The organism is Pantoea sp. X-Soil-MYKO-1289 (assembly GCF_059730625.1).
Map to the genome: position 1 here is coordinate 2,705,102 of NZ_AP036004.1, position 115,343 is coordinate 2,820,444.

Here is a 115,343-nt window from a genome sequence, read left to right on the forward strand (position 1 = left end):
GGTCAACCATGAGGGACTCTCCGCCGCCACGACCATCTCCTTTAACCTGCCGGAAGGCGTTTCGCTGTCGGAAGCCTCTGCGGCGATCGATCGCACCATGACGGCTATCGGCGTCCCCTCCAGCGTGCGCGGCAGCTTCGCCGGCACCGCGCAGGTGTTCGAGCAGTCGCAGAGCAGCCAGCTCTGGCTGATGCTCGCCGCCATCGCCGCCGTCTATATCGTGCTGGGCATATTGTATGAGAGCTACGTCCATCCGCTGACGATTCTCTCGACGCTGCCCTCGGCGGGCGTCGGCGCGCTGCTGGCGCTGACGCTGTTCGATACGCCTTTTAGCCTGATCGCCCTTATCGGCATTCTGCTGCTGATCGGCATCGTGAAAAAGAACGCCATTATGATGGTGGATTTTGCGCTGGAGGCGCAGCGCAACGGCAACCTGAGCGCGCGCGACGCCATTTTCCAGGCCTGTCTGCTGCGCTTTCGCCCGATTCTGATGACCACGCTCGCCGCGCTGTTCGGCGCGCTGCCGCTGGTGATCACCAGCGGCGACGGCGCGGAGCTGCGCCAGCCGCTCGGCATCACTATCGCCGGCGGGCTAATTATGAGCCAGCTGCTGACGCTCTATACCACGCCGGTGGTCTATCTCTATATGGATAAACTGCGGCGCAAGCGCGGTAAAATTGGCCAGCCGGTGGAGAGTTAAGGAGAGAACAGCAAATGAACGCCCAAAACGCCACGGTTCGCTGGCAGCTATGGATTGTCGCCTTCGGCTTCTTTATGCAGACGCTGGACACCACCATCGTCAACACCGCCCTTCCCTCAATGGCGCAGGATCTGGGCGTCAGCCCGCTGCATATGCATTCGGTCATCGTCTCCTATCTGCTGACGGTGGCCGTGACCCTGCCGATGAGCGGCTGGCTGGCGGATCGCTTCGGCGTGCGCAACATTTTCTTCAGCGCCATCGTGCTGTTCAGCATCGGCTCGCTGCTCTGCGCCTTCTCTTCAACGCTCGATCAACTGGTGATGGCGCGCGTGGTGCAGGGCGTCGGCGGCGCGATGATGGTACCGGTCGGCCGCCTGACCGTGATGAAAATCGTGCCGCGCGAGCAGTATATGTCGGCGATGACCTTCGTCACCCTGCCGGGACAGATCGGCCCGCTGGTCGGTCCGGCGCTTGGCGGCGTGCTGGTGGAGTATGCCAGCTGGCACTGGATCTTCCTGATCAATATTCCGGTCGGCATCATCGGCGCTATCGCCACCCTGACGCTGATGCCGAACTACTCGATGCAGACGCGGCGCTTCGATTTTCTCGGCTTTCTGCTGCTGGCCGTCGGCATGGCGACGCTGACCCTGGCGCTCGACGGCCAGCGCAGCAGCGGCGGCTCGTCGCTGCTGCTAGGCGCGATGATCCTGATCGGCCTCTTTTCGCTGTTGTATTATCTGATGCATGCGCGCGGCAACGACAATGCGCTGTTCAGCCTGAAGCTGTTCGATAATCGTCTCTACTCCATTGGCCTGCTCGGCAGCTTTTTGGGCCGCATCGGCAGCGGCATGCTGCCTTTTATGACGCCGATATTTTTGCAGGTCGGCATGGGTTTTACGCCGTTTCACGCCGGGCTGATGATGATCCCGATGGTGCTCGGCAATATGGGCATCAAACGCATGGTGGTGCGTATCGTTAACCTGTTCGGCTACCGCAACGCGCTGGTCGGCACCACGCTGGCGCTCGCCGTAGTGGTGCTGCTCTTTCCGCTGGTGGCGCTGCTCGGCTGGCTGTGGCTGCTGCCGCTGGTGCTACTGATGCAGGGCATGGTGAACGCGCTGCGCTTCTCCTCGATGAATACCCTGACGCTGAAGGATCTGCCGGACGCGCTCGCCTCCAGCGGCAACAGCCTGCTGTCGATGATTATGCAGCTGTCGATGAGCGTCGGCGTCACCCTCGCCGGCCTGCTGCTGGGCGCGTTCGGCCAGGATGCGCTTGCCAGCAGCGACCATACCCATAGCCTGTTTATGACCGCCTACGCCTGCATGGCGCTGATTATCGCCCTGCCCGCGCTGGTGTTCTGGCGCGTGCCGAAGGAAACCAGTCAAAACGTCGATCTGCGACGCCGGAGAAAACCATGAAGTTGCCGTTGCGCCTGGGCATCAGCGCCAAACTCTTTTTAGCGATTTTTTCCACCTGCATGCTGGTGCTGATCACCATGCACTGGGGCGTGCGTCTGAGCTTCGAGCACGGCTTTGTCGATTACATCAAGCGCGGCAACGAGCAGCGTCTCGCCATGCTCGGCGACGCGCTGGCCGATCAGTACGAACAGCACGGCAACTGGGATTTTCTGCGGCATAACGATCGGCTGGTGTTCACCATGCTGCGCTCGCTGGAGCAGAATCCCGACAGCAATAACCAGCTGCCGCCGCACGGCTGGCGCACCCAGTTCTGGATTATCGACCAGCAGTATAAGGTGCTGGTCGGGCCGCGCGCGCCGGTGCCGCCGGAAGGGTCGCGCCGCAATATCACCACCAGCAACGGCAAAGTGGTCGGCTGGGTAGTAGGTTCGCCGCCGGAGCGGCTGACGCGCAGCACCGATATCAATTTCGATCACCAGCAGAAGCGCACCAGCTGGCTGATTGTCGGCCTGTCGACGCTGCTGGCGGCGCTGGTCACCTGGCTGATGTCGCGCGGCCTGCTGGCGCCGGTCAAGCGGCTGGTGGCGGGCACCCATCATCTGGCGGCGGGCAATTTCGCCACGCGCGTCGAGGTCGGCAGCCGCGACGAACTGGGCCAGCTGGCGCAGGACTTCAACCGCCTGGCCAGCTCGCTGGAAAAGAACGAGAGCATGCGCCGCGCCTTTATGGCCGATATCTCCCACGAGCTACGCACGCCGCTGGCGATCCTGCGCGGCGAGCTGGAGGCGATGCAGGACGGCGTGCGCAAGCTGACGCCGGAGGCGATCGGCTCGCTGCAGAGCGAAGTCGGGGTGCTCAGCAAGCTGGTGGACGATCTGCACCAGCTCTCGCTCTCCGACGAAGGCGCCCTCGCCTATCGCAAGCAGGCCACCGATCTGGTGCAGCTGCTGGAGGTGGCCGCCGGCAGCTTCAACGAGCGCTATCGCAGCCACGGGCTGACGCTGACGCTGCAGATGCCGGACGAAGCGCCTTTCTTTGGCGATCCCGATCGCCTGATGCAGCTTTTCACCAATCTGCTGGAAAACAGCCTGCGCTATACCGACGCGCCGGGAGAGGTCGAGGTGCGGCTCACCTATGAGGCGCCCTGGTGGCAGATGAGCTTTGCCGACAGCGCGCCAGGCGTCGACGCGCAGCAGCAGGCGAAAATCTTCGAACGCTTTTTCCGCACGGAAGGTTCGCGCAATCGCGCCAGCGGCGGCTCCGGACTGGGGCTGGCGATCTGCAAAAATATCGTCGACGCCCACGGCGGCCATATCGCTGCGGAGCACTCTGATTTAGGTGGACTGAAAATCGCGCTACAATTGCGCTATGTTCCCCAGCCGTAACTGACAATGACCGCCGAAAAAACCGACCCGCTAATTCTGGTAGTGGAAGACGAGCCGAAGCTGGCGCAGCTGATGATCGACTATCTTGAAGCCTCCAACTACCGCACGCACCATATCGCCCACGGCAGCGACGTGCTGCCTTTCGTCCAGCAGACGCCGCCCGATTTGATGCTGCTGGATCTGATGCTGCCCGGCAAAGATGGCCTCTCGCTGTGCCGCGAAATCCGCCGCTTCTCCGAGCTGCCGATCATTATGGTGACGGCGCGCACCGAGGAGATCGATCGCCTGCTTGGCCTGGAGATCGGCGCGGATGACTATATCTGTAAGCCCTTCAGCCCGCGCGAAGTGGTGGCGCGCGTGAAAACCATTCTGCGCCGCGTGAAGCGCACGCCGGAAGAGACCGGCAAGGCGTCGCTGCTGAAAATCGACGAAGGCCGCTTCCAGGCGAGCTGGCGCGAACAGCCGCTGGAGCTGACTCCCGCCGAATTCCGTCTGCTGAAAACTCTGGCGCTGGAGCCAGGCAAAGTCTTTTCGCGCGAGCAGCTGCTCAATCATCTCTACGACGACTACCGCGTCGTTACCGATCGCACCATCGACAGCCATATCAAAAATCTGCGGCGCAAGCTGGAGAATCTCGACGCCGACCAGCCCTTTATCCGCGCCGTCTACGGCATGGGCTATCGCTGGGAAGCGGATCTGTGCCAGTTGATCTAGATCAACTGACCGACGCGCCTCACCGCCTACAATTTTGCACCTTTTGCCGGACCGCTCACCTTGCGGCCGCGGCACGTGCCGCGCCAGGCGGCATGCTGACCTGACATCAGTGAGAACATCATGAAACCAGAACTGCTTTCTCCCGCGGGAACGCTGAAGAATATGCGCTACGCCTTCGCCTACGGGGCCGACGCGGTTTATGCCGGCCAGCCGCGCTACAGCCTGCGCGTGCGCAATAACGAATTCACCCATGACAACCTCGCCAAAGGCATTAATGAAGCGCACGTGCTGGGCAAGAAGTTCTATGTGGTGGTGAATATCGCGCCGCATAACGCCAAGCTAAAGACCTTTATTCGCGACCTGACGCCGGTGGTGGAGATGCAGCCGGACGCGCTGATCATGTCCGATCCCGGTTTGATTATGCTGGTGCGCGAGGCCTTTCCGCAGATGCCGATCCATCTTTCGGTGCAGGCCAATGCGGTCAACTGGGCGACGGTGAAGTTCTGGCAGCAGATGGGGCTGACGCGCGTCATCCTGTCGCGCGAGCTGTCGCTGGAGGAGATCGCGGAGATCCGCCAGCAGGTGCCGGAGATGGAGATCGAGATCTTCGTGCACGGCGCGCTCTGCATGGCCTACTCCGGCCGCTGCCTGCTCTCTGGCTATATGAACAAGCGCGACCCGAATCAGGGCACCTGCACCAACGCCTGCCGCTGGGAATATAAGGTCGAGGAAGGCAAGCAGGACGAGGTCGGCAATATCGTCGAAGTGCAGGAGGTGACGCCGACGCTGGGGCTTGGCCAGCCTACCGATAAGGTCTTTCTGCTGGAAGAGAAGATGAAGCCCGGCGAGGTGATGAGCGCCTTTGAAGATGAGCACGGCACCTACATCATGAACTCAAAGGATCTGCGCGCCGTGGCGCACGTTGAACGTCTGAGCGAGATGGGCGTCCATTCGCTGAAGATCGAAGGCCGCACCAAATCGTTCTACTACTGCGCGCGGACGGCGCAGGTTTACCGCCGCGCTATCGACGACGCCGCAGCCGGCAAACCTTTCGATCCTGAGCTGCTGACCACGCTGGAAGGTCTGGCGCATCGCGGCTATACCGAGGGCTTTTTGCGCCGTCATACCCACGACAGCTATCAAAACTACGCGCAGGGCTATTCGATCTCCGAGCGTCAGCAGTTCGTCGGCGAATTTACCGGCGAGCGGCGCGGCGACTGGGCGGAGGTCGCGGTGAAAAATAAATTCCTGCTCGGCGACAGCCTGGAGATCATGACGCCGAACGGCAACCTGAACTGCACGCTGGAGGCGCTGCAGGACGCGCGCGGCGGCGCCATTGAGGTGGCGCCCGGCGACGGCCATCGCGTCTGGATGCCGGTGCCTGCGGACGTCGAGCTCGCCTTTGGCCTGCTGCTGCGCAATTTCACCGACGGCAGCAGCACGCGCGATCCCCATAGCAAATTACTCACGTCGCGCAAGTAAACCAGTGAAGTTAGAACAGGATCACAGACCGCCGCGGCGCGCTCCTTTATAGTCGCGCCTGCTGCGAACGAGTAACAACTAATAGCTGTTGTATCAGGAACCACCTCATTCACCCGCCCGGCTCCCCCGTGCGGGTTTTCTTTTTTCCGCTTTTCTCCCGTAAATTTTCCCGCCTGACTATGCTATAAGCAGAAATCTTTGTGGGTTTTCAAGGAACGGAAAATGGAAAAACGACCGCTTACTCTACTTATTCTTAATGGCAAAGGCGCTGGCAACGAAGATTTGCGCGCGGCCGTCACCGCGCTGCGCGATGAAGGCTTCGACGTCGCCGTGCGCGTTACCTGGGAGAAAGGCGACGGCGAACGCTACGTTAGAGAAGCGCTGCGGCTGGGCGCTGACACCGTGGTCGCCGGCGGCGGCGACGGCACCATTAACGAGATCGCCACCGCGCTGGCCGCCGTTGACGCCGCGCATCGGCCGGTGCTCGGCATTCTTCCTCTGGGCACCGCCAATGATTTCGCCACCAGCGTCGGCATTCCCGCCGAGATGGAGCCTGCGCTGCGCCTCGCGGTTCAGGGCAAAGCCCACGTGATCGATCTGGCGCGGGTTAATCAGGATCGCTATTTCATTAATATGGCGACCGGCGGTTTCGGCACCCGTATCACCACCGAAACGCCGGAAAAGTTAAAATCCGCGCTGGGCGGCGTCTCCTATTTTATTCACGGCCTGATGCGCATGGATACGCTGAAGCCAGACAGCTGCGAGATTTCCGGCCCCGGCTTTCAGTGGCAGGGCGACGCGCTGGCGATTGGCGTCGGCAACGGCCGTCAGGCGGGCGGCGGGCAGCGTTTGTGCCCGTCGGCGCTGATCAATGACGGCCAGCTCGATGTGAGCATCGTCACCGCGCAGGAGCTGCTGCCTACCCTGCTGCACTCGCTGACCAGCAACGATGACAACCCGAATATCGTGACCGCGAAGCTGACCTCGCTGCGCATCGTTTCCCCTAATGAGATGACCTTTAATCTGGATGGCGAACCCCTCTCCGGCCGCGAGTTTGAGATTGAGGTGATGCCCGGCGCGCTGAGCTGCCGCTTGCCGCCGCAGTGCGCGCTGTTAGCCTGAGCGCGCGTTTCAGGCCCTAAGATAAGCGCTTACGCGGGCAGCCTGGCCCGCGTTTTTACTTTTATGCAGCCTGTAAGGATCGATTCCTTACCCCAGGCAGAGCGTAAATTCCTCTCTGTGATTGCCTTCACAACTCTGCTACATCAACTTGTATGGTAGTATAAATGCGCGTACTTTTTCAGCATTGATTGCTGAAAGAAGGCTCCGAGAGATGAAAATTGTTAATGCTGAAGTCTTTGTCACCTGCGCAGGCAGAAACTTCGTTACGCTAAAAATTACCACCGACGACGGCATTACCGGCATCGGCGACGCGACGCTCAACGGCCGCGAACTGCCGGTCGCCTCTTACCTGAAAGATCATATCTGCCCGCAGCTGATCGGCCGCGACGCGCATCAGATCGAAGATATCTGGCAGTACTTCTATAAAGGCGCCTACTGGCGTCGCGGGCCGGTCACGATGTCGGCGATCTCCGCGGTCGATATGGCGCTGTGGGATATCAAAGGCAAAGCCGCCAATATGCCGCTCTATCAGCTGCTGGGCGGCGCATCGCGCACCGGCGTAATGGTCTATTGCCATACTACCGGCCATACCATCGACGAAGTGATGGACGACTACGCGAAGCACAAAGAGATGGGCTTCAAGGCGATTCGCGCCCAGTGCGGCGTGCCGGGCATGAAAACCACCTACGGCATGGCGAAAGGCAAAGGTCTCGCCTATGAGCCGGCGACCAAAGGCGACTGGCCGGAAGAGCAGCTCTGGTCTACTGAAAAATATCTCGACTTTACGCCGAAGCTGTTCGAAGCGATCCGCGACAAGTTCGGCTTCAACGAACATCTGCTGCACGATATGCATCACCGCCTGACGCCGATTGAAGCGGCGCGCTTCGGCAAAAGCGTCGAAGATTACCGCCTGTTCTGGATGGAAGATCCGACGCCGGCGGAAAATCAGGCGTGTTTCCGCCTGATCCGCCAGCATACCGTGACGCCGATTGCGGTGGGCGAAGTCTTCAACAGCATCTGGGACTGCAAACAGCTGATTGAAGAGCAGCTGATCGACTATATCCGCACCACCATTACCCACGCGGGCGGCATCACCGGCATGCGCCGCATCGCCGATTTCGCCTCGCTCTATCAGGTGCGCACCGGCTCGCACGGCCCGTCGGATCTCTCGCCGGTCTGCATGGCGGCGGCGCTGCACTTTGACCTGTGGGTGCCTAACTTCGGCGTGCAGGAGTATATGGGCTTCTCCGAGCAGATGATGGAGCTGTTCGACGCCAGCTGGACGTTTGAAGATGGCTATATGCATCCGGGCGACAAGCCGGGCCTGGGCATCGAGTTCAACGAGAAGCTGGCGGCGAAATATCCCTATGAACCCGCCTATCTGCCGGTGGCCCGTCTGGAAGACGGCACGCTGTGGAACTGGTAAGGAGCGCATCATGAAAAGTGTCGTGATTGAACAACCTGGCGAGCTGGTGCTGGCGGAGCGTCCGCTGCCGACGCCCGCAGCGGGCGAAGTCCGCGTCAAGGTGAAATACGCCAGCATCTGCGGCTCTGACGTGCATATCTGGCACGGCCATAACCCTTTCGCGAAATATCCGCGCGTCATCGGCCACGAGTTTTTCGGCGTCATTGACGCGGTCGGCGACGAGGTCGACGCCAGCCGCATCGGCGAGCGAGTAGCGGTCGACCCCGTCGTGAGCTGCGGTAGCTGCTATCCCTGTTCGGTGGGCCGTCCTAACGTCTGCACCACGCTGAGCGTCATCGGCGTGCACCGCGACGGCGGCTTTAGCGAATATGCGGTTGCGCCGGCCGGTAACGCGCACCGGCTGCCGGCGGCGATCCCGGACAAGCTCGCCAGCATGGTAGAGCCTTTCACCATCGCAGCCAATATCACCGCGTTCCTGAAGCCGCAGCCGCAGGATGTGGCGCTGATCTACGGCGCCGGCCCGATGGGCCTGACGGCGATTCAGGTGCTGAAAGGCGTGTTTAAGGTGGCGCAGGTGCTGGTGGTGGATCGTCTGCCGGAACGTCTTGAGCTGGCGAAAGCCAACGGTGCGGATCGCGTCTTCAACAACGCCGAAGTGCCGCTGGCGGCCCAGCTGGAAGGGGTGCAGCCGACGCTGATTATCGACGCCGCCTGCCATCCCTCTATTCTGGCGGAAGCGGCGGCGCTCGCCTCGCCCGCCGCCCGTATCGGCCTGCTCGGCTTCTCCGGCGAGCCCTGCAGCATTACCCAACAAAGCCTGACCAGCAAAGAGCTGTCGCTGTTCACCTCGCGTCTTAACAGCCACCGCTTCCCGCAGGTGATTGACTGGCTGGAGCAGGGCCTGATCCAGCCGGAAAAACTGGTTACGCACTATTTTTCACTCGACGAAATCGAACGCGCGATGACGCTGTTCGAAAAAGACCCCCGTACCTGCTGCAAGGTCGTGCTGGCCATGTAGCTGTTGCCCTACCCTCACCGGGGATGCAGCCGGCGACGCGCTGCCGGCGTTATATCACTATAAAAAAGCGTTGGAGCCACTATGTTTAAAAATCTGCGCTGGACAATCGTACTGCTGTTGTTTCTTGTTTACATGATCAATTACCTCGATCGTGTCGCCCTCTCTCTGACCTTACCGCTGGTAGAAAAAGATCTGGCGATCAACGCCGAACAGTTCGGCATGATCTTCGGCAGCTTCTTCTTCGGCTATGCCCTGTTCAACTTCGTCGGCGGCGTCGCCACGGATCGCTTCGGCCCCAAAATCGTGCTCGGCATCGCGGTCGGCATGTGGTCGCTGTTCTGCGGCATGACCGCGCTGGCGACCGGCTTCTGGTCGATGCTGATCCTGCGCGTGCTGTTCGGCATGGCGGAAGGCCCTATTTGCGCCTCGGCCAACAAGGCGATTAACGGCTGGTTTCCGAAAAAACAGGCGGCGACCGCAATGGGCCTGCTGAGCGCCGGCTCGCCGCTGGGCGGCGCGATCGCCGGGCCGATTATCGGCTATCTCGCGCTCGCGTTCGGCTGGCGTCCGGCCTTCGTGATCATCTGCCTGATTGGCCTGGTGTGGATGGCGATCTGGCTGTTCGTTTCGGCGGATAACCCGGCGAAGAGCCGACACGTCTCTGCCGAGGAGCACGCGCTGGTCGATCGGCTGAAGGCCGAGCAGCCGGGCGAAGAGGCGGATCTGGCGCAGGCGTCGCACGGATTCGGCTACTATCTGCGTCAGCCGATTATCCTGGTCACCGCCTTCGCCTTCTTCTGCTACAACTACATTCTGTTCTTCTTCCTGAGCTGGTTCCCTGCCTATCTGGTGCAGGCGCACGGCCTGGATATTAAATCGATGTCGATCACCACCATGATCCCGTGGATTGTCGGCTTCGTCGGCCTGGCGCTCGGCGGCTGGATCTCAGACAAGATTTTCAATATTACCGGCAGGTTACTGCTCTCCCGTAAAATTGTGCTGGTGGTCTCACTGTTCGCCGCCGCCGTTTGTGTGGCGCTGGCGGGTACGGTAAAAGAGGTCAACTCTGCGGTTATGATGATGTCGATCTCTATCTTCTTCCTCTACATCACCGGCGCCATCTACTGGGCGATTATTCAGGACGTGGTGCACAAGAGCCGTGTCGGCAGCATTAGCGGCTTTATCCATCTGGTGGGCAGCCTGTCGGGCATTATCGGTCCGATTGTCACCGGCTTTATCGTGCAGCATACCGGCAAGTTCGACAGCGCCTTCGTGCTGGCAGGCGGCGTCGCTGCCGTCGGCGCCTTCCTGGTGCTGTTCGTTATCCGCAGCCCGAAAGCGAGCAAGAAGCCGATTTCGGCGTAAGCAGCAGGTTTTACATGACTGAACCACGGGGCGCAGGACGCCCCGTTTGCCATAAGGACGAACTATGTTAGAGATTGATCGCCTTCCCGCCGACGTGCAGCGCCCGCGCTACGATCGCAGCAAGCTGAAAACCCGCATGGTGCATATCGGCTTCGGCGCTTTTCACCGCGCGCACCAGGCGCTGTGCAGCGACAAGCTGGCGGAACAGGGCAGCGACTGGGGCTATTGTGAAGTTAACCTCAACAGCGGCGAGCTGATCCAGGCGCTGCGCCAGCAGGATCACCTCTATAGCCTGACGGAAATGGCCGACGATTCGCTCAACACGCGGATTATCGGCGTGATTACCTCGGCGCTGCACGGCAAAAGCGACGGCATCGAGGCGGTGATCGCCGCCATGAGCCAGCCGGACGTGGCGATTGTCTCGATGACGGTTACCGAGAAAGGCTACTGCCATCAACCCGCCAGCGGCGATCTCAACCCGGACCATCCCGATATTGTGCATGACCTGGCGCATCCCGAGCAGCCGCGCTCGCTGCCGGGCCTGATTCTGGCGGCGATACGTCGCCGTCGCGACGCGGGCCTGCCGCCCTTCAGCGTGATGTCCTGCGACAATATGCCGGAAAACGGCCACGTTACGCGCAATGTGATGGTGCAGCTGGCGCAGCGTCAGGATAGCGCGCTGGCGGACTATATCCAGCAGCATGTCACCTTCCCTTCCACCATGGTCGATCGCATCGTTCCGGCGATGACCGACGGCGCCTTTGCCCAGCTTGCCGAGCGTCTCGGCAGTCGCGATCCGGTTGCGGTGGAAGCGGAGCCGTTTTTCCAGTGGGTGATCGAGGATAATTTCGTCAGCGGCCGGCCCGCGTGGGAGCAGGCAGGCGCGGAGCTGGTTAAGGACGTGCTGCCGTTTGAGGAAATGAAGCTGCGTATGCTTAACGGCAGCCACTCGTTTCTGGCCTATCTCGGCTTTCTCTCTGGCTATGAGTACATCAGCGACTGCATGACGGACGCGAACCTGCGCACCGCCGCGCGCAGGCTGATGCTGGAGCAGCAGGCGCCGACGCTGCGCACCCAGGGCGTGGATCTCACCGCCTACGCCGACTCGCTGATCGCGCGCTATGAAAATCGCGCCATCAAGCACCGCACTTATCAGATAGCTACCGACGGCACGCAGAAGCTGCCGCAGCGTCTGCTCGACAGCGTGCGCTGGCATCTGCGCAACGGCAGCAACTGCGATCTGCTGCTGTTGGGCGTCGCCGGCTGGATGCGCTATGTCGGCGGCGTGGACGAGCAAGGCGCGCCGATCGAGATCCGCGATCCGCTGAAGGCGGAACTGGCGGCGCGCGTGGCGGCCAGCGACGAAGGCGAAGCGCGCGTGAAGGCGCTGCTGGGCATGAAAGCGGTATTTGGCGAGGATCTGGCGCAGAATGCGCAGGTGGTCGCGACGCTGACGCGCTTCTGGCTGCAGCTGCGCGAGCACGGCGCGCGCGCCACGGTGGCGCAGGTGGTCAACTCGCTGTAATTGTTCAGTATCAAAAGCACTGGCGCAGTCGCAGCGCGCTGATTAGACTGACACTTTCCCAACGGGCTGGCTGCGGCCAGCCGTAATACGGATATGCCGCATGTCAATCGCCTATACCATTACCACCAGCGAACCGGTTAACCAGCAGATTTATCGTTATCTGCGTAAGGATATCGTGACCTGCGTCATTCAGCCGGGTTCGCTGCTGTCAGAGAAAGAAGTGTCGGCCCGGTTCAACGTGTCGCGTCAGCCGGTGCGCGAAGCCTTTATCAAGCTGGCGGAAGCGGGTCTGGTGCAGGTGTTGCCGCAGCGCGGCACCTTCGTGCGTAAAATCTCCGCGCGTCGCGTCGCGGACGGCCGCTTTATTCGCGAAGCGGTAGAGGTTTCGGTCGTGCGCCGCGCCGCGCAGGAGATTGAGCCCGTGGCGCTGATGGCGCTGGAGCACAACCTTCAGCTGCAGAAGATGGCGGCGGAACGCCACGACAGCCAGGCGTTTCTCAGCCTCGACGATGAGTTTCACCGTCTGATCGCCGAAAGCATCCACTGCGCGCTGGCGTGGGAGACGGTGGAAAATATCAAAGCGGCGATGGACCGGGTGCGCTTTCTGACGCTGAGCGAGGTCTCGCCGCCGGAAAGCCTGATTGAGCAGCATGAAGAGATCCTGTCGGCACTGAAGGCGCATGATGCCGACGCCGCCGAGGCGGCGATGCGTCGTCATTTGCAGGAGATGATTTTCTCTATTACCCCTATCGCCGAGCGCAACAGTGAGTGGTTCGAGTCGCTGTAACCCGCTCTGAACATCCCTGATAAGGCCAGCGCTGCTGGCCTTTGCTCTTTCTGAGATTTACCACCAGCGATGAAAATGGTGCACCGGCCCGATGCCGTTGCCTACTTCCAGCGTATCGGCCTCGATCAGCGCCTGCTGCAGCCAGCTTTTCGCCTCGCGCAGCGTGTTGGCCCAGCTCTCATGACGCGGGCGCAGCGCGGCCAGCGCGGCGGAGAGCGAGCAGCCGGTGCCGTGAGTATGACGCGTATTGACGCGCGGTGCGGTAAAACGTTCGGCTCCGTTGCTCGTCATCAACCAGTCCGGACTTTCGCTGTCGCCAAGATGGCCGCCTTTCATCAGCACCGCCTGACAGCCGAGCGCCAGCAGCGCTTCGCCCTGCCCGAGCATCGCCTCTTCACTGCGCGCTGGCGCGCAGTCGAGTAGCGCTGCCGCCTCCGGCAGATTGGGCGTGATTAACGATACCTGCGGCAGCAGCAGCTCGCGCACGCTGGCGATAGCGTCGGGCGACAGCAAGGGATCGCCGCTTTTCGCCACCATCACCGTGTCCAGCACCACGTAAGGGATAGCGGCTCGCTTCAGCTTTTCCGCTACGATCTGCACGATGGCGGTTTCCGACAGCATGCCAATTTTCGCCGTGTCGATGCGCACGTCGCTCAGCACCGAATCGAGCTGTGCGCCGACAAACTCAGGCTCTATGCGGTAAACCGACTGTACGCCGCGGGTGTTCTGCGCCACCAGCGCGGTGATAACGCTGGTGCCATAGGCCGCGAGCGCTGAGAAGGCTTTGAGATCGGCCTGGATCCCTGCGCCGCCGCTGGGATCGGTACCGGCAATCGTCAGCGCGTTGATACGTTTCATGGGCGCGCCTCCTGTGCCAGCTGCCACAGGGCATCGATAAACAGCGTGGCGAAGCTGCCGGGCGCGGCGGTCTGGGCGGCGGCGCGTTCGCCCGCCAGCGTCATAACGCGGCAGGCGCTGGCGACATTATCCCGCCTGTCACCCGGCAGGCTGCAAAAGGCGGCGACCACGGCGGAGAGCGCGCAGCCGGTGCCGACCACGCGCGTCATCAGCGCGCTGCCGCCAGCGATGATCAGCGTTTTATGGCCGTCGGTGACGTAATCGACCTCGCCGCTGATCGCCACCAGCGTCTGATGCTTTTGCGCCAGCTCGCGCGCCGCCTCCAGCGCCGCCTCCGCCTGATGCTGCGAATCTACGCCGCGCCCGCCCGCGCCCTGCTGCGCCAGCGCAAGAATTTCAGACGCGTTGCCGCGCACCGCGGCAGGCCGTAGCGCAAGAAGCTGCTGGCAGAATTCACTGCGCAGGCGCAGCGCCCCGACCGCCACCGGATCGAGCACCCAGGGCTTTTGCGCCGCGTTAGCGGCCTGCACCGCTGCCAGCATGGCGTCGCGGCGATCGCGGGTCAGAGTGCCGACGTTGATCAGCAACGCGTCGGCCACAGCGGCGAACTGCGCGGCCTCATCGGGATCGATGACCATAGCAGGCGAAGCGTTGAGCGCCAGCAAGACGTTGGCGGTGACGTTCTGCACCACGTCGTTGGTCATGCAGTGCACCAGCGGCTGGCGCTGAACGAAGCGGACGAGAACGGGCGCGAAGTGCGCGTCGGAAAAGCGTTGAGGTTGGCGGATCATTATTACTCCCAACCGGCGAGCAAGAAGGCGAATGCGGTCAGGCATCTGACTTCCCTACGCTGGCATTATCCAGATCAGGTAATACGGGTATTTCTCAGCCTTCACAAAGAAGGGCACCCCGAGTCATGAGTACAAAACAGATTACTCGCTGGCAGATTAGGGGAAGTGGCATGCCGATTCAAGCTCGCATCTACGGTTATTACTTCTTTACTTAAAAAAGGTCTAAACAAGCTAATTTGCATGTTTTTCTAAAGAGGCAAGGCATTAAACCTGAGCAGGAGTCTTAGCAAATATATTCAAGAACTAATAAAGGTCTGTTGTGAGCCTTTTCACGATCTAAATGCGCACACGGCTCCTTTTTGCGATAGCTGAAACCATTTACCTGGTCTCAATTGGTCCTGATGCCTGTTGATGATAGAGAGAACTTTTATAAAATATCCGCTCAAATTATTTCCACAAAAAGTAAATGGAATTATGAAACAGTACACGAACGAAATCACGTCAACGCTTATCAATGTCCTGAAAAATCCCTTCCCCGCTGAACGCTGGGCTAATGCAGACGCTGAAGAGCTTCAGGCTCTGAACTCCTGTGTTGAAGAAATGAAAGACCGCTCATTGCTGCGGATTTGGCGTTTCGCTACTACTGGCGCAGTAACCCGTGACGGAGGGAGGATTGAGCATGGCAGCGCCAGCGATACCTTTGCCCTCAGTGATGGGATCAAAGTAAGCCGTGCAATGGTGGGCGATTACGTTGTTTATCCAGATGCAACAAAAGCCAGAATTGTCAGCGGTTCAGGTTCAGCAAACACCTGCAAGGGTGTCTCTTACGCGCTGGTGGGCAGTCTGATTGATAACGGCGATGTAATTGTCAGTACCCCGCAAGATTTGGCGTTTCTCTGTCAATGGGATAACAGCCCTGCAATGCCAGTCGATTTCCTTACTCCACCAGGAGAATAAAGGATGGCAACGGGCTACTGGATTGTGAAAGGTGACAAAACAAGCTGCGGTGGAACGGTTCTTGAAGGCACTAGAAAAAAAACTTTTGCCGGTAATTACGCAGCCCTGAACGGTCATAAGGTTTCATGCGGCAAGCATCCTGGCGTTTTTCATGTCGCAGGTGGGCATCCAGGAGATATCGTAGACACTGTGCATGTCGCAAGCACGCTGTACAGTCGTTCAACCTGCCCTTGCAGGGCTCGTTTTATCCCTTCCCAGACCTGGGCATGGCATGGTCCATATCAGGATCTCCCTGTAAAAGCTGCCCCGGTTGTTACGAAAGCTGCCCCCGACCCCGTTCAGGAGCCTGAGCAACATGCCCAGGCAGCTAAAAAAGAGAGACAGGAACAAACAAAATCACAAAAATCAAAACGCGAGCCCGTCGACGCTGGATTTTGTGTTCTTCCTTATGGCGCGGAAACGAGAGCCTATGAACCCTGGTTATTCGAAAGCGAACCGCCAGCAGGCACGCGCGAGCTTTATCGCTTACTGAACGGCGCAGGTCAGGAGTATAAGGCTGGTTCAATTCTGCTTTTGGTCGATCCTGATAAGCAGGAGAGCGAACAGATTGAGCATATGCAGCAAGCAAAAGCGCGAGTTGACGCAGCCCTTGAGCCGCTGACACATGAAGAGGCTAATTTTCTGCACAAACATTACGCCACCATTGCCAACTTCTCTAACATTGCAGATAAAGGCATTGGTCTGGCAGCTGAACCAGTAGGAAAGTACTTTGAGGGCATTGAAAAAGTTCTCAAAGAAATTCAGGAGACCTATAAAAACACCTATCTGACACGTGGTGCGCTAATTGGTGAGCAGTTCTATATCAGGCGCGCGCAGTTATTCAAAGAGCTTGAAACCTTGCTAAAGGTTGGCTTCCTGAATAAAGCAATGAAACTGGGCCAATATAATAAGATAAAAAATGCGCTTGGCCTTTCTACCAGTTCGATTACTCACAGATGGAATGAGACAGGGATCAGTGATATCGAGGGCTATGCTACTCACATTGAACGGGCAGCGAAATACGTAAAAGCAATGCGTTACACTGGTTATCTAGGCATTGGTTTTAGCGGACTCCATTCTCTTAACGAAATTCAAGAGGCATGTTCTGTTGGTCGCGAAGCTGAATGTACCAAGAAAAAGTATACTGAGATAGGTAGTTTTGCTTTGGGTACAGGTGGCGGTGTTCTCGCTGGTGCCGGGGCAATACCATTATGCGTCGCAATCGGCGTTGGTACTGCTGGTGTTGGCGGGCTTGTTTGTACCGTTATTGCAGGTGTTGGTTTAGGGTACGCTGGTAGCACAGTGGGGAGTGCTGTTGGGGAATTAGGCGGAGAACAGTTGTATGACGTTTTCGGCAATTAATTTTCTGATGATACATCGAGTTGAAATCGCTGGGATCTTTTTGATTCTCGGAATAATTAATTATATTTTTTACGTGATTTATGACAAATTCTCCAGGGGAAAATTCATGACTCTTTGCTCGCTATTTGTCGATAAATTTGGAGCAAGACCAGCAGAAGTTTTAATTTATCAGGATGGTGGGGTCTTTTTCTCGTTTATGCGTGATGCATTCTTTATTAAAGCATTATATTTTAAAGAAAACTCATTCCATACGCGAGGAATGAATAATGAACAAATACGTTTCATAAAAGAGCTTCCTAATCAGTACACCGATTGGTTACGTATAAAAGTGCGATTTTCCATCGTTGGCGTTATCTTTTTATTCATGATGCTAGCAATTTTCTACTTACCATTATTCATTTGATGGCGATAAAAGTAACCTGGATTTACACTTGGCTATTTTATTCACTCCCAATCAACACCATCAATTAAATAATAAATTAAGAGTAAGTTAAATATATGTAAACAGCCCTAAGTGATTCTCTTGGCCTACGATCTGCTGTAGGTGCAGATTCTTTTTCATCCAACCAGTCATCGCCGAAGAGCTGGAGCTATGAGGAATGGAATACTGTAACCACCGTTGTCCATAATCATCCAGATACGGGATACCAGGCTAATTACGCAGATCAGCGAACACGTTGCCTGTTTTTGTCATGCAGTTCAATCACTCATAAATGGAATGAGACAGGGATCAGTGATATTGAAGGTTACGCAACGCATATCGAGCGAGCGGCTAAATATACTAAGGCGATGCGTTATACTGGTTACGTTGGAATAGCGTTTAGTGCGGTTTCACTCAATCAATGAGATAAATGAGGCTTGTTCAACTGGTCGCAAAGCTGAATGTACTAAGAAAAAATATACTGAGATTGGTAGTTTCACCGGAGGTCTTGCTGGCGGATATGCCGGAGGTGCTATTGGTGTGGGTATCTGCTCTTTAGTTTTAGGTGTTACAACAATAGAGGTTGGCGGGGCTGGCGCATTAGCCTGTGGTGTAATACTTGGGAGTGGTGGTGGTGTCCTTGCTGGTGAATACTTCTCAGACAAAGGCGAAGGCTGTGGTGAGATGATTTATAACTTGGTAGGTAAATAGCGTGAATATTACATCTGCTACTTTATTCGTGCTCTTTATGGTTTCTACAATCATAACCTATGGGTATTCTGCATTAAAAAACAAGCATCATATTATATTATGTGAGGTTTTTCGCGAGCGATTTGGATTTCTACCGAATGGAGTAATACTTGCTCAGGCAGGGGGGATTTTTTTTACATTCCAAAAAGATTTTTATTTCCTCCTCCCTCTTATTGTAAAAAAAGGTAGTTTCATAGTTAGAGGTATGAACTCAGACCATTATGATTTCATCAAAACTTTACCCAATGAAATGACATCATGGTTAAAAGTTAAGTTCACATTGTTTTTGATAACTACTATTTTACTCCTTTCAAATGTCGCTGCCTCTTATCTATTTATCAAAGCGTGACAAAAAAAGCCAAATATATTTTTATTTGGCTTCTTCTCATTCTAACAGTTTACTCCCAGTCTAACCCATCAATCACATAATAAACTGATGATAAAGGAAATGTATGTAAATATCGTTTAGTGATCCCGCCGCTCTTTTCATGACCTACCGTTTGCTGGAGGTGTAATTTATTTTTCACCCAACCAGCAATTGCAGAAGAACAGAAGCTGTGACGGATGGAATGCAGTAACCGTCGTTGTCGGTAATCATCCAAATACGGAATACCAGGCTGATCACGCAGATCAGCAAACACTTTGCCGATCTTCGTCATGTTCGATCCAGCCACTTCTGAAAAAATCCTTTGTTTCCACTGACGAACAACGTATTCCATGAAACCCCATTCGATTAACTTAGGGTGGCACGTCATCACAATCTGTTAATTGCTGAGTCGTCATTGAACGATATGGCTGAACAACGCGCTCAGGGAGGTTTTCAACGACTTCCATCACCTGCTTAATGTCTTGTTTGGTAATCGTAGTTATATCGGTAGCAGCACCAAGGACAATCATCAGCACTTCTATAAAGCGCTCATTTGCCATTGAGATTGATTTCGTCCAGTTGTGTCCTTTTTCGTCTTTGTACATCGCCCACGCATCCGAGAGGGTTAGCACTTTTTCCGTTTCGGCTGGCGGTGGAATTTCCACGATTTCAGCAGGAACAATTATCTGCTGGTGAGGTAAAAGTGGATTTCTCGCAGCCTTGCGTTCTGACAAAATCAGATTTGATAAATACGCTTCAAACTCTGGGATCGGGGTTGCTAAAGATTTAACAAATGAGAAGTGCGGAAGGATGCTAACCATCAAAGCAGATGCTTCGCGGTAGCTGTCAGTAGAGAGTGACTTTTTATGTGACTGCCCATCAGATAAGCGGATCTGAATGTAACAAATGCCGTACCTCTTAAAGGTGCCAGGGTATGATGTGAACCTCATGGACAAACCCTTTTCCTCAAGTGCATTACGCACGAATAAAAGAGTCCTTCTCATAATAAGCAGGCCAAATTTCGGCCTCCTACGCAGTCATTACCCCATCAGGTATTACGAATATTTCTCTTCCTTCAGGCGGCAGGGCACCCCGAGTCAAAGGTCAGGCAAATCGCCTACGAGAACCACCTGGCGCAGGCATGACACCTACCCCTTTAGAGGTAGTACCAGTTAGCGCGATTTAGCGTGATCTCGATCAACCCCTGATGTTCTAAAAAAAGACCTAATGCTGCGGGTTTTATTTTTGATCAGCTATGCAATGACACCAGCCGGAATCACTAAAAAGATACTTCATCGCGTTACGTACCCTCAACTCACCGCCATCAGGGACGCACCATGACGTTTTTTCAGCTTATCCCCCACCGCCACCGCTGGCAGGATATTCATATCTCACGCGCCAACGCCATCGCGCCGAACGGCAGATGCTATTTTTCCACCTTTATTTCCGCCCGCTGCCGAACCTGCGATGAAATAATTCATCGCGTCTATTACCGCGATATCAGTGACGCGCAGGCGCGCCGTTGGTTGGGCTAGACAATGCGCTACTGGGTGACGCTTTTCGCAACAACATGTTAGGCTGATGTTACCTGATGCAGATAACAGACGCGCTATGCCTGGCTTGCTTGATACCCTTACCCATCAGATTTACCTTTCCGCTCCGCTGTTTATTTTGATTTTTCTTGGCTACGGCCTGACGCGCATCGGCAAATGGCCGCTGACCATCAGCGAAGGCATGAACCGCTTCGTCTTTAACGTCGCCCTGCCCTGCATGCTGTTCCGCGTGATGAGCGACTTCTACAAAAGCCCGCCGGTGGATGTGCGGCTGCTGCTGGCCTTTTTTGGCAGCTGCTTACTGATCTTTATCCTCGGCCGCCTTCTGGGGGCGCGGCTGTTTAAGCTCGACGGCGTCGCGGGCACGGTGTTCGCGCTCGGCGGCATCTTCTCCAACAACGTGATGCTCGGCATTCCGGTGGCGACGGTGCTGCTCGGCCCGCAGGCGCTGCCCTCGGTGGCGCTGGTGCTGGTATTCAACAGTCTGATCCTCTGGACGCTGCTGACGCTCTCGGTAGAGTGGGCGAAACAGGGCAGCTTCTCGCTGAAAGGCATCGGCCATACCCTGATCAGCGTGGCGAAGAATCCGCTGATTATCGGTATTCTCAGCGGCACCGCCTGGAGTTTTTTAAAGCAGCCGCTGCCGACCATCGCCGCCGAACCGCTGCGCATGCTCGGCTCTATCGCCGCGCCGCTCTCGCTGGTGACGCTTGGCATGAGCCTGGCGCACTATCGCGTGCGCGACGGGCTGCGCGAAAGCTACACCATCTGTCTGCTTAAGCTGATTTTGCAGCCGATGACCATTTGGGCGATCGCCTGGCTGGTGCATCTGCCGCCGCTGGAGAGTCGGGTTGTGGTGCTGCTCGGTTCGATGGCGGTCGGCGTCAATGTCTACCTGATGTCGCAGAAGTTCAACGTGCTGACCGGCCCGGCGGCGGCAAGCATGCTGTTTTCTACGCTATTCGCCGCGGTGACGACGCCGGTGTGGATGATGCTGATGTCATGGGCGGGCTATTAAAAAAAAAGCCCCGAGACAGAAGTCCCGGGGCCGTTGCGTGGCTATCGCAAAACGTTATTCAGCCGGTTTGGTGCGGATCAGGTAGTCGAAAGCGCTCAGGGAGGCTTTCGCGCCTTCACCGCTGGCGATGATGATCTGCTTGTACGGCACCGTGGTGCAGTCGCCCGCCGCGAATACGCCTTTCAGGCTGGTTTCGCATTTGGCGTCGATCAGGATCTCGCCCATTTTGTTGCGCTCGACCGCGCCTTCCAGCCAGGTGGTGTTCGGCAGCAGACCGATCTGCACGAAGATACCGCTCAGCGCGATGTCGTGCGCCGTCTGGTTGTTGCGATCGATATAGGCCAGGCCGGTCACTTTGCTGCCGTCGCCTTTCACTTCCGTGGTCTGCGCGTTCAGGATCACATCGACATTTTTCAGGCTGCGCAGCTTGTTCTGCAGCACCTGGTCAGCGCGCATTTCGCCGGCGAACTCCAGCAGGGTGACGTGCTCGACGATGCCTGCCAGGTCGATAGCCGCTTCCACGCCGGAGTTGCCGCCGCCGATAACCGCAACGCGCTTGCCTTTAAACAGCGGACCGTCGCAGTGCGGGCAGTAGGTGACGCCTTTGGTGCGATACTGATCTTCACCAGGCACGCCCATGTTGCGCCAGCGCGCGCCGGTGGCGATGATGATGCTGCGTGATTTCAGCACGGCGCCAGAGGCGGTTTCAATTGCGTGCAGACCGCCCTCTTTCGCCGCCGGGATCAGCTTGATAGCGCTCTGGGTATCGATCACGTCAACGTCGTAGTCGTCAACGTGGGCGCGCAGCGAGCCAGCCAGCTTAGCGCCTTCGGTTTTCTGCACGGAGATGTAGTTTTCAATGTCTACGGTGTCGAGCACCTGACCGCCGAAACGCTCGCCCATCAGGCCGGTACGGATGCCTTTACGCGCCGAGTAGATCGCCGCCGCCGCGCCTGCCGGGCCGCTGCCGACGATCAGCACTTCATAGGCGTCGCGCTTGTTCAGCTCTTCCGCCGCGCGCTTCTCGGCGTTAGTGTCGACCTTGCCGACGATCTCAGCGAGGCTCATGCGGCCCTGACCGAACTCTTTGCCGTTCAGGTAGACCGCCGGTACGCCCATCACGTTGCGCTCGGTAATTTCATTCTGGAACATGCCGCCGTCAATCGCCGTGTGCGAGACGCGCGGGTTGATAATCGCCATCAGGTTCAGCGCCTGCACGACGTCAGGGCAGTTGTGGCATGACAGCGAGTAGTAAGTTTCGAAATGCAGGTCGCTATCCAGCGACGCCACCTGGTCAAGCAGGCTCTGCGTCTCTTTCGACGGATGGCCGCCGGTCTGCAGCAGCGCCAGCACCAGAGAGGTAAACTCGTGACCCATCGGCGAACCGGCAAAGCGCGGGCCGCTGTGCGAGCCAGGGTTGGTGATCAGAAAAGAGGGTTTACGCACCGGACGATCGTTCTCTTCGCGGAAGCTGACTTTTTCAGACAGGCTTGCGATATCCGCCAGCAAATCGCGAATTTCCGCTGATTTGGCGCCATCGTCCAGGGTGGCGATCAACTCAACAGGCTTGGTTAATTTCTCAAGGTAGGCCTTGAGCTGGGTTTTTAAATTTGTGTCGAGCATAGTGAGTTCCTGTCAGAAGAAATCGGGTGCCGCAGCACCCGATAGAGAAGATCGAAAAGCCGGTGTGGAAATTAGATTTTGCCAACCAGGTCCAGAGACGGAGCCAGGGTTGCGTCGCCTTCTTTCCATTTAGCCGGGCAAACTTCGCCTGGGTGAGAAGCGACATACTGAGCGGCTTTCACTTTACGCAGCAGGTCAGACGCATCGCGGCCGATGCCTTCAGCAGTGATTTCGATCGCCTGGATGATGCCTTCCGGGTCAACGATGAAAGTACCGCGGTCAGCCAGACCTTCAGCTTCGCGCATGATTTCGAAGTTGCGGGTCAGGGCGCCAGTCGGGTCGCCGATCATGGCGTACTGGATTTTCGCGATGGTTTCAGAAGAACCGTGCCAGGCTTTGTGGGTAAAGTGGGTGTCGGTAGAAACAGAGTAGATGTCTACGCCCAGTTTCTGGAATTCTTCGTAATGGTCAGCCACGTCACCCAGTTCGGTCGGGCACACGAAGGTGAAGTCAGCCGGATAAAAGAAGAACACACTCCATTTACCTTCAACGTCTTTCTCAGTTACGTCGATGAATTCGCCGTTTTTAAACGCAGCGTTTTTGAACGGTTTGATTTTGGTATTAATGATAGACATCTGAAGTCCTCCGCTAAAAGATGTGATGTACGTTACAAAATTTTCGGGCCAACTTCTAATACGCAGTCGTTATCAATCAGATAAACGAAAGCTATCAAACGCGGCAAGCCGCACCGCTATTGACGCCGCTCCGGCATTCTACACGCAAAGCACCTTGATTTAACGCGGTTTATCTTTTCATCGCAGAACTGCTAGTTTTGTAGAGACGCTTATTGATAACGAGCCAGCGCCCTCTCTCCCGCTTGCGGATATGGCCAGCACTCTGATTGCCGTTAAGGGAGTTTACCGTGCAGATACGTTCTTATACCGAAGCCGATCGTCCGTTCCTGCGCACGCTGTTTCTTGCCGCGCGTCGCCATAACTGGCGCTGGCTCGATGACAGCCGCTGGCAGCTGGAAGATTTCGACAGCGTGATCCTGGGCGAGACCGTCTGGGTGGCCGAGCTGGAGGGCCATCGCGTCGGTTTTGCCGGCGTGCTGGAAAATGACAACTTCCTTCATAGCCTCTACGTCGATCCCGCTTATCAGGGCCGCGGCGTCGGCGCCGCGCTGCTGGAGAGGGTGCAGGCGAGTTTTACCAGCACCGGCGCGCTGAAGTGCCTGTTAATGAACAAGGCGGCGCAGGCGTTCTATTTAAAGCACGGCTGGAAGATCATCGCGCAGGGCGAGAGCGAGCAGGGAAAATATGTGCTGATGCACTTTCCGCTGGCGTCCTGAATTGACGCCAGCGGCGCGCGGTTAAAGCGCGCGGAAGGCGATGTCGCCGGGGATCACCTCGCCCTGCCAGTAGAGGCGCGCCGCGACGCGGCCCGCCAGCTGGCGATAGAGCGCGGTAAATTCGCTGTCGGGTCGGCGGATCACCGTGGGTTCGCCGTCGTCCAGGTCTTCGCGCAGGTTGATATGCAGCGGCAGCTGCGCCAGCAGCTGCGTCTGATAGTCCGCCACCAGCTTTTCCGCGCCGCCGGTGCCGAAGATCGGCTCGTGGAAGCCGCAGTGGCTGCAGATATGCAGGCTCATGTTCTCCACCACGCCGAGCACCGGCACGTTGACCTTCTCTAACATCACCATGCCTTTGCGCGCGTCGATCAGGGCGATATCCTGCGGCGTGGTGACGACAATGGCGCCGGTTACCGGCACGCTCTGCGCTAGCGTCAGCTGTATGTCGCCGGTGCCCGGCGGCATATCGAGCACCAGATAGTCGAGATCCGGCCACAGCGTCTCGTTAAGCAGCTGCATCAGCGCCTTGCTCGCCATCGGCCCGCGCCACACCATCGCATTATCGTCGGTCACCAGATAGCCGATAGAGTTGGTGGCGAGGCCGTGCGCCATAATCGGCGCCATATGCGTGCCGTCCGGCGAGGTGGGACGCTCATGCTCGGTGCCGAGCATATTGGGCACCGACGGGCCGTAAATATCCGCGTCGAGAATGCCGACGCGCGCCCCTTCCGCCGCCAGCGCCAGCGCCATATTGACGGCGGTGCTCGACTTGCCGACGCCGCCCTTGCCGGAGCTGACGGCGATGATGTTCTTCACGCCGTTAACGCCTGGCTGGCCTTTGACGCGCTTCAGGGTCGCAATATCGTGGCGCAGCCGCCAGTCGATCGCCTGGGTGCCGGTCAGCCGCAGCAGCTCGGCGCTGGCCTGCGCCTTTAGCTCTTCAAACGCGCTCGCCCAGGCGAACGGCATGCAGAGTTCGATATGCAGCTTGCCGTCCAGCAGCGCCACATGGTGCAGCGCTTTCAGCGCGGTGAGGTTGCGATCGAGGGTCGGATGCCGGAAGCCGCTTAACACGCCCATAACCACGGCGCGCAAGGCTTCAGGTGAATGTGATGTCCGGGATTGTGCTGTCATCCCCACTCCTTGTTATTTTTTCTGTCGCTGGGTTCAGCGGTAACACAACAATGATATCAGATGTCGGCGCGGTCGACGCCAGATCGCCCTTGTGTTTACGCCCGCCAGGGCATGAGTTACCATCTAAGCCCGTTTTTTCAATCAACAGAAAGCTACGCAAACTATGACTCAAGTCGCTAAAAAAATAATGGTAACGTGCGCCCTGCCGTACGCGAACGGATCGATCCATCTCGGCCACATGCTCGAGCATATCCAGGCAGACATTTGGGTGCGTTACCAGCGAATGCGTGGCAATCAGGTCTATTTCATCTGCGCCGACGATGCGCACGGTACGCCGATCATGCTGAAAGCGCAGCAGTTGGGCATCTCGCCGGAGCAGATGATCGCCGAAATGAGTCAGGAACATCAGGTCGATTTCGCCGGCTTCAACATCAGCTACGACAACTATCACTCGACGCACAGCGACGAGAACCGCGTGCTGTCGGAGCTGATCTACACCCGACTGAAAGAGAACGGTTTTATTAAGAACCGCACCATCTCTCAGCTCTACGATCCGGAAAAAGGGATGTTCCTGCCCGACCGTTTCGTCAAGGGCACCTGCCCGAAATGCAAATCGCCGGATCAGTACGGCGACAACTGCGAAGTGTGCGGCGCGACCTACAGCCCGACCGAGCTGATCGAGCCGAAGTCGGTGGTCTCCGGCGCGACGCCGGTGATGCGCGACTCAGAGCACTTCTTCTTCGACCTGCCGTCGTTCAGCGCCATGCTGCAGGCCTGGACGCGCTCCGGCGCGCTGCAGGAGCAGGTGGCGAACAAGATGCAGGAGTGGTTCGAGTCTGGGCTGCAGCAGTGGGATATCTCACGCGATGCGCCCTACTTCGGCTTCGAAATTCCGGACGCGCCGGGCAAATATTTTTATGTCTGGCTGGATGCGCCGATCGGCTATATGGGCGCGTTTAAAAATCTGTGCGACAAGCGCGGCGATCTCGATTTCGACGAGTTCTGGAAGAAAGATTCCACCACCGAGCTTTATCACTTTATCGGCAAGGATATCGTCTACTTCCACAGCCTGTTCTGGCCGGCGATGCTGGAAGGCAGCCAGTTCCGCAAGCCTAACAATCTGTTCGTGCACGGCTATGTGACGGTGAACGGCGCCAAGATGTCTAAGTCGCGCGGCACCTTTATTAAGGCGAGCACCTGGCTGCAGCATCTGGACGCCGACAGCCTGCGCTACTACTACGCAGCCAAGCTCTCTTCGCGCATCGACGATATCGACCTGAATCTGGAAGATTTCGTGCAGCGCGTAAACGCCGATATCGTCAATAAGGTGGTGAACCTGGCGTCGCGCAACGCCGGCTTCCTGACCAAACGCTTTGACGGTCAGCTTGCGGCCGAGCTGGCGGACCCGGCGCTCTACCAGACCTTTGTCGACGCCTCCGAGAAGATCGGCGAAGCCTGGGCGAGCCGCGAATACAGCCGCGCCATTCGCGAAATCATGGCGCTGGCCGATCTGGCTAACCGCTATGTGGACGAGCAGGCGCCGTGGGTGGTGGCGAAGGAAGAGGGCCGCGACGCCGATCTGCAGGCGATCTGCTCGATGGGCATCAACCTGTTCCGCGTGCTGATGACCTGGCTGAAGCCGGTGCTGCCGAGCCTGAGCGAGCGCGCCGAGGCGTTCCTCAACAGCGAACTGAGCTGGGATGCCATTGCGCAGCCGCTGCTTAATCATCAGGTGGCGCCGTTTAAAGCGCTCTATGGACGTATCGAAATGACCAAAGTTAACGCGCTGATTGAAGCGTCGAAAGAAGATGCCGCTGCGGCCAGCCAGCCGGCGAGCGGCCCGCTGGCGGATGCGCCGATTGGCGATACCATCACCATTGACGATTTCGCTAAAGTCGATATGCGCGTAGCGCTGATCGAACACGCCGAGCTGGTGGAAGGCTCCGATAAGCTGCTGCGTCTGCAGCTCGATCTGGGCGGCGAGAAACGCCAGATCTTCTCCGGCATCCGCGCGGCCTATCCGGATCCGTCGGTGCTGATTGGCAAGATGACCATCATCGTCGCCAACCTCGCGCCGCGTAAGATGCGTTTCGGCGTGTCGGAAGGCATGGTGCTGTCAGCGGGTCCTGGCGGCAAAGATCTGTTTGTGCTCTCGGTCGACAGCGGCGCGCAGCCGGGCATGCCGGTTAAGTAAGGACTGACAGCAGGATTTAGATAACCGCACTGTCGTTCTAATGGCCGCAGACAAAGCCTCAGAGCGGGTGACATGGACCGAGGAGCAAAGCGTCCCGCGACAGGGATGTCGCGGGCCGAGCGCGCAGGGACGCCTTGAGCGACTTTGCGATCGGACCATGTCACCCGCGACGGGCACGTAATCAATGCCCAAGGGCGACAGCAATGTCGCCCTTTTTTATCCCGTGTCGCGTATGATGTTGTGCAGTGAAAACAGGAGCCTGCTATGCCCACTGTGCTGTCTCTGTGCTGGCGCTATGTCCGCGCCTTCGTCATCATCTATCTCTGCCTCTATGCGGGCAACGCCCTCTCCTTGCTGCTGCCTATCACCATTCCCGGCAGCATCCTCGGCATGCTGACGCTGTTCACCCTGCTGGCGACGCAAATCCTGCCCGTCGACTGGGTCAAACCTGGCTGCCACCTGCTGATCCGCTATATGGCGCTGCTGTTTGTGCCCATCAGCGTCGGCATCATCAACTACACCGACGTGCTGAGCGCGCAGTTCGGTCCGATTGTGGTCTCTATCGTGGTCAGCACCTTTCTGGTGTTGACGATTGTCGGCTGGAGCGCCCATAAAATTCATACGCGCAGCGTGCAGGAGAAGCCGAGTGAGTGACATCTGGTGGTCGCTGCCGCTCAGCATTGGCGCCTTTATGCTGGCGCGTCGTCTGGCGGCGAAGCTGAAAATCTCGCTGCTCAATCCGCTGCTGGTGGCGATGGCGATCATTATCCCGCTGCTGCTGGTGCTACACATCCCCTACGCGCGCTATTTCGCCGGCAGCCAGATCCTCAATCAGCTGCTGCAGCCGGCGGTGGTTGCGCTGGCGCTGCCGCTCTACGAGCAGATGCATCAAATCCGCGCGCGCTGGAAATCGCTGATCGGCGTCTGCTTTATCGGCAGCCTGACCGCGATGGTCTCCGGCACCGCTATCGCGCTGTGGATGGGCGCGACGCCGGAAATCGCCGCCACTATTTTGCCGAAATCGGTGACCACGCCCATTGCGATGGCGGTCTCCGCCTCGCTGCACGGCATCCCCGCTATCAGCGCCATCTGCGTGCTGATCGCCGGCGTGCTCGGCGCGGTCTTCGGCCATATGGTGCTGAACCTGCTGGGGATAAAAACCCGCGCGGCGCGCGGACTGGCGATCGGCAACGCGTCGCACGCGCTCGGCACGGCGCGCGCGGCGGAGGTGGATTACCAGGAAGGCGCGTTCAGCTCGCTGGCGCTGGTGCTGTGCGGCATCATCACCTCGCTGCTGGCGCCCTTTATATTTCCCCTGCTGATGCACGCGTTCGGGTAAAACTTTGCGATAGATCTCGCAAAGTTGAAACGATGCAAATCTGTTGCATTGTCAGAGCGATACAGATCACATATAACCCCTCTGGCGGCAATGGGCCGCCCGATATTAACGAGGCTATCATGCATCCACGTTTCACCTCCGCCTTCGACGCGCTGCCCGCTGCTCTGCAAAGCGCGCTGCGTCCGATACTTGACGACGCGCAGTTTCAGGCGGCGCTGACGCCGGAGCAGGTCGCATCGCTAATGCAGCAAACGCAGCTGGACGCCGACGCGCTGGCGCTGCTGCTGCTGCCGCTGGCGGCGGCCTGCGCGGTCGCGCCGGTTTCGCGCTTCAACGTCGGCGCCGTGGCGCGCGGCGTCAGCGGCCGCTGGTACTTCGGCGCCAATATGGAATTCGCGGGCGTGGCGATGCAGCAAACGGTTCATGCCGAGCAGAGCGCTATCGCCCACGCCTGGCTGCGCGGCGAGCCACGCCTGGAGGCGGTCACGGTTAACTACACGCCGTGCGGCCACTGCCGCCAGTTTATGAACGAACTCAACAGCGGCACCGATCTGCGCATTAGCCTGCCCGGCCGCGGCGTCAGCACCCTGGCGGATTATCTGCCGGACGCATTCGGCCCGCGCGATCTGAACATCACTACCCTGCTGCTGGATAAAGTGGATCACGGCTATCAGGCGGAAGGCGACGCGCTCGCCCAGGCGGCCGTCGCCGCTGCCAACCAGAGCCATGCGCCTTACAGCGGCTCGCACAGCGGCATTGCGCTGCGCACCGCGAGCGGCGCGACCGTCACCGGACGCTACGCCGAGAACGCAGCCTTCAACCCGAGCCTGCCGCCGCTACAGGCCGCGCTGATCCTGCTTAATATGCAGGGCGAAGCCTGCGAAAACATCGAGGCCGCCGCCCTGGCAGAAGTCGAAAACGCCACGCTGAATCAGTTCGCCGCCACGCAGGCAACGCTGGCCGCGCTGGGATGCGACCAGCTGACTCGCGTCACGCTGCGCAAAGGCTGAGGCACAGAACACGCTTTCCAACACTTACGATATCTTTTATTTACAAAAGCTGTACATCAGCGAGAAATTTCATAGGATCGTGCGCCAGCAACACAAAAAAAGAACGACTGGCGTCTGAGCTTTGCCAGACAACACCGCAACCGGAGCATCAATTCATGGAACATGAGTACGAAAGTAAGCGTCCGCTGTACATCCCCTACGCTGGCCCGATCCTGCTGGAATTCCCCCTGCTGAATAAAGGCAGCGCCTTCTCGCTGGAAGAGCGCAACGAATTTAACCTCAACGGCCTGCTACCTGAAGCGGTCGAGAGCATTGAAGAACAGGCAGAGCGCGCCTGGCGTCAGTTCCAGGACTTTAAAAACAATAACGATAAGCACGTCTACCTGCGCAACATTCAGGACACCAACGAAACCCTTTTCTATCGTCTGCTCGACAACCATCTCGAAGAGATGATGCCGATTATCTATACCCCGACCGTCGGCGCGGCCTGCGAACACTTCTCCGAGATCTACCGCCGCGCGCGCGGCGTTTTTATCTCCTATCCGAACCGCGCCCACATTGAAGACATGCTGCAGAACGCCACCAAGCAGAACGTGAAGGTGATTGTGGTCACCGACGGCGAGCGCATTCTCGGCCTCGGCGATTTGGGCATCGGCGGCATGGGCATTCCTATCGGCAAGCTGTCGCTCTATACCGCCTGCGGCGGCATTTCGCCGGCCTACACGCTGCCGGTCGTGCTGGACGCCGGCACCAACAATCAGCAGCTGCTTAACGATCCGCTCTATATGGGCTGGCGTCATCCGCGCATCACCGGCGAAGAGTACGACGCCTTCGTTAACGACTTTATCCAGGCGGTAAAACGCCGCTGGCCGAACGTGCTGCTGCAGTTTGAAGACTTCGCGCAGAAAAACGCCATGCCGCTGCTGCAGCGCTATCGCGACGAGATCTGCTGCTTCAACGACGATATTCAGGGCACCGCCGCCGTGACCGTCGGCACGCTGATCGCCGCCAGCCGCGCCGCAGGCAGCCGCCTGTGCGAGCAGAAAGTGGTGTTCCTCGGCGCAGGCTCCGCCGGATGCGGCATCGCCGAGCAGATTATCGCGCAGATGAAATCGGAAGGCCTGAGCGACGAAGAGGCGCGCGCGCGCGTGCTGATGGTCGATCGCTTCGGTCTGCTGACCGACAAGCTGCCGAACCTGCTCGATTTCCAGAGCAAGCTGGTGCAGAAGAGCGAGAACCTGAAAACCTGGGACACCGCCAGCGATTCCATCTCGCTGCTGGACGTGGTGCGCAACGCCCGTCCCGATATTCTGATCGGCGTCTCCGGCCAGCCGGGCCTGTTTACCGAAGAGATTATCCGCGAGATGCATAAGCACTGCGCGCGTCCTATCGTGATGCCGCTGTCGAACCCGACATCGCGCGTCGAGGCGACGCCGGCGGATATTATCGCGTGGACCGACGGCGCCGCGCTGGTAGCGACCGGCAGCCCCTTCTCGCCGGTGAGCTGGAAAGGCAAAACCTATCCGATCGCGCAGTGCAATAACTCCTATATTTTCCCGGGCATTGGTCTGGGCGTGATTGCCGCCGGCGCGACGCGCGTCACCGACTCGATGCTGATGACGGCAAGCCGCGCGCTGGCCGACTGTTCGCCGCTGGTGAACGAAGGCGAAGGCCCGGTACTGCCGGAAATCAAAGATATTCAGGGCGTGTCGAAAATCATCGCCATGGAAGTGGGCAAAGCCGCGCAGCTGGCGGGCGTTGCGGTGGTGACGTCGGAAGATGTGCTGTCGCAGGCGGTCGCCAGTAATTTCTGGCTGCCGCAGTACCGTCACTATCGTCGCACCTCGATCTGACAACCGGTCGCCGGGCCGTTTCAGGCCCGGCTGCCGCGCAAAAATCCATCAGCCAACCGGCGGCGCCTTGCTTCGTAACCGGTCCTCAAGTAGCCTTGATGCACCGATTTTTCCTGACCCCGAGCGCTCACGCGTATGTTGAAACGCGTTTTTATTGGTCTCTTATTCATCATCTTACTGGTGGTGGCGATCGCGCTCGGCCTGGATCGCTGGATCAGCTGGAAAACCGCGCCCTATATTTATGAAGATGTCGCCTCGCTGCCGCATCGTCAGGTTGGCGTGGTGCTGGGCACGGCGAAGTATTACCGCACCGGCGTCTATAATCAGTACTACCTCTATCGCATTCAGGGCGCGCTGAACGCCTATAACAGCGGCAAGGTCAATTATCTGCTGCTGAGCGGCGACAACGCCATGAGCAGCTATAACGAACCCATGACCATGCGTCGCGATCTGATCAAAGCCGGCGTCGATCCGCAGGATATCGTGCTGGACTACGCCGGTTTCCGCACGCTCGACTCTATCGTGCGCACGCGCAAGGTGTTCGACACCAACGACTTTATTATCATCACCCAGCGCTTCCACTGCGAGCGCGCCCTGTTTATCGCCCTGCATATGGGGATTCAGGCGCAGTGCTACGCGGTGCCGTCGCCGAAAAATATGCTGAGCGTCCGCTTCCGCGAGGTAGGCGCGCGCCTCGGCGCGCTGGCCGATCTCTACGTGATGAAGCGCGAGCCGCGCTTTCTCGGCCCGCTGGTGCCGATCCCGGCGGTGCGGGAGGTGCCGGAGGATGCGCAGAGCTATCCGGCAGTGACGCCGGAGCAGCTGCTGGAAAGCGAGCAGAAAGCGCGGAAATAGAAAATAGAAAGAGCGGCCCGCAGGCCGCTCTTAAAAACAGATAATGTGCTCACACGGATGGCAGGGTTCGATCGCAAAGTCGCTCAAGGCATCCCTGCTCGCTCGGCCCGCGCGGATACGCACCTCGTCCTTGAGGTGCGCCCGTTAACGGGCCAACGCGCTGCGTTGTTCAAAAACGCTCCCGGCGTTTTTGTCCCTGTCGCGGGACGCTTTGCTCTTCGAACCCTGCCACCCGCGTTTTGACGCCCAGGCTGTCTGCAACAAGCCTGAGCGATCTCTTTGACTTACTTCTTACGCGAATACTTCAGCGAATCCAGCGCCACGGCGAAGATAATGATGCCGCCCTTGATAATGTACTGCCAGTAAGGGTTCACGCCGATATAGGTCAGACCGTAGTTGATCACGGTAAAGATAAGCACGCCGGTCACGACGCCCGCCACCGTTCCTACGCCGCCGGCAAAAGAAACGCCGCCCACCACGCACGCCGCGATGGCGTCCAGCTCATACATAAAGCCGAGGTTGTTGGTGGCGCTGCCGATACGACCCGCTTCCAGCATGCCGCCGAAGGCGTAAAACACCCCGGAAAGCGCATAGATCAGAATCAGGTTGAGGTTGACGTTAACGCCAGAGACTTTCGCCGCTTCCGGGTTGCCGCCGATAGCAAAAATATTCTTGCCAAAGCGGGTCTTGTTCCACAGGATCCAGATGAAAATAATGGCGGCGATGGCGTAGAAGGTAATGTAAGAGAGCTTGAAGTCGCCAAAGCGCAGGAAGCCCTGAGCGAACTTCGAGAAGCCGCTGTCAAACCCGGCAATCGGCGACGCGCCGACGAAATCGTAATAGAGCGAGTTGATGCCGTAGACGATAATCATGGTGCCGAGCGTGGTAATAAACGGCGTCACCTTGAGGTAGGCGATGATCAGGCCGTTCACCAGGCCGATCAGGCCGCCGATCACGCACACCACCAGAATCACCACCGGAATCGGCACGGTATCCAGCGTCGGAAACACCTTATTGGCGTTATCCATCGACTGCAGCAGCGTCGCCGCCACCACCGCCGCCAGACCGACCTGACGACCGGCCGACAGGTCGGTGCCCTGCGTAACGATCAGCCCCGCCACGCCCAGCGCGATAATAATACGCACCGAGGATTGGGTAAGAATATTACTCAGGTTCATCAGGCTTAAAAACGTCGGATCCTGGAAAATAATAATAGCCAGCAAAACCAGCAGAACGACATAAATGCCGCCCTCTTTCAGCCAGGTTAGCGCATTCTTTTTAGTAGTCGCTTTCATGTTAACAGCCCTTGCTTCATTAAAGGTGTAATGACGCTAAACGCAATATTTCGTTCTGCGTGGTTGTCTTGGTATCTACAATGCCCGCTACCTGACCATTGCTCATCACCAGAATACGATCGGTAATGCCCAACAGCTCCGGCATTTCGGAAGAGATAATAATGATGCCCTTCTCTTTCTTCGCCAGCTCGGCAATCAGCTGGTAAATTTCGAACTTCGCGCCGACGTCAATGCCGCGCGTCGGTTCATCGAGCATCAATATTTCAGGCTGGGTCAGTAACCAGCGGCCGATAATCACCTTTTGCTGGTTGCCGCCCGAAAGCGATCCAATTTGCGTATGGTGGCCCGGCGTTTTTACGCGCATGGCGTCGATAACCCACTGGGTATCGCTTTTCATCCGCTTATTATCGAGCAGCCCCATATTGTTTTTATACTTCTTGATATTGGAGATTAACGAGTTAAACCCGATATCGAGAAAGGCATAAATACCAGTAGAGCGGCGCTCTTCCGTCACCAGTGCGAAACCGTGGTTAATGGCTTCGTTAGCGCTGTGGTTATTAATCGGTTTACCGTGCAGCTTAATGGTGCCGCCTACCTTCTCGCGGATCCCAAACAGGGTTTCGACGATATCGGTACGCTTGGCGCCCACCAGTCCGGCGATGCCCAAAATCTCCCCTTTGCGCAAATCGAACGAAACGTCGCGAATCGACGGCTGACGCAGCGACGTTAAATGGCGCACCTCAAGAATGGTTTCGCCCGGCACGTTGGTTTTATCAGGAAAGCGCTGGTTCAGGGAGCGGCCGACCATCATGGAGATGATCTTATCCATATCCAGCCCTTCCAGCGGCTGGGTGGCGATCCACTGACCGTCGCGCAGGATCGTAATCTCGTCGCACAGCTGGAAAATCTCTTCCATCTTGTGCGAGATATAAACAATGCCGCAGCCGCGATCTTTCAGCTTGCGAATAATGGTGAACAGATGGTTCACCTCTTTCTCGGTCAGCGAAGAGGTCGGCTCGTCCATGATGACGATTTTGGCGTCATAGGAGAATGCCTTGGCGATTTCGATCATCTGCATCTGCGAAACAGAGAGCGTCGCCACTTTGTCGCGCGGATCGATATCGATATCCAGCTCGTCGAAAATCGCTTTGGTATCGCGATACATTTTGTCCTGATCGACGAACGGCCCTTTTTGCGGATAGCGGCCCAGCCACATATTGTCCATGACGGTGCGCTGTAAAACCAGGTTCAGCTCCTGATGCACCATAGAAACGCCGTTTTCCAGCGCCTCTTTCGAACTTTTAAAATCGATTTCCTCACCCTGAAACAGGATGCTCCCCGTATCTTTTTTATAAATACCAAACAGGCATTTCAATAATGTCGATTTACCGGCGCCGTTTTCACCCATCAATGCATGAACGGAGTGAGGCCGCACTTTTAAATTCACATTATCTAAGGCTTTAACCCCTGGAAATGATTTAGAGACGTTCGTCATTTCCAGCAGATATTCACGCTGCGCGGTCGGATTATCACTGGCCATAATTTACCTGGCTAAAAAAGCGTTGGTCACGTGAAAACAGGGCGCGGCTCAGCCGCGCCCGGACAGGATTACTTCTGGAACTGAGACAGGTTCTCTTTATCGACCGGCACGTAAGGCACGCGGACGATCTTATCGGTGATCTTATAGCTGGTGCCTTCGGTCGCGGCTTTGCCGTCCGCCAGGTTTTTCGCCATATCCAGCGTCGCTTTCGCCTGGTTCTCGGCATCGTTCAGCACGGTGCCCGCCAGCGCGCCCGACTTAACCAGCGCCAGCGCTTCCGGCAGCGCATCGACGCCGAACACCGGAATCGAAGTCTTGTTGTGCGCTTTCAGCGCTTCGACGGCGCCCATCGCCATGGCGTCGTTGTTGGCGATCACCACTTCGATTTTGTTGGCGTTCGGGCCGGAGAGCCACGCATCCATCTTGTCTTTCGCCTGAGCGGTATCCCACATCGCGGTATCCATCGCCAGCTGCTGGGTCTTGATGCCGTCCTGATTCAGGGTATCGATAACGTATTTGGTGCGCGCTTCAGCGTCCGGATGGCCCGGTTCGCCTTTCAGCAGCACGAACTGAATCTGACCATCTTTGTTCAGGTCCCAGTTTGGCGAGGCTTTCCAGTGCTTCTCAATCAGTTTGCCCTGAATAATGCCGGACTCTTTAGAGTCGGTGCCGACATAGTAGGCTTTGTCGTAGCTGGCCAGCACTTTCGCGTTCGGCTCTTTGTTGAAGAACACCACCGGCACGTCGTTGCTGCGCGCTTTATCGATCACCACGGCCGCCGCGGCCGGATCCACCAGGTTAATCGCCAGCGCCTTCACGCCTTTCGCCATCAGCACGTCGATCTGATCGTTCTGTTTAGACTGGTCGTTCTGCGAGTCATTCATCAGCAGCTGTACGCCGCCGAGGTTTTTGGCCTCTTTCTCGATGTCCTTACGAACCATCGACATAAAGTTGTCGTCATACTTATAGATGGTCACGCCGATACGCGTGTCCGCTGCGTGTGCCGTTGCGCCGAACATCATGCTGGCAACCAAAGCTGTGAGCGTGAAAACCTTCTTATTCATGGTATCTCCGGTTTTTTGCAGGGTAGTACTGGCTCAGACGCGTCAGGCGCGCATGAGCTTTCGGTAAAATAAGATTCGGCGAGTCGCAAAGAGGCGAGTGAAATCGCGCTGCCCCGCTGAATCGCCGTCCAGAAACCTGACTTCCATGTGCGACAACGCATCCTGAAGATGTGATGAACCTTTTCAACGGGTTGCTGAAACCACGCCTGCTGCGGTTAGTGCGGCGTTACATAATGTTTCAGTCCGGTAAGACGCTGCCATCATAGTGAGCGGCATGTTAATTAACTGTGAATACAATCACAGATTGAAAACGGTTACATGGCGCTATCGCCTGAATTAGTGACCGACTCCACATTTTGCCGCTGCGCCACGGAATGACGACGCACCAGCGTCGGCATAAAGATGTGCTGCGCGCTGACGTCCAGCTGGCCCGCCGCGCCGCTCAGCGCCAGCTCGGTGGCGAGTTTTGCCATAGAAACAATGGGATAGCGTACCGTGGTAAGTTGAGGATCGGTGTAACGCGACATCGGAATATCATCAAAGCCGATGACAGAGAAATGCTGCGGCACCTGAATGCCGTTATCTTTCAGCGCGGTCAGCGCGCCGGCCGCCATGCCGTCGTTATAGGCGAAAATCGCGCTGAGATGCACGTTGCGCCCTAACAGCTCCACCATCGCCGCCTCGCCGCCCTGCATATCGGGCTCGGCGCAGGCGATCCAGCTCTCCTGCGGCCGAATCCCCTGCTCCGCCAGCGCCTGCTCCCAGCCTTCGCGCCGCTGCTGCACATCTTCGATGTCATGACTGGAGCAAAGATAGCCGATGCGGCCGTGTCCCTGCTGCAGCAGCATGCGGGTCGCCATCAGCGCGCCCGCCACGTTATCCAGGCTGACGCAGCGATGGGCGAAGCCCGGCACGATGCGGTTGACCATCACCATGCCCGGCACCTGCTGCATAAAGGAGGCAAGCTCTTCGTCTGAAAGCGTTTTCGCATGAACCACCAGCGCATTGCAGCGCTGACGGATCAGCACCTCAATCGCATGGCGCTCTTTATCTTCCTGATGCCAGGAGTTGCTGATCAGCACATGTTTGTGCAGGCGCTGCGCCACGGTATCTACCGCTTTTACCAGCGCGCCGAAGAAGGGATCGGAGACGTCCATCACCACGACGCCGATAGTGTCGCTGATCTGCGTTGCCAGCGCCTGCGCGTTGGCGTTGGGCCGATAGCCCAGCGAATCCACCGCCTGCAGCACCGCGTCGCGCGTCTCCGCGGTAACGGCGCTGCTGTTATTCAGCACGCGTGAGACGGTCGCCACCGACACGCCAGCCAGACGGGCAACATCACGAATCGTTATCATGCAGCTGTTCCACAGAGGAATAAAAGGCATCACGCCAGGAAGTAATCCGGCGCTATTCTGGCAGGCGCGGCGAGGCAGCAGCGTGAATCACGTCACACTCATGAAAACGGTTACATACAATTATGTAACCTTTGTGATGAACATCATTATCTGAATGAGGAGCGATGCGGCGTTTTGCCCGCCGCCAGTCGAGTCAGGCGACGCCATAGCCATTCAAGCGGGCCCTGAGGGAAAAAGCGCAGCCAGATCACCGAGAAGAGAATATTGACCAGCCAGACCGCGGGCACAAACGCCAGCAGCTGCAGGCGATCGAAACGCATAAAGAGATCGAAGCGGTAGAAGAGCGTGGTGCAGATTAGCGTCTGCAGCAGATAGTTGCTCAGCGCCATGCGGCCGACGCACTGAATCGCCGAAGTGAGGCGCCAGCGCGCCAGCTGCGGCCAGTAGCCGAGGATCAGCGCGGCGTAGCCGAGGCTGATAAAAGGACTGGCGAGATCGCGCGGCACCTGCAGGTAGAAGCCGCTCCAGCGAAACGACCAGTGCAGCATCCACTGCGACGCCACTCCAGATAGGGCGATGGCATAGCCGGCGGCCAGCAGAAGCGCGGCGCAGCGGCGGTAGTGGCGCAGGCTAAACTCGCCGGTCAGCCAGCCGCAGCGCAGCAGCGCGGCGCCCATCATCATCAGCCCGGCCAGCTGCCAGCCATACTGCGCCGCCAGCGCCATCAGGCTGGAGGAGAGATGGTCGAGGCGGTTCTGCACCGCTTCCCAGCCGCCGGCCAGCTTCCAGAAGCGTTCATATTCGAGATCGGCCGCGCCGGGCAGCCAGGAGCGGCTTGGTTCGGGATCGGAGATGGAGCCGAAGATCAGCAGCACGCCGCAGCCCACGAGGTAGAGCAGCGCGCCGGTATGAAACAGGCTGCGCGTCGAGGGCACGTCGCGCAGCATACGCCAGACGATAAGGCCGATAATGGCGTAATCGAGCAGGATATCCCCTTCCCACATCGCCACGGCGTGAAACAGGCCGATAAGCGCCAGCAGCGTCAGGCGCGCCGACAGCCAGCGGCTGCCGCGTGGCAGCTGAAGCTGCAGGCCCGCGCCGAACAGCAGCGCGAACAGCGTCAGGAATTTCAGCTGCGCCAGGATGTCGAGCACCGCCCAGGTCCAGACCTCGTCGGTGGCGGGATCGCCGCGCCAGGCGGGATTGAGATAGGCGGCGGAAGGCAGGGCGAAGCCGACGATATTGAGCAACAAAATGCCGAGGATGGCGCAGCCGCGAATGAAATCCAGCGCATGATAACGTTGCATAGCGATCCCTGTTGGCGTAAGGCCCTGCCGCCTGACAACAGGCTACCTGTAAGCCTGCGATCGGGTCATCTCACCCGCGTCGGCAGATAGTCAATAAGGTTAAATATGACGCACCGCGCGCAGGAACTCCTGGCGAGTATTCTGGCTCGACTTAAACAGGCCGCCCAGCGAAGTGGTGGTGGTGGCGCTGGTGGCGTCTTTCACTCCGCGCGCTTTCACGCAGTAGTGCACCGCGTCGATCGAGACCGCGACGTTGTTGGTGCCGAGCAGCGTTTGCAGCGCTACCAGCACCTGCTGAGTCAGACGCTCCTGCACCTGCGGGCGCTGGGCGAAGAACTGCACGATGCGGTTGATCTTGGACAGGCCGATCACCTTCTCTTTCGGAATGTAGGCCACGGTCGCTTTGCCGTCGATAATCACGAAGTGGTGCTCGCAGGTGCTGGTCAGGGTAATATCGCGCACCGTCACCATCTCATCCACTTTCATCTTGTTTTCGATAACGGTGATTTTAGGGAAGTTAGCGTAATCCAGACCGGAAAAGACCTCATCCACATACATTTTGGCGATGCGATGCGGCGTCTCCATCAGGCTGTCATCCTCAAGATCCAGATTCAGCAGCTGCATGACCTCGGTCATGTGGCCGGCGATCAGGCGCTTACGGGTTTCATCATCCATTTCACGCGTCGGCGCGCGTAACGGCGTTTCCAGGCCTCGCGCCAGCAGCGCTTCGTGAACCAGGATAGCTTCCTGACTAAGGGTGCTCATCGTACTCATCTCCGCAGGTGTAACGCCCGCCGGAGAGGCCGGCGGGTTCAATTCTGAGCGCGTATTGTGAAGCTTTCCGCTGGGGTAATCCAGTAATCAATCCAATCGGCGATGAAAGCTTTTCACGACGAACGTCGCCACACCAGAAGACCGGCCGCCGCCAGTCCCAGCCCGGCGATCCACAGCGCCGGCTCCAGCCGATGCAGCAGCACGGTAGAGAGCGACGACAGCACTGGCCCCACCAGCTGCCCGACGGCGTAGCCGGTGGTCAGCAGCCCCGCCATATAGCGCGTGTGCTGCGGCGCCAGCTCGCGCGCATAGGCCAGCGCCAGCTGCACCACGCAGAGGAAGCCGCCGCCCACCAGCAGCGCGCCGAGCAGCAGGCCGCTAAAGCCGGGCAGCGCCGCCGCCGCTGCGACGCCCAGCGCCTGCGCCCAAAGCACCAGCGCCAGCCGCTGGTTGTTGCTGGCGAGGCCGCGCGTCAGGATCCCCAGCGCGATGCCGACTATCGCCGCGCCGCCGAAAATCGGCCAGACGAGCTGGGCGAAAGCGCCATCGGGAAAGCGCGCCGCCGCCATCTGCGACAGAAAAGTGGCGGGCAGGATATAGCCGAAGCCCGCCAGGCTGTAGCTCAGCACCAGCCGCCGCAGATCAGCGGTCAGCACCAGCGGATCCGGCGCCTGATCGGGACGATGCAGCTCGCCGACGCGGCGCGGCAAATTGCGCGCGATAGCGGCGATAATCAGCAGCGCCAGCAGGCCGTAGGCAGCCCACGCCAGCGAGGCGGACGCCTGCGACGCATGCAGCTGCACCGCCAGCAGGCCGCTGATAAAGATGCCCGCGCCCGGCCCGGCGAACACCGCCGCTGACAGGCTCGGGCGCCCGTAATGATGCAGCTGCTCACTGCTCCAGGCGGCTACCAGCACCAGCGCCACGCCGCTCGCCCAGCCGATCAAAAAGCGCACCGCGCCGTGCAGCCAGGGGCCGCTGACGCAGGCGGAGAGCAGTGTCAGGATCACCGCGCCCCAGACGCCCAGCTGCAGGCGCAGCTCGACGCGCCGCCGCGCGCGCATTGCGTCAAAAGAGCCGCACAGGTAGCCAAGATAGTTGAGGGCCGCCACCAGGCTGGCGCTGGTCAACGTCAGCTGGCCGTCGTGTATCATGAGCGGCACCTGCGGCGTAAAGGCGAAACGCCCGATGCCCATCACCACCACCAGCGCCAGAAAGGCGCTGAGCGCCACGCGAAAAGCCATATCCCTACTCCTGGGTTTTTATTATCACTTGCTTATAACATGCCAGCTTATTAAACTCACGGAAACTGAATAATTCATATCAAGTTGTTTACGAGAAGAGAATACATGGATCTTGTCCAGCTACGCATGTTCTGTTCCGTGGCCGAAACCGGTTCGCTGGCGCGCGCCGCGGAACAACTCCATCGCGTCCCCTCCAACCTCACCACGCGGCTGCGCCAGCTGGAAGAGGAGATGGGCGTCGATCTGTTTATACGCGAGAAACAGCGCATTCGTCTGTCGCCGATGGGCCACAATTTCCTTAACTACGCGCAGCGCATCCTGGCGCTGAGCGACGAGGCGCTGAGCATGGCGCGCGCCGGCGAACCGGCTGGCAACTTCGCGCTCGGCTCGATGGAGAGTACCGCCGCGACGCGCCTGCCTGCCCTGCTGGCGGCCTATCATCAGCGCTTCCCGAAAGTGTCGCTGTCGCTGATCACCAGCACCTCCGGCGAGATTATCGACAAGGTGCGCGAAGGCACGCTGGCCGCCGCGCTGGTGGACGGTCCGGCGCCTTATGACGATCTCAACGGCTGCATCGCCTTTCGCGAAAGCCTGACGCTGATCACCAGCCTGGATCATGCGCCGGTCGAGAGCGCGCGCGACGCGCAAAACGACACCCTGTTCGCATTTCGCAACAGCTGCTCCTATCGCGTGAAGCTGGAAGCCTGGTATCGCGACAGCGGCGTCGCGCCCGGCAGCGTAATGGAAATCCAGTCCTACCACGCGATGATGGCCTGCGTGGCGGGCGGCGCAGGCGTGGCGATGATCCCCGAATCGGTGCTGAAGCAGATGCCTGAGCGCGCCCGCGTGCAGGCGCATCAGCTGCCGGCGGCGTATCGCGACACCGCCACCTGGCTGATGTGGCGTCGCGACGCCTTTACCCCCAACGTCGAAGCGCTGAAATATTTGATTATCGACATGTTCGACGACCGGCCGCAGGACGACCAGCTGCTGCATCCGCTGCAGGTCGCCGACTAATTGCGCCATTTCACGCTATTTTTACTGATATCACGACCCACGGACGCGACCGCACCGGCGCGTCCCCATCTGACCGCAAGAGGGATTGCATGAACATGATTAAAACCCGCGCCGCCGTTGCCTGGGCTGCTGGCGAACCGCTGAAAATCGAAGAAGTGGATTTGATGCCGCCGCAGAAAGGCGAAGTGCTGGTGCGCATCGTCGCCACCGGCGTGTGCCACACCGATGCCTATACCCTGTCCGGCAAAGATCCGGAAGGCGTATTCCCGGCCATCCTCGGCCATGAAGGCGGCGGCGTGGTGGAAGCGGTCGGCGAAGGCGTGACCAGCGTCGAAGTCGGCGATCACGTGATCCCGCTTTACACCCCGGAGTGCGGCAAATGCAAATTCTGCCTGTCAGGCAAGACCAACCTCTGCCAGGCGATCCGCGCCACCCAGGGCAAAGGCCTGATGCCGGACGGCACCACGCGTTTCTTTAAAGACGGCAAGCCGATTTTCCACTATATGGGCACCTCTACCTTCTCCGAGTACACCGTGGTGCCGGAAATTTCGCTGGCGAAAATCAGCAAAGAGGCGCCGCTGGAAGAAGTTTGCCTGCTGGGCTGCGGCGTAACCACCGGCATGGGCGCGGTGATGAATACCGCCAAAGTGAAAGAAGGCGATACCGTGGCGATTTTCGGCCTCGGCGGCATCGGCCTGTCGGCGATTATCGGCGCGAAAATGGCGAAAGCGGGACGCATCATCGCTATCGACATCAACACCAGCAAATTCGACCTGGCGCGCAAGCTGGGCGCTACCGACCTGGTGAACCCGAAAGATCATGAGAAGCCGATTCAGGAGGTTATCGTCGAGATGACCGACGGCGGCGTCGATTTCTCCTTTGAGTGTATCGGCAACGTCAACGTGATGCGTTCCGCGCTGGAGTGCTGTCATAAAGGCTGGGGCGAATCGGTGATTATCGGCGTGGCCGGCGCGGGCGAAGAGATCTCAACCCGTCCGTTCCAGCTGGTGACCGGTCGCGTCTGGCGCGGTTCCGCCTTCGGCGGCGTGAAGGGCCGCTCGCAGCTGCCGGGCATCGTGCAGGATTACCTGGACGGCAAATTCGCCCTGAACGACTTTATTACCCATACCATGCCGCTGGAAGAGATCAACGAGGCCTTCGATCTGATGCATGAAGGGAAATCGATCCGTTCGGTGGTCCACTTTAACAAGTAATCGGGAGGCGATATGGCATCCACGCTGGAACTGCTGGAAGAACACCGGATGTTCGGCGGCTGGCAGCAACGCTGGCGGCATCAGTCAGCCGCGCTTAACTGCCCGATGACCTTCAGCATTTTTTTGCCCAATCCGAAAGGCGACACGCCGCCGCCCGCGGTGTGGTTTCTGGCAGGCCTGACCTGCACGGATGAGAATTTCAGCACCAAATCCGGCGCGCAGCGCGTCGCGGCGGAGCTGGGTCTGGTGCTGATTATGCCGGACACCAGCCCGCGCGGCGAGGCGGTCGCCAACGACGAGGCGTACGATCTCGGCCAGGGCGCGGGGTTTTACCTTAACGCGACCCAGGCGCCCTGGTCGGCGCACTTTCGCATGTTCGACTACCTGAGCCAGGAGCTGCCGGCGCTGATCGCTGGCAACTTCAATATCAGCGAGCGTCAGTCGATCATGGGGCATTCGATGGGCGGCCACGGCGCGCTGATGCTGGCGCTGCGTCTCGGCAACCGCTTTGCGTCGGCGTCCGCCTTTGCGCCTATCGTCAATCCGAGCGAGGTGCCCTGGGGGCAGAAAGCGTTCAGCGCCTATCTGGGCGAGGATCGCGCGGCCTGGCGCGACTACGACAGCTGCGCGCTGATGCGCGAGGTGCAGTCGCGTTTGCCGATGCTGATCGATCAGGGTGACAGCGATCAGTTCCTGGCGGATCAGCTGCAGCCGGAGCGGCTGGATGTGGTGGCGAAAGAGGTGGGGTTCCCGCTGACGCTGCGCGTGCAGCCGGGCTATGACCACAGCTACTACTTTATTGCGACCTTCGTCGAGGATCATCTGCGCTTCCATGCGCAGCACCTGCTGGTGTAGGTCGTTCAGGGCCGCGATGCGGCCCACAAACGGCTCCATGCTTAAGGAGCGGGTGGCAGGGACAGAATAGCAAAGCGTCCCGCGCCAGGGACAAAAACGCCGGGAGCGTTTTTGAACAACGCAGCGCGTTGGCCCGTTTACGGGCGCACCTCAGGGATGAGGGGCGTATGGCGCGGGCCGAGCTGGCAGGGATGCCGCTTTTTGCGTCTTTGCGATCTGTCCCTGCCACCTGCGACGGCACATTGCCGACAATCTCAGGGCCGCGATGCGGCCCTTTTTCTTAAACCAGTTCCGAGCCGACCAGGCCGTCAATCATCACCTGCGGCATGCCCTGCGAGCAGTGTTCGATACGCCCTTTCACGCCGTATACCTGCGCCAGCGTCTCCGGCGTAATCACCTGCTCCGGCACGCCGTCCGCTATCAAGGCGCCCTCTTTCAGCATCAGCGCATGGTGCGCATGCCGTAAGGCGATATTGATGTCGTGCACCACCACCACGGTGACGATATTGCGCTGGGCGGTTTCGCGACGCACCAGATCCATCACGTGAAACTGATAGTTCAGATCCAGCGCGCTCAGCGGCTCATCCAGCAGCAGCAGCTCCGGGCGACGGATTAGCGACTGCGCCAGACCGACCAGCTGCTTCTGCCCGCCCGAAAGCTGATCGAGATAGCGCATCGCCAGATGCGAAATGCCGAGCTGCTCCAGCAGATACATCACTTCCGCTTCGCTGGCGGCGTTATGCAAGCCGCCCGAGGCGCGCTGCGCCACGATAATCGACTCCAGCACGTGCAGATGCACGCCCGCCGGCAGCGTCTGCGGCAGATAGACCACGCGCTGGGCGCGACGCGCGAACGGCTGCTGCATCAGCTCTTCGCCGTTCAGCCACAGCTCGCCCTGCCCTTTGTTTAGCCCAGCCAGCGCGCGCAGCAGCGTCGATTTGCCGCAGCCGTTCGGCCCCAGCAGCACGGTGATTTGACCGCGCGGCAGCAGCGCCACGCTGAGGTCCTCAATCACCTTGCGTTTGGGGTAGCCCGCGGTGAAATGTTTTAACGTCAGACCCTGAGTCATACATTCCCCCGATGGCGCAGAATAATGCTCAGGAAGAACGGCACGCCGACCAGCGACGTCACGATGCCGACCGGAATAATCACGCCGGGAATAAGGTTCTTGGAGGCGACCGACGCCATCGAGAGCACCAGCGCGCCGGTCAGGGCGCTGGCGGGCAGATAGTAGCGGTGATCTTCGCCGAAGATCATGCGGGCAATATGCGGCGCCACCAGCCCGATAAAGCCGATCGGCCCGACAAAGGCCACCGCCAGCGCGGAGAGAATACTGATGCGCAGCAGCGTCGCCAGGCGCAGGCGGCGCACGTCGATGCCGAAGCTGACGGCGCGATCTTCGCCGAGGCGCAGCGCGGTCAGCTTCCAGCTGCTGAGCAGCGAGAACGGCAGCAGCAGCGCGAAGGCCAGGCTCAGCACGCCGAGCTTCTCCCAGGAGGCGCGCGCCAGGCTGCCCATGGTCCAGAACACCAGCCCCTGCAGCGTATCTTCGCTGGCGATAAACTGCATCATCGACACCAGCGCGTTAAAGGTGAACACCAGCGCGATGCCGAACAGCACCACGCCCGAGGTTGAGACCCGCGTCCAGCGCGTGACGCCGTCGAGCATCAGCGCGGCGAACAGCGCGAACACAAAGGCGTTGGCGGAGATCAGCCACTGATCCGGCACGCCGGGAATGCCGATGCCGAGAATAATCGCCAGCGCCGCGCCGAACGCCGCCGCCGAAGAGACGCCGAGGGTAAAGGGGCTGGCCAGCGGGTTGTTGAGGATAGTTTGCATCTCGGCGCCCGCCAGTCCGAGGCAGAAGCCGACCACCACCGCCATCAGCGCGTAGGGCAAACGAATATCCCAGACGATGACGCGCGTGCCGGCGTCAACCGAGGCGGGATGCAGCAGCGACTGCCAGAGCGTCGGCAGCGAGAGGCCGGCCGGGCCAAGGGTAAAGTCCAGCACCAGCGAGGCGATAATCGCCAGCACCAGCACGGCGATCATCAGCATGCGGCGGCGCAATACCTGATGATAGCGGCCCATAGCGCCCTGCGCGGGCAGAGTTGAGTCCGTCATAAAAAGCCTGTTTTAGGGATTAGGTCGAAAACGCTGCCACAATAGAGCAGATGATAATAATTATCAATTCTTCAACTTAAACAAAACGGCACCTTAACGAAAAAAGCGCGGCCAAGCCGCGCTTACTGTGATGGCGCTGGTTAGCGTCACTCTTTATGCGTCGGGAATTCCATCTCGCTGTACTTCACGAAGCGGGTGCCGCGCGTCAGCTTGTAGCCCAGCCAGATCAGTAAAAACAGCGGAATGCCGATATAGGTAGCGGCGACGCCGTACCAGTCGATGCTGTCGTTGAGGAACGCCTGATAGTTCTGGCCCAGCGTGATGATTAGACAGAGCACGAAGGCGAAAATCGGGCCGATCGGGAAAAAGCCCGAACGGTACGGCAGGTCGTCCAGACTATGGCCCTGCCTGATATAGCCGCGACGGAAGCGATAGTGGCTGATGGCGATGCCCAGCCAGGCGATAAAGCCGGTCATGCCCGAGGTATTGAGCAGCCAGAGATAAACTTCCTGATTGCCGAACTTCGAAGTCAGGAAGCAGAGGCCCGCCACGACGGTGGTCGCCAGCAGCGCGTTGCGCGGCACGCCGCCTTTCGACAGCCGGGCGAAAATGCGCGGCGCTTTGCCTTCGCTCGCCAGGTTATAGAGCATGCGCGTCGAGGCGTACATGCCGGAGTTGCCCGCCGACAGCACCGAGGTGAGGATCACCGCGTTCATCACCGCCGCCGCCGAGAGCAGGCCCGCGTTCTGGAACACCAGGGTAAAGGGGCTGACGCTGATGTCGGTAACGTCGTTGTGCAGCAGCTGCGGATCGGTGTAAGGCAGGATCAGGCTGATAATCAGAATAGCGAAGATATAAAACAGCAGAATACGCCAGAACACCTGACGCACCGCGCGCGGAATGTTTTTCGCCGGATCTTCCGACTCGCCCGCCGCGATGCCGATCAGTTCGGTGCCCTGGAAAGAGAAGCCGACAATCATCGCCACGCCGATCATCGCGGCGAATCCGCCAGCGAACGGCGCGTCGCCGACCTGCCAGTTATGCCAGCCGGCGTGCTCGCCGCCGCGCAGGATACCCACGATCATCAGTACGCCGACCACGATAAAGATAATCACGGTCGCCACCTTGATCAGCGAGAACCAGTACTCTGCTTCGCCAAAGCCTTTGACCGAAATAACGTTAAGCAGGAACATCAGGCAGAGGAACAGCGCGCTCCAGATCCAGCCCGGCGTATCGGGAAACCAGTAGTTCATCACCAGCTGCGACGCGACCAGATCCACGGCGATGGTCACCGCCCAGTTGTACCAGTAGTTCCAGCCGAGAGCGAAACCAAAGCCCTCTTCCACATATTTTGCGCCATAGGTGGCGAAAGAGCCGGAAACCGGCATAAAGGCCGCCAGCTCGCCGAGGCTGGTCATCAGAAAGTAGACCATCAGGCCAATCAGCGCGTAGGAGAGCAGCGCGCCGCCCGGCCCCGCCTGGGAGATGGTGGCGCCAGAGGCCACGAACAGGCCGGTGCCGATCGATCCGCCGATGGCGATCATCGTCAGGTGACGCGCCTTTAACTCGCGTCGTAACGCAGGTTGTTGTGTTGTATTTGTGTCGTTATGCATGTGTAAACACTAGGCTCGCTAAAAATGAGGCGCGATTGTAGCAATTCACCCTGCCCTGTATAGCATTGACGCCGTGTTATTAGTTACCTTCATGATCGCCGCTGAATTATAAGCAAAAACCTCTTGCGGCTACTCGCGGCAGTAGGAGAGAAAACGGTCAAGCGCTCTGGAAAGGTGCTTCTGACGATGATGAATACGGTACAGGGTACGCGTCAGCCGCGGCAGCGGAATCGTCAGCTCCACTAAGGTGCCCGCCTCCAGCAGATCGGCGATCACGCGCCGCGACAGGCAGCTTATGCCCATATTGTGCCGCACCGCATGCTTGATCGCCTCGGAGTTGCCCAGCTCCATGCCCAGCTGAAACGCAGGCAGGTGCGAGAGCAGCAGATAGTCGACGATTTCGCGCGTGCCGGAGCCGTGCTCGCGCAGGATCCAGGGGGCGTTGCCGAGGCTCTCCAGCGTCACCGGCTGGCGCAGGATCTCCGCATCGGGCGCGGCAAAGGCCACCAGCTCATCCTCCAGCCAGGCATCGCTTACCAGCTCGGTCATATGGCATGGCCCTTCGATCAGGCCGACGTCGACGCGAAAATCGGCCACCGCGTTGATCACATCCTGACTGTTGCCGACGCTCAGCTCCAGCGGCAGGCCGGGAAAGTCGCGGCGATAGGCGGCTATCATGCCCGGCAGCAGGTAATTGCCGATGGTGCTGCTGGCGTAGATGCGGATCGCGCCGTTGTCCTCTTTAAACAGCTGTTCGATTTCGCCCGCCTGCTCCAGCAGGCCAATAGCGCGCGGATAGAGCAGACGGCCGTGTTCGTTGAGCACCAGCCGCTTGCCGACGCGATCGAACAGCTGCACGCCAAGCTGCCCTTCCAGATCCGCCAGCGCCGCGCTCACCGCCGACTGCGAGAGCGCCAGCACCTGCGAGGCCTGCGTGGTCGAGCCGCTTTTCAGCACCTCGGTAAAGACTTCTATCTGCCGCAGCGTGATATGCATGGGTTCTCCTTACATCGCATAGCGCTGGACAAGGTAGTACAGCACCGCCAGCCAGATCAGCACCATCAGAAACAGGCCGAAGCCGCTGACCACTTTTTTGCCGCGCGCGCGCTGCACTTCGGCGCGCTCAGCGCTGCCGATACGGACGTCGCGCGGCAGCAGACGCAGCAGGATCAGCACGCCGAGCGGAATGATGATCGCATCGTCGAGCAGGCCGACGATGGGGATAAAATCGGGGATCAGATCGATGGGGCTGAGCGCATAGGCCACCAGCCCAAAGGCCAGCAGCTTGAACCACCACGGAGTGCGCGGATCGCGACAGGCGAACCACAGCGTCAGCACATCTTTTTTTATCAGGGCGGCCCAGCGGCGCAAACGTCCAAATAACATCTTTCGGCCTTATCGTTTTATCTGGTTAATATTAAATATATTATCAATTTCACTTTTAAGCCAGCGCGGCGCATGCTTTGCCTGACACAAGGAGCAGATTATGGCAGAGCTGACTTTTCCCCGAGTTCCCTTTTTTATTCAACACCGTTTTCCCGGCCTGCTGCTGACCGCCGCCATTGCCGGCGGAGCGGCCTGGCTGGCGCAGCGCCCGGAGATCGCCGGCCTGGGCCTCGGCGCGCTGACGCTGGCGATTGTGCTCGGCATTCTGGTCGGCAACACGCTTTACCCTTCTCTCGCCCCGCACTGCGACGCGGGCGTGCTGCTGGCGAAGCAGAAGCTGCTGCGCCTCGGCGTTATTCTGTTCGGTTTCCGCATTACGCTGCAACAGATCGCCGATGTCGGCGCGAGCGGCGTGCTGATCGACGTGCTGACGCTAAGCTCGACCTTCTTTATTACCTGTCTGCTGGGCATCAGGCTGCTGAAGCTTGACCGCGAAACGGTGTGGCTGATCGGCGCGGGCAGCAGCATCTGCGGCGCGGCGGCGGTACTCGCAACCGAGCCGGTGGTGAAAGCGTCGCCGACGAAAGTGGCGGTGGCGGTGGCGACCGTGGTGCTGTTCGGCACCCTGGCGATCCTGATCTATCCCCTGCTCTGGCTGCTGGCGCAACACACTTTCCCTCAACTGAGCCTCGCGCAGTTCGGCATATTTACCGGTTCGACCATCCATGAGGTGGCGCAGGTGGTGGCGGCCGGTCATGCGATAGGCCCGGAGGCGGAGAACAGCGCGGTGATCGCTAAAATGCTGCGCGTGATGATGCTGGCGCCGTTTCTGCTCTGCCTGAGCGGCTGGCTGCGCCGCGCGCCGCAGCAAACGCCGCGCCAGGGCATCGCCTTTCCCTGGTTCGCGCTCGGTTTTATCGGCGTGGCGCTGTTCAACTCGCTGCATCTGCTGCCGGCCGCCTGGGTCGCCGATATTAATCAGGTCGCTAACCTGCTGCTGGCGATGGCGATGGCGGCGCTCGGCCTCACCACGCGCTTCGGCGCGCTGCGTCAGGCAGGCGTGAAACCGCTACTGCTGGGGCTGATGGTGTTTGTCTGGCTGATTGTCGGCGGCGGCGCCATCAATCTGCTGACGCAGCATTTCATGGGCCTGGCGCATCAGGTATGATGCGGGCTTCTTTTTAGTCGGCCTTTTCTGGAGAAGCGGCATGAAATATATCGGCGCCCACGTCAGCGCGTCTGGCGGCGTAGAGCAGGCAGTGATTCGTGCCCATGAACTGGAGGCAACCGCGTTTGCCCTGTTTACCAAGAATCAGCGGCAGTGGAAGGCGGCCCCGCTTTCGGCGGAGACCATCGACGCCTTTAAGGCCGCCTGCGAAAAATACCATTTTGGCCCGCAGCAGATCCTGCCGCACGACAGCTTTCTGATTAACCTGGGCCACCCGGAAGCGGAGCCGCTGGAGAAGTCGCGCGCCGCTTTTATCGACGAGATGCAGCGCGCCGAGCAGCTGGGCCTGACGCTGCTTAACTTCCATCCCGGCAGCCATCTGAACAAGATAGACGAAGAGGCGTGCCTGAAGCGCATCGCCGAGTCGGTGAATATCGCGCTGGATAAGACCTCGCAGGTGGTGGCGGTTATCGAGAATACCGCCGGCCAGGGCAGCAACCTCGGCTTTCGCTTTGAACATCTGGCGGCCATTATCGAGGACGTCGAGGATAAATCGCGCGTCGGCGTCTGTATCGATACCTGTCATGCCTTTGCGGGCGGCTACGATCTGCGTACCGAAGAGGCGTGCGAGGAGACCTTCGCCGAGTTCGAGCGCATCGTCGGCTTCCAGTATTTGCGCGGCATGCACCTTAACGACGCCAAGAGCGCCTTCGGCAGCCGCGTTGACCGTCATCACAGCCTGGGCGAAGGCAATATCGGCAAAACGCCGTTTAGCTGGCTGATGAAGGATGCGCGCTTTGATGGTATTCCGCTGATTCTGGAGACCATTAATCCGGATATCTGGAAAGATGAGATCGCCTGGCTAAAGGCAGAGCAGAAAAACTAAAAAAGGGAGCCACATGGCTCCCTTATCGTTGTTAATGCTGTGCTCATCGTAGGTGACAGGGCCCGATCGCAAAGACGCAAAAAACGGCATCCCTGCCAGCTCGCCCCGCAGCAAGGATCAGGCTTTCGCCAGCTCCTCTTCCGGGCGTTTCAGGATAGCGTAGCTCAGTCCCGCCACCGCCGTGCCGACGATAATCGATACCAGGTAGCCCAGCACCGGCGTAATCGCGCCAGGAATAAGCAGCACGAACAGGCCGCCGTGCGGCGCCATCAGCTTCGCGCCGATATACATCGAGATAGCGCCGGTCAGCGCGCCGCCGACGATACAGCACGGCAGTACGCGCATCGGATCGCGCGCCGCAAACGGAATCGCACCCTCAGAGATAAAGCAGAGACCGAGCACCAGCGCCGCTTTACCGCCCTCCTGCTGACCTTTATTAAACTTACGGCGCGCCACCAGCGTTGCGACACCCATCGCCAGCGGCGGCACCATGCCCGCAGCCATGATCGCCGCCATCGGCGCGTAGGTCTGCGAACTCAGCAGGCCGACGCCGAAGGCGTAGGCTACTTTATTCACCGGCCCGCCCATATCGGTACACATCATGCCGCCCAGAATCGCGCCCAGCAGCACCGCGTTCGCCGTGCCCATGTTCGCCAGCCAGGCGGTCAGGCCGGTCATGATCGCCGCAACCGGTTTACCCACCACGTAGATCATCAGCAGGCCGGTAATCAGGCTGGCCACCAGCGGAATAATCAGAATAGGCTTCAGCGCTTCCATACTCTGCGGCAGCTTGAGTTTGCCGCTGATCAGCTTCGCCGCATAGCCAGCGATGAAACCGGCAATGATGCCGCCGAGGAAGCCGGCGTTAATGCTGGTGGCGATCATGCCGCCAATCAGGCCCGGCGTCAGGCCCGGACGATCGGCGATGGAGAACGCGATAAAGCCCGCCAGTACCGGCACCATCAGCGCAAAGGCGCTGCCGCCGCCGATCTGCATCAGCGCCGCCGCCAGCGTGCCCGGCTCTTTAAAGGCGGTGATGCCGAAGGCGAAGGAGAGCGCAATGCTCAGGCCGCCCGCCACCACCATCGGCAGCATATAGGAGACGCCGGTCAGCAGGTGACGGTAAGCGCCCGCTTTCTCTTTTTTCTCTTCCTGCGGCTCGCCGCTCTGCGCGCCGGCAGCTTTGTAAGGTCTGGCTTCGGCCACCGCCTTATCCAGCTCCTGCGCCGTTTTCTTCAGCGCCAGGCCGGTTGAGGTGCGGTACATCGGCTTACCGGCGAACTTCGCCAGGTCGACTTCGATATCCGCCGCCACGATCACCAGATCGGCTGCCGCCACTTCTTCCGGCGTAATCGCATTGCCTGCGCCGACGGAGCCGCGGGTTTCCACTTTCACCCACCAGCCGCGTTTGGTCGCTTCCGCCTGGATCGCTTCGGCAGCCATAAAGGTGTGCGCCACGCCGGTCGGACAGGCGGTGACCGCGACAATGCGTTTTTGCGCGTTCGGCTGTGCAGCCGTCGGCGCCGCAGCGGTTGTGACCGCGGCCGGCTGCCAGGGTTTCGCTTCCGCTTTTGCCTGAGCAAGGAACTGCTCTGGCGCGCGCACCGCCTGCTGCGCATCGCCCAGCCAGACGGATTTGCCGTTCAGCGCGGCGTCATTCGGCAGCGCGCGACCGAGGACGATCGCCAGCTCCGCTTCCGCCGGGTTGTCCGTAAAGGAGAAACCCGCCTGCGCGGCGGCGGCGGTCAGACGCTGTTGCGCCATCCAGGCCGAGGCCTGACCAATAGTAGGATCTTTTATCAGCAGCGTTTTCATTATCGCTCTCCTGCTGTCAGTTAACGGGTTGTAAGTCGACGCGCGCCATCATCGCGGCCAACTGGGTACGATCGGTCACGCCGACGTTGCTCTGGCTGACGGCCATGGCCGCCACCGCCGTCGCAAGACGCAGCGTGTGTTCGCTGGATTCGCGCATCAGCAGGCCGTAAATCAGGCCGCCGACCATCGAGTCGCCCGCGCCCACGGTGCTGACCACTTCGCACACCGGCGGTTTGGCGATCCATTCGCCTGAGGCGTTGACCCAGAGCGCGCCTTCCGCGCCCAGCGAAATCACCACATGGGCGATGCCCTGCTCGCGCAGCTCGTGCGCCGCGCCAATCACATCCTGCAGCGTCGGCAGTTTGCGCCCTGCCCAGATTTCCAGCTCGCGGCGGTTAGGCTTAACCAGCCAGGGCGCGGCTTTCAGGCCCGCCACCAGCGCTTCGCGGCTGCTGTCGAAAATAATGCACGGGCAGTGGGTGCGCAGGTCGCTCATCCAGCGGGTAAAGGCTTCCGGCTGCACGCCAGACGGCAGGCTGCCGCTGACGCACACCATGTCGAACTGGCCGAGCCAGGTCAGCGAATCGCTGGTAAAGCGATCCCAGTCCTGCGGGCTGACGTCAAAGCCGGAGAAGTTAAGATCGGTCACGTCGTTATTCTGCTCGGTGAGCTTGACGTTGATGCGCGTGCGGCCCGGCACCACCTGAAAACGGTTGGCGATGCCCAGCTCGCTGAACAGCTGCTGAAAGCCATCCTGATTCTCTTTGCCGAGGAAGCCGCCTACCGTGACGTCGATGCCGAGATCTTTCAGCACTTTTGCCACGTTGATGCCTTTGCCGGCCGCATGCAGGCCGGTGGTTTTCACCAGGTTGACCTCGCCGCGCTCGATCTCCGGGACGAATCCCACCAGATCGTAAGCGGGATTCAGCGTAATAGTTGCGACGCGTCTGCTCATGCTGCCCCCTCGCCCAGGCCGGAATTAATCGCCTCTTCAATGGCGTTCAGCGCCTGCTGCGCATCTTCGCCGCTGGCGGTAAAGCGCAGGCGATGGCCCTTCTTCACGCCCAGCGCCACCACTTTCATCAGGCTGCGGCCGTTAGCCGGTTTGCCGCTGCCGTCGAGGTTGGTGACGGTGATATCGCTGTTGAACTGTTTGATGACGCTGACCAGCGCCGTGCCGGGACGCGCGTGCAGCCCGTGCTCGTTGCGAATGGTGAATTCTGCGCTCAGCACCTCGGCCTGCTCGTCCACTTCGCTGGTGAGCAGCGCGTAGACGCCCGCCGCGTCCGCTTTCAGCAGGCGATCCGCCTTGCCGTTCTGCAGCAGCGTGCTGAGATAGCTCAGCACCTCCAGCGGTCGCTCGTCGACGGCGGATACCGTGACCAGCAGCGCCACTTTCTCGCCCTGATGCTCGCCCGGCGCGGCGGCGCGGCTGACCGCGACCGCGCTGCGCAGGTTGCCGCGGCTGCTGTCGCTCAGCCAAATGCCCTGGCCCAGGCTCAGCGGCGTCGCGGCCATTACGTCGGCAACAAAGCTGGCGTCCACCGCGCCTGCGGCCTGCAGGCGGCCAGCATTGAGCGCCTGCAGCGTAATCAGGTCGCTGGCGGCGACGTCTAAGGTAATCAGCGAGGTGTCGAAGCTGAATTCGGCCGCCTGTTTTTCGCCCATCAGCAGCGCGCGCAGATCTTCCGCCGAGGCGGTTTTCAGCTGTTCGGCGACGCTGTCGTCGCTCAGCACGTGCGTCAGCTGACGCAGCAGCGCCAGGTGTTCGTCAGATTTCGCCGCGATGCCGATCGCCACATAGGCGGTCTGATCGTCGCCCCAGGCGACGCCCTGCGGAAACTGAAACACCTGCACGCCGGTTTTCTGCACGAGGTCGCGCGTATCGGTGGTGCCGTGCGGAATGGCGATGCCGTTGCCCAGAAAAGTTGAGGTCTGCTGCTCGCGCGCCAGCATGCCGTTGACATAGCCTTCTGCCACGTTGCCCGCTGCGGTCAGCGCCGCCGCGACCTGGCGGATCGCCTCTTCTTTATTTTGTGCGCTGGCTCCGGTGTGGATGGCCTGCAATTCGAGCTGGAACATATTTCTCCTCGCTTACTGAAATTGAATCGTTTCAGCCTGATGGCCGTTTAAAGCGCGGCGACGGTGCGCAGAGCGCGTCTCTGCCGCGCTGAAACGTTTCAAGGAGTCTGGTACAGCCCATCATGCCATGCAAGAAAATGCGTAAAATGCGTAGCAGATTTTTGACGTTACGCACAATTCATCGTGGGGAGAGTAAGAATAAGCTCAGGGAGCTGAACGCGCGCTGTAACGGCGCGCCCGCGCTTCGGCGCACGCGTCAGCAACTTCAGCTGGTCAGGGCGCGGTGTCCGCTTCCAGCTGCAGCAGATAGACCATCGCGTCCTGGCGCGTGGCGCCGCACATATCGCGCGACGGCTGTAAACCGGCGCAGACGGCGGGCCGCAGCGGCGAGCCGAACAGTTTGCAGCGCAAATCGGCGTCAAGCTGAACGCAAGGGGTATTGGCGGGTTTGCCCTGAGGCATGCCGGGGATCGGCGAAGAGATAGATGGCGCGGTACAGCAGGCGCCGCACTGACTACGGCATTGCATGATGCGCTCCAGCGAGAGTTGAGCCGCGACAATAGCAGCCCGCGCGCGCGAAAGCCACGTCTGCGTCATCGCGCGCATTTTTTCCGGCGCCATATTGCCTGTTTAACCCGGCGCGAGTAACGTGGCGCGCATCGGAATCCTTCTTTAAGCGAGAGTTGCAATGCCAAGAGCGAATGAGATCAAAAAAGGGATGGCGGTGAGCTGGAACGGCAAGCTGCTGATGGTCAAAGATATCGATATTCAGAGTCCGAGCGCGCGCGGCGCCGTTACGCTGTATAAGATGCGTTTCACCGATATCCGTACCGGGCTGAAGGTGGAAGAGCGTTTTAAAGGCGACGATATTCTGGACGTCATTCAGCTCAGCCGCCGCAGCGTCACCTTCTCTTATATTGACGGCGACGAATATGTTTTCATGGATGACGAGGACTACACGCCCTACTCGTTCAAAAAAGATCAGATTGAAGAAGAGCTGCTGTTTATTCCTGAAGGGGGCATCCCCGGCATTCAGGTGCTGACGATGGATGGCCAGGTGCTGGCGCTCGAGCTGCCGCAGACCGTGGATATGGAAATCGTCGATACCGCGCCGGGCATCAAAGGCGCTTCCGCCAGCGCGCGCACCAAACCGGCCGGCATGAGCACCGGTCTGAGCATTCAGGTGCCGGAATACCTGAGCAACGGCGACCGCATCCGCATTCATATCGCCGAACGCCGCTATATGAGCCGCGCTGACTAACCGACGCCGCTTGTGTTATAAAGTAACATTATGGCCGCTTTCGCGGCCATTCTCGTTTAAGGAGGCAGGAGCATGACGCGCGTTAATCTTATTACCGGCTTTCTCGGCAGCGGCAAAACCACCCTGCTGCGCCATCTGCTGGCCCACAAGCCGGCGCAGGAAAACTGGGCGATTCTGGTTAATGAATTCGGCGAAATCGGCATCGACGGCGCGCTGCTGCGCGACAGCGGCGCGGCGTTAAAGGAGATCCCCGGCGGCTGCATGTGCTGCGTTAACGGGCTGCCGATGCAGGTGGGGCTGAATATGCTGCTGAAGCAGAACCGCCCGCATCGCCTGCTGATCGAACCCACCGGTCTCGGGCACCCGCGCCAGCTGCTGGAGATGCTGAGCGCGCCGGTTTATCAGCCGCTTCTGCAGCTAAACGCCACGCTGACGCTGCTCGACGCCCGCCAGCTCGCCGACGCGCGCGTGACGGACAATGAAAACTTTCGCGATCAGCTGGCGGCAGCGGACGTGATTATCGGCAATAAAAGCGACCGCTGGGACGAAGCCGACCGTCAGCGCCTGCAGCAGTGGCAGGAGGCGATGCTTAACGGCCGTGCTTTTATCGAAACGCGCTTCGGCGCTATCGACGCGGCGCTGCTCGATCTGCCGCGCACAAACCGTCAAACGCTGCCGGCGCCTGCGCATCATCATGCCCATCTTCAACGCGATAGCGGCCTCGCCGCGCTGCGTCTCGATGGCGAGACGCGCTGGCGCCGGGCGCTAAATGAAGGCCAGGGCTACGTTGCCTGCGGCTGGATCTTCGACGGCGCGACGCGGTTCGACGGCGCCGCGCTGCTGGCGTGGGCGCGTCTTGCCCCGGTCGAGCGTATTAAAGGGGTGTTGCGCACGCCGGACGGCACGCTGCGCCTTAATGGTCAGGGCGGCGATCTACAGGTCGAAACCCTGACCGCCGATGCGCCCGACAGCCGTATTGAACTGATCCACTCGCAACCCGTGGACTGGAATCGTTTGCAGTCTCAGCTGTTGAGGCTTCGTTTAAACTGGCCAGGTTAGTTTCTGCCGTTAATTTTTATTTGAGTGAATACGATGCGCGCAACTCGTTTTGTCACAATAGTGCTGCTCAACGCGCTTGGCGTTGTTCTGTTTCTCTCCTGGTATCTGCCGCCCGATCACGGTTTCTGGGCGGGCGTCGATAAAGGGATCTTCTTCAGCTTCAATAACCAGATGGTCGATCATCCAGGCTTTGCCCTGCTGGTGGCGATCACCAACTTCCGCGGCTTCGATCTGGTGTCGCTGCTGGCAATGGGCGCGCTCTATCTCTTCTACTGGCGTCGCGAAACGCCGCCGGGCCGCCGCCGCATGCTGGCGATTGGCGTCACCATGCTGCTCAGCGCGGTTATTCTCAACCAGCTCGGCCACCTGCTGCCGGTGCAGCATAAAAGTCCGACGCTGTTTTTTGACAATGTCCATCGCGTCAGCGAGCTGACCGGCATTCCGGCCAAGGACGCCTCATCCAATAGCTTCCCTGGCGATCACGGCATGATGCTGATGATTTTCGCTTGTTTTATGTGGCGCTATTTCGGCTTCCGCGCCTTTCTTACCGGCGCGGCTATCGTGGTGATTTTCGCCCTGCCGCGCGTGATGGCGGGCGCGCACTGGTTTACCGATATCGCCGTCGGTTCGCTTTCGGTGCTGCTGGTGGGGCTGAGCTGGGTGCTGCTGACGCCGCTGAGCGACGCGATTGTCAGCTTTTTCTACCGCAAGCTGCCCGGCAAATATAAGCCCTGAATAGCCGCAGGTAATTAAATCTCAAATCTATTGATAAGCGCGGAGTGAAGAATGGCCATATTCTTATCTCTCCGCGCTTATTAAAATCCCGCCAGTATTATTAGCAAGCTAACCATATAGTAATATATAGAAAACATTATGATGTTTTCTGCTGAAAAAGGCGCTATTTCCCAGGCTGTCCAGCGCGAACGCTCCTAAAAAGCGCCCTACCCGAAGAATTACCCCCTTTTGATGTCCTTATTTTAAGGATAATTTTCAAAAATTGCGGATAAAGTAACCACTCTGTTACAGACTGATTTCACATCAAAAAAAGCTATTAGAAATTGCGTAAAACCACTCGCCACGGCGTCTGGAATCGGTTAACCTCCAAGGCGTTGAGGGTATGGCAGCAGAAAATTCGGCTCCTTTTTATACAAAAACGTGTTCGTTAACACATTTTAGTAATTAAGGAATTGTCTTAGCGAGCAGCGCTTATTAATCTCAATCCGTTTTGTCATCTGGCTGGCGACATTCTGTCGTAAGGACATCGAAGGAATATACGAACAATGGTCAAGTCTCAACCAATACTGAGATATATCTGGCGGATTGTGCCTGCAGTGGCGCTGGCAACACTCCTCTCGGCATGCAGCAGTACCGGTCAACACGCAAAAAACGAGAATCATGAAGTTAACAACCAGAATGGTTTTTTACTTCAGGCGTCTCAGGATGAATTCGAAGAGATGGTGCGGAGCGTGGATGTTAAGTCCCGCATCATGGAGCAATACGCCGACTGGAAAGGCGTCCGTTACCGCCTCGGCGGCGACACCAAACGCGGCATCGACTGTTCCGCTTTCGTTCAGCGCACCTTTCGCGACCAGTTCGGTTTAGAGCTGCCGCGTTCAACCTCTGAACAGCAGGATACCGGCAGGGAAATTTCGCGCGGCAAACTGCGCCCCGGCGATCTGGTGCTGTTCCGCGCCGGCTCAACCGGTCGTCACGTCGGGATCTATCTCGGCAACGATAACTTCGTCCACGCGTCCACCAGCAGCGGCGTGATGATTTCCAGCCTGAACGACAGCTACTGGAAAAAACGCTACCGCGAAGGGCGTCGGGTATTAAGCCGCAATCCCAGCTGATCCCTGACCTTCGATCGTTTCTCAGCCAGAGAAAACAGAACGCTGCTTCGGCAGCGTTTTTTTTCGCCCCTGTACCAGATAAATGCATAGCAATGACGTAAAAGCGACTGTTTATCAGAAGAATAACGAGACATTTCCTGCCTTCTCGTTATATTCTCATGGCCTTCGCCTGAGAGCAGTCGTGCACAGTCAATAATAAAAGATAAGACAAGGGGAAAGCACTTCATGCCATTGTCCAGGGCGCTGATGCGCCAGGCCACCTACCCTCGCCGCATCGCCTGGAGCAGCGCGATTTTCGGTAGCCTGTTCTTTATTCTGTTTACCCTGATTTTGCTGACATTCATCTGGCATAAGCGGCAGCTTCAGCATCAACAGCTGCTGCACGACAGCCGCGATGCGCTACAGCAGTCGCTGGACAAATTAGTCAGCCAAACCCTGAATCCCCTTCTCTCTTTTAGCCGTTTCGACTGTCACGCCATCAGCCAGGAACTCACCTCTCGCGCCGCCTTCGCGGGCGATCTACGGGCGATTTTGCTGGTACGCGAAGGCTACGCCTTTTGCTCCTCGGCGACCGGCGCGTTTCGCCTGCCGCTCAACGCCATCTCCGACCAGACCGATCTCAGCCGCGATCGCGATCTTCGCCTGCTGAGCGGCACGCCGTTACAGCCCGGCAAGCCGGTTTTCGCCCTCTGGCTGCGTAATCCGCAAAGCGTACAGTCCGGCGTGCTCGCTACCATCAACCTCAACCTGACGCCCTATCAGCTGCTGGCCTCTTACCATCCGGAAATTTCCGGCATGGCGCTGGTGGCGCAGAACAGCGCGCTCGCCAGCTGGCAGCCTGTCACGATCGCGAAGAGCGACCTGCCGCCGCAGCCGCTGATGCAGCTGGCGCTCGACGGCTATCCGCTGCAGTTTGTTCTCTATGGCGATACGGTATCGATGCGCGATATTCAGATGATCGTGCTGAGCGGCATTTTACTGTCGCTGCTGGTAGGCGGCGGCTGCTGGCTGCTGCTGTCGATGAACCAGCGGCCCGGCAAAGAGATCCTGCTCGGCATCAAACGCGGCGAGTTTCACGTCGAGTATCAGCCGCTGATCAGCACCCTTAGCGGTCGCGCCTACGGGCTGGAGGCGCTGCTGCGCTGGAACCATCCCAGCGAAGGCCTTATCCCGCCGGATATGTTTATCAGCTACGCCGAGTCGCTGAATCTGATTATTCCGCTGACGCGGCATCTGTTCGAGCTGGTGGCGCGCGACGCCCACCGGCTCAATCCCTACATTCCGGCCGGCACCCATATGAGCCTGAATCTTTCGCCGCTGCATCTGGCGTCGGAGAGTTTTCAACAGGACGTTAAGCGCTGGATCGCCGCCATGCCGGATAACCATTTCAGCTACGTATTTGAAGTGACCGAACGCACCATGGTACGCGATAAAAATGCTGGGGAAGTTTTCGCCTGGCTACATCAGAACGATATTCAGATTGCGATAGACGATTTCGGCACCGGCCACAGCGCGCTGATCTATCTGGAAAAATACCCCTTCGACTATATTAAGATCGATCGCGGCTTCGTGCAGAGCATCGGGACGCAAACCCTGAACTCGCCGGTGCTGGACGCGGTGCTGCATCTGGCGAAGAAGCTGAACCTGAAAACCGTCGCCGAAGGCGTAGAAACCGGCGAGCAGGCGGCATGGCTGGTGCAGCACGGCGTCAGCCATATGCAGGGCTATCTTTTTAGCCGGCCGCTGAAGCCGGACCGGCTAATCGACTATTACCGCAGCCGCAGCCTGGCGACGCTGGCGGGATAGCTGGCCGCTCCGCCCCGGATGCTGCTACGCTAGCCCGCGCATAACCACGGGAGAACCTGAATCCTATGCTGTTTCGCCTGATATCGCTGCTGCTGTTAGTGGCCCTTTGCGCGCCGCTGCGCGCGGAAGTCGTGCGCGAAAGTCGCGCCTTCGCCACGCTGGGCGAACCGAAATACGCGCCTGGCTTCAGCCACTTTGACTATGCAGATCCCGCCGCGCCAAAAGGCGGACAGCTTACTCAGGCAGTAGTAGGCACTTACGATAACTTTAACCGTTACGCCTCGCGCGGCAATCCCGGCGCAGGCACAGAGACGCTCTACGATCGCCTGTTTACCTCTTCCGACGACGAGCCGGGCAGCTACTATCCGCTTGTCGCCGAGTCGGCGCGCTATGCCGACGACTTCCGCTGGATGGAGATTCGCCTCAATCCGCGCGCGCGGTTTCACGACGGCACGCCCATCACCGCGTCGGACGTCGCCTTTACCTTCGATAAGTTTATGCATGAAGGCGTGCCGCAGTTTCGCGTGATTTATCGCGGCGCGACGGTAAAGGCGCTGGACGCCCAGCGCGTGCGCATCGATCTGCCGAAGCCGGACCGGGATTTGATGCTGGGGCTGCTGACGCTGCCGGTGCTGTCGCAGCGCTTCTGGCAGGATAAAAAATTCAACGAGCCGCTGAGCGTGCCGCCGCTCTCAAGCGGCCCCTACCGCATCAGCCGCTATAAGCTGGGTCAGTATATCGAGTACAGCCGGGTGAAAAATTACTGGGCGGCGGATCTGCCGGTGAACCGCGGGCGCTTTAATTTCGATACGCTGCGCTACGACTACTACCTTGACGATAACGTCGCCTTCGAAGCCTTTAAGGCGGGCGCGTTCGACCTGCGCGAGGAGGGCTCCGCCAAAAAGTGGGCGACCCAGTACCGCGGCCGCAATTTCGACAATCAGCAGATTATCAAAGAGACCACGCCTAACCTGGCGTCGACCAATACCACCTGGCTGGCCATAAATAACGAAAAGGCGCCGTTCCGCGACCGTCGGGTGCGCCAGGCGCTGACGCTGGCGTTCGACTTCGAGTGGATGAATAAGGCGCTGTTCTACGGCGCCTACCAGCGGGTCAGCAGCTATTTTCAGAATACCGAATACGCCGCGCGCGGCCTGCCGGACGCCGCGCAGCAGGCGCTGCTGGCGCCGTTTAAAGATCAACTGCCGCCGGAGATCTTCACCACCCCCTACGCGCCGCCGCGCACCGACGGCAGCGGCTACGATCGCGCGAATCTGCTGAAAGCGCTGGATCTGCTGCGGCAGGCGGGCTGGCAGGTAAAAAACCAGCAGCTGGTGAACGATCAAACCGGTCAGCCGCTGCGCATCGAGCTGCTGCTGCGCAGCGGCGCCAGCAACGACTGGGCGCTGCCGCTGCAGCATAGCCTGTCACGGCTCGGCATCGGCCTGACGCTGCGCGTGGTGGACGCCTCCCAGTATCTGCGCCGGCTGCGCGAAGGCGATTACGATATGACCGCCAGGGTCTACCTGGCGACGCCCATCCCCAGCTCCGATTTGCAGGTCAGCTGGCAGTCCGACTATATCAACTCCTCGTGGAACAGCGCGCGACTAAAAGATCCGCTGGTTGATCACTTTGTTAAAGCGATTGTGGCGCATCAGGGCGACAAAGCGGCGCTGCTGCCGCTCGGCCAGGCGCTGGATCGCATCCTGTTGTGGAATGCGTATATGATCCCGATGTGGTACAACGCGGAAGATCGTACCGCTTACTGGAATAAATTCTCCCATCCCGCCGTCAAGCCCGCCTACGCTATCGGGCTGGAAAACTGGTGGTATGACGTGAACAAAGCCGCGCGTTTGCCGGCCGAACGACGCTGAGGAGCCTGAGTTGGCCGCCTATTTCTTGCGCAGACTGCTGTTAATTATCCCTACGCTGTGGGCGATTATCACGCTGAACTTCTTTATCGTGCAGATCGCGCCCGGCGGCCCGGTCGATCAGGCGCTGGCCAACATTCAGTTCGGCCAGACCACCGGCCTGCCGGGCGGCGGCGAAAGCGGCGCGCGCGGTGCCCTCAACCGCGTCGGTCCCGGCGACAGCGAGTACCGCGGCGCGCGCGGGCTCGATCCGGAAGTGATCGCGGAAATCAAAAAGCGCTACGGCTTCGACAAGCCGATGTGGCAGCGCTACGTCGAGATGCTGTGGAACTATGTGCGCTTCGACTTCGGCGACAGCCTGTTCCGCAGCGCATCGGTGCTACAGCTGATCAAAGAGAGCCTGCCGGTTTCCATCAGCCTGGGGCTATGGAGCACGCTGATTATCTATCTGGTGTCGATTCCGCTGGGCATTAAAAAAGCGGTGCGCAACGGCAGCGCCTTCGACGTCTGGAGCAGCACCTTTATCATCATCGGCTACTCGGTGCCCGCCTTTCTGTTCGGCATCATGCTGATCGTGCTGTTCGCCGGCGGCAGCTATTTCGACTGGTTTCCGCTGCGCGGCCTGACCTCGCCGCAGTTTGACTCGCTCTCCTGGTACGGCAAGATCGGCGACTATCTGTGGCACATCAGCCTGCCGGTGCTGGCGACGGTCATCGGCGGTTTCGCCACCCTGACCATGCTGACCAAAAACAGCTTTCTGGATGAGATCCGCAAGCAGTATGTGGTGACGGCGCGCGCCAAAGGGGTCAGCGAGCGGCGCATCCTTTATCATCACGTTTTCCGCAACGCCATGCTGCTGGTGATCGCCAGCTTTCCCGCCACCTTTATCAGCATGCTTTTTACCAGCTCGGTGCTGATCGAGGTGATGTTCTCGCTGAACGGCCTGGGCCTGCTGGGCTACGACGCCACTATCCAGCGCGACTATCCGGTGATGTTCGGCACGCTCTATATTTTCACCCTGATCGGGCTGTTGATGAATATTCTCAGCGATCTGACCTATACGCTGGTCGATCCCCGTATTGATTTCGAGGGCCGCTGATGCGCTTGTCTCCCGTTAATCAGCAGCGCTGGCTGCGCTTTCGCCACAACCGACGCGGCTACTGGTCGCTGTGGATCTTTCTGGTTATCTTCGCGCTGTCGCTCGGCGCCGATCTGCTGGCGAACGAGAAGCCGCTGCTGGTGCGCTATCAGCAGCGCTGGTTCGTGCCGCTGCTGGTGAGCTACAGCGAAAGCGATTTCGGCGGCGCGCTGCCCACCGCCGCCGACTATCAGGATCCCTGGCTGCAAAAACGGCTGGAGCAGCAGGGCTGGGCGCTGTGGGCACCGATCCGCTTTAGCGACAGCACCATTAACTTCGCCACCTCGACCCCCTTCCCTTCGCCGCCCTCGGCGCAAAACTGGCTGGGCACCGACGCCAGCGGCGGCGACGTGCTGGCGCGGCTGCTCTACGGCACGCGCATCTCGCTGCTGTTCGGCCTCCTGCTGACGCTGTTTTCCAGCGTCATCGGCATTATCGTCGGCGCGGTTCAGGGCTATTTCGGCGGCCGCGTCGATCTTATCGGCCAGCGCGTGATTGAGGTCTGGTCCGGCATGCCCGCGCTGTTTCTGCTGATCCTGCTCTCCAGCGTGATCCAGCCCAACTTCTGGTGGCTGCTGCTGGTCACGGTGATTTTCGGCTGGATGGGGCTGGTGAGCGTGGTGCGCGCCGAGTTTCTGCGCACGCGCAACTTCGACTATATCCGCGCCGCGCGGGCGCTGGGCGTCAGCGACGGGCGCATTATGCTGCGGCATATGCTGCCCAATGCGATGGTGGCCACCCTCACCTTTCTGCCCTTTATCCTGTGCGGATCGATCGCCACTCTGACTTCGCTCGATTTTCTCGGCTTTGGTCTGCCGGTGGGATCGCCGTCGCTCGGCGAGCTGCTGCTGCAGGGCAAAAACAACCTGCAGGCGCCGTGGCTGGGGCTGGCAGGCTTCTTCACGCTGGCGATCCTGCTGTCGCTGCTGATCTTTATCGGCGAAGCGGTACGCGACGCCTTCGATCCGGCCAGAGGAGTGTGACGATGTCGCTGCTTGCCATTCATCATCTTTCCGTCGCCTTTTCCCGCGGCGGCGTGACGCGCAAGGTGGTTGAGGAGGTTTCCCTCAGCGTCGACGCGGGCGAAACCCTGGCGCTGGTCGGCGAGTCGGGCTCGGGCAAAAGCGTGACGGCGCTTGCGGCGATGCAGCTGCTGCCCGCGCCGCCGGCGAGCTACCCCACCGGCGAGATTCTGTTTAACGGCGAGGATCTGCTGCGCGTCGGCGAGCGGCGGCTGCGCGCGCTGCGCGGCAACCAGATGGCGATGATCTTTCAGGAGCCGATGGTCTCTCTCAACCCGCTGCACACCATCGAGAAGCAGCTTTACGAAGTGCTCTCTTTGCATCGCGGCATGCGGCGCGAGGCGGCGCGCGGTGAGATCCTCAGCGCGCTCGATCGGGTCGGCATCCGCAACGCCGCCGCGCGGCTGAATGATTTCCCTCATCAGCTCTCCGGCGGCGAGCGCCAGCGCGTGATGATCGCCATGGCGCTGCTGACCGAGCCTGCGCTGCTGATTGCCGATGAGCCGACCACCGCGCTCGACGTCACCGTTCAGGCGCAAATCCTGCGGCTGCTGCGCGATCTGCAGCGCGAACGCAACATGGCCATGCTGTTTATTACCCATGATTTAGGCATCGTGCGCCAGCTGGCGGACAGGGTCAGCGTGATGCGTCAGGGCAGAATCGTCGAGCAGAGCAGCAGCGGTCAGCTCTTCAGCCAGCCGCAGCATCCCTATACGCGACAGCTGCTGGCGGCGGAGCCGGAAGGCCGCGCCGTGCCGCTGCGCGACGACGCGCCGCCGCTGCTGCAGGTGCGCAACCTGCGCGTCGGTTTTCCGGTGCGGCGCGGCCTTTTCAGGCGGCAGGTGGCGGAAAACGTCGCTGTCAGCAACCTCAGCTTTACCCTGCGGCGCGGCGAGAGCCTGGGGCTGGTCGGCGAATCCGGCTCCGGCAAAAGCACCACCGGACTGGCGCTGCTGCGGCTGCTCGCCGCGCAGGGCGAAATCTGGTTTGACGGCCAGCCGCTGCATGCGCTGTCGCGCAAGGCGCTGCTGCCGCTGCGCCGCCGCATTCAGGTGGTGTTTCAGGATCCGAACTCGTCGCTCAATCCGCGCATGACGGTGCAGCAAATTATCGCCGAGGGTCTGGCGGTGCATCAGCCCGATCTCAGCGCCGCCGCACAGCAGGCGCGCGTTATCGCGGCGATGGAGGAAGTGGGATTAAAGGCGGAGAGCCGCCACCGCTATGCGGCGGAGTTTTCCGGCGGTCAGCGGCAGCGGATCGCCATCGCCCGCGCGCTGGTGCTGGAGCCGCAGTTGCTGGTGCTGGATGAGCCGACCTCGTCGCTGGATCGCTCGGTGCAGAAACAGATCCTCACGCTGTTGCGCAGCCTGCAGCAGCAGCGCCAGCTGACCTATCTCTTTATCAGTCACGATCTGCAGGTGGTGCGCTCGCTGTGCCATCAGGTGATGGTGCTGCGCCAGGGCGAAGTGGTAGAGCATGGCGACTGCGAAAGGCTATTCGCCGCGCCCGCCGCAGATTATACGCGCGAGCTGCTGGCCTCGGCGCAGCTCAGTGACCGTTGAAGGTCTCCGCGATCGCCACGCCCTGGTTTTTCAGGCAGCAGCTGGTGGCGCTTTCGTCGCTGCGCAGAATAAAGAGACAGGGTGAGCCTTCGCACTCCGCCACTCTGCACTCGACCTGAATCGACGCCAGCGCGTCCTGCAGCTGATGCATAATTTCCCAGCCGGGGTGCCCGTCGTGGCTAATCAGGCGCAGCGCAATGAGATCCTGCTCATTGGCGACGCCCTCTTCCGCCACGATGGCGCTATGTAGCTCGCTGGCCCAGCGATAGCGCTGCGGCAGGCGATGCACGATGGAAAGTTGCAGCATAGTTAATTGATATCCCCAGAGCGATTAACTTCAGTCACGATAAACAGCGCTTGCTGTTGCTGCTAAACGGCAGAAACGGACGTCAAGGCTTGCTCTCTCGTTTCCCCACACAGGCTGTGCGGAAAGATTGTTTTTTGCGAGTCGGCTCGCATTTTGGCCTATTAGTACCGCGTTCATCGACAGTTAACAATCAGTTTAGACGCATTCTGGTTACTTTCTTAATCATTAATATTCACAACTAAGAAACATATGAGGCTGAGTACAGTAGAACGAAGCGGAAAAGGGATTTTTGCAGCGGCGCCGACGCAGGGTGACATAGTCCGATCGCAAAGTCGCTCAAGGCATCCATGCGCGCTCGGCCCGCGCCGTCCATGGCGCGGGACGCTTTGCTCTTCGGACCATGCCACCCTGCTTTTCTGACTTTGTCAGCTGTCTGAAAGAACGATCGGGTTAGTGTCTGATTGCGCGAGGACGCGAGGCGTACAAAAAGAAAAGCATTGAGCATGTGGCGCACGCCGCAATGGTGCCCACCATCGGCCAGGCGCTGTTAAAACTGGCCGTCGACAGCAGCGCGCCCACCAGCGCGCCCACGCCGAAACGCAGCGTGCCCGCCAGCGACGACGCGGTGCCCGCCATATGGGGGAATTCGTCGAGGATCACCGCCATGGCGTTGGAGGAGACCATCGAGACGCAGCCGATAAACATGGCGATGCCGAGCACCAGCGGAATAAATCCCATATGCAGCGCACTTACCGCCAGCAGCCAGACGCCCATCGCAAACTGGATCACCAGCCCGGCGCGGAACATCGCCAGTGGACCAAAGCGGCGCACCGCGCGGCTGTTGATCAGCGTCATCACAAACAGAAACACCACGTTCAGCGCAAAGTAGTAGCCAAAATTCTGCGGCGAAACGTGATTGACCTCGATATAGACGAACGGGCCGGCGTTGAGAAAGGTAAACAGCCCGGCAAAGGAGAAGCCGCTCGCCAGCATATAGCTGAAGGCGCGCTTGTGGCGAAACAGCGTGACGAAGTTGCCCAGCATGGTGCGCAGGTGAAAACGCTGACGCTGCTCCGGCCTGAGCGTCTCGCGGATCTGGGTCATCACCATCACCGTGGTAATCAAGGCGGCGATCGACAGCGCCCAGAAAATCGCGTGCCAGCTCCACGCCAGCAGCAGCCAGCCGCCGATAATCGGCGCCAGCAGCGGCGCGATGGTGGTGATCAGCATGACGAACGACATCATGCGTGAGAAATCCTCTTTCGAGTAGCTGTCGCGCATCAGGGCGTTGATCACCACGCTGGCCGCCGCCGCGGAGAGGCCGTGCAGAAAACGCATCAGGATCAGTTGATCGATAGACTGCGACAGCGCGCAGGCCGCCGCCGCGCAGGCAAAAATCAGCGTGCCGAGCACGATCACCGGCTTACGGCCGTAGCTGTCCGCCAGCGGGCCATACACCAGCTGGCCGATGGCGAACCCCAGGATATAGAGGTTAAGCGTCATCTGCACGCTGCCTGCCGACACGCCGAATTCGCGGGCGATCTGCGGCATCGCGGGCAGGTACATATCGATGGAAAGCGGCATCAGCATCGCCAGCAATCCCAGAATCACCACCAGTCCAGCAGCTGAGTTTTTATCCTTGCGCACGGCCGCTCCGCTATTTCTGTTTTAACTCGTCGGGCAGCCCGACGCTGTTAATTTCATCTTCCGTCAGCGGACGATATTCGCCCGGATCCAGATCGTCATCCAGCACGATGCCGCCGATACGTTCGCGATGCAGCCCGACCACGCGGTTGCCGACCGCGGCAAACATGCGCTTCACCTGATGGTAGCGCCCCTCGCTAAGGGTCAGCAGCACCTCGGTCGGCGTAATTTCTTCCATTTGCGCCGGCTGGGTCAGCGATTTTTCGCCGTGCAGCTGAATGCCCTCGGCGAACTGCTGCGCCACATCCGCGGCGACGGGATGCTCCAGCGTCACGCGGTAGGTTTTCTCGCAGTGGTGGCGCGGCGAGGTAATGCGGTGCGACCACTGGCCGTCGTCGGTCAGCAGCACCAGCCCGGTGGTGTCGATATCAAGGCGTCCCGCGGCGTGCAGCTTCCACGCGGTCGGCTCTTCGATAAAGTAGAGGATGGTCGGGTGATCGGGGTCGTCAGTAGAGCAGACATAGCCCTGCGGCTTGTTCAGCATAAAGTAGCGCGGGCCCACCTGCAGCTGCAGCGGATTGCCGTCATATTCCACCTCATGCTCGGGCAGGATTTTGAAGGCGGTGTCGCGCACCACTTCGCCGTTAACGGTGACTTTTTGCCCCCGGATTTCACGGCCGGCGATAGCCCGGCTGACTTCCAGTTGCTGAGAGATGAATTTATCGAGTCGCATGAATTCGCTTTGCCTGTTACTGCGGAGGGAAACTGAAACGGGGTTTTACCCGTTGAAAAAGTGCGGGAAGTATAGCCTGAACCGAGGCTGCCGCCCAGAGCGTTCCATGCGATTTCATGGCATAATCTGGTTCAGTTTGACAAAAGTGATCGGCCATGGCTTTTACTCTACGTCCCTATCAGCAAGACGCGGTTAACGCGACCCTCAACCATTTTCGTCGCCACGCCGAACCGGCGGTGATCGTGCTGCCCACCGGCGCCGGCAAAAGTCTGGTGATCGCCGAGCTGGCGCGGCTGGCGCGCGGACGCGTGCTGGTGCTGGCGCACGTCAAAGAGCTGGTGGAGCAGAATCACGGCAAATATCAGGCTTACGGGCTGGAAGCGGATATCTTCGCCGCCGGCCTGCAGCGTAAAGAGAGCCAGCGCAAGGTGGTGTTCGGCAGCGTGCAGTCGGTGGCGCGCAATCTGGCGCAGTTCGACAGCGCCTTTTCGCTGGTGATCGTCGACGAGTGCCACCGCATCAGCGACGACGACAACAGCCAGTATCAGCAGATCTTCAGCCACCTGCGCCAGCATAATCCGCAGCTGCGTCTGCTGGGCCTGACGGCGACCCCGTTTCGCCTCGGCAAAGGCTGGATCTATCACTTCCACTATCACGGCATGGTGCGCGGCGATGAGAAGGTGCTGTTCCGCGACTGCATCTACGAGCTGCCGCTGCGCTACATGATCAAGCACGGCTTTCTGGTGGAGCCGGAGCGGCTCGATATGCCGGTGGTGCAGTATGATTTCAGCCGCCTGACGGCGCAGGCTAATGGCCTGTTCAGCGAGGCGGATCTCAATCGCGAGCTGAAGCAGCAGCAGCGCGTAACGCCGCATATCATCAGCCAGATCGTGGAGTTCGCCGAGGATCGGCGCGGCGTGATGGTATTTGCCTCGACGGTGGAGCACGCACGCGAGATCCTGTCGCTGCTGCCCGCCAACAGCGCGCTGATTTCGGCGGAGACGCCGGCGAAAGAGCGCGACGCCACCATCGCCGCCTTTAAGGCGCAGCAGCTGAAATTTCTGGTCAACGTCGCGGTGCTGACCACCGGCTTCGATGCGCCGCACGTCGATCTGATCGCCATTTTGCGCCCTACCGAGTCGGTCAGCCTCTATCAGCAGATCGTCGGACGCGGGCTGCGCCTGTCGCCCGGCAAGACCGACTGCCTGATACTGGACTATGCCGGCAACCCGCACGATCTCTTTACCCCGGAAGTGGGCGCGCCGAAAGGCGCCAGCGACAATGAGCCGGTGCAGGTGTTCTGTCCCGCCTGCGGCTTCGCCAATACCTTCTGGGGCAAAACTACCGCAGACGGCATGATTATCGAGCACTTCGGCCGCCGCTGTCAGGGCGTGCTGGAAGATGACGAAGGCCACCGCGAGCAGTGCGATTTTCGCTTTCGCTTTAAAAGCTGTCCCGACTGCGGCGCGGAGAACGATATCGCGGCGCGGCGCTGTCACCAGTGCGACAAAATACTGGTGGATCCCGACGATATGCTGAAGGCGGCGCTAAAGCTCAAGGACGCGCTGGTGCTGCGCTGCGGCGGCATGACGCTGACGCACGGCCGCGACGATAAGGGCGAGTGGCTGAAGGCGACCTATTTCGACGAAGACGGCACCAGCGTCGATGAACGCTTCCGCCTGCGCACGCCCGCGCAGCGCAAGGCGTTCGAGCAGCTCTTTATGCGGCCGCATCAGCGCGCGCCTGGCGTGCCGCTCGGCTGGCAAAGCGCCGCCGACGTGGTGGCGCTGCAGCCGCTGCTGCGCCATCCCGATTTCGTGGTGGCGCGCGCGAAAGGACAATTCTGGCAGGTGCGCGAGAAAGTTTTCGACTATCAGGGCCGCTTCCGCCGCGCCAATGAGCTGCGCTAAGCGGCGGAATCATTTGCCCGCATCGCCCATTACCGCTATACTGCCGCCCGCTTTTGCATTCGCAATTGCCTTTGAACAACCCTCCTGCTGCTGGGTCGCCTGTAGCAGGAATTATTGAAGAGACATAACCATGTTGACCATCAACGCAGAAGTACGTAAAGAGCAGGGTAAGGGTGCGAGCCGCCGCCTGCGCACAGCGAACAAATTCCCGGCCATCATCTATGGTGGCAGCGAAGCCGCTGTTTCTATCGAACTGGATCACGACGCCGTGATGAACCTGCAGACCAAACCAGGCTTCTACACCGACGTGCTGACTCTGGTTGTCGACGGTAAAGAAACCAACGTTAAAGTGCAGGCTGTTCAGCGTCACCCGTTCAAGCCAAAACTGCACCACATCGACTTCGTCCGCGCGTAATCGCCTACGAATCGATATGAAAAACGCCGCTTATGCGGCGTTTTTTTTTAGCTGGCTGAAGGCCTACTTGCCGCTGGTGCGGCGCTGCAGCTGATCGCGCAGGTTTGGCGGTGTGCCCTTAATCGTTAAGGTATCAGTCGCCGGATCCCAGAAAACGCGCTCGCCCAACAGCCCGGCGTCAAAATTGAGCGTCAGACCGCCGCCGCTGCCGGCGAATTTGGTCAGCTGGCGCAGCGTGCTGCGATCCGCCGGGAAGTGCTCTTCCAGCTCGTAGCCCTGCTCCTGCGTAAAGGCCTGGAACGATTTCTCGCCGAGCGGCGGCAGCTCCTTCGACAGATCCTCCAGCGCAATCTCCTCGCCCGCCTGCAGCTGTTCGTTGCAGTAGCTGTAAACCTGCTGGCGATAGTTCTGCCGCTCGCTCTTATCCAGATCCGACTCCGCGCAGTAGTCGTCCACCGCCTGCAGCAGGCCGCGGTTCTGCGCTTTGGTATCCAGGCCGACGCTGGCGCCGAGGAAGTCCATAAAGAAGTCGGCGACTTTGCGCCCTACGCGGCCGCGCAGGAAGGTCAGATAGCGCGTGGATTCCGGCGTCAGCTCCCATTCGGTCAGGTCGATGCGCGCGACGATGTCGGCATGGTTAATGTCGAGATAGTGGGTGCTGCTGATGTCGAGCTGCTCGTTGACGCGCATGCTGCGCTGGCTGTTGAGCACCGCGATCAGCAGATATTCCACCGCCAGATAGCGGTAGTGCACAAACAGCACTACCCCGCCTTCGGCGAAAGGATATTTAGCCAGCTCGTCGCGCAGGCGACCGGTCGCCGCGCGGCTGAACGCCAGGAAGTCATCATTGCCTTTGCGGCAGTTGCGCAGCGCCTCCGCCAGTTCGCTCTCTTCGTTAAACAGGCCGTAGGCTTTGTTTTTTGCGCTGTAGACGCGATGCAGCTCTTCTACCATCGCTTCCACGGTGGCGTTGGCGGGCAGCAGCGTATCGCGCAGTACCAGCTCAAGCTGATTCTCGTCGCGCTTGATCAGCTGATGCAGGGCAATCTGGTCGATATCCAGACTCATGGTAGACTCTCCTTTTAGTTCAGGCGCGTATTCAAACACCGCCCGCATCGGCTTTCAACTCCATGCTTTAGCCGATCGATGCGCTTTCGATAAAATTGCGGTAAAAAACCTGTCGTTACGGTACTATACCGCCTTTTGAAACGAGATTAGTCGACGATATGCCACAATCATCCCGTTACAGCGACGAACGCGTGGAAAAACTCCTCGCGCAACTGGCCCAGGTGCTGCAGAAAGACAATGCGCCGACCGACCTTTCACTGATGGTGCTGGGCAATATGGTGACCAACGTGATCAACAGCGACGTTGCGCCGGCGCAGCGCCGTTCGCTGGCACGTTCTTTCGCGGAAGCCCTGCAGGCCTCCGTCCGCGACGACAACGCCCATTAATCGCTGATTTGATCGCATAATATGGTAACCAACCGGCAGCGCTACCGCGAAAAAGTCTCCCAGATGATCAGCTGGGGGCACTGGTTTGCTCTGTTTAATATTTTATTCGCGTTGATTTTAGGCAGCCGCTATCTGGTGGTGGCCGACTGGCCCGCGTCGCTCGCGGGGCGCATTTACGCCTTCAGCAGCTGGATCGGCCACTTCAGCTTTATTGTCTTCGCCGTCTATCTGCTGGCGATATTTCCGCTCACGTTTGTGGTGATGTCGCAGCGGCTGCTGCGCGTCTTGTCGGCGATTATCGCCACCGTCGGGCTGACGCTGATTATGGTCGACAGCGCGGTGTTCAACCGCTTCCATCTCCACCTTAATCCGGTGGTGTGGGAGCTGGTGATCAACCCTGACCAGAGCGAGATGGCGCGCGACTGGCAGCTGATGTTTATCAGCGTGCCGCTGATTTTCCTCGTGGAGATGCTGTTCGCCACCTGGAGCTGGCAGAAGCTGCGCAGCCTGAACCGGCGCTCGTTCGGCAAGCCGCTGGCGGCGCTGTTTATCAGCGCCTTTTTCGCCAGCCATCTGCTCTATATCTGGGCCGACGCCAACTTCTATCGTCCGATTACCATGCAGCGCGCTAATCTGCCGCTCTCCTATCCGATGACCGCGCGACGTTTCCTCGAGCGCCACGGTCTGCTGGACGCGCAGGCTTACCAGCAGCGTCTGATCCAGCAGGGCGATCCGGAAGCGGTGTCGGTGCAGTATCCGCTCAGCGATATCGCCTTCCGCGACGGCGGCACGCGCAATAACCTGCTGGTGATCACCGTGAAGTCGCTGAACGCCGGCGACATGGCGAAAGCGCTGCCGCAGCTTAATCAGTTTGCCGGCGATAACCTGCGCTTTACCCAGCACTTCAGCGCGGGCGACCTGCCGGAAAAAGGGCTGTTTGGCCTGTTCTACGGTATTTCCGCCAGCTATATGGACGGCGTGCTGTCGGCGCGCACCCCGTCGGCATTGCTGGGAGCGCTAAGTTCGCAGGGCTACCAGTTCGGGCTTTTCTCCTCCGAAGGCTTCAACCAGCCGCTCTATCGCCAGGCGCTGCTGACGGACTATAGCCTGCCCGCTACTGACAGTCAGCCTAACGCCAGCACCGTCACCCAGTGGCAGAACTGGCTGAACGGGCAGAAAGGCGACGGCAATCCGTGGTTCTCCTGGCTGGCGCTGGACGGCGTCGATCTGAGCGGCGCCCCGGCGAAAACGCGTCAGCGTAGCTACCTGCGTCAGGCTGCCGCCATCGATGAGCAAATTCATAGCGTGCTCGCCGCGCTGGAGCAGCGCGATCTGCTGAAAAATACCGTGGTGGTGATCACCGCGCAGCAGGGTATCGCGCTGGACGGCAACGCTGATAGCGTGGGCAACCGCGCGAACCTGCAGGTTCCGCTGGTGATCCACTGGCCGGACACTCCCGCGCAGACCATCGATCGCCTTACCGATCATCAGGATGTGATGGCGACGCTGATGCAGCGCCTGCTGCACGTGCGCACCAATCCGGTGAACTATTCGCAAGGGGAAGATCTCTTCGCCGCACAGCGCCGCCACAACTGGGTCGCCAGCAGTGAAGATAATCGTCTGGTGGTGACGACGCCGCAGGTGACGCTGGTGCTCAATAATAACGGCAGCTATCGCGCTTATGATGCGAAGGGCAACGCCCTGAAAGATCATAAGCCGCAGCTGGCGTTACTGCTGCAGGTGCTGACGGAAGAGAAGCGTTTTATCGCTAACTGATTATTTATGAGGCAGTTAGACGGCTGCTGCTTGCATTCCGCCAGAGAAACAGTAGACTAAGCCCCACTGTTCGGCACGTAGCGCAGCCTGGTAGCGCACTGTCATGGGGTGTCAGGGGTCGGAGGTTCAAATCCTCTCGTGCCGACCAAAATTCCCAACTAAAGCAGCCTGTTAAGGCTGCTTTTTTTATGCCTGCCGTTAGCCGTCCAGCGCTCCTGCGGCTTCCGCACTTTGCGCGCAGAAACATGGTCTATACTGAATTCTGTGTGGGTAACGAAGAGGAGAGTTTATGCATTATATTGAAAAAGACGATCCAACTAACGCGCCCGAGTCAGGCGATAAACGTCCTGAACCGGATCAAAAGCAGTAACCCACTAAGGCCGCCATGCGCGGCCTTTTTGCTGGTCACAGCCGCGCCAGAGCGGTCAGCTTTTTACCCACGGAATAAAATATCGCTTACCTCTTCAGCCGCTTACTCTGTGCGATTGACGCTGATCTTCTTCACAAAAATCGCAGGCCGCCGCGCTTTTTAACCTTAGTGAAACAAAACTGTCATAAACATTCCTTACTCTTAATGCTTCTGAATTTCGGATGGATGTCACTATGGTTATCAAAGCGAAGAGCCTGCAGGATGCGGAAGAACTGCTTCATTCAGGCGTCAGCAAAGTGGAACTGGCTTACAATATCGGCAGCGACGATTTTTTTCGCCTGGCCTCGCGCTGGTGCGATCGCGGCGCGCGCATCACTAAGGGTCACCATCACTTCGTGGTTTCCGTAAAGGGCTTTGCCATTCCGCCGAACGACTAAGCGGTTGCTCCGACCATGGCGGGCTGCTTTAATGCCCTTTTGCGCCGCCCTGGAACCTGATGAATCCTCAGATCATTTCTCTGCCGCCGCCTGAAGGCGGCTTTATTCGCTCCGCGCACCTGCGCCGCGGCGATGTTCTGCTGGCGCAGGCGCGCTTCGACCTGACTCTCTATGACGACAGCTTCAGCGCGCGCTGGGATCTCCCTCTTCCATCCGCTTTGCGGCAGGCGGTAAAAAAGCGCCGCGCCGAATACCTGGCCAGCCGTTGGCTGGCGCGCGAGGTGATAGCCCGGATTGGCATCCCTGACTTTCTGCTGCAAAACCACAGCGACCGGTCGCCCATCTGGCCGCCAGGCGTACAGGCGTCCCTGTCGCACACCGACGGCGCGGCGGCGCTGGCCGTGACCCGGCAGCCGCTCGGCATCGGCGTCGATATTGAAAGCGTGATGAGCCTGCGCACCGCAGAGGAAACCGCCGCGCTGCTGATGAGCGACCAGGAGGAGGCGCGGCTGCGCGCGCTGCCGCTGCCCTTTGCGCAGGCCGCAACGCTACTGTTTTCGCTGAAAGAGAGTCTGTATAAAGCGCTGTGGCCGCAGCTGCATCAGCCGATGGATTTTCCTCAGGCGAGCCTGCTGGAGATGGATATCGCCGCAGGCAAAGCGGTGCTGGTGCTGAACCATAGCTTTAGCGCGGCGTTTGTTGCCGGTACGCGGCTGGAGGCGGAATTTCAGCTGGAGGCGGATCGGGTGCTCACGCTGCTGACCCATCCTGTCGCGGGCAATAAAAAACCGGCTTAGCAAAGGGGCTAAGCCGGTACAAACACAAGACGACAGAAAATATTCCAGGGAAGCAAAAACGCTGTTTTTGCTGAGGTCAGCTTAACGCTTGCAACCCACGCCGCGCCACTAACCCTTTCCGCTAAGCTTTTTCATCCTGTTGATATTGATAAGCCACGTCGGTGCGCTGCACCGCGTCGAGCGTGGCCATGTCACGCTCGCGTCCGGTCAGCTCGCTGAGTTTGCCTTCGCGCATCTCCAGCAGCCGGTCGGCATGGATAAAATAGTGGTCGTCGTGGCTGATGGCGAACACGGTTTTACCCGACGCCTGCAGCCAGGGGAGCAGTTCGCGATAGAAGACGCGGCGGAAGTGGGGATCCTGATCCGCCGCCCATTCGTCCAGCAGCAGCACGTCGCGCTCTTCCGCCGCCGCCAGCAGCAGCGCCACCCGCTTGCTCTGCCCTTTCGACAGCTGCAGATTGAGGATTTTATTGCCCTCGATTTTCAGCTTGTCCTGCATCTTCAGCCGCTCAAGCCAGGCCTGCACCAGCTTAGGATTAGCCGGCACGCCTTCCCGTCCAATCAGCCGATCGAACAGATGCACGTCGGTAAACACCGCCGAGAAATGTTTGCGCCAGCGATCCAGCTCGTCCGCGCCGATTGGCTCGCCGTCCAGCAGCAGCGTGCCGCTGTGCGGCTGGTAGAGGCCGGTCAGCAGCATCGCCAGCGTCGATTTGCCGCTGCCGTTGCCGCCGATCAAAAACACCAGCTCGCCGCGCCGCAGCGTCAGGTTGATGGGGCCGACTTCGAAACCGTTTTGTCCGTAGTGGAAGCAGACGTCGCGCAGCTCCAGCGTATGCCACTCCGCCAGCGGCGGCAGCGTATAGAAGCCCTCCTGATAGGGCGCCAGATCGAAGGCGTTAAGCTTGCGGAACGCCACCTGGGCGCTGAGCAACGTCGGCAGCGCGCCGACCGCAGACAGCAGCGGCGTGCGCAGAAACAGCAGCGTGAGCGAGAAGGTCGCCGCCACTGCGGTGTTCGCCCAGCCCAGGCTATTGGCCATAAAAAACACCATGCCGATAGCGCCGAGCGTCATGATATTCGACCAGTTCACCGCGCTGAGGTGGTAGGTGTCGGCGCGCACGATATGGTGACGGTAGGCTTTCGCATCTTCCTGATAAACGGTTTCGTAGATTAGCTGGGCGCGCTCGCGGTTCAGGTGCAGCTCTTTGCGCCCTTCCGTCACCGTCTGGAAATCGCGGTAGAGGTCATCTTCTACCTCGCGCAGTTTCGCCATATGGCGATAAACGCGCGACACCAGCAGCCAGCCGCCCACCAGCGTGACCGCCATCCACAGGCTGGAGACCATCAGCATTTTAGGCGAGAGCCAGGCGAGATAAATTGCCGATCCCAGCGTGATGATAATGCCCTGAATTAGCTCCGGCAGGCGGACGAAGGCGATAGTGATGGCGCGGATATCGCTGGTCAGCCCGGCCAGCAGCTGCGCGTTGCCGATCTGCTCCAGCCGCTCGACGCGGGTATCCAGAATGCGCTTGATAAATTCGCCGCGCAGCCGCCAGACAAACTGGTGCCCCAGCAGGGTCAGCGCCAGCTGGGCGGCGAGCGTCACCGCCATCAGCAGCACCAGCTGCAGCAAAAAGCCAGGCAGCACGGAGAAAGAGGTATTGATCGCCGAGATCATTTCGCTGTTGATATAGGCGATCATGGCGATGCCGAGCACGGCGCTGAGCAGCGTCAGCAGGATCACGCCGATAAAAGGCCAGCGAAACTGGCGAAAAACAACCTTGAGCAACGGCATAACAACGTCCAGCAGTCAGGAAAGCAGCCAGCAGTTTAAAGCGATGCGGAATGATAGCAATAGTTATTCGCAATCGCGCCGCGCTCAGAAGGCGCGGCGGAAGGTCAGGTTGTAGCGGAACGCGCCAGCCAGCGGATGATCGCCGGGCTTAAGCGGCAAAATACCGTGGTAGCGCAGGCGCGACGGCCCGCCCCACACCACCACGTCGCCATGCTCCAGCAGCACGCGCTGGGTGGCGTCGCCGCGCGCGAAGCCGCCGAACAGAAACACCGCCGGCAGCCCCAGCGACACCGACACAATCGGCTGACGCAGATCGCGCTCATCTTTATCCTGATGCAGCGTCAGCTTTGCGCCCGGCTCGTAGCGGTTGATCAGGCAGGCGTCGGGCGCGAACTGCGGGAATCCCGCCTCGCGCGCGCAGTCGAGCGCCAGCTGGCGAAACAGCGGCGGCATCGGCGGCCATTTGCGGCCATTCTCCGCATCCTGCTCGGTGTACTGATAGCCGCGCAAGTCGCTCGACCAGCCGAAGTCGCCGCAGTTGGTCATCGCCACCGACATGCGGTGGCCGCCCGGCGTGATGCGATGGTGGAACGGATTCTGCTGCGCCACCGCCAGCAGCGCCTCGATCAGCGCCGGCGCGTCGTCGCGCGCGCGGCGTCGCAAAATGGTCGCGCCGTCCGCCAGCGGCTCCTGCCATGGCGCTTCTTCACTAAACAGATCAAGCATTATTCCCCCTTGCGCCGCGACTCGTCGTCGATCAGAAAGGCTTTGAACTGCGGCGACATCCAGCTGACGAATTTATCGCCCTCTTTACTGATAAGGTAGACCGCCAGCTGCTGCTGCAGCGCCAGCGCCTTCGCCTTTTCGCTGCCCAGCACCATCAGGCCGGTATCCCAGCCGTCAGCTTCCAGCGCCGTGGTGGCGATCACCGTGGCGGAAACCAGCTTGTGCTCAATGGGGCGGCCGGTCGCCGGATCGATGACGTGTGAAATACGTTTGCCATCCAGTTCATAATAGTTGCGATAGCTGCCGGATGTGCTGATGCCGTGCCCCTGCAGGTCAACCCGCGCCTGTACGGCGTTTTCGCTGTCGGTGGGTTTCTGGATCGCCACGCGCCAGCGCTGGCCCTGCGCGTTCTCGCCGCGGCTCAATACCGCCCCGCCGACCGAAACCAGATAGTTGTTGATCCCTTCGCGCTCCATCAGGCGCGCCAGATGGTCGGTAGCGTAGCCTTCGCCCATAGTAGAGAGATCGACATAGAGTCCTGGCAGATCCTTTTGCAGCCACTGTCCTTCCACCGTCTGAAGAACGCGCAGGTGCTGTAGCCCGGTTTGCGCCTTCGCGGCAGCGATCTCCGCCTCCGTCGGGCTGTGGGCAGGCTGCTTCGCCGGGCCGAAGCCCCAGAGATTCACCAGCGGCCCCACGGTGATATCCATCGCGCCGCCGGTTTTCGCGCCGATACGCAAGGCCTCGGTGACGATATCCGCCATATCGGCGCTGACCGGCTGCGGCGCGTCGCCCTGATAGCGGTTAAAGCGCGACAGCACGGAGTCGGGTTTCCAGGTCGACAACGTCTGGTCATCCGCATCAAGCTGCTGCTGGATCGCCTGCTGCAGTGTCGCTTTGCGCGCGGCGTCGACGCCCGCCAGCGACACGCGCCACACCGTGCCCATGGTTTTGCCTTCCAGCACCATCGCCTGCGACGGCGTTTTGCTATCGCAGGCGCTCAGGGCGCAAACTGCCGCTGTCATTAGCAGAATATTCCAGTATCGCATTCTTCCCTCATCTGTAACGCTATATTCCAGCCTGAAACAAAGCATAAGTCGTTAGTAAAGTAGTCAAAAGCGGCTTGTAAACCCGCACTGCCTGACCCACTCTGGCAGGGAACCGGCTGATAACAGGAGGCCCCAATGATCTATCTGATTCTCGCGTTCGCAGGCGGACTATTTATTTTCAGTATTGTTAAGCTGCTGCAACAGCGGCGTCAAAAGCGCCTTGACTGGGGCGCGGCGCGCCAGCGTTGAGCAGATGTGCACCAAAATGCTGCGGCAGTGTAGCAAAGCAGGCGGGAAATCCGTGGCTGTGAGAGCGATCGAGCTGGCATGAATAGTGCACTGTTTAGACCGGGTTTAATTCCGGGAGGTGCAGCATGCGTAAATCATCATCAACGTTCGGTCAGTGGCAGCAGTGGCTGAGTTTCTCCGCGTTCACCCTGGCGGGGGTTGGATTTGAGGGCAGCGCCCCGCCACAGCCAAAAACGCCGCCTGCGGTCAGCCGCAGGCGGACGCTGCAGTCGTAGTTACATCCCCAGTTCGCTCAACCCCGGATGCTCGTCCGGGCGTCTGCCGAGCGGCCAGTGAAAGCGTCGTTCGCTGGCTGCTATCGGCAGGTCGTTAATGCAGGCGAAACGTTCGATCATCAGGCCGTCAGCGCCGAAGCGCCAGTTCTCATTGCCGTAGCTGCGGAACCAGTTGCCGCTGTCGTCATGCCATTCATAGGCAAAGCGCACCGCCAGCCGGTCGTCATGCCACGCCCATAGCTCTTTGATCAGCCGGTAATCCAGCTCTCGGATCCATTTGCGGCTGAGAAAGGCCACCACCTCTTCACGCCCCTGCACGCTTTCGCTGCGGTTGCGCCAGCGCGTCTCCAGACTATAAACCTGCGACACCCGCTGCGGATCGCGGCTGTTCCAGGCATCTTCCGCCATACGTACTTTTTCGATTGCGCTCTGTTCATCAAAGGGAGGAAGCAGCATTGTCGTCTCCTGCGGCTAAAGTCAGTAAGTAGACAGGTTTGTCTACTTGCTTTACTCTGCTGCATGTAGACAATTCTGTCTACTAAAAAAATGGGAGGCCTGATTATGCTCGCTCCGCTTGTTTTCGATCCTGCCGCCGCCGCCCGCGACCGCATCCTGGCTACGGCGCAGCGGCTCTTCTACCAGCAGGGCATTCGCGCCACCGGCGTTGATCGCGTGATCGCCGAAGCGGGCGTGACCAAAGTGACCTTCTACCGCCATTTCCCGGCGAAAAATCAGCTGATCGCGGCGGCGCTGGAGCAGCGGCATCAGCGCTGGATGAAGGGGTTCCAGCAGGCGCTGGCGCTGACGCCTTCTCTGCAGGATGCGCTACCTGCCGCGCTGAAAAGCTGGTTTCACGAAGCGGATTTTCGCGGCTGCGCCTTTATCAACGCCAGCGCGGAACTGGGCGAGAGCCTACCTGAAATCAGCGCGCTGATCCGGCGGCATAAGCAAGAGATGGCGGACGCCATCGCCCTCAGGCTGGCGCAAAGTGAACGCGGCAAAACTGGACAGATTATGTTGCTGGCGGAAGGCGCTATCGTGCGGGCGCAGCGGGGAGAAGAGGCGGAAGCGGTAATCGAGGATTTAGCCGCCGCGCTGACGGCGATCCTGCACAGGGGAGCGTAGCCCGCAGGCTACGCTCCTGAGCGGTTTAGAACTGATAAACCAGACCCAGCGCCACGGTGTCGTCGGTGTTGATGCCGGCCGCGTCGGTGAAGTCATTGTCGTCCATCAGGTTGATCTGGTAATCAACGTAGGTGGACATGTTTTTGTTGAAGTAGTAGGTCGCACCCACATCAACATATTTTTTCAGGTTCTGTTTGCCCCAGTTCTGAATGTCGGTGCCGCGTGAGGTCACGAACGCCAGAGACGGACGCAGGCCGAAGTCGAACTGATACTGCGCCACCAGCTCCCAGTTATCCGCCTTGTCGGCGAAACCATAGATGTCGTCGTCACTAGAGCCGAAGCGGGTGGCGTTGTAGGAACGGCTGTACATCGCCGCCAGGTAGATATTGTTGGCGTCATACTTCAGGCCGCCGGTGTAGACTTCCGCCTTGTCGCCGCGACCCAGAATGGCCGGATCGCCGCCGTTCTGATTGTTAGTGCGGTCAGACGAGAACATGGCAGCGCCGATGCCGAAGCCGGAGCCCAGATCGTAGGTGGTGCTCAGGCCCCAGCCGTCGCCGTTCTCGCCCAGCACGTCGCGGCCAGAGGTTTCGCGGCTCGGGTTGTCGTTTTTGCCCTGATACTGAACGGCGAAGTTCCAGCCGTCCACCAGGCCGAAGAAGTTAGAGTTGCGGTAGGTCGCCATGCCGTTGCCGCGCTGGAACATAAAGTTGTCCGCGCCGTAGGTGTCGCCGCCGAACTCCGGCAGGACGTCGGTCCATGCGCCGATGTCGTATGCCACGCCGTAGTTGCGGCCGTAGTCGAACGAGCCCGCATCGCCGAACTTGATACCGGCGAAGCCGACGCGCGTGTAGCTGTTAGCGGTGCCTTCGCTTTCCGCCGTGTTCAGCGCCGCCTGATATTCCCACTGGCCGTAACCGGTCAGCTGGTTGGAAATCTGGGTTTCGCCTTTGAAGCCGAAGCGCAGGTAAGACTGATCGCCGTCATTACCATCGTTGTCGGAGAAATAGTGCAGACCGTCGACTTTACCGAACAGATCTAATTTGTTGCCGTCTTTATTGTAGATTTCCGCTGCGCTTGCAGAACCCGCTGCGACCAGCAGCGCAGGGATCATCAGGGAGAGAACGCGACGTTTCATTTTATTGCCCTCTGTTATATGCCTTATTTTTGCCACTGCGAGCTGAACGCTTAAAAATTCAGCCGGCACGCCATTGTTATTTTATAAAGCGCAATAAGCCATCACGAAAATGCTACGAAATTTCCAAAACTGTTTCATAATGCGAAACAGTTATTTCCAGATGTAAATTTTGCGGAACTAATAACCAGCACATATAGATAAAAATTATCGCACAAAATATCAAATCATTTTTTATACTTTTACTTTCATGATGTTACATGTGGTGTTATATGAGCACTGAATGATAAAACATATGCGTCATCTGAGAATACAATAGATCCCGCTATCATCATTTATTTCATTATTACCTTCATTCACCCCGAATGAGATGTTTACCCTAATTTCCCGCCGGACCTGTATGTCCGGCATTTTTTTGCCCGAAATTTGACCTTCTCGCCACCTTCGAAAGTAAACTTAATTAACGACACTAAAATAACGTCGCCGACAGCCGGCATTTATTGCTAATAATCGCACGTCTGGCTAATTAACCCTCTCAACATTTCCCATGTTAATTTATCACCGTAATAAAGCGACGCTTCTCATGGGATGCCTCTCTTATTTAATCGCCCTGCTGCGCACGCCGCAAAATATCGCCATAAAGCGTGCAGAATATCATCGCCTTATCGATAGCGGCGAGTCAGCGCCTGACGACGTAAGCCTCGGCCAGACGGAGTAAGGAGGTTACGTCCAGGGTGGAAAAGAGATGCCAGGGTCATCAGCTTTTTCGGAAAGCGGCCAGGAAAGTTCTGGAAAAGTTCAGAGACGGGATAAAAGTCGTTAAAATGCCGACTTTCACGCCGGTTTATCGCCGCCCTGCCCTCACCGGCAGCGCATGCGGCTGCGGCTTTGATGCTACACTTCGTCGCTTTATTACTCACGAATATCACTATGACCGCAATGGACGCCGCCCCACCCAGGAAACTTCACAGCCATGTCAGCCTGGGAACACGCCTTGTTTTTCTTATCGCCGGTCTCGGCATGTCCTCCTGGGCGCCGCTGGTGCCGTTCGCCAGCCAGCGGCTGGCGCTGAGCGGCGCGTCGCTGGGCGCGCTGCTGCTCTGCCTGGGCATCGGTTCGCTGGCGGCGATGCCGGTGACCGGCGCGCTGGTAGCCCGGTTCGGCTGCCGCCGGGTCATGCTCGGCTCGACGCTGGTGATTCTGGCGACGCTGCCGCTGCTGGCGACGCTGGAAGCCATGTGGATGATGGCCGCAACGCTGATGGTTTTCGGCGCCGGGCTGGGCATGCTGGACGTGGCGATGAACGTGCAGGCGGTCGAGGTGGAAAAAGCGGCCAGCAAGCCGATGATGTCCGGCTTCCACGGCTTTTTTAGCCTCGGCGGTATTTTAGGCGCGGGCGCGATTAGCCTGCTGCTCGGCGCCGGGCTGTCGCCGCTGGCGTCGGTAGGGCTGGTGCTGCTTCTGATGGCGCTGCTGCTGGCGGCCAGCCTGCCGACGCTGATGAGCGAGCGCCTGCATCAGCCCGATCAGCCGTGGCTGGTGGTGCCGCGCGGCTTCGTCGCCTTCCTCGGCCTGCTCTGCTTTATTCTGTTTCTCGCCGAAGGCGCGGTGCTCGACTGGGGCGCGCTGCTGCTGCTGCAGCGTCCCGGCATGTCCACCGCGCACGCCGGACTCGGCTATGCGATCTTCTCAGTGGCGATGACTATTGGCCGCCTTACCGGCGACCGCATTATTCACCGCTTCGGCCGTTTTCCCGTGATGCTGACGGGCGCGCTGATCGCGTCGGCCGGCCTGGCGCTGGCGGTATTTCTGCCCTGGCCGCAGATGGCGCTGCTCGCTTTCCTGCTGGTGGGCTTCGGTTTGTCTAATACGGTGCCGATGTTATTCAATGCTGTCGGGAATCAACGGGATATGCCCTCTAATCTGGGGATTTCCGCCATGACAACGCTGGGATATGCGGGTATTCTCTCAGGTCCGGCCTTAATCGGATTTATTTCTCAATGGCTGAGCCTCAGCGGTGCCTTTCTGCTTATCGCGCTGCTGCTGCTGGCTGTGGCCGCCAGTGCCCGACTGGTTGCGCGATGATTTCAGGTGCCTGACACGCTATGTTGCCCTTTAAGTTTCCAGTGACATCCGGCAATGTCACCCGCTTTTTTGTGATTTTCAATCTGGTGCTGCTGCTGGCGCTGGGCTTTATGGTCCATAACTCGGTCAACGCCTGGCTGACCGAGAAACGCTATGCCATGGCCGATCTGGCGCGCGCGACGCAAAAGCGCATCGACGCCTATCGCTTCGCCACCTGGCAAATTTACGAGAATCTCGCCACCAGCGCGGCGGGGAGCGCGCCGAATAGCAGCCTGCAGGAGACGCGGCTGCGTCCGGACGTCTACTATCTGGAAAAAACCCGCCGCAAAACCGAAGCGCTGATCTTCGGCTCGCACGATAGCAGCACGCTCGATATGACCATGCGCATGTCGAGCTACCTCGATACGCTGTGGGGCGCGGAAAATCCCACCTGGTCGATGTATTTCCTTAACGGCCAGGACAACAGCCTGATTATGATCTCCACGCTGCCGCTGAAGGATATGGCGACGCGCTATAAAGAGAGCGCCATCAGTTCGCTGGTGGACGGTCGCCGCGCCGAAATGCTGCAGCAGGCGAATGCGCTGGACGAGCGTGAAAGCTTCTCGCCGCTGCGCCACTTCGCTTTCCAGAACGATCATTACTTTACGCTGCGCACCACCTTTAATCAGCCGGGCCATCTGGCGACGGTGGTCGCCTTCGATCTGCCGATCAACGATCTGACGCCGCAGAATATGCCGATTGAAAACTTCCAGCTGCGTCAGGACGCCGCGCTGCCCGCCGCAAGCGATGCGGAAGAGGGCGAGAGCACGCAGATCGCCATCGTCAATCCTGACCTGGAGATCGCCGCAAGCCTGCCGAGCACGCCGCTGCAGCTGGTTTATCGCGTGCCGCTTACCAGCCTGATGATGGATACGCTGCATAATCTGCTGTGGCCGCTGCTGGTGAATCTGCTGCTGTTTCTGCTCTCTTTCACCGGTATGACGCTGCTGCGCCAGCAGTCGCTGCGCCCAAGCGAAAACCAGAGCGCGGAGCTCGATTCGCTGCGCGTACTGAACGAAGAGATCGTCGCCAGCCTGCCGGTCGGCCTGCTGGTGTATGACTTCGCCAGCAACCGCACCATTCTCAGCAATAAGATCGCAGAACATCTTTTGCCGCATCTGAATCTGCAAAAAATCATTAATATGTCCGACCAGCATCAGGGCGTGCTGCAGGCGACCATCAACAACGAAGTCTATGAGATCCGCCACGCGCGCAGCGTGCTGTCGCCCCATACCCAGCTGTTTTTGATGCGCGATCAGGATCGCGAGCTGCTGGTGAATAAGAAGCTGCAGAAGGCGCAGCAGGTGCTGGATCGCAACCATCAGATGCGCCAGCAGCTGCTGCAAAATCTCGGTCACGCCCTTAACCGTCCGCTGGAAAACGTGGTGGCGCAGCTGGTGCAGCTCAGCCAGCGCGACGAAGATGAAACCGTGCTCGACCTGCTGGACGAGAGTCAGGGTCTGGCGCGGCTGGTGGACGATATCGTCCTGCTTAACCGCCTGGAGGCGCACGACTGGTCGCCTGACGCCAGCGTTTTCAACCTGCAGGAGCTGCTGGACGAGATCGCGCTGGAAAGCCTGCCGCTGATGCGCCGCAAGGGGCTGTCGCTGGTCGTGAATAACCTGCAGCCCAACGATGAGCAGCGCTTCGGCGACCGCCGCGCGCTGCGTAAAGTGCTCGCCACGCTGATGCACTATGCGCTGACCACCACGCGCTGGGGCAAGATCTCGCTGACGGTGAGCGCCGACGAGGCGCATCCGGAGCGTTTGCTGATCCAGCTGGTGGATACCGGCGCAGGACTGACCGTCGACGAGCTGGCGAACGCCGACTTTCCGTTCCTCGGCGAAACCAGTCAGGATCGCTACGGTCAGGCGTCCGGCATGGCCTTTTTCCTCTGTAAGCAGCTGTGCAAACAGATGGGCGGCAGCCTGGAGATTACCGCGAAACCGGATATCGGCACGCGCTACAGCATTCAGCTTCCGCTGGCGGTAGAGCCGCGGCCGGAAGAGGAAGAGGAGAAGCTGCTGGACGGCGTGACCGCGCTTATCGAGATCGAGGTGGAAGATGTCTACAAGATCGTCTGCCGCCATCTGGAGAACTGGGGCGCGCGCTGCCTGTCGCCCGAAGAGCGGCTGTCAGGCCAGGAACATGACGTGCTGGTGACCGACGATCCCAACAAGCTGAGCGGCTGGGCGCTGCTGCTGGCGGAGGATGAGCTGGGTCACCACGCGCTAAACGATCGGCAATACCGGGTCAACTTCAATCTCAGCAATGCGCTGCAGGATGCGCTGCTGGCCCTGATTGAACAACAGCTGGCCCATGATTCCATGGATGAGAGTACAGAAGACGAGGAATTAACCCCGCTGCTCAGCGGCGGCTACTTCCAGCTGTTTACCGAGACAGTACCGCCTGATGTAAAGAGACTGTATACTGAGTCGGCGGAAAAGGACTACGCCATGCTTGCTCAGACAGCGCATCGCCTGAAAGGCGTGTTTGCCATGCTTAACCTGACGCCAGGCAAACAGCTTTGTGAAGAGTTAGAACTGCACATCAAAGCATGTGACGATTCAAACATTACAAATACCACCAGTGCCATTGACGCTTACGTCAATGAACTGCTGCAGCAAGGTAACCAATAAGATGAATAACTTAAATGTAATTATTGCCGATGACCATCCAATTGTTCTTTTCGGTATCCGAAAATCTCTGGAACAAATTGAATGGGTCAACGTTGTAGGTGAGTTCGAAGACTCAACAGCACTGATTAACAGCCTGTCAAAACTTGACGCCAATGTCCTGATCACCGATCTCTCCATGCCTGGCGAGAAATATGGCGATGGCATCACGCTGATCAAATATATCAAACGTCACTATCCGGACCTGTCGATTATTGTTCTGACCATGAACAACAACCCGGCAATTCTGAGCGCCGTGCTGGATCTGGATATCGAAGGCATCGTGCTGAAACAGGGCGCGCCGACCGATCTGCCGAAAGCGCTGGCTGCGCTGCAAAAAGGCAAGAAGTACACGCCGGAAAGCGTCGCGAAACTGCTGGAGAAGATCAGCGCCGGCGGCTATGGCGACAAGCGTCTGTCGCCGAAAGAGAGCGAAGTGCTGCGCCTGTTCGCTGAAGGCTTCCTGGTGACGGAGATCGCCAAGAAACTGAACCGCAGCATCAAAACCATCAGCAGCCAGAAAAAATCGGCGATGATGAAGCTGGGCGTCGATAACGATATCGCCCTGCTGAACTATCTCTCCTCCGTCAGCGCCACCCAGATCGACAAAGACTAACGCGTTGTTCAGACGGCGCTCAGGCGCCGTCTGGTTTTCTGCGTCACCAGACTAACCTCCGCCTACCCTTCCCGCGCTTTCCTTACCCGCTCCGCGTAAACCGCCAGCGTCGTCTTCAGCACGTCCAGCGTCACCGGTTTCGACAGGCAGTTATCCATGCCGGCCTCCATACAGCGCTGCTTCTCTTCCGCCAGCGCGTTAGCGGTAACGCCGATCACCGGGAAAACGTGACCAAGCTGACGCAACCGCTGCGTCAGTCGATAGCCGTCCATATTCGGCATGTTGACGTCGCTCAGCACGATATCGATCTCGCTGCGGCTGATGACGTTAAGCGCGTCGACGCCGTCCTGAGCGGTTTTCACCTGATAGCCCAGCGTACCGAGCTGCTCCGACAGCAGCATGCGGTTAATAGGATGGTCGTCGACAATCAGGATCATAATGTCGTCGTTGCTGATCACCTCTTCCGCCGGCGCGGAGAGCGCGAGGTTGGTCGCCGTGTCGCTCTGAATGGCGATGCGGTAGATGCGCGCCAGCAGGCTCGGCAGCTCGTGCGGCGTCGCCGTGCTGTGCAGCCAGCGTCCCGGCGCGATTTCACGCGGCATAGCGATATGGGCGCCGCTGAAGACGATCACCGCCCGCAGCGTCTGCTCGCCTTCCGGCTCATAGTCGGTGATCAGCACGTCGTCGCTGCCGCCTTTGCCGTTATACGGCAGGATAGCGATACCCTGCTGCTGCAGATCGCGCTCGATAAAGCTGGCGAGATAGTCGTTGCGCATATCGATCCACAGGGTTTTGTCGTGCAGCCCGTCAAGCAGCGGCGGCGCAGGATGCTGACCGTTATAGACCGGGATGCGCACGATAAACTGGCTGCCCATGCCCGGCTCGGAGTCCACCTCGATATCGCCGTCCATCATGTTGGTCAGCTTTTCGCAAATGGCGAGGCCGAGGCCGGTGCCCTGAAAGTTGCGCTGCACGCCGTTGCCCACCTGGAAGAAAGGATCGAACAACCGCGTAATCTCTTTGCCTGGGATCCCCACGCCGGTATCGCGAATGCGGAACGCCAGATAGCCCTCTTTCACATAGGCATGCAGAATAATGCAGCCGGTGTGGGTGAACTTGATGGCGTTGTTAAGCAGGTTGGAGATCACCTGCTGCAGCCGCAGCGGATCGCCATCCAGCGCCAGCGGCACGTCATGCTCGATAAAACAGTAAAGCGTCAGCCGCTTCTTCATCACCAGCGAGAGATAGTTGCCGGCGATGTGGCTGAGGACTTCGCGCGGCGAGAAGGGACGCGGCTCGATCTTCAGCTGTTCCGACTCAATCTTGGAGAAGTCGAGAATATCGCTGATGATCTTCAGCAGCAGGCTCGACGAGTTGTTCATCGCGGTGACCAGCGAATCGACCTCTTTCGGCAGCTGTTTGGTCTGCAGCAGATCGAGGTTGCCGATAATGCCGTAGAGCGGCGTGCGCAGCTCGTGGCTGACGGTGGCCAGGAACATCGACTTCGACTGGCTCGCCTGCTCTGCCGCCTGCGCCATCTCCTGCAGCGACTGCTCCATGCGCACGCGCGCGGAGACGTCCACCAGCACGCAGATCGCCACGTTTTCGTTGCGGTAGCGCGAGTGCACAAAGCTGATTTGCAGGTTGGTGTTGCTGCCGGTCAGCACATCGACGAAGTTGACCTGCTGGCTGCCGATGATTTCATTGAGCCGCTGGCGATCTTCCTGCGTCAGCAGCGTCAGATAGTTGTGCGCCAGCTCGTTGCTGAGAATATTGGTGCCGTCGCGGGTGCGCAGAATGCAAATGCCCACCGGCGCCGAGGCGACGATTTTGCGGTTGAACTGCTCATGCTCTTCCAGCCGGTGCGCATTCTCCTCGGCCGGCAGGAACATCCGACGCTCAAACAGCCAGGCCAGGGTGAAAAGCACAATCGCGCTGAGCAGATTGAGCAGCAGCGCGTTGATGATCATCAGCTTGAGCTGATCCACCAGCACGCGGGTCGACACCGACCACACCACGTTGAGATCGGAAGGCGGCAGCGGCTTTTTCAGCACCAGCTGGCGATAGCCGTCGAGGTAACCGAACCAGCTGGTGTCGTCCGACAAATCGTTAAGCGAGAAGCCGGCGCCGCCGCGACGAGACGTCAGCAGCGGTCGGTAATTCTCATCGACGATGGTGGCCACCACCGGCAGGCTGCCAGGCTGGATAAACTCGTCCAGCCGAATATTCTGTTCAACGCCCAGCAGCGCCTGCAGCTTATTGGCGACGTAAACCGGCACCATCATATAAAAGGTGCCGACGCCCGGCTGCGCGCTGGCGTTAACCCAGTAGACAGGATTGCGACGCTCTTCGTCGTTGCCGTTGCGATAGCGCAGCACGCGCTCGCGCAGCGCCTTGAGGCTGCGTTCGCGATCCACATTGCCGCTGCCGATGGTGAAGTCCGCCAGGCACTGGCTTTCGCCGCCGATAAAAAAGACGCGGTTCAGCTCGTAGGTCGAGGCGAAATTGCTTTTCCAGTAGTTGATGTAGTAGCTGAGCGAATCGAGCGAGTTGCGCCAGGTGTTGCTCATCGAGGAGCAGTCGCCGTCGGAAAAGAGCGGCGTAAACTGCGGCAGCGTCGATTTGCCCGGCAGCACGCCGTTGATCATATCCAGGCCGCTGCTGGCGCTGGTGAGGCGGTTTTCCGTGATGAACTTCAGCTCGCGCATCACGTCCGCGGAGTGGCGCACATACCATTCCGCCTGGCCATAGTTGCTGGCGAACTCTTGCCGCACGCTGGTCTCTTTGTCATGCAGCACGCTGATGATAAAGAAGGTGGTCAGCACCGCGCCCAGCGTCCAGAGCAGCAGCGCCAGCGCACGGAACAGGTAGCGCGAAATGCGCAGCGTGGTTCGAAAAGAGACCAGATATTTCAAGGGAAACTCACTACGGCAAGGTTAATAACGGGCTGGCTTCAGAATGCTCATTACACTAGCTTTATCAGGGGAGAAAAGCCAGTCGGCATCTGCGCTTAACGTGCCGCGCCGCAAAAAGCAACGGCAGGTCGGGTTGCCCTTTCCTGCCGTAAAATTGAGTGCCGCCTTCCCTGGCGGCGCAAGCGCGAAGCGTTACTCTTCTTCGTCCGCTTCCGGCGCGTCGTCTTCCGCTTCCGCTTCCGGCGCGATATCGTCCTCGCCTTCCGCTACGCTGCCGTCGATGGCGTCGAGCTCTTCCTCTTCCACCGGTTCGGCCACGCGTTGCAGACCCACCACGTTCTCATCTTCCGCGGTACGGATCAGGATCACGCCCTGGGTGTTACGGCCGACGATGCTGACCTCAGAGACGCGGGTGCGCACCAGCGTGCCGGCATCGGTGATCATCATGATCTGATCGCTGTCGACCACCTGCACCGCGCCAATCACCGGACCGTTACGCTCGGTGACTTTAATAGAGATGACGCCCTGCGTGGCGCGGGAACGGGTCGGGTACTCGCTAATCGCGGTACGCTTGCCGTAGCCGTTTTGCGTTACGGTAAGAATGGCGCCCTCTTCACGCGGCACGATCAGCGACACCACGCGATCCCCTTCCGCCAGCTTGATGCCGCGCACGCCCGAGGCGGTACGGCCCATGGCGCGAACGGCGTTTTCCGCGAAGCGCACTACTTTGCCGCCGGCAGAGAAGAGCATCGCTTCGTCGTTGCCGTTGGTCAGCGCCACGCCGATCAGCTCGTCATCTTCGCGCAGGTTCACCGCGATGATGCCCGCGCTGCGCGGACGACTGAACTCCTGCAGCGCCGTTTTCTTCACGGTGCCGCTGGCGGTCGCCATAAAGATGTTGAAGCCTTCGGTATATTCGCGCACCGGCAGGATGGCGGTAATGCGTTCGTCAGGCTGCAGCGGCAGCAGGTTGACGATCGGACGACCGCGCGCCCCGCGGCTCGCTTCCGGCAGCTGGTAAACCTTCATCCAGTAGAGACGGCCGCGGCTGGAGAAGCAGAGGATAGTGTCGTGGGTGTTGGCCACCAGCAGACGATCGATAAAATCCTCTTCCTTGATGCGCGCCGCCGACTTGCCTTTGCCGCCGCGACGCTGCGCTTCGTAGTCCGAAAGCGGCTGATACTTCACGTAGCCCTGATGCGACAGCGTCACCACCACATCTTCCTGATTGATCAGGTCTTCGATGTTGATGTCGGCGCTGTTGGCGGTGATCTCGGTGCGGCGTTCGTCGCCGAACTGGTCGCGCATGGCGATCAGCTCTTCCCTGATCACTTCCATCAGACGCTCGGCGTTCATCAGGATGTTGAGCAGCTCGGCGATCTGCTCCAGCAGCTCTTTGTACTCGTCGAGCAGTTTTTCATGCTCAAGTCCGGTGAGCTTCTGCAGACGCAGATCGAGGATCGCCTGCGCCTGCTGTTCGGTCAGGTAGTAGCGACCGTCGCGGATGCCGAACTCGTCGTCCAGCCACTCCGGACGTGCGGCGTCGTCGCCCGCGCGCTCCAGCATGGCGGCAACGTTGCCCAGATCCCACGCCTGCGCGATCAGGCCCGCTTTCGCTTCTGCCGGGTTCGGCGCGCGGCGGATCAGCTCGATAATCGGATCGATGTTGGCCAGCGCGATCGCCAGACCTTCAAGGATATGGGCGCGGTCGCGCGCTTTGCGCAGTTCGAAAATGGTGCGGCGCGTCACGACTTCGCGACGATGGCGCACAAAGGCTTCGAGGATCTCCTTCAGCGTCATGATCTTCGGCTGGCCCTGATGCAGCGCCACCATGTTGATGCCGAATGAGACCTGCAGCTGCGTCAGCGAATAGAGATTGTTCAGCACCACTTCGCCGACCGCATCGCGCTTCACTTCAATCACGATGCGCATGCCGTCTTTGTCTGACTCGTCGCGCAGCGCGCTGATGCCTTCGACGCGCTTCTCTTTTACCAGCTCGGCGATCTTCTCAATCAGACGCGCTTTGTTGACCTGGTAAGGGATCTGGTGCACCACGATGGTTTCGCGGCCGGTTTTGGCGTCAGTTTCCACTTCGCCACGGGCGCGAATGTAGATCTTGCCGCGTCCGGTGCGATACGCCTCTTCAATGCCGCGACGGCCGTTGATGATGGCGGCGGTCGGGAAATCGGGCCCCGGAATGTGCTCCATCAATCCTTCGACGCTGATATCTTCGTCGTCGATATAGGCGAGGCAGCCGTTGATCACTTCCGTCAGGTTGTGCGGCGGAATATTGGTCGCCATCCCGACCGCGATGCCGGAGGAACCGTTCACCAGCAGGTTAGGGATTTTGGTCGGCAGAACTTCAGGGATCTGCTCGGTGCCGTCATAGTTCGGCACGAAGTCGACGGTCTCTTTTTCCAGGTCTGCCAGCAGATCGTGCGCGATACGCGACATGCGCACTTCGGTATAACGCATCGCCGCGGCGGAGTCGCCGTCGACGGAACCGAAGTTGCCCTGTCCGTCCACCAGCATGTAACGCAGGGAGAAAGGCTGAGCCATGCGGACGATGGTGTCGTAAACGGCGGAATCCCCGTGCGGGTGATATTTACCGATAACGTCACCGACCACACGGGCGGATTTCTTATAGGGTTTGTTCCAGTCGTTACCCAGTTCGCTCATCGCGTAGAGCACGCGGCGGTGGACAGGCTTCAGGCCGTCACGAACATCGGGTAAGGCTCGGCCAACAATGACCGACATGGCGTAATCGAGGTAGGAGCTCTTTAACTCTTCTTCGATATTGACCGGTGTAATTTCTCTTGCAAGGTCGCTCATGGAGCCGCATTCCCTCTACATATGCCCGGATTTTAAAGGTGCGAAAGTATATCACACCCCGGCCCGCTGGTGAACGTTAACCACCGTTTTCCGGCGCTTTTCGTCACGCCGGAAAGGTGCCCCCGAAAGCAATAAGCGTTTATACTCAGTCAACATTTTTTCTGGAGTAATGATTCAATGAATGCACAACCGCAGGAAACCCAGCCCAACGTCGATGCGCAGGAAATCGCTAAGTTTGAGGCGGTCGCCTCGCGCTGGTGGGATCTCGAAGGCGAATTCAAGCCTCTGCATCGCATCAACCCGCTGCGCCTGGGCTTTATCGCGCAGCACAGCAACGGCTTGTTCGGCAAAAAAGTGCTGGACGTCGGCTGCGGCGGCGGCATCCTGGCGGAGAGCATGGCGCGCGAAGGCGCAGAGGTCACCGGTCTCGATATGGGCGCCGAGCCGCTGCAGGTAGCGCGCCTGCACGCGCTGGAACAGGGGGTGACGCTCGACTACGTGCAGCAGACGGTGGAAGATCACGCCGAGGCGTTCGCCGGCCAGTATGACGTGGTGACCTGTATGGAGATGCTGGAGCACGTGCCGGATCCGCGTTCGGTGGTGCACGCCTGCGCCCGTCTGGTGAAGCCGGGCGGCGAGGTGTTCTTCTCTACCATCAACCGCAACCCGAAGGCCTGGCTGATGGCGGTATTTGGCGCGGAATATGTGCTGCGCATGGTGCCGCGCGGCACTCACGACGTGAAGAAATTTATCCGCCCTTCCGAGCTGCTGGGCTGGGTCGACGAAACCGCACTGCGCGAGCAGCACATCATTGGCCTGCACTACAACCCGCTGAGCGACAAGTTTCGCCTCGGCCGCGGCGTCGACGTGAACTACATGGTGCATACCCGCCACGTGAAAAAGTAACCTACTGGCGCGCAAGGCGATTGCGCGCCTGTTATCTTGCCCTCATCGTTTTTTCTCTCTCTGCCGCTCCGCCGCTAGACCTTTGTCGGGAAAAAACACAGCGATGTGCGAAAAATCAGCGGTCGATCAAAATCTCGAATTTTTTAGCCTGGCAGTTGACACGCCCCTGGGCCTTATAAGTCGCGGGGTTAAGAAATTCCGCACAAAATACAAGCCCCACAGCCATCATTTTTCTGTCTTGTTATCTGGCGTCAGGTCACTAGAATAACCTCCATATTGTTACTCAATCTCTCCTAACCCCCAACATATAGTGTTTATCCACAGAATTATTCACATTGAATAACCCTGTGAATAAACAGGGGACTCTTTTTCACTTACGGATGGTATAACGCGACATGAATCAAAGTCTGCTCGTTACTAAACGCGATGGCCGCCAGGAACGCATTGATCTCGATAAGATTCACCGGGTACTCGACTGGGCCGCTGAAGGGCTGAACAACGTCTCTGTCTCCCAGGTTGAACTGCGCTCCCATATCCAGTTCTACGATGGCATCAGAACCTCTGATATCCATGAGACCATCATCAAGGCCGCAGCAGACCTGATCTCGCGCGACGCGCCGGACTATCAATACCTTGCTGCCCGTCTGGCGATCTTCCACCTGCGTAAAAAAGCCTACGGCCAGTTCGAGCCGCCGAAGCTGTACGATCAGGTGGTGCGCATGGTTGAGATGGGCAAATATGACCCTCATCTGCTGGAAGACTACACGGTTGAAGAGTTCGAGCAGATGGACGGCTTTATCGACCACTGGCGCGATATGAACTTCTCCTACGCGGCGGTTAAGCAGCTGGAAGGCAAATACCTGGCGCAGAACCGCGTCACCGGCGATATCTACGAGAGCGCGCAGTTCCTCTATATCCTGGTCGCCGCCTGCCTGTTCTCCGGCTATCCGCGCGACACGCGTATGGACTACATCAAGCGCTTCTACGACGCGATCTCTACCTTTAAGATTTCGCTGCCGACGCCGATCATGTCCGGCGTGCGCACCCCGACGCGCCAGTTCAGCTCCTGCGTGCTGATCGAGTGCGGCGACAGCCTCGACTCCATCAACGCCACCTCCAGCGCCATCGTGAAGTATGTGTCGCAGCGCGCCGGCATCGGCATCAACGCCGGCCGTATTCGCGCGCTGGGCAGCCCGATCCGCGGCGGCGAAGCGTTCCACACCGGCTGTATTCCGTTCTACAAGCACTTCCAGACCGCGGTGAAATCCTGCTCGCAGGGCGGCGTTCGCGGCGGCGCGGCGACGCTGTTCTACCCGATGTGGCATCTGGAAGTAGAAAGCCTGCTGGTGCTGAAGAACAACCGCGGCGTTGAAGGCAACCGCGTGCGTCACATGGACTACGGCGTGCAGATCAACAAGCTGATGTATCAGCGTCTGCTGAAGGGCGAAGAGATCACCCTGTTCAGCCCGTCCGACGTGCCTGGCCTCTACGACGCTTTCTTTGCCGATCAGGACGAGTTTGAGCGCCTCTACACCAAATATGAGAAAGACGACAGCATCCGCAAACAGCGCGTGAAAGCAGTCGATCTCTTCTCGCTGATGATGCAGGAGCGCGCCTCCACCGGCCGTATCTACATCCAGAACGTCGACCACTGCAACACCCACAGCCCGTTCGACGCCAGCATTGCGCCGGTGCGCCAGTCTAACCTCTGCCTGGAGATCGCGCTGCCGACCAAACCGCTGGAAGATGTCAACGACGAGAACGGCGAAATCGCCCTTTGTACGCTGTCGGCGTTCAACCTCGGCGCAATCGAGAGCCTCGACGATCTCGAAGAGCTGGCGACCCTGGCGGTACGCGCCCTCGACGCCCTGCTCGACTATCAGGACTACCCGATTCCGGCCGCGAAGCGCGGCGCGATGGGCCGCCGCACCCTGGGTATCGGCGTGATCAACTTCGCTTACTACCTGGCGAAGAACGGCGTGCGCTACTCCGACGGCAGCGCCAACAACCTGACGCACAAAACCTTCGAAGCGATTCAGTACTACCTGCTGAAAGCCTCGAACGAGCTGGCGAAAGAGCAAGGCGCCTGCCCGTGGTTCAACGAAACCACCTACTCGCAGGGCATTATGCCGATCGATACCTATAAAAAGGATCTCGACAGCATCTGCAACGAGCCGCTGCACCTGGACTGGGACGGCCTGCGCGAGTCGATCAAGACGCACGGTCTGCGCAACTCCACGCTCTCCGCGCTGATGCCGTCCGAGACCTCATCGCAGATCTCCAACGCCACCAACGGCATCGAGCCGCCGCGCGGCCATATCAGCATCAAAGCCTCTAAAGACGGCATTCTGCGTCAGGTGGTGCCGGAGTATGAGCGTCTGAAAGATCAGTACGAGCTGCTGTGGGAAATGCCGTCCAACGACGGTTATCTGCAGCTGGTCGGCGTAATGCAGAAGTTTATCGATCAGGCGATCTCCTCCAACACCAACTACGATCCGTCGCGCTTCGCCAACGGCAAGGTGCCGATGAAGCAGCTGCTGAAAGATCTGCTGACCGCGTATAAGTTCGGCGTGAAAACGCTCTACTACCAGAACACCCGCGACGGTGCGGAAGACGCGCAGGACGATCTGGCGCCGTCTATCCAGGATGACGGTTGCGAAAGCGGCGCCTGTAAGATTTAAGGTTGGGCGGGAGCGCGTCTCCCGCCTGCGTTATTTCACGGGGCCGCGCTGCGCCCCGTCTACATTTGGACAGTTTGTATGGCTTACACTACGTTCTCACAGAATAAAAACGATCAGCTGAAAGAACCGATGTTCTTTGGTCAGTCCGTCAACGTGGCGCGCTTCGACCAGCAGAAATATGACATTTTTGAAAAGCTGATTGAAAAGCAGCTCTCCTTTTTCTGGCGTCCGGAAGAGGTCGACGTCTCGCGCGACCGCATCGACTATCAGGCGCTGCCGGAGCATGAGAAGCATATCTTTATCAGCAACCTGAAATACCAGACCCTGCTCGACTCGATTCAGGGCCGCAGCCCGAACGTCGCGCTGCTGCCGCTGATTTCCATTCCCGAGCTGGAAACCTGGGTGGAAACCTGGGCGTTCTCCGAGACCATCCACTCGCGCTCTTATACCCATATCATCCGCAACATCGTTAACGATCCGTCGCTGGTGTTCGACGATATCGTCACTAACGAGCAGATCCTCGCGCGCGCGCAGGATATCTCGAAGTACTACGACGATCTGATCGAGATGACCAACTACTGGCATCTGCTGGGCGAAGGTACGCATCAGGTTAACGGCAAGAGCGTGACCGTGAACCTGCGCGCGCTGAAAAAGCAGCTCTATATCTGCCTGATGAGCGTTAACGCGCTGGAGGCGATTCGCTTCTACGTCAGCTTCGCCTGCTCTTTCGCCTTCGCCGAACGCGAACTGATGGAAGGCAACGCCAAGATTATTCGTCTGATTGCCCGTGACGAAGCGCTGCACCTGACCGGCACTCAGCATATGCTGAACCTGATGCGCACCGGCGAAGACGATCCAGAGATGAAAGAGATCGCCGCCGAATGCCGTCAGGAGTGTTTCGATCTGTTCAAGAAGGCGGCCGAGCAGGAGAAAGAGTGGGCGGAATATCTGTTTAGCGGCGGTTCGATGATCGGCCTGAACAAAGATATTCTCTGCCAGTACATCGAGTACATCACCAATATCCGTATGCAGGCAGTGGGCCTGGATCTGCCGTTCCAGACGCGCTCTAACCCGATTCCGTGGATTAACTCCTGGCTGGTGTCGGACAACGTGCAGGTTGCGCCGCAGGAAGTGGAAGTCAGCTCCTACCTGGTGGGTCAGATCGACTCGGAAGTGGGCGAAGACGACTTTAACGATTTCCAGCTGTAAGTATGAGCCGTGCCGTTATTATCCTGCGCAGCTCCGGCCAGCGGCTGGAGTGCGCAGAGCATCACCCTAACCTGCTGACGACGCTTGAAGCGCATAATCTGTGCGTGGAGTTTCAGTGTCGCGAAGGCTACTGCGGTTCGTGCCGCACGCGCCTGCTGAAGGGCGAAGTTCACTATGCCGAAACGCCGCTGGCGTTTGTGGAGCAGGGCGAGATTTTACCCTGCTGCTGTCTGGCGAAGGGCGAGATTGAAATCGAGCTGTAGCCAGCTGCTTTTCACTGACAGACCACGCAATAGTTAAAACGCGGAAGGCAGAAAGCGAAGAGCAAAGCGTCCCGCGCCAGGGATGGCGCGGGCCGAGCTGGCAGGGATGCCGCTTTTTGCGTCTTTGCGATCGCTTTCTGCCTTCCGCGTAGGCTCACAAAGCGACAGACGCCTCCGCTACCCTGTTTTACAGCTTCACCGACTCCAGCACGTCAATCCAGCCGTGGCCGGTGCTGACCTCGCTGCCGTGCAGCCAGCGGCGCAGCATATTCATCGCCATCATCGCCACCACCTTCTGCCGCGTCTCCAGATTGTGGCGACCGTGGGTAAACTTCACCCGCTGTCCCCAGCTCGCTTCCGGCGTATGCAGCGCCAGCGAAACTTCGCCCTCTTCCAGCGCGCCGGTCGACAGCGCCAGCACCGTGCCCTGATGCGCCGCTAGCGCGCGCGTACGCTGCACCTGCGCCTCCAGATCTTCGCCGTGCGCCGGCAGGATTTCCGCCGCGCTCAGCGGCACCTCCGCCGCCGCCAGCTGCCAGTGCAGCAACCCAGCGGTGTACTGCTCGCTAAGCGCCAGACGAAAGCCGCGATCCTTGAGTTCGCGCGCCAGCAGCGCCGGCAGGCCTTCTGTGCCCTCAAAAATAGTGCACTCCGCCAGCAGCAGACGCACCTGCTGCCAGACCTGCTCCATCGCCACGCGCTGGGAGGCCGGTCCGGTGAGTTTGATTTCGATAATCGGCATTGAAGAGCGATAGCCCATCACCACGCCTTCCGGCAGCGCCAGCGGCTCCAGCTCGGCGGCGATATCGCTCTCGCCGCGGCCGAAGGTTGTGAGGCGCAGGCAGAGCGGTGGTTCAGGCAGGTCGAACTGCTGCTTGAGGCGCGGCAGAATCTGCTGCTCCACCATCACCTTAAACTCAGAGGGCACGCCGGGCGTAAAGAAGATCCAGCAGCGATTCAGCCGCAGCGCAAAGCCGCAGGCGGTGCCGACCGGATTATCCAGCATTTCGGCATTGGCGGGGATCTCCGCCTGCTTGCGGTTACTCGCCGCCATCACGCGGCCGCGGCTGGCGAACCAGGCCTCGATGTTGTCCAGCCATGCCTGATGCAGCACCAGCTCGACGCCGCAGGCTTTCGCCGCCGCCAGCGCGCTGAGATCATCGCTGGTTGGGCCGAGGCCGCCGTTGACGATCAGCACGTCCGCCACCTCGCTGCGCGCCTGCAGCGTTTCCACCAGCGACGACAGCGAATCGCCTACCGTGCTGCGGCTGCTCATCGGCAACCCGTTCTGAAACAGCACATCCGCCAGCCAGGCGGCGTTGGTATCGACGATTTGGCCGTGCAGCACCTCATCCCCTGTAGACAGCATCTCGACTCTTATCACGTGTTCATCTCCTTTTGTCCATCGATCTACTGTAGGAAGCGGGCTGAGTAAACTCAACACAATAGTGCGCTTTTCGCGTCAGCAGGCAGTAAGGGGCAAAACAAGAGAGAATGCGAGGAAGGGAAAAACAAACGGCGGGTCGCCCCGCCGTTTTTAGCAGCGACCTCTTAGCGACGCGCCAGCAGCAGACCTAGCACCAGACCGGCGGCTGCGCCGATGCCGATACCCTGCCAGGGTTTCTCATGCACGTAGTCGTCGGCGCGATAAGCGACGTTTTTCGCGCGATAGTAGTAGCTGTCGGAAGCCTGGCTTACGCGTGACTTCACATCTTCCAGCGCCTGCTCCGCTTTGGTTTTGAGCTCGATGTACTTCTGATCGGTCGGATCGCCTGACGACTTCAACACCTCTTCCAGCGTCTCGGTCAACAGCGCCAAATCATCATCCAGATTGGTGTCGAAAGCTTCTGTCTCTTTTACCATCATTTCCTCCGTGTCATTTACAAAGCAGTCTCTTAACTATAGCGGCAAAATTGCTGTTTGCAGGATGGTTTCACCAGGATTCCCCCGAGTTTCCCTCAGCGCGACCTCGGACGAAATTCCTCAGCCTTCTTGATTAATCTGATAAATTTAAGGCGGACTGAATTTTTCATCTGGCAGACTGTCGTACCCTGCTGTTATCTGCGCTTTTACAGCACCTGCGCGCAGAGCAGGACAGTCACAACACACTCGAACGCTAAGGAATAATTTCTGGCATGAATCGAAGAATGTTTATGAAAGCGTCAATGGCCTTCTCCGCCGTCAGCGGCATGACCGGCCTGTCCACGCTGTTTGCGCAATCCGCCTGGGCAGAGGATGGCATTGCAGACGGTGCCGCCGTGCGCTTCGATTTCGATGTACTGAAAAAGAAAGCCGCCGCGCTGGCGAAGCAGCCCTGGGGCGGCGCGCCGGGCGCGCTGCCGGAGACGCTGGCGACGCTGACGCCGCAGGCGTACAACGAAATTCAGTACGACGCCGGTCACTCGCTGTGGAACAACATCCCCGATCGTCAGCTCGACGTGCAGTTTTTCCACGTCGGCATGGGTTTTAAGCGCCGCATCCGCATGTTCTCGGTCGACGCCGAGAGCCGCGAAGCGCGCGAGATCCACTTCCGCCCTGAACTGTTTAACTACAACAACGCGAAGGTGGATACGCAGCAGCTGGTGGGCAAAAACGATCTCGGCTTCGCCGGCTTCCGCGCCTTTAAAAAACCGGAGCTGGCGCGCCGCGATATCGTCTCTTTCCTTGGCGCCAGCTACTTCCGCGCCGTGGACGACACTTATCAGTACGGCCTCTCTGCGCGCGGCGTGGCGGTCAATACCTTCAGTAACGGCGGCGAGGAGTTTCCCGACTTCACCGCATTCTGGTTCGAAACGCCGAAAGCGGACGACACCACCTTTGTCGCCTACGCCCTGCTGGACGGCGCCAGCGTTACCGGCGCCTATAAGTTCACCATTCATTGCGAGGCGAACCGCGTGGTCATGGAGGTGGAGAACCATCTTTACGCGCGCAAAGAGATCCGCCAGCTCGGCATCGCGCCGATGACCAGCATGTTCAGCTGCGGCACCAACGAGCGCCGCATGTGCAACACCTATCATCCGCAGATCCACGACTCCGATCGCCTGGCGATGTGGAGCGGCAGCGGCGAGTGGATCGCGCGTCCGCTGAATAACCCGCAGAAGCTGCAGTTCAACGCCTATCAGGATGAGAACCCGCGCGGCTTCGGCCTGCTGCAACTCAATCACGATTTCAAAGATTATCAGGATGTTATCGGCTGGTATGACAAACGCCCCAGCCTGTGGGTCGAGCCGGTCGGCAAATGGGGCAAAGGCGCCATTAATTTGATGGAGATCCCGACCACCGGCGAAACGCTGGATAATATCGTCTGCTTCTGGCAGCCAGCCGAGCCGGTGAAGGCGGGCAGCGAATTCAGCTTCTCCTACAAGCTTTACTGGAGCGGCCTGCCGCCGGTGCGCAGCGGTCTGGCGCGCGTCGACGCCACCCGCACCGGTATCGGCGGCTTCCCGGAAGGCTGGGCGCCAGGCGAGCACTTCCCTGAGACGTGGTGCCGTCGCTTCGCCATCGATTTCGTCGGCGGCGATTTGAAAGCGGCCGCGCCGAAGGGCATCGAGCCGGTGATTACCCTTTCATCCGGCACCTTTAAGCAGGTGGAGATCCTTTACGTCGAGCCGATGAACGGCTATCGCATCCTGTTCGACTGGTATCCCGACAGCGACGCCACGACGCCGGTGGAGATGCGTCTGTTCCTGCGCACCAAAGATGAAACCCTGAGCGAGACCTGGCTCTATCAGTATTTCCCACCGCCGGCGGATCAGCGCAAATATGTTGATGACCGCCAGATGACGGTAGGCTAAAAGAGAAATAAAAACGGCGAGCTTATTAGCTCGCCGATGCAAACCGCAACCAAGTCAGAGAGCGGGTGACATGGACCGAAGAGCAAAGCGTCCTGCGCCAGGGATGGCGCAGGCCGAGCTGGCATGGATGCCGTTTTTTGCGTCTTTGCGATCGGGCCATGTCACTCGCGTCGGCGCGGACCCTGCGGCCTTTTAGCTCGCCATTTTTATTTACGCATATCAATATGCGGAATATTGTCTTCCAGATAGATCTCGCCGACTGCCTGAAAACCGAGGCGGCCATAAAAATCCTGCAGGTGCGCCTGCGCCGACAGATAAACCCCGCGCTCCGGCCAGTGCCTTTCGCAGCTGCGCAGCGCCTGCTCCATTAGTCGGTTGCCGAGATTCAGACCGCGCGCGCTGGCAGAGACGATCACGCGCCCAATCGCCACCGGCGCGGCTTCGTCTGCGGGCGTTAAAATACGCGCGTAGGCCACCAGCTCATCACCGCGCATCCCCAGAATATGGCGGTTATCCGCCACCAGATCCTGACCGTCGACGTCCAGATAGGGACAGCTCTGTTCCACGATGAACACTTCACAGCGCAGCGCCAGCAGCGCGTAAAGCTGCTGCGCGCTCAGTTCGCTGTGATGCCTGTCCTGCCAGCTGATATCCATAGGCTCTCCTGAAGACAAAAAAAATCAGGCCCGAGGGCCTGATTTCACAAGGGTAAACGCAGTTTACATCAGCGGCTGCGCCATCTGCACCAGCGTAATCAGCGGCTGCGGATAAACGCCGAGCAGCAGCACCAGAATCGCGGAGATCAGCACGACCACGCCGCCGGCGGTAAACGCCCAGTTGGCAGGCGTATCGCGCGTATGCAGCTCCGGCGGGCTGAGGTAGAGACTCACGGTCACGCGCAGATAGTAGTAGAGACCGATGGCGCTGCCGACAACCACGGCCGCCGTCAGCCACCACAGCTTCGCGTTGACGCCGGAAGCGATCACGTAGAATTTGCCGATAAAGCCGAGCGTCATTGGAATGCCGGCCAGCGACAGCATCATCACCGTCATCACCGCCGACAGCACCGGACGGTGCCAGAACAGGCCGCGATAGGAGTAGAGCGAATCAGCGTCCGGGCCGCGGTACGGGCTGGACATCAGGCTGACGACGCCAAACGCGCCCAGGCTGCTGAACAGGTAGCCCGCCAGATAAACGCCTGCGGTCTCCAGCGACAGCTGATGGGTTTTCACCGCGATCAGCGCCACCAGCAGATAGCCGAGATGCGCAATCGAGGAGTAGCCCAGCAGACGTTTAATGTTGCTCTGCGAAATCGCCATCAGGTTGCCGAACAGAATCGACACGAAGGCGATCAGGCCCAGCACGGTGCGCACGGCCTCGCTGTCGGTCAGCGGCGCGTACATAAACAGACGCATGATGACGCCGAAGATGGCGATCTTGCTGGCGGTGGCGAGAAAGGTCGACACCGGCGCAGGCGCGCCCTGATAGACGTCCGGGGTCCAGAGGTGGAACGGCACCAGCGACAGCTTAAAGCCGAGGCCGATAATCATCATGCCGAGACCTACCAGCAGCAGCGGCTGCTGGATCATGGCGTCGTTCAGGCTCTCTCCCAGCTTCACGAAGCTCAGGCTGCCGGAATCGGCATAGATCAGCGCGATGCCAAACAGCAGGAAAGAGGAGGCGGCCGCCGACAGAATGGTATATTTCAGCGCCGCTTCCAGCGAACGTTTCTGCCGGAAGGCGTAGCCGATCATACCGAACAGCGGCAGCGACAGCAGCTCGACGCCAATAAACAGCGACGCCAGATGGTTGGCGCTCGCCAGCACGATGCCGCCCAGGGTTGCAATCAGCACCAGCAGATAGAACTCATCCTTGTTGTCCGGAAAACCAGCCAGCCAGGGATAGGCGAAGGTACAGGTCGCCAGGCTCGCCAGGATCACCAGCGCGGTGTAAAACACGGCGTAAGGATCGACCCGCAGCAGCGGCGTCACGTCCATGGCGCCCGCCTGCCCCACAAACCAGAGCGAAACCAGCGCCAGGTTAAGACCGATGACCGTCAGCGTGGCGTTAACAAAGTGGTTGCGTCGCCAGGCAATGGACAGCATCACAACCACCACCGTCAATCCGACGATCAACAGCGGCAGCAACGCGATCAATTGTTGAAAAGTTATTGTCATGGCGAATTACGGCCTTGTAGTTGAAATTGAAGCGGTAAACCACTGCTGAATATTGCTCATGGCGGCATGGGACGTATCCAGAATCGGCTGCGGGTAAACGCCCAGCAGCACCAGCAGAACCACCAGCACCATAATCATCGTAAATTCACGCGGCGACATGCCCGGCAGCGGATCTTTCGACTTCGCTTCGCCGTAGTAGGCGCGCTGCATCATGATCAGCGAGTAGACCGAGGCGAACACCAGGCCGAAGGTGGCGATAACGATAATCACCGGCACCACCTGGAAACTGCCCGTCAGGATCATAAATTCGCCGGCGAAGTTACCGGTGCCTGGCATCCCCAGGTTGGCGACCGCAAAGAAGAGCGACAGACCCGGAATCCACTTAATGCGCGACCAGAGGCCCCCCATCTGACGCATATCACGCGTATGCAGACGCTCATAGAGCTGACCGCACAGGATAAAGAGCGCGGCGGCGGAGAGGCCATGCGCAATCATCTGCACCACCGCGCCCTGGAAGGCGAGCTGGCTGCCGGTGTAGATGGCGATCAGCACGAAGCCCATATGGGAGATCGAGGTGTAGGCGATCAGGCGTTTGATATCGGTCTGCGAGAAGGCCATCCAGGCGCCGTAGAAGATGCCGATAATGCCCAGCCACATGGCGATCGGCGCGAATTCCGCCGAGGCGTTGGGAAACAGCGGCAGGCTGAAGCGCAGCAGGCCGTAAGCGGCGGTTTTCAGCAGAATGCCGGCGAGGTCAACTGAACCCGCCGTCGGCGCCTGGCTGTGGGCGTCCGGCAGCCAGCCGTGCAGCGGCACCACCGGCATTTTTACCGCGAAGGCGATAAAGAAGCCCAGCATCAGCAAGTATTCCACCGTATGCGACATCGGCGTTTTCAGCAGCTGCTCGTAGTTGAACGTCCAGACGCCGGTGGCGTTGTAGTGCACGAACACCAGCGCCAGAATGGCAATCAGCATCACCAGACCAGAAGACTGGGTATAGATGAAAAACTTGGTGGCGGCGGTGATACGGGTTTTACCGTCGGATGCCTTATGACCCCAGAGCGCGATGAGGAAGTACATCGGCACCAGCATCATCTCCCAGAAGAAGAAGAACAGGAACATATCGATCGCCAGGAAGACGCCGATGACGCCACCCAGAATCCACATCAGGTTGAGATGGAAAAAGCCCTGATACTTCTCGATTTCGTTCCAGGAACAGAGCACCGCCATCAGGCCGAGCAGGCCGGTCAGCACCACCATCAGCAGCGACAGGCCATCCAGCGCCAGATGGAAATTAATGCCGAAGCGCGGGATCCAGGAGGCGGAGAACTCCGACTGCCACTGCGGCATGCCCGCGGCCTGCGTCAGTGAATAGCCGCCCTGCAGCCAGAGCTGCAGCGAAATCGCCAGCGTCAGGCCCATGGTGATCAGGGCTATCCAGCGCGGCGTTTTCGCGCCGAGGCGCTCAGCCAGCCAGCAGAGCAAGCCGCCGACGAATGGAATGATTATTAGCCAAGGTAGTAGCACTGAAGTCTTTCCCTTTTTTCTGCCTGTTTTCGGGCTATCTTGCTTGTCATTTTTGCCTCCGGCAGTGCTCGCAATCCTCACGTACTTCAGTACGCTCCGGTTGCTGCGCGCTGGCGGTGCCAAAACTGACTGCGCCGATAACGCCCTCATATTGGGCAATTTTTAACATTCTTGACCTGGGGCGACTCGCCGAGCCGCCCCGCTCATCAACCTTAAACCACCAGCATCAGCGCCAGCACGACCACGGCGCCGACGCTCATCGAGGCGACATACCAGCGCAGATAGCCGTTTTCGCTCACCACCAGACCTTTGTTGGCGACACGCGACAGCAGCGCAGGCAGGTTCATCACCGCATTCAGCGGATCGCGCTGCAGCAGCCAGGCGATACCGAGATAGGGTTTGACGAACACTTTGTCGTAGAGCCAGTCGAAGCCCCAGGCAGCGAACCACCAGGTGCCGAAGAAGCGGCCCGGCGCGCTGTTGGCGACGCGGCTGACCAGCTGACGTTTGCCCAGCCAGAGCGCGGCGGCGATCAGGATGCCGACGACGGCGACCACGCCGGAGGCGATCTCCAGTCCGACCTTGCCCGCTTCGCCGGTTTCGCTGTGCGGCAGCACGCCCGCCAGCGGCGGCGTGATTAGCGCGCCGACGAAGGTCGACAGCACCAGCAGCACGATCAGCGGCAGATGATGAGTAATCCCTTTGCCCGCATGCGCGTGGATTTTCTCTTCGCCGTGGAACACGATGAAGATCATGCGGAAGGTATAGATCGAGGTCAGGAAGGCGCCTACCAGGCCAGCCGCCATCAGATTGATGTGGCCGTTCGCCAGCGCGCCGAACAGGATTTCATCTTTACTGTAGAAGCCTGCCGTAATCAGCGGCAGCGCAGCCAGCGCGGCGCCGCCCACCAGGAAGCAGGCGTAAACCAGCGGAATGCTCTTACGCAGGCCGCCCATTTTAAAGATGTTCTGCTCGTGATGGCAGGCGAGGATCACCGAACCTGAAGAGAGGAACAGCAGCGCTTTAAAGAACGCGTGCGTCATCAGGTGGAAAATAGCCGCGTCCCACGCCTGCACGCCGAGCGCCAGGAACATATAGCCGATCTGGCTCATGGTCGAGTAGGCCAGCACGCGTTTGATGTCGGTCTGCACCAGCGCAGCGAAGCCCGCCAGCACCAGCGTAATGGCGCCGACGATGCCGACCAGATGCAGCACGTCCGGCGTCAGCAGGAACAGGCCGTGGCTGCGGGCGATCAGGTAGACGCCCGCCGTTACCATGGTCGCGGCGTGGATCAGCGCCGACACCGGCGTCGGGCCGGCCATCGCGTCCGCCAGCCAGGTTTGCAGCGGCAGCTGCGCCGATTTACCCACCGCGCCGCCCAGCAGCATCAGCGTCGCCCACTGCAGCATATGGTTGTCCGCCGCAAAGTGCTGCGGCGCCAGCTCCATCATCTCGCGGAAGTTGAGCGTGCCCAGTTCGTTGTAGAGGATAAACAGCGCAAAGGCGAGGAAGACGTCGCCGACGCGGGTGATGATAAAGGCCTTCATCGCCGCTTTGCCGTTTTCCGGATTGCTGTAGTAGAAGCCGATCAGCAGATAGGAGCAGAGCCCTACCCCTTCCCAGCCGAGATACATCAGCATCAGGTTGTCGGCCAGCACCAGCACCACCATGCTCGCAATGAACAGGTTGGTGTAGGCGAAAAAGCGGGAGTATCCCTCTTCGCCGCGCATATACCAGGAGGCGAACATGTGGATCAGGAAGCCGACGCCGGTCACCACCGACAGCATGGTGAGCGACAGCCCGTCCAGCGTCAGATTGACTTTAATGTCGAAGTTGCCGACCTGCATCCAGGTCCAGAGCGCCTGGTTAAAGGGCTGCTGGCCATTGGCGAAAAAGTCGATGCCAACATAGAGCGTCACCAGCGCCGCCAGGCCCACCGAGCCCATGCCGATCGCGGCCGACAGGTTCTCCGACCAGCGACCACGCGAAAACGCCAACAGCAGGAAGCCGATTAGCGGAAACAGGATTGTTAAGTAGAGAAGATTCATCCGCGCATCTCGCTCACAGTATCAATGTTCAGCGTCTGACGACGACGATAGAGCTGGAGCAGCAGCGCCAGGCCGATGCTGGCTTCCGCCGCTGCAAGGCTGATCGCCAGGATATACATCACCTGTCCATCTGCCTGTCCCCAGTAGCTGCCTGCGACGACCAGCGCCAGCGCGGCCGCGTTGATCATAATTTCAAGGCCGATCAGCATAAACAGCAGGTTGCGGCGTATCACCAGTGATGTCAGTCCAAGGACAAACAGCACGGCGGCAAGAATTAAGCCGTGTTGTAACGGGATCATGCGTGCTCCTCCTTATTGGCGTCGCGGTTGCTCAGCACTTCGCCCTGGCGCTCTTCGCGTCCGACGTGGAACGCCACCACCAGACCCGCCAGCAGCAGCATTGAGGCGAGTTCCACCGCCAGAACGTAAGGCCCGAACAGGCTGATGCCTACCGCTTTGGCGTCGATGACCGTGCCGTCGATGCCCTGATCGTTGGCGGTCAGAATGGCGTACACCATCACCACCAGCAGCAGCAGAGAGACGATGCCAGGCCCAATCCACAGCGAGGGCTGCAGCCAGTCGCGCTCCTGCTTCACCGTGGCGTTGCCCAGGTTAAGCATCATCACCACGAAGACGAACAGCACCATAATGGCGCCAGCGTAAACAATGATCTCCAGCGCGCCGGCGAAATAGGCGCCGAGCGAAAAGAAGACGCCCGCAACGGAGAGCAGCGACACGATCAGGTACAGCAGCGCATGTACCGGATTGGTGTGGGTGATGACGCGCAGCGTCGTCAGCACCGCCACCAGTCCGCAAAGATAAAACGCAATTTCCATGCCGGGCTCCTTAAGGTAACAAGCCTTTGACGTCGATGGGTTTGGCTTCGTTTTCGGCGTCGCCCTTCTCTTTCCCTTCGATCGCCATACCTGCCATGCGGTAGAAGTTGTACTCGGGATATTTGCCCGGACCGGAGATCAGCAGATCCTCTTTTTCATACACCAGATCCTGGCGTTTGAATTCGCCCAGCTCGAAATCGGGCGTCAGCTGGATCGCCGTGGTCGGGCACGCCTCTTCGCACATCCCGCAAAAAATGCAGCGCGAGAAGTTGATGCGGAAGAACTCCGGGTACCAGCGGCCATCTTTGGTCTCTGCTTTCTGCAGCGAGATGCAGCTGACCGGACAGGCCACCGCGCAGAGGTTACAGGCGACGCAGCGCTCTTCGCCGTCGGGATCGCGCGTCAGCACGATACGGCCGCGATAGCGCGGCGGCAGATAAACCGGCTCTTCGGGATACATCTGCGTTTCGCGTTTGGCGAAGGCATGCATGCCGATCATCCAGATACTGCGCACTGTCGTGCCGAAGCCAACGACAATATCTTTTAAAGTCATCTCAAAAACCCCTTACTGCGCGTTGTACAGAATCACTGCGGCGGTCGCCAGCAGGTTCAACAGCGTCAACGGCAGACAGACTTTCCAGCCGAACGACAGCACCTGGTCATAGCGTGGACGCGGAAGCGCAGCACGAATCAGGATAAACATCACCATAAAAAACGCCGTTTTCAGGGCGAACCAGATGAACGGCGGCAGGAATGGGCCCTGCCAGCCGCCGAAGAACAGCGTCACGATCAGCGCCGAGACGGTGGTGATAGCCACATACTCGCCGACGAAGAACAGGCCGAACTTCATGCCGGCATATTCGATGTGATAGCCGTCCGCCAGCTCCTGCTCCGCTTCCGGCTGGTCGAAGGGATGACGGTGACACACCGCCACGCCCGCGATACAGAAGGTCAGGAAGCCGAAGAACTGCGGGATGATGTTCCACAGATGCGCCTGGCTCTCGACGATGGCGGTCATATTGAACGAGCCCGCCTGCGCCACCACGCCCATCAGCGACAGACCGAGAAACACCTCGTAGCTCAGCGTCTGTGCGGAAGCGCGCATCGCGCCCAACAGCGAGTATTTGTTGTTGCTCGACCAGCCGGCGAACAGCACCGCGTACACCGCGAGGCCCGCCATCATCAGGAAGAAAAGCAGCCCGATGTTGAGGTCGGTCACCATCCAGCTCGGCGACACCGGCACGATGGCGAACGCCAGCAGCAGGGAAACAAACGCGATCACCGGCGCCAGGGTAAAGATAAAGCGGTCGGTAAAGGGCGGAACCCAGTCCTCTTTAAAGAACATTTTGATCATATCCGCGGCGAGCTGCAGCGAACCGCCCCAGCCCACGCGGTTCGGCCCGTAGCGGTTCTGCCACAGACCGAGCAGGCGGCGTTCGGCGAAGCTCATAAAGGCGCCGCACGCCACCACGACCAACAGGATGACGATCGCTTTGACCACGGTCAGAATGATGTCGATAACGTCCGGTGTTAACCAGCTCATTGCGCCGCCTCCTGCAGTTTGTCAATGTGCGCGCCCGCCAGGAACGGCGGAACGCCCGGCATACCCAGCGGCAGGCCAATCTGGCCCGACTGCAGCGCGCTGGAGATGCGCACCGGCAGACGCAGGGTCTCGCCCGAACAGGTAAACTCCACGGCCGCGCCGGCGTTCACGCCCAGCTTCGCCGCGTCCTGCGGGTTGATCACCAGCATCGGCTGCGGCATGCGCTTCTGGAAGACCGGCGAACGCTGAGACATCTCCTCGCTGCCGAACAGCTGGTAGCAAGGCGCCACGCGCCACTGCTCGCCGCCGACGAACGCAGGCGGAACCTCAGTGAACCACGGCAGCGACGCGTCGCCCGCCTCGAACAGGCGCACGCCGGGATCGCCGTTGCGCAGCTTGCCGCCCACTTCGGCCTGGAATTTGTTCCACGCCTGCGGGGAGTTCCAGCCTGGCGCCCAGGCGAACGGAATTTGCGAACGCGGCGCGCTCGGCTGGTTGTTGCCTTCCATTGAGAAGGCGAACATGGTGTCTCTGTCCTGCGGCTGACGCGGCTCGTGCACGCTGATGTTGGCGCGCGCGGCGGTACGTCCGCTGGAGCGAATCGGCGAGCGGGCCAGTTTCTGTCCGCGAATGCGGAAGCTGGCGTCCGGCGCCGCCTCTTTGATGCCCTTCAGCTGCGGCAGCTTCGCCACCACGGCGTCGATAACGTGATCGAGCTGGGTCCAGTCGATATGACGGCTTTCCAGCGTGCTGTGCAGCGAGTGCAGCCAGCGCCAGCTCTCCAGCATCACGATGCTGTGGTCGTAGTAGGCGGGATCGTAAACCTGGAAGAAGCGCTGCGCGCGGCCTTCATGGTTGATCGAGGTGCCGTCGCTTTCGGCGAAGCTGGCGGTAGAGAGCACCAGGCCCGCTTTCTCTAGCGTCGCGGTGCGCTGATGGTCCACCACGATCACGTTGGTGGCGTTGGCCAGCGCGGCATCCACCAGCGCCTTCGGCGCGTGACGGTAGAGATCGTTCTCCAGCACTACTACCGTATCCGCTTCGCCGCTGCGCAGCTGTTCCAGCGCGCTGTCGAGCGTGTTGCCGCCCATCAGGCCCAGACCCATGCTGTTGGCCGCGCCGGCCAGCAGCGTAATGCCGACCTCCGCGCCGCGCGCTTTCAGCGCTTTGGCGACGTTCGCCGCCGCTTCGATCATCGCCGTGCTGCCCGAATGGGTGCCGGAAATAATCAGCGGTTTTCTCGCGCCGGCCAGCGCCTGCACCACGACGTCCAGCTTGCCGTTCAGGCTGCTGTCGAAGTCGCTGACCGCAGGCGCGCTCTCATCCAGCGCGCTGGCGATGGCGAAGCCGAGACGCGCTTGATCTTCCACCGGCGCGCGATAGCTCCACGCGGCGATATCGTCGAGGCGGGTTTCGTCGACGTTAGTCACAAACAGCGGATGTTTCGCATGCTGACCGATATTCATAATCGCGGCGATCTGCCAGTCAGCGACTTTCTGCGCCGCGGCCATTTCGCGCGCTTTGCCTTTCACCGCCTGACGCACCGAGAGCGCCACGCGCGCGCCGACCTGGGTGAGATCTTCGCCCAGCACCAGCACCGCGTCGTAGCTTTCCATTTCGCGCAGCGACGGCGTGTAGATGCCGCTTTCGCGCAGCACTTTCAGCATCAGCTCCAGACGCGCCTGTTCGCCTGCCGGCATGCCGGTCGAGAAGTTTTCCGCGCCCACCAGCTCGCGCAGCGCGAAGTTGCTCTCGACGCTGGCGCGCGGCGAGCCGATGCCGATGACGCGCTTCGCCTGGCGCAGCGTGTCGGCAGCGGCGTTGACCGCCTGCTCCGCATTGAGCTGGACCCAGTCGTTGCCGCGCAGCTGCGCAGGGTGACGAGGACGATCTTCGCGGTTGACGTAGCCGTAGCCGAAACGGCCGCGGTCGCAAAGGAAGTAGTGGTTAACCGTGCCGTTGTAGCGGTTTTCGATACGGCGCAGCTCGCCGTAGCGCTCGCCTGGGCTGGTGTTGCAGCCGACGCTGCACTGCTGGCAGATGCTCGGCGCGAACTGCATATCCCATTTACGGTTATAGCGTTCGGAGTGGGTTTTGTCGGTGAAGACGCCGGTCGGGCAGATTTCCACCAGGTTGCCGGAGAATTCGCTCTCCAGCGTGCCCTCTTCCGGGCGGCCGAAGTAGACGTTGTCGTGCGCGCCGTAGACGCCCAGATCGGTGCCGTCGGCGTAATCTTTGTAGTAGCGCACGCAGCGATAGCAGGCGATACAGCGGTTCATCTCGTGAGAGATAAACGGGCCGAGATCCTGATTCTGGTGAGTGCGTTTAGTAAAGCGGTAGCGGCGGAAGCTATGGCCGGTCATCACCGTCATATCCTGCAGGTGACAGTTGCCGCCCTCTTCGCACACCGGACAGTCGTGCGGGTGGTTGGTCATCAGCCACTCCACCACGCTTTCGCGAAACTCTTTCGCTTCGCCGTCGTCGATGGAGATAAAGGTGCCGTCGGAGGCCGGCGTCATGCAGGACATGACGAGACGGCCGCGGGTATCCTCGGCGTTCTGGAATTGCTTCACCGCGCACTGGCGGCAAGCCCCAACGCTTCCCAGCGCCGGATGCCAGCAAAAATAAGGAATATCAAGGCCCAGAGAGAGACACGCCTGCAGCAGGTTGTCCGCTCCGTTCACATCATATTCTTTACCGTCTACATGGATTGTAGCCATAGTGAACATGCTTCCGTAAGGCTCGTCAGAGACGAGCGTTAATCATATTCTCGCCCCGGTTGTGGGGCTGCGGCGCAAAGCCGGTTCCGTGTGCTGCGGCGAATTACCAGCGCGCTTTCAGCAGGTTAGGCTGAATACCGCCAATCGCGCGGGTATTGCCGAAGACCTGCGGCGCCATGCCGGCTTCAAACTCTTCACGGAAATATTTAATCGCGCTCTGCAGCGGCTCGACCGCGCCAGGCGCATGGGCGCAGAAGGTCTTGCCCGGGCCGAGCTGGCGGCAAAGCTGCAGCAGGGTTTCGATGTCGCCCGGCTGCCCTTTGCCCTGCTCCAGCGCGCGCAGGATCTTCACGCTCCAAGGCAGGCCGTCACGGCATGGCGTACACCAGCCGCAGGATTCGCGCGCGAAGAACTCTTCCAGGTTGCGCACCAGCGACACCATATTGATCTCGTGGTCGACCGCCATCGCCAGCGCCGTGCCGAGACGACTGCCCGCTTTGCCGATGCTGGCGAACTCCATCGGCAGATCGAGGTGCTGCTCGGTAAGGAAGTCGGTGCCCGCGCCGCCTGGCTGCCAGGCTTTGAAGCGCAGGCCATCGCGCATGCCGCCGGCGTAATCTTCCAGAATCTCGCGCGCGGTGATGCCGAACGGCAGCTCCCACACGCCTGGATTTTTCACGCGGCCGGAGAAGCCCATCATCTTGGTGCCGGCATCTTCGCTTTTCGACAGGCCTTTGTACCACTCGACGCCGTTGGCGAGGATCGCCGGCACGTTAGAGAGCGTTTCCACGTTGTTGACGCAGGTCGGCTTGCCCCATGCGCCCGCGCTCGCCGGGAATGGCGGCTTGGAGCGTGGGTTGGCGCGACGCCCTTCCAGCGAGTTGATCAGCGCCGTCTCTTCGCCGCAGATGTAGCGGCCCGCGCCGGTGTGCACGATCAGCTCGAAGTCGAAGCCGGTGCCGAGAATGTTCTTGCCGAGAAAACCCGCTTCGGTCGCTTCCGCGATGGCGCGACGCAGGTTTACCGCTGCCTCGATATATTCGCCGCGCAGGAAGATATAGCCGCGATAGGCCTTCAGGGCGAAGGCGCTGATCAGCATGCCTTCTACCAGCTGGTGCGGCATCTGCTCCATCAGGAGGCGGTCTTTATAGGTGCCCGGCTCCATCTCATCGGCGTTGCACAGCAGGTAGCGGATGTTCATGGATTCATCTTTCGGCATCAGGCTCCACTTCAGACCCGTGGAGAAGCCTGCGCCGCCGCGCCCTTTCAGGCCGGAATCTTTCACTGCCGCGACAATTTCGTCCGGCGCCATGCCGTTCAGCGCTTTTTCAGCGCCGGCATAGCCGTTTTTGCTGCGGTATTCTTCGAACCAGACCGGCTGCTTGTCATCGCGCATGCGCCAGGTCAGCGGGTGCGTTTCCGCAGTACGAATGATCTGTTTGATGGTCATTGATACTGCTCCAGTAGCGAGGCGATGCCTTCCGGCGTCAGATGAACGTGCGTATCTTCATCCACCATCATGGTCGGGCCTTTGTCGCAGTTGCCCAGGC

General features: G+C 59.5%; 99 protein-coding genes, 1 tRNA gene, 1 pseudogene and 1 riboswitch (2 of these 102 running past the window's edge). Of the genes and pseudogenes, 55 read left to right on the forward strand and 46 right to left on the reverse strand.

Annotated elements, in window-relative coordinates; all coding sequences use genetic code 11:
- The 11 genes from mdtC to AC6I7Z_RS13040 all read left to right on the forward strand — a co-directional run.
- Nucleotides 1-700 carry the 3' end of a multidrug efflux RND transporter permease subunit MdtC gene (gene mdtC, locus AC6I7Z_RS12990; RefSeq protein WP_497814520.1) on the forward strand. Its footprint begins 2,375 nt before the window's first position, so 700 of the gene's 3,075 nt are visible here — the last part of the coding sequence; the start codon falls outside the window, past its left edge; its stop codon occupies nucleotides 698-700.
- Nucleotides 701-714: 14 nt separating this feature from the next.
- Entirely contained in the window at nucleotides 715-2,121 is a 1,407-nt protein-coding gene (mdtD, locus tag AC6I7Z_RS12995; protein ID WP_497814521.1) for a multidrug transporter subunit MdtD, read from the forward strand.
- Entirely contained in the window at nucleotides 2,118-3,506 is a 1,389-nt protein-coding gene (gene baeS / locus AC6I7Z_RS13000) for an envelope stress sensor histidine kinase BaeS (protein WP_497814522.1), read from the forward strand. The genes mdtD and baeS overlap by 4 nt, the downstream gene beginning before the upstream one ends.
- A gap of 6 nt (nucleotides 3,507-3,512) precedes the next feature.
- Complete coding sequence (gene baeR, locus AC6I7Z_RS13005) at nucleotides 3,513-4,220, forward strand: envelope stress response regulator BaeR (RefSeq protein ID WP_497814523.1); 708 nt, start codon at nucleotides 3,513-3,515, stop codon at nucleotides 4,218-4,220.
- A gap of 117 nt (nucleotides 4,221-4,337) precedes the next feature.
- Nucleotides 4,338-5,702, forward strand: coding sequence for a prephenate-dependent tRNA uridine(34) hydroxylase TrhP (gene trhP / locus AC6I7Z_RS13010; protein ID WP_497815445.1), 1,365 nt, complete (start codon nucleotides 4,338-4,340; stop codon nucleotides 5,700-5,702).
- A 222-nt stretch (nucleotides 5,703-5,924) separates the two neighbouring features.
- Complete coding sequence (gene yegS / locus AC6I7Z_RS13015; RefSeq protein WP_497814524.1) at nucleotides 5,925-6,824, forward strand: lipid kinase YegS; 900 nt, start codon at nucleotides 5,925-5,927, stop codon at nucleotides 6,822-6,824.
- A gap of 211 nt (nucleotides 6,825-7,035) precedes the next feature.
- Nucleotides 7,036-8,250: a D-mannonate dehydratase ManD gene (gene manD, locus AC6I7Z_RS13020; RefSeq protein ID WP_497814525.1), complete on the forward strand. Its 1,215-nt coding sequence runs from the start codon at nucleotides 7,036-7,038 to the stop codon at nucleotides 8,248-8,250.
- Nucleotides 8,251-8,260: 10 nt separating this feature from the next.
- Entirely contained in the window at nucleotides 8,261-9,268 is a 1,008-nt protein-coding gene (locus AC6I7Z_RS13025) for a Zn-dependent oxidoreductase (protein ID WP_497814526.1), read from the forward strand.
- An 81-nt stretch (nucleotides 9,269-9,349) separates the two neighbouring features.
- The gene (locus tag AC6I7Z_RS13030; RefSeq protein ID WP_497814527.1) at nucleotides 9,350-10,633 is read left to right on the forward strand and encodes an MFS transporter; all 1,284 of its coding nucleotides are present in this window, start codon (nucleotides 9,350-9,352) and stop codon (nucleotides 10,631-10,633) included.
- A gap of 64 nt (nucleotides 10,634-10,697) precedes the next feature.
- The gene (locus tag AC6I7Z_RS13035) at nucleotides 10,698-12,158 is read left to right on the forward strand and encodes a mannitol dehydrogenase family protein (protein ID WP_497814528.1); all 1,461 of its coding nucleotides are present in this window, start codon (nucleotides 10,698-10,700) and stop codon (nucleotides 12,156-12,158) included.
- A 100-nt stretch (nucleotides 12,159-12,258) separates the two neighbouring features.
- Complete coding sequence (locus tag AC6I7Z_RS13040) at nucleotides 12,259-12,945, forward strand: GntR family transcriptional regulator (protein ID WP_497814529.1); 687 nt, start codon at nucleotides 12,259-12,261, stop codon at nucleotides 12,943-12,945.
- Nucleotides 12,946-13,002: 57 nt separating this feature from the next.
- Here the strand turns inward: AC6I7Z_RS13040 and thiD are convergent, their stop codons facing one another.
- The gene (gene thiD / locus AC6I7Z_RS13045) at nucleotides 13,003-13,803 is read right to left on the reverse strand and encodes a bifunctional hydroxymethylpyrimidine kinase/phosphomethylpyrimidine kinase (RefSeq protein ID WP_497814530.1); all 801 of its coding nucleotides are present in this window, start codon (nucleotides 13,801-13,803) and stop codon (nucleotides 13,003-13,005) included.
- Entirely contained in the window at nucleotides 13,800-14,594 is a 795-nt protein-coding gene (gene thiM, locus AC6I7Z_RS13050; protein WP_497814531.1) for a hydroxyethylthiazole kinase, read from the reverse strand. The genes thiD and thiM overlap by 4 nt, the downstream gene beginning before the upstream one ends.
- A gap of 34 nt (nucleotides 14,595-14,628) precedes the next feature.
- Nucleotides 14,629-14,725: riboswitch (TPP riboswitch) on the reverse strand.
- A gap of 280 nt (nucleotides 14,726-15,005) precedes the next feature.
- Here thiM and AC6I7Z_RS13055 point away from each other — a divergent pair.
- From AC6I7Z_RS13055 to AC6I7Z_RS13075, 5 genes are all read left to right on the forward strand, one after another.
- Nucleotides 15,006-15,551, forward strand: coding sequence for a PAAR domain-containing protein (locus tag AC6I7Z_RS13055; RefSeq protein ID WP_497814532.1), 546 nt, complete (start codon nucleotides 15,006-15,008; stop codon nucleotides 15,549-15,551).
- Between the two features lie 3 nt (nucleotides 15,552-15,554).
- Nucleotides 15,555-16,952 (forward strand): PAAR domain-containing protein, encoded by a 1,398-nt coding sequence (locus tag AC6I7Z_RS13060; protein WP_497814533.1) that lies wholly within the window; start codon nucleotides 15,555-15,557, stop codon nucleotides 16,950-16,952.
- Nucleotides 16,933-17,355, forward strand: coding sequence for a hypothetical protein (locus tag AC6I7Z_RS13065; RefSeq protein ID WP_497814534.1), 423 nt, complete (start codon nucleotides 16,933-16,935; stop codon nucleotides 17,353-17,355). The genes AC6I7Z_RS13060 and AC6I7Z_RS13065 overlap by 20 nt, the downstream gene beginning before the upstream one ends.
- Before the next feature lie 420 nt (nucleotides 17,356-17,775).
- Nucleotides 17,776-18,084, forward strand: a complete 309-nt coding sequence (locus AC6I7Z_RS13070) for a hypothetical protein (RefSeq protein ID WP_497814535.1) — start codon at nucleotides 17,776-17,778, stop codon at nucleotides 18,082-18,084.
- A 1-nt stretch (nucleotide 18,085) separates the two neighbouring features.
- Nucleotides 18,086-18,472, forward strand: a complete 387-nt coding sequence (locus AC6I7Z_RS13075; RefSeq protein WP_497814536.1) for a hypothetical protein — start codon at nucleotides 18,086-18,088, stop codon at nucleotides 18,470-18,472.
- A gap of 49 nt (nucleotides 18,473-18,521) precedes the next feature.
- Here AC6I7Z_RS13075 and AC6I7Z_RS13080 read toward each other — a convergent pair.
- A pseudogene (locus tag AC6I7Z_RS13080) lies at nucleotides 18,522-19,440 on the reverse strand (site-specific integrase).
- A 387-nt stretch (nucleotides 19,441-19,827) separates the two neighbouring features.
- On the opposite strand from AC6I7Z_RS13080, the gene AC6I7Z_RS13085 reads away from it, so the two are divergent.
- Both AC6I7Z_RS13085 and AC6I7Z_RS13090 read left to right on the forward strand, forming a co-directional pair.
- Nucleotides 19,828-20,025, forward strand: a complete 198-nt coding sequence (locus AC6I7Z_RS13085) for a hypothetical protein (protein WP_497814537.1) — start codon at nucleotides 19,828-19,830, stop codon at nucleotides 20,023-20,025.
- Between the two features lie 76 nt (nucleotides 20,026-20,101).
- Complete coding sequence (locus AC6I7Z_RS13090; RefSeq protein WP_497814538.1) at nucleotides 20,102-21,061, forward strand: AEC family transporter; 960 nt, start codon at nucleotides 20,102-20,104, stop codon at nucleotides 21,059-21,061.
- Nucleotides 21,062-21,115: 54 nt separating this feature from the next.
- On the opposite strand, the gene ahpF is transcribed toward AC6I7Z_RS13090, so the two are convergent.
- Nucleotides 21,116-22,684 carry an alkyl hydroperoxide reductase subunit F gene (gene ahpF, locus AC6I7Z_RS13095; RefSeq protein WP_033750272.1) on the reverse strand — a complete coding sequence of 523 codons (1,569 nt, stop codon included), beginning with the start codon at nucleotides 22,682-22,684 and terminating at the stop codon, nucleotides 21,116-21,118.
- A 71-nt stretch (nucleotides 22,685-22,755) separates the two neighbouring features.
- Nucleotides 22,756-23,319, reverse strand: a complete 564-nt coding sequence (gene ahpC / locus AC6I7Z_RS13100) for an alkyl hydroperoxide reductase subunit C (RefSeq protein WP_033750273.1) — start codon at nucleotides 23,317-23,319, stop codon at nucleotides 22,756-22,758.
- A 287-nt stretch (nucleotides 23,320-23,606) separates the two neighbouring features.
- Here ahpC and AC6I7Z_RS13105 point away from each other — a divergent pair, with 287 nt between their 5' ends.
- On the forward strand, nucleotides 23,607-24,035 hold the full coding sequence (locus AC6I7Z_RS13105) for a GNAT family N-acetyltransferase (protein WP_497814539.1): 429 nt from the start codon (nucleotides 23,607-23,609) through the stop codon (nucleotides 24,033-24,035).
- A gap of 21 nt (nucleotides 24,036-24,056) precedes the next feature.
- Here AC6I7Z_RS13105 and apbC read toward each other — a convergent pair whose 3' ends face one another.
- On the reverse strand, nucleotides 24,057-25,169 hold the full coding sequence (apbC, locus tag AC6I7Z_RS13110) for an iron-sulfur cluster carrier protein ApbC (protein WP_497814540.1): 1,113 nt from the start codon (nucleotides 25,167-25,169) through the stop codon (nucleotides 24,057-24,059).
- Nucleotides 25,170-25,332: 163 nt separating this feature from the next.
- Here apbC and metG point away from each other — a divergent pair, with 163 nt between their 5' ends.
- The 6 genes from metG to sanA all read left to right on the forward strand — a co-directional run bounded on the left by metG (nucleotide 25,333) and on the right by sanA (nucleotide 32,420).
- Nucleotides 25,333-27,363: a methionine--tRNA ligase gene (metG, locus tag AC6I7Z_RS13115; protein WP_497814541.1), complete on the forward strand. Its 2,031-nt coding sequence runs from the start codon at nucleotides 25,333-25,335 to the stop codon at nucleotides 27,361-27,363.
- 264 nt (nucleotides 27,364-27,627) lie between these two features.
- A complete protein-coding gene (locus AC6I7Z_RS13120; protein ID WP_497814542.1) occupies nucleotides 27,628-28,017 on the forward strand; it encodes a CidA/LrgA family protein in 390 nt (129 codons plus the stop codon).
- Complete coding sequence (locus AC6I7Z_RS13125; RefSeq protein WP_497814543.1) at nucleotides 28,010-28,702, forward strand: CidB/LrgB family autolysis modulator; 693 nt, start codon at nucleotides 28,010-28,012, stop codon at nucleotides 28,700-28,702. The genes AC6I7Z_RS13120 and AC6I7Z_RS13125 overlap by 8 nt, the downstream gene beginning before the upstream one ends.
- Nucleotides 28,703-28,821: 119 nt before the next feature.
- Nucleotides 28,822-29,712 (forward strand): cytidine deaminase, encoded by an 891-nt coding sequence (gene cdd / locus AC6I7Z_RS13130; protein WP_497814544.1) that lies wholly within the window; start codon nucleotides 28,822-28,824, stop codon nucleotides 29,710-29,712.
- Nucleotides 29,713-29,867: 155 nt separating this feature from the next.
- Nucleotides 29,868-31,565 (forward strand): NAD-dependent malic enzyme, encoded by a 1,698-nt coding sequence (locus AC6I7Z_RS13135; RefSeq protein WP_497814545.1) that lies wholly within the window; start codon nucleotides 29,868-29,870, stop codon nucleotides 31,563-31,565.
- Nucleotides 31,566-31,700: 135 nt separating this feature from the next.
- Entirely contained in the window at nucleotides 31,701-32,420 is a 720-nt protein-coding gene (sanA, locus tag AC6I7Z_RS13140) for an outer membrane permeability protein SanA (protein WP_497814546.1), read from the forward strand.
- Between the two features lie 284 nt (nucleotides 32,421-32,704).
- Here sanA and mglC read toward each other — a convergent pair whose 3' ends face one another.
- The 7 genes from mglC to AC6I7Z_RS13175 all read right to left on the reverse strand — a co-directional run bounded on the left by mglC (nucleotide 32,705) and on the right by AC6I7Z_RS13175 (nucleotide 40,999).
- Nucleotides 32,705-33,715 (reverse strand): galactose/methyl galactoside ABC transporter permease MglC, encoded by a 1,011-nt coding sequence (mglC, locus tag AC6I7Z_RS13145; RefSeq protein ID WP_497814547.1) that lies wholly within the window; start codon nucleotides 33,713-33,715, stop codon nucleotides 32,705-32,707.
- Between the two features lie 19 nt (nucleotides 33,716-33,734).
- Nucleotides 33,735-35,255 (reverse strand): galactose/methyl galactoside ABC transporter ATP-binding protein MglA, encoded by a 1,521-nt coding sequence (gene mglA / locus AC6I7Z_RS13150; RefSeq protein ID WP_497814548.1) that lies wholly within the window; start codon nucleotides 35,253-35,255, stop codon nucleotides 33,735-33,737.
- A gap of 68 nt (nucleotides 35,256-35,323) precedes the next feature.
- Nucleotides 35,324-36,319: a galactose/glucose ABC transporter substrate-binding protein MglB gene (gene mglB, locus AC6I7Z_RS13155; RefSeq protein WP_497814549.1), complete on the reverse strand. Its 996-nt coding sequence runs from the start codon at nucleotides 36,317-36,319 to the stop codon at nucleotides 35,324-35,326.
- Between the two features lie 314 nt (nucleotides 36,320-36,633).
- Nucleotides 36,634-37,674, reverse strand: coding sequence for an HTH-type transcriptional regulator GalS (galS, locus tag AC6I7Z_RS13160; RefSeq protein WP_497814550.1), 1,041 nt, complete (start codon nucleotides 37,672-37,674; stop codon nucleotides 36,634-36,636).
- Nucleotides 37,675-37,820: 146 nt separating this feature from the next.
- Entirely contained in the window at nucleotides 37,821-38,981 is a 1,161-nt protein-coding gene (yeiB, locus tag AC6I7Z_RS13165) for a DUF418 domain-containing protein YeiB (RefSeq protein ID WP_497814551.1), read from the reverse strand.
- Between the two features lie 99 nt (nucleotides 38,982-39,080).
- Nucleotides 39,081-39,746: a GTP cyclohydrolase I FolE gene (gene folE / locus AC6I7Z_RS13170; RefSeq protein WP_033750312.1), complete on the reverse strand. Its 666-nt coding sequence runs from the start codon at nucleotides 39,744-39,746 to the stop codon at nucleotides 39,081-39,083.
- Nucleotides 39,747-39,868: 122 nt separating this feature from the next.
- Nucleotides 39,869-40,999, reverse strand: a complete 1,131-nt coding sequence (locus tag AC6I7Z_RS13175; protein WP_497814552.1) for a YbfB/YjiJ family MFS transporter — start codon at nucleotides 40,997-40,999, stop codon at nucleotides 39,869-39,871.
- Between the two features lie 105 nt (nucleotides 41,000-41,104).
- On the opposite strand from AC6I7Z_RS13175, the gene ptrR reads away from it, so the two are divergent.
- From ptrR to fghA, 3 genes are all read left to right on the forward strand, one after another.
- Nucleotides 41,105-42,016 (forward strand): putrescine utilization regulator PtrR, encoded by a 912-nt coding sequence (ptrR, locus tag AC6I7Z_RS13180; protein ID WP_497814553.1) that lies wholly within the window; start codon nucleotides 41,105-41,107, stop codon nucleotides 42,014-42,016.
- Nucleotides 42,017-42,105: 89 nt separating this feature from the next.
- The gene (locus tag AC6I7Z_RS13185; protein ID WP_497814554.1) at nucleotides 42,106-43,230 is read left to right on the forward strand and encodes an S-(hydroxymethyl)glutathione dehydrogenase/class III alcohol dehydrogenase; all 1,125 of its coding nucleotides are present in this window, start codon (nucleotides 42,106-42,108) and stop codon (nucleotides 43,228-43,230) included.
- 12 nt (nucleotides 43,231-43,242) lie between these two features.
- Nucleotides 43,243-44,085 (forward strand): S-formylglutathione hydrolase, encoded by an 843-nt coding sequence (gene fghA / locus AC6I7Z_RS13190; RefSeq protein WP_497814555.1) that lies wholly within the window; start codon nucleotides 43,243-43,245, stop codon nucleotides 44,083-44,085.
- A 280-nt stretch (nucleotides 44,086-44,365) separates the two neighbouring features.
- Here the strand turns inward: fghA and AC6I7Z_RS13195 are convergent, their stop codons facing one another.
- The 5 genes from AC6I7Z_RS13195 to AC6I7Z_RS13215 all read right to left on the reverse strand — a co-directional run bounded on the left by AC6I7Z_RS13195 (nucleotide 44,366) and on the right by AC6I7Z_RS13215 (nucleotide 49,208).
- Nucleotides 44,366-45,154, reverse strand: a complete 789-nt coding sequence (locus AC6I7Z_RS13195) for an ABC transporter ATP-binding protein (RefSeq protein WP_497814556.1) — start codon at nucleotides 45,152-45,154, stop codon at nucleotides 44,366-44,368.
- On the reverse strand, nucleotides 45,151-46,209 hold the full coding sequence (locus AC6I7Z_RS13200; protein ID WP_497814557.1) for a FecCD family ABC transporter permease: 1,059 nt from the start codon (nucleotides 46,207-46,209) through the stop codon (nucleotides 45,151-45,153). The genes AC6I7Z_RS13195 and AC6I7Z_RS13200 overlap by 4 nt, the downstream gene beginning before the upstream one ends.
- 146 nt (nucleotides 46,210-46,355) lie before the next feature.
- Complete coding sequence (locus AC6I7Z_RS13205) at nucleotides 46,356-47,822, reverse strand: amino acid permease (RefSeq protein ID WP_497814558.1); 1,467 nt, start codon at nucleotides 47,820-47,822, stop codon at nucleotides 46,356-46,358.
- A gap of 129 nt (nucleotides 47,823-47,951) precedes the next feature.
- Nucleotides 47,952-48,818 carry a DNA-binding transcriptional regulator YeiE gene (gene yieE, locus AC6I7Z_RS13210; protein ID WP_497814559.1) on the reverse strand — a complete coding sequence of 289 codons (867 nt, stop codon included), beginning with the start codon at nucleotides 48,816-48,818 and terminating at the stop codon, nucleotides 47,952-47,954.
- A 9-nt stretch (nucleotides 48,819-48,827) separates the two neighbouring features.
- Nucleotides 48,828-49,208, reverse strand: coding sequence for a YkvA family protein (locus AC6I7Z_RS13215; protein ID WP_033791588.1), 381 nt, complete (start codon nucleotides 49,206-49,208; stop codon nucleotides 48,828-48,830).
- A 100-nt stretch (nucleotides 49,209-49,308) separates the two neighbouring features.
- Here AC6I7Z_RS13215 and AC6I7Z_RS13220 point away from each other — a divergent pair, with 100 nt between their 5' ends.
- Together AC6I7Z_RS13220 and nfo are read left to right on the forward strand one after the other, a co-directional pair.
- Complete coding sequence (locus AC6I7Z_RS13220; protein ID WP_497814560.1) at nucleotides 49,309-50,376, forward strand: YeiH family protein; 1,068 nt, start codon at nucleotides 49,309-49,311, stop codon at nucleotides 50,374-50,376.
- 40 nt (nucleotides 50,377-50,416) lie between these two features.
- Nucleotides 50,417-51,262 carry a deoxyribonuclease IV gene (gene nfo, locus AC6I7Z_RS13225; protein WP_497814561.1) on the forward strand — a complete coding sequence of 282 codons (846 nt, stop codon included), beginning with the start codon at nucleotides 50,417-50,419 and terminating at the stop codon, nucleotides 51,260-51,262.
- Nucleotides 51,263-51,379: 117 nt separating this feature from the next.
- On the opposite strand, the gene fruA is transcribed toward nfo, so the two are convergent.
- The 4 genes from fruA to AC6I7Z_RS13245 form a co-directional block, all read right to left on the reverse strand.
- The gene (gene fruA / locus AC6I7Z_RS13230; protein ID WP_497814562.1) at nucleotides 51,380-53,077 is read right to left on the reverse strand and encodes a PTS fructose transporter subunit IIBC; all 1,698 of its coding nucleotides are present in this window, start codon (nucleotides 53,075-53,077) and stop codon (nucleotides 51,380-51,382) included.
- A gap of 16 nt (nucleotides 53,078-53,093) precedes the next feature.
- Nucleotides 53,094-54,032 carry a 1-phosphofructokinase gene (gene fruK, locus AC6I7Z_RS13235; RefSeq protein WP_497814563.1) on the reverse strand — a complete coding sequence of 313 codons (939 nt, stop codon included), beginning with the start codon at nucleotides 54,030-54,032 and terminating at the stop codon, nucleotides 53,094-53,096.
- The gene (fruB, locus tag AC6I7Z_RS13240; RefSeq protein WP_497814564.1) at nucleotides 54,029-55,159 is read right to left on the reverse strand and encodes a fused PTS fructose transporter subunit IIA/HPr protein; all 1,131 of its coding nucleotides are present in this window, start codon (nucleotides 55,157-55,159) and stop codon (nucleotides 54,029-54,031) included. Before fruB ends, fruK begins: the two co-directional genes overlap by 4 nt.
- A 273-nt stretch (nucleotides 55,160-55,432) precedes the next feature.
- Nucleotides 55,433-55,687 carry a YkgJ family cysteine cluster protein gene (locus AC6I7Z_RS13245; RefSeq protein ID WP_497814565.1) on the reverse strand — a complete coding sequence of 85 codons (255 nt, stop codon included), beginning with the start codon at nucleotides 55,685-55,687 and terminating at the stop codon, nucleotides 55,433-55,435.
- Between the two features lie 160 nt (nucleotides 55,688-55,847).
- Here AC6I7Z_RS13245 and yeiP point away from each other — a divergent pair, with 160 nt between their 5' ends.
- From yeiP to yejF, 9 genes are all read left to right on the forward strand, one after another.
- The gene (gene yeiP / locus AC6I7Z_RS13250; RefSeq protein WP_033750350.1) at nucleotides 55,848-56,420 is read left to right on the forward strand and encodes an elongation factor P-like protein YeiP; all 573 of its coding nucleotides are present in this window, start codon (nucleotides 55,848-55,850) and stop codon (nucleotides 56,418-56,420) included.
- A gap of 72 nt (nucleotides 56,421-56,492) precedes the next feature.
- Nucleotides 56,493-57,479 (forward strand): CobW family GTP-binding protein, encoded by a 987-nt coding sequence (locus tag AC6I7Z_RS13255; RefSeq protein ID WP_497814566.1) that lies wholly within the window; start codon nucleotides 56,493-56,495, stop codon nucleotides 57,477-57,479.
- 33 nt (nucleotides 57,480-57,512) lie between these two features.
- Complete coding sequence (locus tag AC6I7Z_RS13260) at nucleotides 57,513-58,214, forward strand: phosphatase PAP2 family protein (RefSeq protein WP_497814567.1); 702 nt, start codon at nucleotides 57,513-57,515, stop codon at nucleotides 58,212-58,214.
- Between the two features lie 545 nt (nucleotides 58,215-58,759).
- Nucleotides 58,760-59,329, forward strand: a complete 570-nt coding sequence (gene mepS / locus AC6I7Z_RS13265) for a bifunctional murein DD-endopeptidase/murein LD-carboxypeptidase (RefSeq protein ID WP_497814568.1) — start codon at nucleotides 58,760-58,762, stop codon at nucleotides 59,327-59,329.
- Nucleotides 59,330-59,554: 225 nt separating this feature from the next.
- The gene (gene pdeN, locus AC6I7Z_RS13270; RefSeq protein WP_497814569.1) at nucleotides 59,555-61,135 is read left to right on the forward strand and encodes a cyclic di-3',5'-guanosine monophosphate phosphodiesterase PdeN; all 1,581 of its coding nucleotides are present in this window, start codon (nucleotides 59,555-59,557) and stop codon (nucleotides 61,133-61,135) included.
- A 65-nt stretch (nucleotides 61,136-61,200) separates the two neighbouring features.
- Nucleotides 61,201-63,009, forward strand: coding sequence for an extracellular solute-binding protein (locus tag AC6I7Z_RS13275; protein WP_497814570.1), 1,809 nt, complete (start codon nucleotides 61,201-61,203; stop codon nucleotides 63,007-63,009).
- Between the two features lie 10 nt (nucleotides 63,010-63,019).
- A complete protein-coding gene (locus tag AC6I7Z_RS13280; RefSeq protein ID WP_497814571.1) occupies nucleotides 63,020-64,105 on the forward strand; it encodes a microcin C ABC transporter permease YejB in 1,086 nt (361 codons plus the stop codon).
- Nucleotides 64,102-65,127, forward strand: coding sequence for an ABC transporter permease (locus AC6I7Z_RS13285; RefSeq protein ID WP_497815446.1), 1,026 nt, complete (start codon nucleotides 64,102-64,104; stop codon nucleotides 65,125-65,127). The genes AC6I7Z_RS13280 and AC6I7Z_RS13285 overlap by 4 nt, the downstream gene beginning before the upstream one ends.
- Nucleotides 65,124-66,728: a microcin C ABC transporter ATP-binding protein YejF gene (yejF, locus tag AC6I7Z_RS13290; protein ID WP_497814572.1), complete on the forward strand. Its 1,605-nt coding sequence runs from the start codon at nucleotides 65,124-65,126 to the stop codon at nucleotides 66,726-66,728. Before AC6I7Z_RS13285 ends, yejF begins: the two co-directional genes overlap by 4 nt.
- Here yejF and AC6I7Z_RS13295 read toward each other — a convergent pair.
- The 3 genes from AC6I7Z_RS13295 to rsuA form a co-directional block, all read right to left on the reverse strand.
- Nucleotides 66,715-67,035: a YejG family protein gene (locus AC6I7Z_RS13295; protein ID WP_033750373.1), complete on the reverse strand. Its 321-nt coding sequence runs from the start codon at nucleotides 67,033-67,035 to the stop codon at nucleotides 66,715-66,717. The genes yejF and AC6I7Z_RS13295 overlap by 14 nt on opposite strands.
- 450 nt (nucleotides 67,036-67,485) lie before the next feature.
- Nucleotides 67,486-68,682, reverse strand: coding sequence for a Bcr/CflA family multidrug efflux MFS transporter (locus AC6I7Z_RS13300; RefSeq protein ID WP_497814573.1), 1,197 nt, complete (start codon nucleotides 68,680-68,682; stop codon nucleotides 67,486-67,488).
- Between the two features lie 10 nt (nucleotides 68,683-68,692).
- Entirely contained in the window at nucleotides 68,693-69,412 is a 720-nt protein-coding gene (rsuA, locus tag AC6I7Z_RS13305) for a 16S rRNA pseudouridine(516) synthase RsuA (protein WP_497814574.1), read from the reverse strand.
- A gap of 155 nt (nucleotides 69,413-69,567) precedes the next feature.
- Between rsuA and radD the strand changes: the two genes are divergently transcribed.
- Together radD and rplY are read left to right on the forward strand one after the other, a co-directional pair.
- The gene (radD, locus tag AC6I7Z_RS13310; RefSeq protein ID WP_497814575.1) at nucleotides 69,568-71,322 is read left to right on the forward strand and encodes a DNA repair helicase RadD; all 1,755 of its coding nucleotides are present in this window, start codon (nucleotides 69,568-69,570) and stop codon (nucleotides 71,320-71,322) included.
- 130 nt (nucleotides 71,323-71,452) lie between these two features.
- Complete coding sequence (rplY, locus tag AC6I7Z_RS13315; protein WP_497814576.1) at nucleotides 71,453-71,737, forward strand: 50S ribosomal protein L25; 285 nt, start codon at nucleotides 71,453-71,455, stop codon at nucleotides 71,735-71,737.
- 63 nt (nucleotides 71,738-71,800) lie between these two features.
- Here the strand turns inward: rplY and yejK are convergent, their stop codons facing one another.
- Nucleotides 71,801-72,805: a nucleoid-associated protein YejK gene (yejK, locus tag AC6I7Z_RS13320; RefSeq protein ID WP_497814577.1), complete on the reverse strand. Its 1,005-nt coding sequence runs from the start codon at nucleotides 72,803-72,805 to the stop codon at nucleotides 71,801-71,803.
- A gap of 158 nt (nucleotides 72,806-72,963) precedes the next feature.
- Here yejK and AC6I7Z_RS13325 point away from each other — a divergent pair, with 158 nt between their 5' ends.
- The 5 genes from AC6I7Z_RS13325 to AC6I7Z_RS13345 all read left to right on the forward strand — a co-directional run bounded on the left by AC6I7Z_RS13325 (nucleotide 72,964) and on the right by AC6I7Z_RS13345 (nucleotide 76,571).
- Nucleotides 72,964-73,191 carry a YejL family protein gene (locus AC6I7Z_RS13325; protein ID WP_033750387.1) on the forward strand — a complete coding sequence of 76 codons (228 nt, stop codon included), beginning with the start codon at nucleotides 72,964-72,966 and terminating at the stop codon, nucleotides 73,189-73,191.
- Between the two features lie 21 nt (nucleotides 73,192-73,212).
- Nucleotides 73,213-74,967 (forward strand): LPS biosynthesis-modulating metalloenzyme YejM, encoded by a 1,755-nt coding sequence (gene yejM, locus AC6I7Z_RS13330; protein ID WP_497814578.1) that lies wholly within the window; start codon nucleotides 73,213-73,215, stop codon nucleotides 74,965-74,967.
- Nucleotides 74,968-75,038: 71 nt separating this feature from the next.
- A tRNA-Pro gene (locus tag AC6I7Z_RS13335) sits at nucleotides 75,039-75,115 on the forward strand.
- A 455-nt stretch (nucleotides 75,116-75,570) separates the two neighbouring features.
- Nucleotides 75,571-75,774 (forward strand): hypothetical protein, encoded by a 204-nt coding sequence (locus AC6I7Z_RS13340; RefSeq protein WP_033750392.1) that lies wholly within the window; start codon nucleotides 75,571-75,573, stop codon nucleotides 75,772-75,774.
- A 59-nt stretch (nucleotides 75,775-75,833) separates the two neighbouring features.
- Nucleotides 75,834-76,571: a 4'-phosphopantetheinyl transferase family protein gene (locus AC6I7Z_RS13345; protein WP_497814579.1), complete on the forward strand. Its 738-nt coding sequence runs from the start codon at nucleotides 75,834-75,836 to the stop codon at nucleotides 76,569-76,571.
- A 121-nt stretch (nucleotides 76,572-76,692) separates the two neighbouring features.
- Here the strand turns inward: AC6I7Z_RS13345 and AC6I7Z_RS13350 are convergent, their stop codons facing one another.
- The 4 genes from AC6I7Z_RS13350 to AC6I7Z_RS13365 form a co-directional block, all read right to left on the reverse strand.
- Nucleotides 76,693-78,369: a multidrug ABC transporter permease/ATP-binding protein gene (locus tag AC6I7Z_RS13350; protein ID WP_497814580.1), complete on the reverse strand. Its 1,677-nt coding sequence runs from the start codon at nucleotides 78,367-78,369 to the stop codon at nucleotides 76,693-76,695.
- Between the two features lie 84 nt (nucleotides 78,370-78,453).
- The gene (gene alkB, locus AC6I7Z_RS13355; RefSeq protein WP_497814581.1) at nucleotides 78,454-79,095 is read right to left on the reverse strand and encodes a DNA oxidative demethylase AlkB; all 642 of its coding nucleotides are present in this window, start codon (nucleotides 79,093-79,095) and stop codon (nucleotides 78,454-78,456) included.
- Nucleotides 79,095-80,120: an FAD:protein FMN transferase ApbE gene (apbE, locus tag AC6I7Z_RS13360; protein ID WP_497814582.1), complete on the reverse strand. Its 1,026-nt coding sequence runs from the start codon at nucleotides 80,118-80,120 to the stop codon at nucleotides 79,095-79,097. The genes alkB and apbE overlap by 1 nt, the downstream gene beginning before the upstream one ends.
- Nucleotides 80,121-80,668: 548 nt before the next feature.
- The gene (locus AC6I7Z_RS13365) at nucleotides 80,669-81,124 is read right to left on the reverse strand and encodes a nuclear transport factor 2 family protein (RefSeq protein WP_497814583.1); all 456 of its coding nucleotides are present in this window, start codon (nucleotides 81,122-81,124) and stop codon (nucleotides 80,669-80,671) included.
- 105 nt (nucleotides 81,125-81,229) lie between these two features.
- Here AC6I7Z_RS13365 and AC6I7Z_RS13370 point away from each other — a divergent pair, with 105 nt between their 5' ends.
- A complete protein-coding gene (locus AC6I7Z_RS13370; protein ID WP_497814584.1) occupies nucleotides 81,230-81,793 on the forward strand; it encodes a TetR/AcrR family transcriptional regulator in 564 nt (187 codons plus the stop codon).
- A gap of 25 nt (nucleotides 81,794-81,818) precedes the next feature.
- On the opposite strand, the gene ompC is transcribed toward AC6I7Z_RS13370, so the two are convergent.
- On the reverse strand, nucleotides 81,819-82,931 hold the full coding sequence (gene ompC / locus AC6I7Z_RS13375) for a porin OmpC (RefSeq protein WP_497814585.1): 1,113 nt from the start codon (nucleotides 82,929-82,931) through the stop codon (nucleotides 81,819-81,821).
- Nucleotides 82,932-83,858: 927 nt separating this feature from the next.
- Between ompC and AC6I7Z_RS13380 the strand changes: the two genes are divergently transcribed.
- Genes AC6I7Z_RS13380 through rcsB form a run of 3 tightly spaced genes read left to right on the forward strand, consistent with a single transcriptional unit; the run spans nucleotide 83,859 to nucleotide 88,343 of the window.
- Entirely contained in the window at nucleotides 83,859-85,013 is a 1,155-nt protein-coding gene (locus tag AC6I7Z_RS13380; protein WP_497814586.1) for an MFS transporter, read from the forward strand.
- A 23-nt stretch (nucleotides 85,014-85,036) separates the two neighbouring features.
- Entirely contained in the window at nucleotides 85,037-87,691 is a 2,655-nt protein-coding gene (gene rcsD, locus AC6I7Z_RS13385) for a phosphotransferase RcsD (protein ID WP_497815447.1), read from the forward strand.
- 1 nt (nucleotide 87,692) lies between these two features.
- Nucleotides 87,693-88,343 carry a response regulator transcription factor RcsB gene (gene rcsB, locus AC6I7Z_RS13390; RefSeq protein WP_033750421.1) on the forward strand — a complete coding sequence of 217 codons (651 nt, stop codon included), beginning with the start codon at nucleotides 87,693-87,695 and terminating at the stop codon, nucleotides 88,341-88,343.
- A gap of 62 nt (nucleotides 88,344-88,405) precedes the next feature.
- Here the strand turns inward: rcsB and rcsC are convergent, their stop codons facing one another.
- Both rcsC and gyrA read right to left on the reverse strand, forming a co-directional pair.
- Nucleotides 88,406-91,258, reverse strand: a complete 2,853-nt coding sequence (rcsC, locus tag AC6I7Z_RS13395) for a two-component system sensor histidine kinase RcsC (RefSeq protein WP_497814587.1) — start codon at nucleotides 91,256-91,258, stop codon at nucleotides 88,406-88,408.
- 192 nt (nucleotides 91,259-91,450) lie between these two features.
- Nucleotides 91,451-94,090: a DNA topoisomerase (ATP-hydrolyzing) subunit A gene (gene gyrA / locus AC6I7Z_RS13400; protein ID WP_497814588.1), complete on the reverse strand. Its 2,640-nt coding sequence runs from the start codon at nucleotides 94,088-94,090 to the stop codon at nucleotides 91,451-91,453.
- 177 nt (nucleotides 94,091-94,267) lie between these two features.
- Here gyrA and ubiG point away from each other — a divergent pair, with 177 nt between their 5' ends.
- The 4 genes from ubiG to yfaE all read left to right on the forward strand — a co-directional run bounded on the left by ubiG (nucleotide 94,268) and on the right by yfaE (nucleotide 99,149).
- A complete protein-coding gene (gene ubiG, locus AC6I7Z_RS13405; protein WP_033750429.1) occupies nucleotides 94,268-94,996 on the forward strand; it encodes a bifunctional 2-polyprenyl-6-hydroxyphenol methylase/3-demethylubiquinol 3-O-methyltransferase UbiG in 729 nt (242 codons plus the stop codon).
- Between the two features lie 395 nt (nucleotides 94,997-95,391).
- Entirely contained in the window at nucleotides 95,392-97,677 is a 2,286-nt protein-coding gene (gene nrdA, locus AC6I7Z_RS13410) for a class 1a ribonucleoside-diphosphate reductase subunit alpha (RefSeq protein ID WP_033791630.1), read from the forward strand.
- 78 nt (nucleotides 97,678-97,755) lie between these two features.
- Nucleotides 97,756-98,886, forward strand: coding sequence for a class Ia ribonucleoside-diphosphate reductase subunit beta (nrdB, locus tag AC6I7Z_RS13415; RefSeq protein ID WP_033750434.1), 1,131 nt, complete (start codon nucleotides 97,756-97,758; stop codon nucleotides 98,884-98,886).
- A 2-nt stretch (nucleotides 98,887-98,888) separates the two neighbouring features.
- Nucleotides 98,889-99,149: a class I ribonucleotide reductase maintenance protein YfaE gene (gene yfaE / locus AC6I7Z_RS13420; protein ID WP_033791632.1), complete on the forward strand. Its 261-nt coding sequence runs from the start codon at nucleotides 98,889-98,891 to the stop codon at nucleotides 99,147-99,149.
- A 187-nt stretch (nucleotides 99,150-99,336) separates the two neighbouring features.
- On the opposite strand, the gene AC6I7Z_RS13425 is transcribed toward yfaE, so the two are convergent.
- Together AC6I7Z_RS13425 and elaB are read right to left on the reverse strand one after the other, a co-directional pair.
- Nucleotides 99,337-100,533: a nicotinamide mononucleotide deamidase-related protein YfaY gene (locus AC6I7Z_RS13425; protein WP_497814589.1), complete on the reverse strand. Its 1,197-nt coding sequence runs from the start codon at nucleotides 100,531-100,533 to the stop codon at nucleotides 99,337-99,339.
- Between the two features lie 167 nt (nucleotides 100,534-100,700).
- Nucleotides 100,701-101,012 (reverse strand): stress response protein ElaB, encoded by a 312-nt coding sequence (gene elaB / locus AC6I7Z_RS13430; protein WP_033750444.1) that lies wholly within the window; start codon nucleotides 101,010-101,012, stop codon nucleotides 100,701-100,703.
- 272 nt (nucleotides 101,013-101,284) lie between these two features.
- Here elaB and AC6I7Z_RS13435 point away from each other — a divergent pair, with 272 nt between their 5' ends.
- Nucleotides 101,285-102,943, forward strand: a complete 1,659-nt coding sequence (locus AC6I7Z_RS13435) for a glucan biosynthesis protein D (protein WP_497814590.1) — start codon at nucleotides 101,285-101,287, stop codon at nucleotides 102,941-102,943.
- Between the two features lie 206 nt (nucleotides 102,944-103,149).
- Here the strand turns inward: AC6I7Z_RS13435 and AC6I7Z_RS13440 are convergent, their stop codons facing one another.
- From AC6I7Z_RS13440 to nuoE, 11 genes are all read right to left on the reverse strand, one after another.
- The gene (locus AC6I7Z_RS13440; protein WP_497814591.1) at nucleotides 103,150-103,599 is read right to left on the reverse strand and encodes a GNAT family N-acetyltransferase; all 450 of its coding nucleotides are present in this window, start codon (nucleotides 103,597-103,599) and stop codon (nucleotides 103,150-103,152) included.
- 63 nt (nucleotides 103,600-103,662) lie between these two features.
- Entirely contained in the window at nucleotides 103,663-105,120 is a 1,458-nt protein-coding gene (gene nuoN / locus AC6I7Z_RS13445; protein WP_497814592.1) for an NADH-quinone oxidoreductase subunit NuoN, read from the reverse strand.
- Nucleotides 105,121-105,126: 6 nt separating this feature from the next.
- Nucleotides 105,127-106,647: an NADH-quinone oxidoreductase subunit M gene (gene nuoM, locus AC6I7Z_RS13450; RefSeq protein WP_033750456.1), complete on the reverse strand. Its 1,521-nt coding sequence runs from the start codon at nucleotides 106,645-106,647 to the stop codon at nucleotides 105,127-105,129.
- Nucleotides 106,648-106,859: 212 nt separating this feature from the next.
- Nucleotides 106,860-108,695 (reverse strand): NADH-quinone oxidoreductase subunit L, encoded by a 1,836-nt coding sequence (nuoL, locus tag AC6I7Z_RS13455; protein ID WP_497814593.1) that lies wholly within the window; start codon nucleotides 108,693-108,695, stop codon nucleotides 106,860-106,862.
- The gene (gene nuoK / locus AC6I7Z_RS13460) at nucleotides 108,692-108,994 is read right to left on the reverse strand and encodes an NADH-quinone oxidoreductase subunit NuoK (protein WP_003854236.1); all 303 of its coding nucleotides are present in this window, start codon (nucleotides 108,992-108,994) and stop codon (nucleotides 108,692-108,694) included. Before nuoK ends, nuoL begins: the two co-directional genes overlap by 4 nt.
- Nucleotides 108,991-109,530, reverse strand: coding sequence for an NADH-quinone oxidoreductase subunit J (gene nuoJ, locus AC6I7Z_RS13465; protein WP_033750465.1), 540 nt, complete (start codon nucleotides 109,528-109,530; stop codon nucleotides 108,991-108,993). Before nuoJ ends, nuoK begins: the two co-directional genes overlap by 4 nt.
- 10 nt (nucleotides 109,531-109,540) lie before the next feature.
- Nucleotides 109,541-110,083, reverse strand: coding sequence for an NADH-quinone oxidoreductase subunit NuoI (nuoI, locus tag AC6I7Z_RS13470; protein ID WP_033750468.1), 543 nt, complete (start codon nucleotides 110,081-110,083; stop codon nucleotides 109,541-109,543).
- 12 nt (nucleotides 110,084-110,095) lie between these two features.
- On the reverse strand, nucleotides 110,096-111,073 hold the full coding sequence (nuoH, locus tag AC6I7Z_RS13475; protein ID WP_033750471.1) for an NADH-quinone oxidoreductase subunit NuoH: 978 nt from the start codon (nucleotides 111,071-111,073) through the stop codon (nucleotides 110,096-110,098).
- The gene (gene nuoG / locus AC6I7Z_RS13480) at nucleotides 111,070-113,793 is read right to left on the reverse strand and encodes an NADH-quinone oxidoreductase subunit NuoG (protein ID WP_497814594.1); all 2,724 of its coding nucleotides are present in this window, start codon (nucleotides 113,791-113,793) and stop codon (nucleotides 111,070-111,072) included. Before nuoG ends, nuoH begins: the two co-directional genes overlap by 4 nt.
- Before the next feature lie 103 nt (nucleotides 113,794-113,896).
- Nucleotides 113,897-115,237: an NADH-quinone oxidoreductase subunit NuoF gene (gene nuoF, locus AC6I7Z_RS13485; RefSeq protein ID WP_187143684.1), complete on the reverse strand. Its 1,341-nt coding sequence runs from the start codon at nucleotides 115,235-115,237 to the stop codon at nucleotides 113,897-113,899.
- A 2-nt stretch (nucleotides 115,238-115,239) separates the two neighbouring features.
- Nucleotides 115,240-115,343: the end of an NADH-quinone oxidoreductase subunit NuoE gene (gene nuoE, locus AC6I7Z_RS13490; RefSeq protein ID WP_033750480.1), read on the reverse strand. Its footprint extends 412 nt past the window's final position; 104 of the gene's 516 nt are visible here — the last part of the coding sequence; its start codon lies beyond the right edge, outside the window; it ends in the stop codon at nucleotides 115,240-115,242.

Coding starts and splice junctions, on each gene's coding strand:
- AC6I7Z_RS13040 (WP_497814529.1), top strand. CDS start 12,259: ATGTCAATCGCCTATACCATTACCACCAGCGAACCGGTTAACCAGCAG.
- AC6I7Z_RS13055 (WP_497814532.1), top strand. CDS start 15,006: ATGATAGAGAGAACTTTTATAAAATATCCGCTCAAATTATTTCCACAA.
- ompC (WP_497814585.1), bottom strand. CDS start 82,931: ATGAAACGTCGCGTTCTCTCCCTGATGATCCCTGCGCTGCTGGTCGCA.
- AC6I7Z_RS13370 (WP_497814584.1), top strand. CDS start 81,230: ATGCTCGCTCCGCTTGTTTTCGATCCTGCCGCCGCCGCCCGCGACCGC.
- yeiP (WP_033750350.1), top strand. CDS start 55,848: ATGCCAAGAGCGAATGAGATCAAAAAAGGGATGGCGGTGAGCTGGAAC.
- apbC (WP_497814540.1), bottom strand. CDS start 25,169: ATGACAGCACAATCCCGGACATCACATTCACCTGAAGCCTTGCGCGCC.
- cdd (WP_497814544.1), top strand. CDS start 28,822: ATGCATCCACGTTTCACCTCCGCCTTCGACGCGCTGCCCGCTGCTCTG.
- AC6I7Z_RS13195 (WP_497814556.1), bottom strand. CDS start 45,154: ATGACTCAGGGTCTGACGTTAAAACATTTCACCGCGGGCTACCCCAAA.
- AC6I7Z_RS13440 (WP_497814591.1), bottom strand. CDS start 103,599: ATGGATATCAGCTGGCAGGACAGGCATCACAGCGAACTGAGCGCGCAG.
- mglB (WP_497814549.1), bottom strand. CDS start 36,319: ATGAATAAGAAGGTTTTCACGCTCACAGCTTTGGTTGCCAGCATGATG.
- manD (WP_497814525.1), top strand. CDS start 7,036: ATGAAAATTGTTAATGCTGAAGTCTTTGTCACCTGCGCAGGCAGAAAC.
- gyrA (WP_497814588.1), bottom strand. CDS start 94,090: ATGAGCGACCTTGCAAGAGAAATTACACCGGTCAATATCGAAGAAGAG.
- AC6I7Z_RS13065 (WP_497814534.1), top strand. CDS start 16,933: ATGACGTTTTCGGCAATTAATTTTCTGATGATACATCGAGTTGAAATC.
- yejM (WP_497814578.1), top strand. CDS start 73,213: ATGGTAACCAACCGGCAGCGCTACCGCGAAAAAGTCTCCCAGATGATC.
- fruB (WP_497814564.1), bottom strand. CDS start 55,159: ATGTTCCAGCTCGAATTGCAGGCCATCCACACCGGAGCCAGCGCACAA.
- mdtD (WP_497814521.1), top strand. CDS start 715: ATGAACGCCCAAAACGCCACGGTTCGCTGGCAGCTATGGATTGTCGCC.
- galS (WP_497814550.1), bottom strand. CDS start 37,674: ATGATAACGATTCGTGATGTTGCCCGTCTGGCTGGCGTGTCGGTGGCG.
- yejK (WP_497814577.1), bottom strand. CDS start 72,805: ATGAGTCTGGATATCGACCAGATTGCCCTGCATCAGCTGATCAAGCGC.
- rsuA (WP_497814574.1), bottom strand. CDS start 69,412: ATGCGACTCGATAAATTCATCTCTCAGCAACTGGAAGTCAGCCGGGCT.
- nfo (WP_497814561.1), top strand. CDS start 50,417: ATGAAATATATCGGCGCCCACGTCAGCGCGTCTGGCGGCGTAGAGCAG.
- AC6I7Z_RS13295 (WP_033750373.1), bottom strand. CDS start 67,035: ATGCTGCAACTTTCCATCGTGCATCGCCTGCCGCAGCGCTATCGCTGG.
- AC6I7Z_RS13135 (WP_497814545.1), top strand. CDS start 29,868: ATGGAACATGAGTACGAAAGTAAGCGTCCGCTGTACATCCCCTACGCT.
- nuoG (WP_497814594.1), bottom strand. CDS start 113,793: ATGGCTACAATCCATGTAGACGGTAAAGAATATGATGTGAACGGAGCG.
- AC6I7Z_RS13340 (WP_033750392.1), top strand. CDS start 75,571: ATGGTTATCAAAGCGAAGAGCCTGCAGGATGCGGAAGAACTGCTTCAT.
- AC6I7Z_RS13035 (WP_497814528.1), top strand. CDS start 10,698: ATGTTAGAGATTGATCGCCTTCCCGCCGACGTGCAGCGCCCGCGCTAC.
- baeS (WP_497814522.1), top strand. CDS start 2,118: ATGAAGTTGCCGTTGCGCCTGGGCATCAGCGCCAAACTCTTTTTAGCG.
- AC6I7Z_RS13025 (WP_497814526.1), top strand. CDS start 8,261: ATGAAAAGTGTCGTGATTGAACAACCTGGCGAGCTGGTGCTGGCGGAG.
- AC6I7Z_RS13185 (WP_497814554.1), top strand. CDS start 42,106: ATGAACATGATTAAAACCCGCGCCGCCGTTGCCTGGGCTGCTGGCGAA.
- mglC (WP_497814547.1), bottom strand. CDS start 33,715: ATGAAAGCGACTACTAAAAAGAATGCGCTAACCTGGCTGAAAGAGGGC.
- AC6I7Z_RS13085 (WP_497814537.1), top strand. CDS start 19,828: ATGACGTTTTTTCAGCTTATCCCCCACCGCCACCGCTGGCAGGATATT.
- AC6I7Z_RS13365 (WP_497814583.1), bottom strand. CDS start 81,124: ATGCTGCTTCCTCCCTTTGATGAACAGAGCGCAATCGAAAAAGTACGT.
- alkB (WP_497814581.1), bottom strand. CDS start 79,095: ATGCTTGATCTGTTTAGTGAAGAAGCGCCATGGCAGGAGCCGCTGGCG.
- AC6I7Z_RS13205 (WP_497814558.1), bottom strand. CDS start 47,822: ATGCATAACGACACAAATACAACACAACAACCTGCGTTACGACGCGAG.
- rplY (WP_497814576.1), top strand. CDS start 71,453: ATGTTGACCATCAACGCAGAAGTACGTAAAGAGCAGGGTAAGGGTGCG.
- elaB (WP_033750444.1), bottom strand. CDS start 101,012: ATGGTAAAAGAGACAGAAGCTTTCGACACCAATCTGGATGATGATTTG.
- AC6I7Z_RS13350 (WP_497814580.1), bottom strand. CDS start 78,369: ATGCCGTTGCTCAAGGTTGTTTTTCGCCAGTTTCGCTGGCCTTTTATC.
- nuoL (WP_497814593.1), bottom strand. CDS start 108,695: ATGAATCTTCTCTACTTAACAATCCTGTTTCCGCTAATCGGCTTCCTG.
- thiM (WP_497814531.1), bottom strand. CDS start 14,594: ATGATCCGCCAACCTCAACGCTTTTCCGACGCGCACTTCGCGCCCGTT.
- AC6I7Z_RS13175 (WP_497814552.1), bottom strand. CDS start 40,999: ATGGCTTTTCGCGTGGCGCTCAGCGCCTTTCTGGCGCTGGTGGTGGTG.
- AC6I7Z_RS13435 (WP_497814590.1), top strand. CDS start 101,285: ATGAATCGAAGAATGTTTATGAAAGCGTCAATGGCCTTCTCCGCCGTC.
- AC6I7Z_RS13215 (WP_033791588.1), bottom strand. CDS start 49,208: ATGTTATTTGGACGTTTGCGCCGCTGGGCCGCCCTGATAAAAAAAGAT.
- folE (WP_033750312.1), bottom strand. CDS start 39,746: ATGAGCACCCTTAGTCAGGAAGCTATCCTGGTTCACGAAGCGCTGCTG.
- AC6I7Z_RS13325 (WP_033750387.1), top strand. CDS start 72,964: ATGCCACAATCATCCCGTTACAGCGACGAACGCGTGGAAAAACTCCTC.
- radD (WP_497814575.1), top strand. CDS start 69,568: ATGGCTTTTACTCTACGTCCCTATCAGCAAGACGCGGTTAACGCGACC.
- AC6I7Z_RS13245 (WP_497814565.1), bottom strand. CDS start 55,687: ATGCAATGCCGTAGTCAGTGCGGCGCCTGCTGTACCGCGCCATCTATC.
- AC6I7Z_RS13090 (WP_497814538.1), top strand. CDS start 20,102: ATGCCTGGCTTGCTTGATACCCTTACCCATCAGATTTACCTTTCCGCT.
- AC6I7Z_RS13200 (WP_497814557.1), bottom strand. CDS start 46,209: ATGACGGACTCAACTCTGCCCGCGCAGGGCGCTATGGGCCGCTATCAT.
- yegS (WP_497814524.1), top strand. CDS start 5,925: ATGGAAAAACGACCGCTTACTCTACTTATTCTTAATGGCAAAGGCGCT.
- nuoJ (WP_033750465.1), bottom strand. CDS start 109,530: ATGGAAATTGCGTTTTATCTTTGCGGACTGGTGGCGGTGCTGACGACG.
- sanA (WP_497814546.1), top strand. CDS start 31,701: ATGTTGAAACGCGTTTTTATTGGTCTCTTATTCATCATCTTACTGGTG.
- ptrR (WP_497814553.1), top strand. CDS start 41,105: ATGGATCTTGTCCAGCTACGCATGTTCTGTTCCGTGGCCGAAACCGGT.
- nuoK (WP_003854236.1), bottom strand. CDS start 108,994: ATGATCCCGTTACAACACGGCTTAATTCTTGCCGCCGTGCTGTTTGTC.
- nrdB (WP_033750434.1), top strand. CDS start 97,756: ATGGCTTACACTACGTTCTCACAGAATAAAAACGATCAGCTGAAAGAA.
- ahpC (WP_033750273.1), bottom strand. CDS start 23,319: ATGTCTATCATTAATACCAAAATCAAACCGTTCAAAAACGCTGCGTTT.
- pdeN (WP_497814569.1), top strand. CDS start 59,555: ATGCCATTGTCCAGGGCGCTGATGCGCCAGGCCACCTACCCTCGCCGC.
- AC6I7Z_RS13220 (WP_497814560.1), top strand. CDS start 49,309: ATGGCAGAGCTGACTTTTCCCCGAGTTCCCTTTTTTATTCAACACCGT.
- fghA (WP_497814555.1), top strand. CDS start 43,243: ATGGCATCCACGCTGGAACTGCTGGAAGAACACCGGATGTTCGGCGGC.
- rcsB (WP_033750421.1), top strand. CDS start 87,693: ATGAATAACTTAAATGTAATTATTGCCGATGACCATCCAATTGTTCTT.
- AC6I7Z_RS13380 (WP_497814586.1), top strand. CDS start 83,859: ATGACCGCAATGGACGCCGCCCCACCCAGGAAACTTCACAGCCATGTC.
- fruK (WP_497814563.1), bottom strand. CDS start 54,032: ATGAGCAGACGCGTCGCAACTATTACGCTGAATCCCGCTTACGATCTG.
- AC6I7Z_RS13120 (WP_497814542.1), top strand. CDS start 27,628: ATGCCCACTGTGCTGTCTCTGTGCTGGCGCTATGTCCGCGCCTTCGTC.
- yieE (WP_497814559.1), bottom strand. CDS start 48,818: ATGCATATCACGCTGCGGCAGATAGAAGTCTTTACCGAGGTGCTGAAA.
- mepS (WP_497814568.1), top strand. CDS start 58,760: ATGGTCAAGTCTCAACCAATACTGAGATATATCTGGCGGATTGTGCCT.
- apbE (WP_497814582.1), bottom strand. CDS start 80,120: ATGACAGCGGCAGTTTGCGCCCTGAGCGCCTGCGATAGCAAAACGCCG.
- AC6I7Z_RS13060 (WP_497814533.1), top strand. CDS start 15,555: ATGGCAACGGGCTACTGGATTGTGAAAGGTGACAAAACAAGCTGCGGT.
- ubiG (WP_033750429.1), top strand. CDS start 94,268: ATGAATGCACAACCGCAGGAAACCCAGCCCAACGTCGATGCGCAGGAA.
- AC6I7Z_RS13260 (WP_497814567.1), top strand. CDS start 57,513: ATGCGCGCAACTCGTTTTGTCACAATAGTGCTGCTCAACGCGCTTGGC.
- AC6I7Z_RS13255 (WP_497814566.1), top strand. CDS start 56,493: ATGACGCGCGTTAATCTTATTACCGGCTTTCTCGGCAGCGGCAAAACC.
- AC6I7Z_RS13345 (WP_497814579.1), top strand. CDS start 75,834: ATGAATCCTCAGATCATTTCTCTGCCGCCGCCTGAAGGCGGCTTTATT.
- nuoH (WP_033750471.1), bottom strand. CDS start 111,073: ATGAGCTGGTTAACACCGGACGTTATCGACATCATTCTGACCGTGGTC.
- baeR (WP_497814523.1), top strand. CDS start 3,513: ATGACCGCCGAAAAAACCGACCCGCTAATTCTGGTAGTGGAAGACGAG.
- fruA (WP_497814562.1), bottom strand. CDS start 53,077: ATGAAAACGCTGCTGATAAAAGATCCTACTATTGGTCAGGCCTCGGCC.
- nrdA (WP_033791630.1), top strand. CDS start 95,392: ATGAATCAAAGTCTGCTCGTTACTAAACGCGATGGCCGCCAGGAACGC.
- mglA (WP_497814548.1), bottom strand. CDS start 35,255: ATGGCCAGTGATAATCCGACCGCGCAGCGTGAATATCTGCTGGAAATG.
- thiD (WP_497814530.1), bottom strand. CDS start 13,803: ATGAAACGTATCAACGCGCTGACGATTGCCGGTACCGATCCCAGCGGC.
- yfaE (WP_033791632.1), top strand. CDS start 98,889: ATGAGCCGTGCCGTTATTATCCTGCGCAGCTCCGGCCAGCGGCTGGAG.
- nuoN (WP_497814592.1), bottom strand. CDS start 105,120: ATGACAATAACTTTTCAACAATTGATCGCGTTGCTGCCGCTGTTGATC.
- metG (WP_497814541.1), top strand. CDS start 25,333: ATGACTCAAGTCGCTAAAAAAATAATGGTAACGTGCGCCCTGCCGTAC.
- AC6I7Z_RS13275 (WP_497814570.1), top strand. CDS start 61,201: ATGCTGTTTCGCCTGATATCGCTGCTGCTGTTAGTGGCCCTTTGCGCG.
- yeiB (WP_497814551.1), bottom strand. CDS start 38,981: ATGCAACGTTATCATGCGCTGGATTTCATTCGCGGCTGCGCCATCCTC.
- AC6I7Z_RS13030 (WP_497814527.1), top strand. CDS start 9,350: ATGTTTAAAAATCTGCGCTGGACAATCGTACTGCTGTTGTTTCTTGTT.
- ahpF (WP_033750272.1), bottom strand. CDS start 22,684: ATGCTCGACACAAATTTAAAAACCCAGCTCAAGGCCTACCTTGAGAAA.
- nuoI (WP_033750468.1), bottom strand. CDS start 110,083: ATGACTTTAAAAGATATTGTCGTTGGCTTCGGCACGACAGTGCGCAGT.